This is a genomic window from Nocardia coffeae, from assembly GCF_019890715.1.
Taxonomy (GTDB): domain Bacteria; phylum Actinomycetota; class Actinomycetes; order Mycobacteriales; family Mycobacteriaceae; genus Nocardia; species Nocardia jiangxiensis.
On the sequence record NZ_JAINZY010000001.1, the window covers coordinates 863,811 to 975,999 of the forward strand.

Sequence of the window (112,189 nt, forward strand, 5' to 3'; positions counted from 1 at the left end):
GGAGGTCGCGCCGCAACTCGGCGGGGAATTTCTGGACCTGGCCGAATTCTGGGGACCCGATACGGAACTCCTGCACGAGCAGTTGCGCGCCGCCCCGTCGTGGGACGCCCGCTTCGCACTCGCGCGACGCGCCCTGATGCTGCGCCGCGCGACCGGCCGCACCGCCGACCCCGAGCTCACCTGGATCTGGGATCGCATGGTGCGCGGTCACGGGCGGGTTCGAGTGGACCGGCTGGCGGACGAGGTCGGCTGGAGCCGCAAGCGCCTGTGGTCCCGGTTCCGCGCGCATACCGGCCTGACCCCGAAATACGCCGCGAATCTGATCCGCTTCGACCACGCCGTTCATCTCCTGGCAGCCGGGCGCACCGCCGCGTCGGTCGCGGCGGACTGCGGTTTCGCCGACCAGTCGCACCTGCATCACGACGTCCTGGCCTTCACCGGGATGACACCGGCGAAGGTCGCGCGAGCGCCCTGGCTGACCGTCGACCCGGTCGCGTGGCAACCGCAGGCCGGAACATTTCTTCAAGACCCGCCCCGGCGCGGCGGCCCATGCTGACGGTGCCCGCAACACAATTCACAGTGAGGTACCGATGAGCAACGATGTGAGAGGCGTTCCGGACGCGTCGCGATTGCGTCCGCGCCGCGGCGAATACGGCCTGGACGGCGACTACGGGACGGTGTCCGCGCGCGGGCAGGCGATCATCGCCGCGGTGATCCTGACCGTACTGATCGCGCTGACAGTGTATTTCGCAGCGATCGGAGTCGTGGTCGGCGCGGTGATACCCGCGGTGTGCGCGCTGGGGCTCGTGCTGTTCGTGGGCTCGTTCCTGCGGACCACCAAGGTCGGGAAATACGAAGTGTGGGAACGGATTCTGACCGGTCTGCGGCTGCGCGGGAACGAGCGGCTGCTGGAGCTGGGCTGCGGCCGCGGCGCGATCCTGTGCATGGCCGCCGAACTCCTGCCCGGCGGACGTGCGGTCGGCATCGATATCTGGCAGGCGGACCAGACCGGCAACAGTCCCGAATCCGCCCGGCGCAACGCCGAACTCGAGGGCGTGGCCGGCCGGGTCGAGCTGGTGACCGGCGATATGACCCGGATGCCGTTCTCCGACAACGAGTTCGACCTGATCATCAGCAACGTCGCGATCCACAACATCCCCGACGCCGCAGGCCGCCGCACCGCCATCGATGAGGCGTTCCGCGTGCTGCGGCCCGGGGGACGGCTGGTTGTCGCGGATCTGGCGTTCACGAACCGCTATCGGGCGCGGCTGCGCGAGCTCGGCATGGTCGATCTGGAGCTGCGCAACCTCGGCTGGCGGATGTGGTGGGGCACCCCGCTGCTGCCGACCCGGCTGCTCACCGGGACCAAACCAACGAGAAGTTAGTCCCGGCCGCCCTCGGGCACGAAGATGCCCAGCACCCAGTTGACCACCGTGATGATGATCGCTCCGGCCACCGCCGCGAAGACGCCGTGCACGCGCAGGCCGTACTCGGTGGTGGCGGTGATCACGGCGGTCAGCCACAGCATCAGGGCATTGATGACCAGCAGGAACAGACCCAGGGTGACGATCACCAACGGCAGGGACAGCAGTTTGACGATCGGCTTGACCAGCGCGTTCACCAATCCGAAGATGACCGCGACGATCAGCACCACGATCACCTTGCCGCTGGTGCCGTGCTCGGCGGGGCTGATCAGCTCGATATTGCGCACCAGGGCGGACGCGAGCCAGATCGCGACGGCGTTGATGATCAGGCGTAGCAAGAGGGCCATGGCGCCATGCTAACCGGCACGACGCCCGGCCACCGGATACGCGAATCAATCGGCCTCCACCGCCTCAGGCGGCCCGGTCCAGCAGATCGTGCACCGCGCGGCGAATCCCCTCGACGCCCTCGTCGCCGCCGAGCAGTTCGACGGTGCGCGGGGTGGGCGCACGCAGTACACCGAGCAGAACGTGCGCGGCCTCGATTCGATTGTCGCTGCGCGTAATTGCCTCCCGCAGTGACAATTCGAGCACCTTCTTCGCCGCCTTGGTGAACGGGATGTGCCCGAAATTCGTCCCACCATTCCCGCCGAAACCGAAACGCCCGCGCGGCTTTTCCGGTGCGGCCGCGCGATCGAGCGCATCCGCGCCGAAGGTGGCGTCCAGACTTTCGCGAACGGCGTCGAGATCTATCCCGATGGATCGCAGTGCGGCAGCGTCCTGTTCGCCCAGCGGCTCGGCGGAACGCTTACGCGACAGCGATTCCCGGATCGTTGCTGCGGTAATTCCACCGCTCGCCAATACTTTCCGAATTCCGTCGTCGGGCCCGGCGGCCAGCCCCAACAGCAGATGTTCGACGTCGATGTTCGGCGCGCCCAGCATGCGCGCCTCCTCCTGCGCCATCACGACCGCATACCGCGCCGCTTTGGTAAACCTCTCGAACATCAGCCGATCCCGCCTCTCCGATTGTACTTCTGATGGACCGCCTGCCGGCTGACCTCGAGTGCCTCCGCGATCGCCTGCCAGGACCAGCCCTGGGAGCGGGCATTACCCACCTGGATCGCCTCGAGCCGCTCGAGCAACCGCCGTAAGGCCAGCACCGCGCGCAGGCCGACCGTGGGGTCGGGACTGCCGGCGGCGGCCGCCAGGGTTGTCGCTTCACTCATAGACGTCAATTTACGTTGACACTCGGCGCGCGTCAACGAAAATTGACATCACAAGGAAGTCGTTCACCGGGAGCGAATACGAAGAGAGTGCGGCGTTCGTACGCCGCGTTCGGGAGCTACTCGCCGCGCATGCGAGCGCGCAGCTGCGCCTTGTCGGTGCGACGTCGCTCGTCGACCGCGGCGATGTCCTGATTCACCCGGGAGCGCAGCCGCTTGAACAGCAGCAGCGACAGCGGCATGGCGACGATCAGGGCGAACAGCAGCGCGACGATCACCGGAATGTCGACCTTCACCACGTGCGCGACCAGCACGATGACGGCGGCGATGATCGCGACCAGCGCCAGCCGGGCCACGGTGTACAGCGCCAGATTGCGCGCCAGCCGCCGCCCCGGCGAACCGGAGACTCCACCGGCAGGCGCGTCGTCCGGACGGGATGCTGCATCACTCACGTGCACCAGCCTAGGCGACGCGCCCGAACGCCCTCGATCGGCCACGGACCACACCGCGGCGATCGCTGAAGATTCGCCAGAAGAGTGAAACGTTCCAAATCACAAAGCCGTACGCTTATCCGATTTGTCTATTACTTCCCCTTTACCAACGTTAGATCATTCGAGTACGTGGGGGGTCCGGTGCAACGATGTCGCTATCTGATGAGGGAACTGTCGATTACGGAAAGGTTTGCGAATGACTGCGATCACCGCGGCGAGCCGCACGTTTGGTTCCGTCAACGGCCAGGAGGCCCTCCTGACCCCAGGCCAAGTTGCGGCATTGTTCCATGTTGATCCGAAGACGGTCACCCGTTGGGCACATGCCGGGCGACTGGGCTCACTGCGCACGCCGGGTGGCCACCGGCGCTTTCGCGAGACCGAGGTGATGCAGTTGCTGCGGTCGCTGACCACCGAGGCGACCCGGGTATAACCTCTTTTCGACGTCCACGGTGCCGCAGGTACGTCCACGGGATTACCCTCGATAGAGGAGGTGAGCGACGTGACGTACCTGTTGGCACTCATCGCTGTGGTGGCTGTTGCGGTGCTGTGCTGGAAGGCGTTCGGACCGCAGCGAGCGAACCGTATCGGTGCCGGCCATACGGTTTCCCGACGCAAACGCGTCATCGGCCCTGATGACGACCCAGAATTCCTCTGGCGCATCTCACACAAGGGCCACGACGGCGACCCCGGTTCGGGCGAGTAGCCCTCGCCCGGCCGCAAACTTTCCGAGCGCCTCTCGCTGGGGCGTCTCAATCCAGGGCAGCGCTGTGCCGGGGTAGCTACACTCCGACCAGGTCGTATGCCTCCAGAGCGGCATGCCTTGCCGCATCACTCGCCGCGAGCAGCGGCAACCGCACCGCCGCGCTGGGGATCCTGCCCTGTGCCGCCAGAACCGCTTTGAGCACACCGGGATTCGGCTCGGCGAATAAAGCCGAAGCCAGGGGTGCGAGCCGATTGCCCAGATCACGGGCCTGCTCGAGCGCCCCCGCGCGCCAGGCCGCAATCAGTGCCGCATAACCCGCTGGGGCCACATTTCCGCAGGCCAGGATGGCGCCCTGCGCGCCCAGAGCAAGCAGCGGCGCGGCGAACAGATCGTCGCCCGAGAGCACCGCAACCTCCCCGCGTACCCGGCTGAGGAAGCCGATCGTGGCCTCGTCGACGCCGCCGACCGCCTGTTTGAATCCCACGACGTTCGGCAATTCGGCCAGCCTGCACAGCGTTTGCGCGCCGAGTGGGCGGCCGGTGCGCTGCGGAACGTTGTAGACCAGCACGGGAACCGGTGCGGCCGCGGCGATTCGACGGAAATGTTCCACCACACCGTCTTCCGAGGGGCGGGTGTAATACGGGACCACGACCAGCGCGGCCGATACCTCGGGCGGGAGCGCGGCAAGCGAGTTCGCGGAATCCTCGGTCGAATTCGATCCCGCTCCAGCGATGAGCGGGACGCCGCGAGTCCGGCACACCGTCGCACAGATCCGCAGAACTCTGTGACGTTCGACACTCGTGAGCGTCGCGGGTTCGCCTGTGGTGCCCAATGCGACGATTCCGGCCGCGCCCTCGTCCAGGACGTGATGGGCCAGCCCCTTCAATGCATCGTCGGCGAGTTCGCCCGCGGCGGTGAAGGGGGTGATCAGCGGAACGAACAGGCCGGTGAGTTTCATGGGCCCAGCCTGACGGAATCAATACATTACGTCTATTACGCATTTCTTGCGGCGAACGTAAGCTGAGCTGATGCTCGACGTGCGAAGGCTGCGATTGTTGCGCGAGTTGGCCCGGCGCGGCACCATCGCCGGGGTGGCCGAGGCGCTGTCCTACACCCCCTCGGCGGTCTCCCAGCAGTTGTCCGCACTGGAACGTCAGGCCGGGGTGCCGCTGCTCGAACGCACCGGCCGCAGTGTGACTCTCACGCCCGCCGCGCTGCGTCTGGTCGAACACGCCGACACCGTGCTCGCGGTCCTGGAACAGGCCGCCGCCGAACTGGCCACGGCCCGAACCGAACTCCCCGGTACGCTTCGCATCGGCGCGTTCCCGAGCGCGGTCCACGCGATCCTGTCCCCCGCCCTGGTCACCCTCAGCCGCGAACATCCCGGCCTGGAGTTGTCGATCACCGAACTGGATCCGGCCCGCGCCCCCTCCGCCCTGCACGCGGAGAGCCTGGACATCGCGCTGGTCCAGGAGTACGACTACGTCCCCCGAGATCCCGAAATCGGTTTGGACACCGAGGAATTCCTCACCGAAACCGTCTACCTGGCCGCGCCGAACGCCGAACCGCTGACCGCACATCGCAATTCGCCCTGGATCGCCGGAACACCCGGCACGCTGTGCCACACCATGACGCAACGTGCTTGCCAGGCAGCAGGTTTCACTCCCCACATCCGCCACCACGCCGACGATTTCGGCACCGTCCTGGCCTTGGTCGCCGCCGGGCAGGGCGTCGCCTTCGTCCCCGAACTCGGCGTCCTGACCACCCCGCCGACCATCCACCTCACCCCGCTACCCACCCGCCGCCGCACCCACCTCGCCTACCGCCGAGGCCGCCGCGACCACCCCGCGATCGCCGCCGCCCGCGCCGCTCTGCATTCCGCTGCCAGAGGTCTGAACACCATCGCAGCCATGCCACCCGGCCTGCACCAGCCGCCGAGGATTGAAACATCACCGACCGGTCCGAACCGGTTGCCCAGGGCCTGAACCACCACCGGACGATCCGAACCGGTTGCCCAGGGCCAAAATCACCACCGCCCGGCCCGATCCAGCCGCCCAGGGCCTCAATCACCACCGACGATCCGAACCAGCTGTCCGGCGCTCGAATCACCACCTACCAATCCGGCAGTGGCCGGATGGCCATTGGCACTGACCTCAGTCACTCGCCGATCACACATCGTCGATCAATGCCCGAAGCTCGCCGATATCCCACAGCCCTCGCACCCCGGGCAGCCCGGCGAGGTATGCGTGAATCTGCTCGGCCGTCCACCCGTGCGATTCTCGCAGCCCGGCGACCAACATCTTCAGATATAGCGGTGCGGGACGGCGCAATTCGACGCTGGCCGGATCCCAAGACGCGGTACAGGTCAGCACCGGATATCCAGCACACTCCCCGAGATACACGACGGTCTCATACCGTCCCTCCCCCAGCCGAACAGCCCCGTCACGCACCACGGCATCCAGATCGATCCGCATCGCCCCAGGTTCCCGATACATCTCCTGCGCAACAAGATCCTCGAACTGCTCGAGCGTGAACAAATACCCCCGAGCCGCCACCTCCCGCGGCCAATCCCGCATCCCCCGAACCGAATAGAACGCAATCCCACCCGTCCACACCGGACTCTCCCACGCGAAATACACCGCCCCCGACACCATCAACCCCCGAGTCTCCCGAGGCGCCGTCCGATCCCGAAACCCCGGATAAGTCCGCGCACCCCCCACCGGCCGCCCACCCTCCCGATAACAATTGAACCGCGCCGCAAGTAAATTCGACCCATACGCCGCATACCAAACCAACGTCGAACTCGATCCACCGCGCACCATGACGTTCAGGAGGCCTCGGCTAAATGAGTTCGAACGCGGATCGGATAGCGGCCGTCAGGGCAGGTTCGGCATCTGCGTTCAGGTAGCCGATCAGGCGGCCGAGAGCGTCAGCCGGAACGGTCACGATGTTGTCGCAGGAGACCACGCTGTCGTGTTCGAGCCCGTTTCGGGGGCCAACCCGCACTTCAGTGGACAAACCCCGAATCGTGCTCGTGATCGGCGCGACGGTGACCCGTGCCAGGTACGGCCGAACCGCTTCTCGGGTGAGCACCAGCACCGGGCGAGTCTTGTCCAAGCGCGCAATATGAATCGGCCTCACCCGAGATCGTCCAGCGGGGTGTCAGCGGCGAACCGCGCGAGCGCATCCATATCCGGATCCACCCCGGCAGCAGCGAGGATCTCCGCGTCACGCTCAGCGGCGCGGCGGAGGCGGTCCCGCTCGAGCGCTTGCGCAACGATGGCCGCGCGACTCGGGGCCTGGCCACTGGAAACGGTGCGGTCCAGGTACATCACCATCTCGTCGGAGAGTCTGACCGTAATCTGAGTACTCATCCCATAATGGTACCCGATTTGGGATTCACTTCCCATGTCATCTCCGCCCACCGCGGTGCACAAGCCAGCGCCTATGGCTCGACCGTTACGGCAACAAGCCCTCGCTTATTTCGGCAGATCGAGCCGAGGATGGCCGAGCAGTGCGCGCCATGCCTGTTCCATGGAAACTGTTCACGCGCTATGCCTCCCGACCTCGGCTCGTGTGGCTCGTCCTCGGCGAGCACCGTCACGCCCCACTGCGAGAGATTGCGGATGGCTTCGCCGATGGGCGGCAAACTCATCAGAGCCCGATTCGCGAACGGCACGGATGCGACCCTGGACGAGGTACCGGATGGGCGGGCTCGTGCGTGCTCCGACTTCCGAGCAGCGCGCTGTCCTCGTTCAGTCCAGCTTCTTTTCGAACCAGTGATCTGCCAACGGGTCGTCGCCGTACGGCGGAATTTCGGCGTATCCGTGCTTCGCATAGAGAGTGCGGGCCTCCACGAGATCCTGGCGGGTAGTGAGACGGATCGCGCGTGCGCCGAATTCGCGGGCGGCGAGTTCCGCCGAGCCCAACAGTTCGGCGGCGACGCCGTCACCGCGTACATCGGGGCGGACGAACATGCGTGTCAGCTCGAGTGTCTGCGCATCGAGGCGGCGCAGGCCGACACAGCCGACGACCGCGCCGCCGCGGCGCGCGAGCAGCAGCAGCCCGGTCGGCGGGGTCAGGTCGTCGCTGCCGTGGCCTTCGGCGAGGTGCCGGTCGATCTCCGCGTCATCGGTGGGACGGCCGTAGAAGCGGCTGATCATCTCGGCCAGATAGAGACGCAGGATGCCGGCCGCCTCGAGCGAACCCGGCTCGGCGGGTTCCACCGCACACGGAGCAGACCGGTTCCCTGTCATGGGATCAACCCGACACCCGGTTACCGCAACGAACTGACCGGGGTACTAGTTCAACCCCGCGTACGAGTGCAGACCGCTCACCACGATGTTGATGATGAACAGGTTGAACAGCATCGCGACGAAACCCGCGAGGTTGATCCACGCGGCTTTGGTTTCGCGCCAACCCGAGGTTGCTCGGGCGTGCAGGTAGGCGGCGTATATGACCCAGGCGATGAAGGAGACGGTTTCCTTGGGGTCCCAGCCCCAGAAGCGGCCCCAGGCGGATTCGGCCCAGATGGCGCCGAGGATGATGCCGGTGCCGAAGATCGGGAAGCCGATGATGGTGGTGCGGTAGGCCAGGCGGTCCAGGGCGCGGGCGTCGGGGAGGCGGCGGGCGATCGCGCCGAGGATGTTGTCGGATTCCTCGCCCGCGGGCTGGACCAGACGCAGCAGGAACAGCAGGCTCGATACGCCCGCGACGAGGAAGACGCCGCTGCCGATGCTGACGACCGTCACGTGGATGGGCAGCCAGTAGGACTTGAGCGCCGGAACCACCGGGGCCGCGTCGGCGTACAGCACCGTGCCGGCCAGGAACATCAGGATCAGCACCGGAACCAGCAGAAACGCCCACATCCCGCGATAGCGTTCGTGCCGCAGCAGCACCACGCCCAAGGTGACGGCCGCACCGGTCGCCATCGTCACGAACTCGTACATGTTGCCGAGCGGGAAACGATGAGTTGCGAAGCCGCGCAACACGATCGAGATGATGTGCAAGCCGAGCGCGACGTGCAGCACGGCGAAGGCCATATTGCCGATCCGCTCCGAGGCCGGTTTGCCCGCGGGCTCGGTGATCCGGCCCGGCCCCTGCGGCATCGCGGGCGAATTCGCGCCCGCCGCAACGAGTTCGCGCTGCTCGGCCTTACGGGTGTAGGCCATGGCGTACTGCACCAGCAGCATCACGAAGACCAGGACGTACACCACGATCGCCGACTTGAACGCGAGATCGCTGTAGGAGGCGATGTTCTCGTCGATCGGCATTGCTACTCTCCCGTACTCTCGGTCGGCGACCCGCCCAGCAGGCGAACGCGCAGGCGGTCGAACTCACCGCCCCACCCGGCCTGGTCGGTACGGGCCAGACCGCCCATTTCTACTACGGTACGTCGTTTGTCGTCCGGAGTCTCCGCCGGGTCCCGTTCATCGGCCGGATATGCGCGCAACCAGATCCGGCGACGTTTGACCAACAGCGAAACCAGCAGCCCGGCCATCATCGTGACCGCGCAGACCAACACCCACTGCTGCGCGGGATCGTGCGAGACCTGCAGATTCGCCCACTGCTTCGCCCCGTCGAACCGCACCTTCGTCCCGTCCGACAACGTCGAGGATTCACCGGGCTTCAGATTGACCCGCGTCTGCTTGACCAGCCGCCCCTGTTTGATCATCTCCGGATCCAGCGAGAACACCGACTGACTGCGACCGGTGTCCAGACCCGTCTCACCGCGATAGATGTCCACGGCCACCGCCGGATCGGTCAACGCCGGATACGACGAGCTCAGCAGGGTTCCGTGCATGAAAGCCGTCGGCGCGAACAGCCCCTCGATGGCGATCTGATTCTTGCGGTTGTCCGCATCGGAGGGATACATCCCGCCGGGCGGATCGAACCGCATCACGCCGCTGGACAGGAACGTCGCATCGCCGGTGGGCTCCCACTGCACCGACTGCGTGCGGGTCTGCCCGTTCGGATAGGTGACGGTGAACGTCGGCGCGTAACCGTGGCCCTGCACGTACACCCGATCACCCTCGACGCGCAGCGGATGATTCACCTGCACCGACGTATCGCGCCAGGTGTTGTCGGCCAGATTCTGCGCGGTCTGATACGAGACGTCCGCGGTGAACATCTGCGCCTCACCGTTGGGCAGATAGTCGGCCCGGAAATCCTTGACGCGCACGCACAGCGGGGTCAGCCCCGTGCCGTCGATGAGATTGCCCGCGCGGAAGGAGTCGAACGCCGAAATCGAACTCGTGCAGAATCCGGGGCCGCCGTCGGCGATGACGATGACGTTGCCCTCGTAGCCGAACATCTTGCCGACCGCGATCGCCACCAGCAGACCGACCAGCGCCAGATGGAAGACCAGGTTGCCGAATTCGCGGAAATACCCCTTCTCCGCCGACAGCGTGACCTGCGCGTCGTCGTCGGAAGAACGCTCGACCACCCGCCAGCCGCGAAGCTGCTTGCGCGCTGCGGCGATCACCTCGGCCGGCGCCTGCTCGACGTTCGTCGAATAGTGGTGCGGCAACCGGGACAGCCGGCGCGGCGCGGCGACCGGCGGCGTGCGCAGCGCCGTGTAGTGGTCGAACACCCGCGGCACGATGCAGCCGATCAGCGAGATGAACAGCAGCGCGTAGATCGCGGTGAACCAGAAGCTGGAGAACACGTCGAACAGCTGCGCCCGGTCCATCAGATGTCCGAGGGTGGGCCGGTCGGCGATGTATTTGTCGACCTTCTGCGCGTTCAGGGAGCGTTGCGGCAGCAGCGCGCCCGGAATCGCCGCGAGGGCCAACAGGAACAGCAGCATCAGCGCGGTGCGCATACTGGTCAGCCCGCGCCAGGTGTTGCGGACGACCGCGAGAATCCTGCGCAGCGGAGACTGGCGAGGGGGGCGGGCGGGGGCCTCGGGGGCCGACATGGTTGCAGTCATAGTCAGATCGGGAGAGTCACTCGGGAGACGAACATATTGCGGACCCACCCCACGAACTGGTCCCACATACCGGTCACCAGCGCGATACCGACGGCGACCAGCAGAATTCCGCCGATCACCTGAATGGTGCGCGAATGGCGACGCAGCCAGCCGACCCCGCGCAACGCGCTGGCCGACCCGAAGGCCAGGATCACGAACGGCAGACCCAGGCCCAGGCAGTAGGCCACGATCAGCACCACCCCGCGCACGGCGGTGGTTCCCTCGGTGCCCGCGGATACCGCCATCACCCCGGACAGCGTCGGGCCCAGGCACGGCGTCCAGCCGAGCGCGAACACCGCGCCCAGCAGCGGTGCGCCGACCAGACCGGTCAACCGCCGCGGATGCATCCGGGTGTCCCGCTGCAGCGCCGGGACCAGGCCCAGGAACACCAGACCCATCAGCACGGTGACCACACCGCCGAGACGTTGCAGCAGTTCACGATTCACGTTCAGCGTCTGGATGACGCCGAACACCGTCGCCGAGGCCAGCACGAACACGACGGTGAATCCCGCGACGAACAGACCCGCCGCCCCCGCCACGCGCATCCGCCCGGCCTTGTCGAGGGTCACGGTCTCCGGACGCTTGCTCTCCTGGGCCTGGGCCACGGTCACCGGCGGCGCTTCCGCACCCACCAGCCCGGCCAGATAGGACAGATATCCCGGCACCAGCGGCACCACGCACGGCGAGGCGAACGACACCAGCCCCGCGAGCAGACACGCTCCCAGCGCCAGCAGCAACGGCCCGGACGCCGCGGTCTGCTGGAACGAATCCCCTACCGACGCAAGCACACTCACCTGCATGTCGACCGACCTCGGGCGCCGTGTCCGGAACGCCGCGAATGCTCGGCGCAGCCCATTCGGCTCACTTCGTCCCCTCCGCGGCGAGACGATCGATCACCGGCTGCAGATCGGTGGCCAGCAGCGAACGCAGGAAGACCGCCGCCACCCGATGCTGTCGATCCAGCACCAGCGTGGTGGGGATGACGCTGGTCGGGAACTTTCCGCCCAGGGCCAGCAGGCTTCGGAATTCCGGATCGTAGATCGACGGATACTGGATGTGGTTGGTGCTGACGAAATCCTGCGCCTTGTCCTGCTCCGGATCACGCACATTGATCCCCAGGAACGCGACTCCGCGCGCCTTCGACTGCTGGTACACCTTCTCCAGCTCGGGGGCCTCGGCCCGGCAGGGCCCGCACCACTGCCCCCAGACATTCAGCACCACGACCTGATTCGGGAAATCGTCCACCGAAATGGTCTTGTTCGTCAGCAGATTCGGCCCCGACATCTTCCCGATGGTCCCGCGCTTCGCGGCCGGATCGTAGAAGATATCGGTCTTGCCCCCGGGCGACACGAACTGGAACGTCCCGCCCTGCGCCACCGCATCACTGCCGGTCGAACATCCGGCGAGCACCGCCACCAGCGCCGCGCACGCGAGCAGAACCGGCAGCACGATCCGCCACGACCGGCGTCCACGCGACGCGTGACGTACACGGAATCGCCCAGGACGTCCGGTCACACGACCCTCACCGGACTGCTCCGACGCGCCGAACTTTCCGGACGCCCCCTGCGTGACGCGGCCGTCGTGCCGCGCGCGAACGCCGTCGGGCCGTGCGTCGTACCCACCGGATCTGTCGTGTGCCGAGCCGTTCACGCCCCGGTCACCCGCGGATCCGATTCCCCCGCAGGTTCGGAGTAGACGATGTCGATCAACGTATCCCCTTGGTAGACAAGGGATGTCAGCGAAGCGAGCGAGCACTGGCGGTTGCGCGGGTCGTGCCACAGGCGCTTGCCCTCGAGGAAGCGGCGCAGCGTCCACACCGGAAGCTGATGGGAGACCACGACCGCCTCGTGACCGGCGGCCTCCACGCGAGCCTTGTTCACCGCGGCCAGCATGCGATGCGCGATCTGCAGGTACGGCTCGCCCCAGGACGGCGTGAACGGGTCGCGCAGCTTCCACCAGTGCCGGGGCTTGCGCAATGCGCCGTCGCCGACCGAGACGCGCAGCCCCTCGAAGGTGTTGCCCGCCTCGATCAGGTTGTCGTCGGTGCGCACGATCAGTTCGTGCAGTCCGGCGATCGCACCGGCGGTCTCCTGCGCGCGTTGCAGCGGAGAGGCCACCACCAGCGTGATGTCGTGGTCGGCGAGCGCGCGGCCGACCGCCGCGGCCTGCGACCGTCCGGTCACCGACAGGCCGAAGCCGGGTAGGCGGCCGTAGAGGATGCCCTTCGGGTTGTGCACCTCACCGTGCCGCATCACGTGCACGATCGTCTCGGTGTCCGCGACGTCGTCGGGTAGTTTCACGCGCTCGTCGGATGTGCTGTCCGCCGCCACCTCGGACGTGATGTCCTGCGGTGTGTCGGATGTCGTCTCGTCGGCTGGCTCGGTGCGCTCGTTCACGCGTCGGATCCTTCGGGTGTGGCAGCCGCCGCGGCCGCGGCAGCGGCGGGCAGGGCGGCGGCGATGCGGTCGAATGCGTCCTCGTCGAGCGCGGCGGAGACGAACCACGTCTCGAATGCGCTCGGCGGGGCGTAGACGCCGCGATCGAGCAGAGCGTGGAAGAACGCCGGGAAACGCCAGGTCTGGCTGGCCTTCGCGGTGGCGTAGTCGGTAACCGGATGGTCGGCGAAGAACACGCTCACCATATTGCCCGCGAATTGCACCTGGTGGGTGACCCCCGCCGTGTCCAGCGCGCCGCTCACCAGCGCGCCGAGTCGTTCGGCGTTGCGATCGAGTGCGGCGTAGACCTCCGCGTCGGCCGCCCGCAGCGAGGCGAGTCCGGCCGCTACCGCGACGGGGTTACCCGACAACGTCCCGGCCTGATAGACGGGCCCGATCGGCGCGAGCCGGTTCATCACCTCGGCGCGACCGCCGAACGCCGCCGCGGGCAGCCCGCCGCTCATCACCTTGCCGAAGGTGTACAGATCGCCCGCGACACCGTCGCGCCCGAACCATCCGGACCGGCTCACCCGGAATCCGGTCATCACCTCGTCCATGATCAGCAGCGCGCCGTGTTCGGAGGTCAGCCGCCGCAGGCCCGCGTTGTAGCCGGGCTGCGGGGCGACGGTGCCCATGTTGCCCGCCGCGGCCTCGGTGATGACGCAGGCGATCTGGTCCGGATTCGCGGCGAACGCGGCGGCCACCGCGTCCAGGTCGTTGTAGGGCAGCACGATCGTGTCGGCCGCCTGTGCACCGGTGACGCCGGGCGAGGTCGGCAGGCCGAGCGTCGCGACACCCGATCCCGCGTCGGCCAGCAGCGCGTCGACGTGCCCGTGATAGCACCCGGCGAATTTGATGATCTTGCTGCGACCGGTGAAACCGCGGGCCAGCCGCACCGCGCTCATGGTCGCCTCGGTACCGGAGTTGACCAGCCGCACCCGCTCCACGGGCTCGACCCGCGCGGCGATCTCCTCGGCCAGGTCGATCTCCGCTTCGGTCGGCGCACCGAAGGACAACCCGTCGACCGCGACCTTGCGCACCGCCTCCACCACGGCCGGGTGTGCGTGACCGAGAATCATCGGTCCCCACGAGGACACCAGGTCCACATATTCGGCGCCGTCCGCGTCGGTGAGCGTGCACCCGCGCGCGGAAGTGATGAACCGCGGTGTGCCGCCGACCGAATGGAACGCTCGCACAGGCGAATTCACGCCGCCGGGAATGATCGCAGCGGCGCGATCGAACAGGTGCGCGGAGGCCGGAGAAGAACTCACGGCCTCCAGTGTCGCAGCCCGGCCCGCACCGGTCGACGACAGGGTGTAGTGGGGTGAGCCACCCCACACCGGATGTCCGGATTCAGCACAACACGCCGGAGCGCCGATCCGGCCCGCTTCGGTCGCTCACCGATAGCTACTGCGTACCCTCTGTCCATCAACCGCAATCCGGCCGGGAGTAATTGATGCGAACCTTGATCGTCGGCGCCACCCTGACCGCCCTCGTGGGCACCGCACTGACCTGCGCCGCGACCGCGGCCTCGGCCGGAGCTCTCGTCGCCCAGCCCGATCAGGGGCGGATCGGGATCAGCCTGTCGCACGCCGAGACCGCGGCGCTGGCGGACGGCCCGGTTCCGGCGATGGTCACCAAGGTCGTCCCGCTGAACCGCATGGGTGCGGGCCTGCATCCGGGCAGCCAGATCCAACGCGATCAGCACGGCGGCGTACACGCCTCACTGCGTGAGGTGCTGCTCGAATCGGCCGCACATCCGGACGGGAACGTGGTGGTCTTCCTGGACGCCCCCGGCACGCACGGTCCCCGCGTGCTCGACATCTACGAGCACTGGAACTGATCCCTACCAGTGCGAGGGCTTCAGGCAGCTCAGCGAGAATCCGGTCGTCACCAGGCAACTCATCGGGCCCGGAAGTCCGTCGACCAGGCGTGAGCGGGTCACCGGCTCCGGAGCCGGACCGGCGTCCATCGCCGTGATCACGTCCAGGGTCACGGTGGCGAGCCCGATGACGCCGACGACCAGCATCACCACGACTCTGCGCTGCACGGGGTACGTGCGGGACATACCTTCAGTGTCCCCGGGAATTACCCGGTTACCCCCGATTGCCGAAAGTTGGCCCAGAACCTCTATCCGTGGCCGAGCGGTCAGAGCCGAGGAGCCCGGTCCACACCCCGCGCGATCAGATCGATGAGGGCCAGTCCGGCCACGGCGACCAGCAGTGCGGCCAGGCCGAGCCACGGCCCGTCGTAGCGGGTCGCCTCGAAGGCGGGCAGATCCCCGGACGCGGCGAACGTGGTCGATTCGATACCGGCGTGCCAGGCCGGCACGACCCCGGCGAGGCAGCAAACCAGGACGACCACGTCCAGGACCGGCCACAACCGATACATCATCGAGCGTCCTCCGTGCCGTCGTCGGTGTTCGGGCCGTCGTTCACCGAGCGCCCCTCGACCGCCGCGGTGAGTTCCTCGCGCAGGCGGCGATGATCGCGCGCCCACGCCTGCACCAGACCGCCGTCCCGCAATTTCAGTCCGATGCCCTTGCGTCGTCGCGGCACACCGGCCAGTTCCCCGAGCGCACGCGCGGACTGCCAGTCCTCGTCCTCCCACGACTCCTCGTCGTGTTCGGGGAAGACGGTGGCGATCCGTTCCAGTTCCAGCGTCTCGGCGCCCTCGCGCAGCGAGGTTCCGGTGAGTTCCACGCTGACGTGCCGTTTACCCGCGACAACCTGCAACGAGACGAATCCGGCGAGCAGTGCCGCGCAGAAGAGCAGGCCGAACCAGTGCACCGGACCGTGGCCCAACACCAGTTCCAGGATCAGCACGATCAGGCAGATCAGCGGACCGTACGCGACGGCGCGCCAGCGCGCACCGGGCTCGGCGAACCGCACATCGGCCGGGGCTCGGGTATCGGTCACGGAAACCTCCAGGCTGTCTCGCCCGTCCGTACTCCGAGAAGGGGCGAAGCGATTCAGCCGACCATACCGGGCAGCAACAGAACGGCCAGCGTGAGCAGACCGAGAACGAGGACCAGAGCCATCATCACGACATCGCGCCGAAGGCTCTGCGGCTGCTGAATCACCACTCGCATCATTGCCTCCGCTTCTCCGGAACGCCTCGCGCGATCCGATGCGGAACGCACGACCCACGACATCCGGTTCCCAGGTCCTCTGTGACAACCCTCACGATACATGCCGCCGCACCGGTGACAAATTCACCGGGGCAGCCGATTACCGTTCACCTTGAAGTAGTTGTTGGATTCGGTTCGGTGACAAAGGAATACGGCTCCGGCGGCCACCACCGCCTGCAGGATGGCCGCCGCGCCGGCGAGCATCTCACCGGTGCCGGAGATCGCGCCGAGGCCGAACATCGAGTTCACCCCGCCGATCACCAGGACCACGGCCGCAACGTTCAACAGCGTGCGCGCCCATAGTTTCCCGCGACGTAGCTGATGCACCACGGCCAGTGCCGCGGCGGCGAGCGCCAGCCCGAACACCACGCCCAGCACGATCAGCAGAGTGACCATCAGGTCGTAGGTCGCCAGCGGAGTCTGCGGCTCCTGCGCGCGCAACTGATCGTAGATGTTCCGGGCGATCGTGTGCCGATGCTCGAATCGCGTCCACATCCCGGCGAGCAGTCGTACCACGCCCAGAACGACCGCGCCCCACCACAATTGGGACGCGGTACGGACGTCATCGGGCATGGGCTGTTGCGGCGCCGGCGGGACCGGCGGAGTCCACGGATTCACGACGGTCGGCGCCTCACGCCAGCCAATGCGCGACCTCGGTCGCCCAGTAGGTGAGCACGATGTCCGCGCCCGCTCGACGGATGCCCATCAGCGATTCCAGGATCGCGCCGCGGCGATCGATCCAGCCGTTCGCGGCGGCGGCGGTGATCATCGAGTACTCACCGGAGATCTGGTACGCGGCCACCGGCACGGTGGAACGGTCGGCAACATCGCGCAGGATGTCCAGGTAGGACATGGCGGGCTTGACCATGACGATGTCGGCGCCCTCGGCCAGATCCAGTTCCAGCTCGCGGATCGCCTCGCGGCGGTTGGCCGAATCCTGTTGGTAGGTGCGGCGATCGCCCTGCAGCGAGGAGGAGACCGCCTCGCGGAACGGGCCGTAGAACGCGGAGGCGTATTTCGCGGCGTAGGCCAGGATGCCGGTGTCGATGCGCCCGGCCTCGTCCAGCGCGTCGCGGATCGCGCCGACCTGGCCGTCCATCATGCCGCTGGTGCCGAGCAGATCCGCGCCCGCCTCGGCCTGGGCCAGCGCCATCGCGACGTAGCGGTCCAGGGTCGCGTCGTTGTCGACCGCGCCGTCCGGGGACAGCACGCCGCAGTGGCCGTGATCGGTGAATTCGTCCAGGCAGGTGTCGGCCATGACCACCGTCGCGTCGCCGACCTCCTCGGACAGCGCGCGCAGGCCGCGGTTCAGGATGCCCTCGGGGTCGCTGGCGAGGCTGCCGACCGCGTCCTTGTCCTCCGGACGCGGCACCCCGAACAGCATCAGCCCGCCGACCCCGGCGACGACCGCCTCGACGGCCGCCTTGCGCAGTGAATCCATCGAGTGCTGCTGCACGCCCGGCATCGAGCCGATCTCGCGCGGTTCGTCCAGCCCGTCGGCGACGAACATGGGCAGCACCAAATGTCTTGGTTCCAGGGTGGTTTCGGCTACGAGACGCCGTAGAGCAGGGGTACGACGCAACCGCCGCGGGCGGTCCATTCCGGTCATGAATCGCACGATACGCCCCGGTCCACCCCTGTGCCGCACCGCCTCCGCACCCGCCCGCCGCCCCGCGCGAGCTCCCCGAAACAGCCCTCGCCGATCCCGTGACCAGGCATTCACCGGGCAACAGCGGACATTCGAGCGACGACGGGATTTCTTCCCGGCCGATGCGACCGAGAACAGCCCCGCCTTCCCGGCCCTGCGCACGCGGCACACGTTCACGACTATGACCAATCACACACGAACGCACCCGATCCGACCGCGCACAGTACCCCTTGCCGGAAAGCATCGGTCACGCGGGGGCGGCGGCCTTCAGAGCGGCTTCGAGTGCGGTGGTGAGCGTTTCGAGGTAGGTGTCGTCGCTGTCGCCGGACAGGACGAGGATGCGGAAGCCCAGTGGGGCGATGAGCAGGTCCGAGGCCAGTTCGAGGTCGAGGTCGGCGGGGAGTTCACCGCGGCCGATGGCGGCGCGCAGGACCGTGTGGGCGTTGTCGCGGCGTGGGGCGGCGACGGTGGTGCGCAGGACTTCGGCGAGGGATTCGTTGTGGTGGGCCTCGGCGAACAGGGCCGCGCCGATCTTCCGGACCGTCGCATTCGACAGCTGCTCGCGGAACGTGTCCAGAAGTTGCCGCAGGTCGGTGCGCAGGGCTCCGGTGTCGGGAATCGGGGGCAAGGTGTCGCGGACGGCTTGGCGGATCAGCTCGGTGAGCATCTCCTCCTTGGACGACCAGCGCCGGTACAGCGCGGCCTTGCCGACGCCGGCGCGGCGCGCGACGGCCTCCATGGACAGGCGCGAATAGCCGGATTCGGCGAGTTCGGTGAAGGTCGCCTCGCCGATCGCGTCGGTGACGTGCTGTCGTAGAGCCGCACCGCCGGTAGCAGGCCGAGCCGTTGTCTGCTCCTTTGCCATGCAGCGAGAATAGCCGAGACGGAACCGTTGCGTTCCGTTCGGATCCGGGTTAGCGTCGAATCAAACGGAACGGAACCGTATCGTTCCTGAGGGAAAGGTGTCCGACCATGAAATTTCTCTACGACGACGAGTCCTTCTCCTTCGAGGCGCTGCGCGCGGCGGGTTATGCGACGTACGGCGGCGCGGAACTCGGCGAAGTGCTGGTGACCTGTCGGCAGATCCCGGAGGGCGACGAGGCCGCCTGGTCGACACAGTGGGCCGCGACGGCCGCGCGCGTCGAGCGCATCGGCCGTGACGCACTGGCCGCCGGGCACCGGGTCAGCGCGCGGGAAGCGCTGCTGCGGGCGTCGAACTACTACCGGACCGCCGACTTCTACCGGCGCGAGGATCCGGCGCACGATGCCGAATCGGCACGTCTGGCCCGAGCGTCGCAGCAGACCTTCGACGAGGCCGCCGCGCTGCTGGACACTCCCGCCCGCCGGGTGCGGATCCCCTACGAGGACACCACCCTGCCGGGCTATTTGTTCCTGGCCGACGATTCCGGCGAACGCCGTCCGACCGTGATCTACCACGGCGGATACGACTCCACACTGGAGGAGGACTACTTCGCGCTCGCCGCGGGCGCGCTGCGGCGCGGCTATCACGTCCTGGCATTCGACGGACCGGGCCAGGGCAGCACCGTGCGGGATCAGGGCCTGCACTTCCGGCCGGACTGGGAGGCCGTGGTCACGCCCGTCGTGGATTTCGCGCTCGGCCTGCCCGAGGTGGACGCCGACCGGATCGCACTCGTCGGCACCAGTCTGGGCGGCTACCTCGCCGCGCGGGCCGCCGCCTTCGAACACCGGATCGCCGCCTGCGTACTGCACGACGGAGTCTTCGACTGCCACGGCCCGTTCGCGGCCATCGACGAGATCGCGGCGCGGCTGCCCGGCGGACTCGAGGCGCTCATGGCACAGAACACCCAGGCGCGCTGGGTAATTCGCAACGGCCTGTGGACGTTCGGACTGTCCGGTCCCGGGGAAATGGGGAAGGCGATCGAGCCCTACACGATGACGGGCCTCGCCGATCGGATCACCTGCCCGACGCTGGTACTCGAGGCCGAGAACGACCAGTTCTTCGCCGGCCAACCGCGGCAGATCTTCGACGCGCTGACCTGCCCGAAGGAATTCATCACCTTCCGCGAGGACGAGGGCGGCGGCGAACACTGCCACGAGGGCGCGACCGCCCTGTTCCACCAGCGCACCTTCGACTGGCTGGACGGCGTACTGGGCCGCTGACCCGACACCTGACGAACCGCCGGTCGCACACCTCGCGACCGGCGGTTTCTGTCGGTGCCGAACGCTATAATCGAAGATGTGTTCGAGAGCGGTTCGCGCCCTCGATCATTCGTTTCCAGCACAGCCGGGGAGGGTCTCGTGGCCACACATTCGCAGATCATCATCGACCAGCCGTACGTCCCGCTGCTCAAGCGCCGCCTGCCCGCGGGCCGCCCGCGCTCGTGGTACGTCACCCACAACCGCCGCCTCAAGGCGATGCGCCTGGCCATCGCCCTGCTGGACTCCGGCGTCTACCGAGCCGACCTCGCCGACAACGAAAAGATCCGCCGCACAGCCGATCTCGTAGGCATCCGCCCACCCTCGGACAAAACCTGCCGCCTCGTCCGAGACCTCATGCGCACCCGCCGCTGAGCAGTCGAGCCCCGCCCTCAGCGTGATTCGTCTTCACCTCACTAGGCGAAGACGAATCACGCTGAGGCACAAGCTATCTCATGCTCGCCACCGTCAACCGCACACCAGGCTCAGGCACAGACGAATCGCGCCAACACCCGGAAGGCCCCGTTCCACCAACTCCGGACAGCGCCCACCTGTTCGCGGCCCGTCTCGCCGCTCGGACGCGTGGCGGGTGCGAGGAACGAGTACCCGACACGGGGCCGAACGGTGAGACTCAAGGGGCCGCGAACACGCCGGAGCGGAGCGGAGGCAGAAAACTCAAGCCCGCCCGCGGCGGCTCTTCTTTCGCGGCGGGGGCAGCAGGCCCTCGGCGCGGAGGTGGGCGGCGTGTTCGGCGAGGGCCTCGACCAGCGGGCCGACTTGGGCGAGTTCGGGCTGCACGTCCACGCGCAGGCCGAATTCGATGGCGGTCTCGGCGGTCTTTGGGCCGATGCAGGCCACGATGGTGCGGGCGTGCGGTTTGCCCGCGATGCCGACCAGGTTCCGCACCGTGGAGGAGGAGGTGAACAGGACCGCGTCGAAACCACCGGTCTTGATCATCTCGCGGGTCTCCGCGGGCGGCGGCGAGGCGCGCACCGTGCGGTAGGCGGTGACGTCGTCGATCTCCCAGCCGCGGTCGCGCAGACCTTCGGCGAGAGTTTCGGTCGCGATGTCCGCGCGCGGCAACAGCACCCGGTTGACCGGGTCGAAAACGTCGTCGTAGGGCGGGAAGTCGGCCAGCAGACCTTCCGAGGACTGCTCACCGCTGGGCACCAGTTCCGGATTGATGCCGAACGAACGCACCCGCTCCGCGGTGGCCTCGCCGACGCAGGCGATCTTCACCCCGGAGAACGCCCGCGCGTCCAGACCGAACTCGGCGAACTTCTCCCACACCGCGCGCACCGCATTCGTGGAGGTGAACACCACCCACTGATAACGACCGTCGACCAGTCCCTTGACCGCGCGTTCCATCTGCGCGGGACTGCGCGGCGGCTCGACCGCGATGGTCGGCACCTCCATCGGGATGGCGCCGTGCGTGACGAGCTTCTCGCTCATCTCACCGGCCTGCTCCTTGGTGCGCGGCACCAGAACCGTCCAGCCGTACAGCGAGCGCGACTCCCACCAGGACATCTTCGACCGCTTCTCGACCTCCTTGCCGACCGTGACCACCAGCGGCCCGACCAGCTCGGAAGCGGCGCTGTTCAACGTCGCCAGGGTGGACTCGATGGTCCGCTGCTGCCGGGTCGTGCCACGCACGGTGACCGCGACCGGAGTCTGCGGCGCGAGGCCGTGCTCGGTCAGGGCGCTGGCCGTCTCGGCCAGATGTCCCGACGTCGCGTGCAACACCAACGGGCCGGGTGCGGCCGCGACGGAGGCCCAGTCCACCTCGCCACGCACGTCGACCTCGGTGTGGCTCGAGCCCAGCGCGATACCCGCGTAGGCGGGCACCGTCGCACCGGACGGCAGACCGGGCAGCACCTCGAACACCATGTGCGAGCGGGTGACCGCGTTGACCTCGGCGATCACGGAATCGGTGGTCAGCGGATCACCGGACACCAGTCGCACCACGTCATGACCGTTGCGTGCCTCGGCGACCAGCGTCTTGGCGACCTCGGCGGGCTCGCCCAGGGCCGGGCGCACGTCGACCGGGCTCTCCCCGTCCGGGTTCGGCTCCACCGCGATACCGATCAGGGCGAGCACACCCTTGTCCACATCGGGGTCGGTGAACGCCAGCGTCGCCCGGCCGAGCACCTCGCGGGCCCGAACGGTCAGCAACGCGGGGTCACCGGGGCCGGACCCGACAAAGAGAATCCGACCAGGATGCTTCTTAGTGGCTCGGCTCATTTATCGTTCTCCATTGGGCTGGGATGGGTCAAAGTCTGTGCCGCCCTCGCGGTTGGCGCCGAGCAGCTCACGCGCTCCCAGCTCCAGCAGCTCACGGGCCAGCGCGCGGCCGAGTTCCTCGGCCTCGTCGGGCGAACCGACCACCGATGCCCGGAGCACGTCCGAGCCGTCGATCGCCGCCACGCAACCGCGCAGCGACAGTTCCTCGACCACCCGCCCGTCGTCGTCGAGCGATTCGACGACCTCGGCCAATGCGCCGATCGGAGCGGTGCAACCGGCCTCGAGGTAGGCCAGCAACGCCCGCTCGGCGCCGATCGCGGCGCGAGTGCCCGCATCGTCCAGAGCGGACAGGATGGTCACGAGATCCGGGTCGTCGGTGCGGCATTCGACCGCGAGCGCACCCTGTGCCGGAGCGGGCAGCATCTGCACCGGCTCGAGCGATTCGGTGATCTCGTCGAGGCGATCGATGCGGGCCACTCCGGCCCGCGCGATGACCACCGCGTCGAGTTCGCCGTCGGCGACCTTACGAATTCTGGTGTCGATATTGCCGCGCAACGGCAGGATCTCGAGGCCGAGACCGAGCGCGCGCAACTGCGCGGCGCGGCGCGCGGCGGACGTGCCGATCCGCGAACCCGCGGGCAGCTCACCCAGGACCATGCCGTCGCGGGCGATGAGCGCATCGCGCGGATCCTCGCGCGGCGGGATGGCCGCGATGACGAAACGCGTGTCCGGCGCGGTGGGCAGATCCTTGTAGGAGTGCACGGCGATGTCGACGGTGCCGAGGGCGAGTTCGTTGCGCAGCGCGGCGGTGAACACCCCGACGCCGATCTTCTCCACCGGATCCGAGGATTTGTCCCCGGCGGTCTTCACCACGACGAGTTCGGCCTGCTGTCCGCCCGCGATCAACGCGTCACGGATGGTGCCTGCCTGGGTCAGCGCCAGCAGGCTGCCGCGGGTGCCGATCCGCCACGGCGCGTCGGCGGTACCGCGACGGGTCGTGTCGTTCTCGTGCACCATGGCGTCGGTGGCCGTCACGCGGGATTCCCTTCATTACCGGGGGCGAAGTCGTCACCGAGGGTGGCGACCTCCATCGGCGCCGCAACCGCTTGTGCCGCACCGGGTTTGAGTTCGAACAGTTCACGCAGGGCTTCGGCGTAGGTGTCGCCGCCGGGTGCGGAGGCCAGCTGCTTGACCCGCACCGTCGGCGCGTGCAGCAGCTTGTCGACCACCCGGCGCACCGTGCGGGCGACCTCGGCGCGCTCGGGATCGGCCAGGGTCGGCAGCCTCGACTCCAGCCGCATCAGCTCGGCCTCGACCACGTCGGCCGCGCGTTGCCGCAACGCCGCCACGGTCGGGGTGACCTCCGCAACGCGTTGGCTCGCAAGGTATTTGGAAAGTTCTTCGGCGACGATGGTCCGCGCGGCGGAGGTGTCGTCGGCGGCCGCACCGGCCGCGGGATCACGCTGCAGCGTCTCCATATCGATCACCGTGACGTCGGGCAGCCCGGCCACGGCCGGATCCACATCGCGCGGCAGCCCCAGATCGCAGACCACCATCCGATGCCCGGCCGGGGCGGAATTCAACGCCCGATGCGCATCGGCCAGCGTCACCACCGCGCCGACCGCACCCGTACTGGTGATGACGATGTCGGCGGCGGCCAGCGCACCGACCAGATCGGTCAGATCCTGCGCGGTCGCCGCGACGCCGTGCATGCTCTCGGCGGTGTGCGCCAGGCGTTGCGCGCGTTCGAGGGTCCGGTTCACCACGATCAGGCGGCCGATCCCGGCGCGCGCCAGATGCGCCACCGACAGCCCGCCCATCGCGCCCGCGCCGACGACCACACCCGTGCGACCGGTCAGATCGCCCAGTTCGGCCCGCGCCCGATCCAACGCGACGGACACCACCGACGCGCCCGCGCGGTCGATCCCGGTCTCCGAATGCACCCGCTTGCCGACCCGCAACGCGTTCTGCGCCAGCTCGTGCAGGGTGCGCCCGGCGGCCTGCTGCGCGTCCGAGGCGGCATAGGCGGCGCGGATCTGGCTGAGCACCTGCTGCTCGCCGACCACCATCGAATCCAGGCCGCTGGCCACCGCGAACAGGTGCTCGGCCGCGGCCTCGCTGTATCGCACATAGGCGTGCCTGGTCAGTTCGGGCAGCGACAGATCCGCGTGAGTGGCCAGCAGGTCGCCGATCTCGGCCAGACCGCCGTGGAAGGCGTCGACCACCGCGTAGACCTCCACGCGGTTGCAGGTGGAGACGATCATCGCCTCCGAGACGTGCTGGGACTTCAGCATCCGATCCATCAGCTTCGGACGATCGTCCTCGGTGACGGCAACCTTCTCGAGCACCGCGACCGGAGCGCTGCGATGCGAAATTCCGACTAGAAGGATGCTCATTGCGCGACCACCGATCCGTTACTCATTTGCGGTGTATCCGAGGATCCTGCGTGTTTGCGCAGGCTCCCGCCTCCGGACACACCGCGGCTGGTTGGCTCCATTGCCGAAACCACGACCCCCGCTGGGCGGATCGCGGACGCTGCTGTGTGTATCGCCTCGGCGCTGCGCGCCCGTTCGAAGGAGAGCATTTGCATCTCCACGGCCAGATCGACCCGGCGCACCTCCACCGACGGCGGCGCGCCCAGCGCGACCGGGGAGAAACTCAGAATGCACCGCATCCCCGCGGCCACCAGCCGATCGCAGACCCCCTGCGCGGCCGGATCCGGGACGGTGATGACCGCGATGGTGGGTTCGAGTTCGATGACAGCGTCGTTCAGTTCGGCGACGTCGCGCACCGGCAGGCCGCTGACCGTGGCGCCGATGACCATCGGATCCCGGTCGAAAATGCCGACCATGGCGAATCCGCGTCGCCGGAAGCCGCCGTATCCGGCCAGCGCACGGCCCAGATTTCCGGCCCCGACCAGGATCACCCGATGTCCTTCGGACAGTCCGAGAACATCCTCGATGCGGGCGCGCAACTTGGCCACGTCGTAACCGACGCCGCGTACGCCGTTGGGTCCGAGGAAGGACAGGTCCTTGCGCAGCTTCGCCGAACCGACACCCGCCGCGACAGCGAGTTCCTCACTCGATACGATGAGCACGCCCTCGTCGGCCAGGATGGCGAGGACCCGGAGATAGGTCGCCAGCCGCGTGACCGTAGCCTGCGGAATGTCCTTGGACGGTGCGTTCGACCGCAGAGCCCTGCCGGAGACGCCTTCGGGCGTCTCATGCTGCTCTGTCACGTCGTTCGGCTCCTCGTCCGGCCGGGGTCAGGTATCCGGTTTCGCTCCGCCGACGACACACCTGGGGCCAGTGCCGCCTGGCGCGTGTCGGGGTTATTGGCTGCTTCCGCTGCCGGAAGCGAGCGGCTTGCGTGCCACCACCGTAACCGCTTGTGAAGCCCTGCACAAAGTCGGTGAATTCAGTCACTGTATCTTCGGCCTCCGCTTCGCTCCGGCGGGTCGGGGCCCCCGAAGGGCCGATTCTTCCCTCCTCCGCTCCTCCGCTTCGCTCCCCCGCTCCGTCAGTCCAGAATCGACCCGGGCCCCGACCTTGGGGTTGGCGTTGTCGAAGGTGGGCGAAACCAGGTGGGTCCGGGCAGGGCTTTCGTCTTCGCAGGATCCACCCGGGCCCGACCTCGGGCTTGGCATTGCCGAGGGTGGGCGAAACCAGGTGGGTCCGGACAGGGCTTTCGTCTTCGCAGGATCCACCCGGGCCCGACCTCGGGCTTGGCATTGCCGAGGGTGGGCGAAACCAGGTGGGTCCGGACAGGGCTTTCGTCTTCGCAGGATCCACCCGGGCCCGACCTCGGGCTTGGCATTGCCGAGGGTGGGGCGAATCCAGGTGGGTCCGGGGTTGGGCTTTCGTCTTTGCGGGATCGGCTCGGGTCGTGCCTCGACGTAGGGGCAATTCGGGAGTGAAACGAACCGGGTGAACTGGTGAGTCAGTGTTCCATCACTTCAGGATCAACCTGGGCCACCGTCCTTGGCGTCGGCGTGTCCGGTGGGGCCGGGAACATACGCATCCACGGCGGCTTTAATGAATGTATGGGTGATCGACATGCGGTGACGTTGCTGACCCGGGCAGGTTGCGGGCTCTGCAGCGTCGCGTTCGACCAGTTGCGTTCGATTTGTGCGGATTTCGGGATCGAACCCGGGACCGTGGATGTGGACGAGGCCGCGGCGACCGATCCGGGTTTGCGCGCCGAATACGGCGACCGGTTGCCGGTGGTGCTGCTCGACGGCCGGGAGCACAGCTATTTCGACGTCGACGAAACGCGACTGCGCGCCGACCTGAACCGCTGAGCGCCGGTGTGGGCAGCGCCTCGTCGTTCGTACGGCACCAGGTCACCCCACTCGGTTAATGTTGGGATGTTCGCGCGACGGGCGGAGGTTAGCGGTGCCGGAACGATCCAAAGATGCGAGGACAGGGTTCATCGCGGGCAGATTCGGCGAGTTCCCGGCGCGGTGGGGGCAGGGGTTGTCCGATCAGCTCACCCGCATCACTCGCAGCCCGTTCGGGCCCAGCGAGGAGGAATTGCGCGCCAATCTCGCCGGTGAGGCCAGCGCCGACGCGGCCCTCGCCCTGCACGATGCGGAGCTCGCGGAATCGGTTGCGGTAGAAGAAGATTCACAGATCCCAGAACGCGCTCGCCCGCCCCGCGACCTGACCGCGGCGGCATTCTTCGACGTGGACAACACGATGGTGCAGGGCGCGTCGATCGTGCACTTCGCCCGCGGCCTGGCCGCGCGCAAGTACTTCAAGACCTCGGACCTGGCCGATATGGCCTGGAAGCAGGTCAAATTCCGGATCACCGGCAAGGAGAGCCAGGGCGATATGGCCAGCGGCAAGGAGAAAGCCTTGGCCTTCATCGCCGGCCGCTCCACCGCCGAACTGGCCGAACTGGGCGAGGAGATCTACGACGAGATCATCGCCGACAAGATCTGGCCCGGCACCCGCGCGCTGGCGCAGATGCACCTGGACGCGGGTCAGCAGGTCTGGCTGGTCACCGCGACTCCGGTCGAACTGGCCCAGGTCATCGCCAAGCGGCTGGGCCTGACCGGCGCGCTGGGCACCGTCGCGGAGAGCGAGGACGGCGTGTTCACCGGCCGGCTGGTCGGCGATATCCTGCACGGCCTGGGCAAAGCGCACGCGGTGCGCACCCTGGCCATCCGCGAGGGCCTGAATCTCAAGCGCTGCACCGCGTACTCCGACAGTCACAACGACGTCCCGATGCTCTCGCTCACCGGCACCGCGGTCGCCATCAACCCCGACTCGGACCTGCGCGAGGTAGCCAAGAACCGCGGCTGGGAGGTCCGCGATTTCCGCACCGGCCGCAAGGCCGCGAAGATCGGCGTCCCCACGGCATTGGCGCTGGGCGCGGCCGGTGGCGCGGCCGCCGCGGTCCTGACCCGCAAACGGGCCGCGAATTAGGGGCTGCAAGGGGCAGCAGTACTGTTCCTCCGGAGCCGACGCACCAACTAACGACCCCGAACGCGCCCAGCGGCGAAGAGTCTCCGTTCAGCTGGAACTCGCCCGCGAAGCGAAAGGCTCAACAAGGCCAACAACAAAGGTTTTCGGCGCGGGCTCGTCGCTGCGCCCTCGAAGCGCATGGCCGAAGGCCGAGTCTCGAGGGCGCAGCGACGAGCCTTACAGCGCCGAAAACCCGCCGCAGCGAAGCGAAGGCCAAAAATACAGCCTAGCCGCTGAAAGCGTTGCGGCGCTTGGCCAGTCGCTTGTACAACGTCTGCTGGATGGTCTCCCGGACCTGGTCGGTGATATCGAACATGGTCATCGCGTCGTCGGCGGCCTCGGGCTCGTAGGCCCCGGTCCCGATGGGCTCACCGAACTCGATGTACCACTTGGAGGGCAGCGGCAACGCGCCCAGCAGACCCAGATGCGGAAACAGCGGCGTCACGGGGAAATACGGCAATCCGAGCAATCGCGCCAGCGGCTTGAGATCGGCGAGCTTCGGGTAGATCTCCTCCGAACCCACGATCGAGCACGGAATGATCGGCACGCCGGTCCGCACCGCGGCCGAGACGAATCCCCCGCGCCCGAACCGCTGCAACTTGTACCGATCCCCGTACGCCTTGCCGAGTCCCTTGTAGCCCTCGGGGAATACCCCGGCCAGCTCACCGCCGCGCAACAACCGCTCGGCATCGGCCGGGCAGGCCAGCGTATGTCCGGCCTTGCGGGCCAGCCCGCCCAGGACCGGCGTCTCGAAGACCAGATCGGCCGCCAGCAAGCGCACCACGCGCTGCGCGGGATGCCGATCGTGCACGGCCACCTGCAACATCAGCCCGTCCAGCGGCAGCACGCCCGCGTGATTGGACACGATCAGCGCGCCACCGGATTCGGGCAGATTCTCGATTCCGTTGACCTCCACGCGGAACCACTGTTCGGCCAGCGGCCGCAGCGTGGGCAGCAGCACCGACTCCAGGAGATGTTCGTCGAGGCCGAACTCGTCGACCTGGTAGTCGCCGGTGAGGCGGCGGCGGGCGAAATCGGCGGTGCCGCGGATCCCGTCGGCGACCGTATCGCGCACCAGATCGCCCAGCGAGCGCGGCGGCGGCGGAGTGGTCTCGGCCAGCCGCTCGGTGAGCGAGGTCACCGGTTTCGCGGCGCCCTCCCCCGGCCAGCGCCGCGGTACGGGCCGCTGCCGGGCCTCGAAATCGGCATCGTGCAGTTGGATGACCTTGGCCACATCGTTCATCGGTGTGCTCCCTCTCCGGCCCCGACAAGGCCGAGAAGTCTCGTTTCAGCGGCGTCTATCCAGCGCGGATCGATGACGGGGCGCAACGCTGCGCCCCCGACGAAGTCATCGAAGGCCTGCATCGTGGTCCAGCGCGGCTCGAATCCGAGTTCGGCGCGCATTCGGGTGGTGTCCAGACCGCACCCGAAATGGAAGTAGTCGATCTGCTCGGACGTGAACTCCTGCATCACCGGACCCATGAAGCTGCGGCCCACGGTGCGGAACAGCGCGAACGGAATGGGCATCGCGACCCGGCCCGCGCGGCGAATCGCCTGGGACAACGTCAGCGAACCGTCTCCGGCGACGTTGAACGTCCCGCCCGGCGCGGCCAGTGCGGCGTGCGTCAGCGCGGCGATCGAATCCTGCTCGTGCAACACCTGCATGCGCGGATCGCGGCCGAGAACCGTCGGCGTCACCGGCGACCGGAAATACTGCACGCCGCGGTCTGCCAGCCGAGAACCGACGATCGGCGGAAAACGCAGAATTGCCGTCGCGATATCCGGTCGACGTCGCGCCAGCCCGCGCACATAACCTTCCATTTCGATCATGTCCCGCGCGAAAGAACCGCTCGGTGGGGTTCGGGCACTCATTTCCTCGGTGAATTTCGCCGGATCCTTCGCACTGCATCCGTAGACCGCGGAGGAAGATCGCACCACCACTCGGCGCACGGTCGGAGATTTCTGGCAGACGGCCAGCAGTTGCATCGCGCCGAGTACGTTGAAATCCTTCATCGCCGCGCGTCCGCCACTGGACGGCGGCCGGGACAGTACCGCGGGGTGTACCACCGTATCCACCTCGTTACCGTCGACGACCTTGCGTATCAACGGATTACGAATATCGGCCCGGACGAATTCCGCGCGGCCCATGCGATGCAGCAGCTCCCGACCGGGCTGACGCGCATCCACCGCGATGATCCGCTCGACAGTGGGGTCGGCGGCGAGGGCGGCAACCACGTTGCCGCCGAAGAATCGACTGGCACCGGTGACCAGCACAACTTTCGGCCGGTGTCCGTCACGCTCGTTCTGGCTCACGCCGAAAATCCCAACTGAACCCCTTTGCCGGCTTGTCCCCGCGCGGTCCAGGGTAGCGGGTCGCGCGCGTACCTGGAGAGGCTATTTACCAGGTTCTAACGAGGACTTTCGTCACCGGAAACGAAAGAACCCGCCATCAGTTGATGACGGGCCTTCGACGGCTACGGCCTACTTGCCGAGTTTGCGACGCTGCACACGGGTGCGGCGAAGCAGCTTGCGATGCTTCTTCTTCGACATCCGCTTACGGCGCTTCTTGATCACAGAACCCATAGGGTTGTTCCTCGCGTTCTCTCTCTACTCGGCGCGCACGCCGGTTCACGTACGCTCTGTTCCCCGGGTCGCCCGGCCCGCATGGCTACCCGGTTTCCGCGCTCCCAATGTTCGCGCGGCCGCCGCGGCGCTGAGGAGCACCGACTGGCGAACACGACGGTGGTTCATCGTACCGGGCCACTGCCGCGCGAATGAAACGGGGATCGCCCCGGCCACTCGGGCCGGGGCATCGGATCCCGTTGGGGATCAGCCCGCGTCGAAGTACGAAGTCTGCAGATAATCGTGCACGGCCTTCGCGTGCACTCGGAACGATCTGCCGACTCGCACCGCGGGCAACTCGCCCGAGTGCACCAACCGATACACCGTCATCTTCGATACCCGCATCAGATTCGCCACCTCGGCGACGGTGAGGAACTGCGTCCCTCCACCGACCACGGGTCCCGTACTCGCAGAGCTGTTTCCAGACATCATTGCGTCACCGACCTCCGGCACGTCCGCGCCGCCGGCTTCCCCACCGGCGGAACAGACACGCACGTGCTCCTTGAAGCTTAGCGGGACCAGTGGGATTGCTGCGACGGGTGTGAGAAATCGGATTTGCCGGGCAGATAACCGGCCGGTCAGGCAACGGACGCGTGTCGTTCAATTACCTGCGCGAATCAGGGGTCACCCGTCGTGTGCCGCCGAGCGGTCCCGCGCCGCGTTCAGACCCTCGATGAACGCCGAGCGCAACCCGGCGCGTTCCATCTCGCGCACCGCCGCGGCCGTGGTGCCCGCGGGCGAGGTGACCGCGGCACGCAGTTCGGCCGCGTCCTGGCCGGACTCGTCCAGCAGCGCCGCCGAGCCGAGCATCGTCTGCACCACCAGTTGGGTGGCCACGTCACGGCTCAGGCCCATCCCGACACCGGCCTCCACCATGGCCTCGACCACCAGGAAGAAATACGCCGGACCCGAACCCGACACCGCGGTCACCGCGTCCATCTTGGATTCGGTTACGGTGACCACCTTGCCGACCGCGGCCATCAGCTCGGACACCTGCTCGAGCTGCGCCGCGTCGGCGTGGCGGCCACCCGCGATCGCACTCATGCCCTGCCCGACCAGCATCGGGGTATTCGGCATGACCCGGACCACCGGGAATCCGGCGGGCAGTTTGGCCTCCAGGCGCGCGGTGGTCATCCCGGCGACCACGGAGACCAGCACGCGGTCGCGCGCGTCGTCCTGATCGACCTTGCTCACCTCGGCGAGCACACCGTCCACATCGCCCGGCTTCACGGCGACGACCAGCAGATCCGCACCCGTCGCGGCGTCGGTGACATCGTCGGTGACGCGGATGCCCAGGCGCTCGCTCAGGAGTTCCGCACGCGCCGCCATCGTCTCGACGACGACCAGATCCTTGGTCGCCCACCCGGATTCGAGCAGCCCGGCGAGTAACGCCTCGCCGATCCGTCCGCCACCGATCACCGCAATTCTCGTCATAGCGTCCAAGGCTATCGGTGCGGCACGCACCGGTTCCGGGCGCGCCGCCGATCAGCGCGGGATGAGCGCGAGCTGGCGTGATTGCGCCACGACCGCACCGGTGGCGTCCAGGACGAGCTGATCCTCGTCGAACATCCGCTCACCGATCTCGTGGGCGGTGGCGATGACGCGCAGCCAGCCCGGGGCCGGGCGGCGGCGCAGATAGGTGGTCATCTGCACGGTCGGGGCCCAGCCGAAGCGGCCCAGATTCATCGGCACCGGCGGGCTTATGTCGCCGGCCATCATCGCGAAGTAGGCCGCGACGTCCGGATCCTGCTGATCGCCCTCCCGCGCGCGGATCCACAGCCGCAGCCGCGGCTCGCCCTGTTCCTGTTCGAGGAATCGGGCCCATTCGGGATCCAGGGCCACCGAGGCGCCCTCGGAGACGTGCACCAGACGGCCCATCGTCGAATCCGGCGTGTAGATCTCCGCGGCCGCGGGCGGTTCGACGGGCATGTCGGTATGGCTGTCCGCGATGTAGACCGGGGCGGCGTCGTCGAGATGACCGAAGGTGAACGCGGTGTGCACCAGCGTCCGCCCGCCCTGCACCAGCCCGGCGTCGACCAGGCAGATCTGGCGACCGGTCTTGCGGATGCGGACCTCGTACTCGACCTCGCCCGGCTCGGGCGCGCCGAGGAAGTCGGTGCTGGCCGCGATCGGGAACATTCCGGACAGATCGGGGGCGATCGTGCGCAACCGGCGAGTCGCGGCGGCGGCGCTGGCGGCGACCATGGTGCCGCCGTGCAATTTCTTCCCGACGGTCCAGATCGGCTCGATCGCGCCGCGATAGCGGCCGATCTCCGGGTCCGGGCCGGACAGTTCGGTCAATGCACACACCCGGCCGAAGGGGGCGTCGTCCGGATCCGCCGCAGCTCCGCTGTCCGTTCGTTCCGCATCGATGGCCAATTCCGTCACCGCCACTCCTTCCCGCCGTATGGCTCGTACACCGTATAAGTGTTACCGCAGATGCGTCGATTCCCGAACCCGATGTGACCAACACACCATCTCGGACTCGGCGTGCGCTAGTTCCCCCGGACTCCGCTGGGCTCCGGGGACGACGCCGGTTCGTGGCGGTCCAGATGGGTGCGCGCGAAATCCAGTGCGCGCCGCAGCATGTCCGTGCGCGCCGCGGTCGTGCGCGCGTTCTGGGTATTCGCCTCGATCACCACCTGACCGCGGAACCCGTTGCGCGCCAAGGATTCGCACACCTCGGCACACGGCTGCGTACCCTCGCCCGGAATCAGGTGCTCGTCGTGCGCGGCGCCGCGCCCGTCGGCCAGATGCAGATGGGTCAGCCCCTCGCCCATCCGCGCGGCCAGTTGCGTCGCGTCCATACCCGCGGTCGAGGTATGCGACAGATCGAGGGTGTAGTGCCGGAAACCGGTATCGGTCGGATCGTAGGACGGGCTGAACGCCGTCACCGACAATCCGGGCCCGCCCCGGCGCTCGAGCCGCCGCGCCGAACCCTCGTGCCGCCCGAACAGGGTGTCCGCACGCATCGGGAACATGTTCTCCACCGCCACGGCTACCGGACTGCTCTGCTCCAGCTCGGCGACCTGCACGGCGAATCCGTCCGCGTAGCGACGCTGCCAGCGGAACGGCGGATGCACCACGACGGTCGCCGCGCCCAGCGCCTCCGCGGTACGCACGCTGCGCTCGAGTTTGGCGGCCGGGTCCGCACCCCAGACCCGTTGGGAGATCAGCAGACACGGCGCGTGCACGGCCAGCACCGGCATCGCATAACGTCGCGAATACGCCTGCACGGAGGCGATGCTCTGACTGGCCGGTTCGGCCCAGACCATCAATTCCACGCCGTCGTAACCGATTTCGGCGGCATAGCGGAACGCCGCCTCGGTGTTCTCCGGATATACCGACGCGGTCGACAATCCGACCTTGATCTCCGAGCCGATCTTCCCCACGTGCTCGCTCCCGGATCAGTTCGTACTGAGCAGGAAGGCCAGTGGCCCGAGCGTCACGAAGATGCCCACCACGACCGCGATCACCGTGCTGTACATGTCGTCGGTGCGACGCAGCACCCGTACCAGGGCCACCAGTCCCAGGATCACCACCACCGCCAGCGCCAGCGCGACGAACGGCAGCAGATCCCACATCTTCTCGAAGCCCTTGAACAGCAGCATTCCGGCCACCGCCGCGCCGACGACCTGACCGGCCAGCACCAGCCACTGCCTGCGTCCGGACTCCTGGCCGCCGCCGAAACTCATCCACTGCGGCCGATCGCCCTGCAGCAGCGCCTTGGAGCGCGCGCTCAGCGAGGAGTCGCGCAAGGAACGTCCCGGCGCGCGACGGCTCCGGCGGGCCGGACGCTCGTCGAAATCGTCGTCCTCCTCGTCCTCGTCCTCGTCGAAGTCGAGCAGATCGTCCTCGTCGTCCTCGTCCTCGTCGTATTCGAGGTCGAGATCCTCCTCGGCCGGATCGAAGTCGGGACCGATCGCGGGATAGATCTCGGTGCGGCCGTGCACATCCACGGCCAGCAGGTCGGTCACCGGCCGGGCATCGCGCGGCACCAGCGGATCCGAGGGCAGCGGGCGCCCGCCGCGGCGGGGATCGAGATCCTCACGCGGATCACCGACGGGTCCGGGGCCCGGATTGCCCTGGTTGGCCAGGGACCACATCGCGGTCGGCGGGACCTCCTGGCCGTTGCGGGGCGGTTCGCCGTTGCGGTCCGGCGGGGGCGGGAAGTCCGCCGGCGCACGCCGACGCGCCGACCAGGCCGGTAGGCCGCCGGGCGGGGGCGGGCCGTCGGCGCCGTTGCGCCGGGGCATCCGCGGAGGCAGTCCGGGTTCGCCTCGATCCAGCCCATCGGGACCACGGCCCGGCTGCCCCATCGGCTCGGGACCGCGCGGCGGTCCCCACCCGGACGGACCGGCCGGATCCGGACCCGGGCCGAACGAATTGCCGCCCGGGGCAGGGGCATTCGGGCCGGGGGCGAAAGCGTTGGCGCCGCCCGGTCCGCGCGAGTCCGCACCAGGACCGAAGGAATTGCCGCCGGGCCGGCGCGAGTCCGGCCCGGGGCCGAAGGAATTCGGCCCCGGCGCACGGGGATCGGGCCCCGGCGCGAAGCCGTTCATGCCGCGAGAGTCCGGGCCCGGCGCATAACCGTCCACACCCTGCGGCCCGCGGAACGGCTGCACCTCGGTCATCTGGTCGTCGGGTTCGCGGCGCCGCCTGCGACCACCCCCGCCCGCCGGGGGCACTTCCGGCATGGGCGCCGAACCGAACGGATCGGCGGACGAATCATCTTGCGCGGCAAGCGATTCAGCGAGCTCGCGACGGGCCCGGCGACCACCCGGCGTCGGCTGGACGCCGTTGGCACCGGCGAACGGATCGGCGGCGGGCCGCCCGTTCGGCTCCGGCGCGCGATACGAACGGTCCGCCCCTGGGGATCCGAAATCCGCTGCGCCGTAACCCGATCCGAGATCAGGCGAACCGGACTCGTACCCGCCGGAACCGAAGGAGTCCGCCCCGAAACCGGACGAGGAGTACCCGGGCGACTCGCTCGGCGAGGATGTATCCGGCGCGAGCGGGTTGTAGTAGGCGATCGGCCCGGACAGCGGTGAATAGTCCGACTCCGGCGACGCGGAGTAGGCGAGCGCGGGATCCGGAGACGCCGGTGCGTCGTACCCGGCGGGCTCCTCGGGCGCGGCATGGGAGGACCCGCCCTCCCGGACCACGGGTATATCTCCGGTGAACTCGTTGACCGAGACACCGCGGCCGCTGCGCCGCCGCCGACCGCCACCGCCGGACGCGGGCGCGCCCTGACCGTTGCGGGCCAGCAGCTCGGCGACCGAGAGCTGAGTCGAATCTTCACTCATCGCAAAACCGTTTCCGTCGGGCCCGGCACACCCGAGGACCGGCCGTTACCGGTCGACGGATCGCTGTCCAGGTCGGTATCTAGTTTGCGCAGGATCAATCCCTCCCGCAGCGCCCATGGGCAAATCTCGAGAGTATCCAGCGATAACGCACGCATACTCGCCTCCGCGACCAGTGCGCCGGCCACCAGTTGCTGTGACCGATCGGAGCTGACGCCCTCCAACTCTGCCCGGTCCGAGGCGGTCATTCTGGAGATGAACGCAATCAGCTGCCGCAGACCGGAGATGGTGAGAATACGCCGTTCCCGGGGTCCTGCGGCAGAGGGGGCCGCGCCGGTGAGGCGGGCCAGTGAGCGGAACGTCTTCGAGGTGCCCACCGCCAGGTCCGGACGACCGGGCTCGAGCAGCTGTTTCGCCGGAGCCACCATCTCGGCCTCGAGCCAGTCGCGCAGCACCGCGACGCGGCGCTTGCCCGGCGGGTCCTCGCGCAGCCACTCCCGCGTCAGGCGGCCCGCGCCCAGTTGCAGCGACAGCGCCGCGTCCGGGGCCTCGTCCGCGCCGTTGCTCAATTCGAGAGAGCCACCGCCGATGTCGAGGTTCAGGATGCGTCCGGCGCTCCAGCCGTACCAACGGCGCACCGCCAGGAACGTCAGCCGGGCCTCGTCGACTCCGGACAGCACCCGTAACTCGACGCCGGTCTCCCGACGCACGCGCAGCAGCACCTCTTCGGAGTTGGTGGCCTCGCGCACCGCCGAGGTGGCGAACGGCATCAGCTGGATGCACCCGGAAGTCTTTGCGATGCTGGCGAATTCGGCCACCGTCGCGATCAGCCGATCCGACCCCTCGCCGGTGATGCGACCGTTGTCGTCCATGTTCTCCGACATGCGCAACGTCGCCTTGGTCGAACTCATCGGCATCGGGTGCCCACCCCGATGCGCGTCCACCACGAGCAGGTGGACGGTATTACTTCCCACATCGAGCACACCGAGCCGCACAACAACACGGTACTGGGTGGCGCTGTGACGTGTCGGAATACGGTTGGTACTCGATGTCCGGCCGGTCCGCGCGCTTCCCCTCGGGAGCAATACACTCGGACGCGTGACGGCAGGAGCTTCCGCGAGCGCCCCGACGGGGCTGCGACCAGCGACGAAGATCGATCCCAGCCCCGAGGTCGGGCTCGATTTCCCACGCGAGTGGATTGAATTCAACGACCCCGCGAACGACGAGCACACCATTGCGGCCGACCTCACCTGGTTGCTGTCCCGATGGACGTGCGTCTTCGGCACCCCTGCCTGCCAGGGCATCATCGAGGGTCGCCCGGACGACGGTTGCTGTTCGCACGGCGCATTCCTGTGCGACGACGACGATCGCAAGAAGCTCGCCAAGGCTGTGAAAAAGCTCACACCTCAGGACTGGCAGCTGATGGGCGAGGCGACCGACGCCGAGGGCAAGGTGCGCAAGAAGCTCTATCTCGAAGAGGACGAACTGGATGACGAGCCCGCCCTGCGGACCCGCCGCTACGAGGGCGCGTGCATCTTCCTCAATCGTCCGGGCTTCGAGGGCGGCATCGGCTGCGCCCTGCATTCGATGGCCCTGCGTACGGGACTGGAACCGCTGACGGTCAAGCCGGAGGTGTGCTGGCAGTTGCCGATTCGCCGCACCCAGGACTGGGTGGACCGCCCGGACGGCGTGCAGATCCTGCGCACCACGCTCACCGAATACGACCGTCGCGGTTGGGGTCCGGGTGGTGAGGACCTGAACTGGTACTGCTCCGGCTCCCCCGACGCCCATGTCGGCTCGCGCCCGGTGTGGCAGTCCTACGCTCCGGAACTGATCGAGCTGATCGGCAAGCCCGCCTACGACGAGCTGGCCCGGCACTGCAAGCGTCGCGAGGGCCTGGGGCTGATCGCGGTGCATCCGGCCACCCGCGCGGCGCAGGAGCACGAGGCGAACGAGCGCAGCGCCTGAAAAGGCGAGTGCTACGGCGTCAGCGATCTTCCGGCAATATCGTCGAGTTGAACGGACGATCAGCTGTTCCCGGCCGACGCGGGCAGGCGGATCGGACGCGGAGCGAACCCTGCGCGACACCGTCTCGCCATGCGGACGTCACCTTTCAATGTTAGAAACCACCGCCATGATGAGGAAACTGATCACCACCGCTCTGCTCACCGTCGCCGGCGCCGCGATCGTCGCCCCCGCGGCCCACGCCGACGACACCCGCGACTACAACGACGCCACCTCGAACTTCGTGCTCTACACCGATCCGGCCGCGATCAACGCCAAGACCAACGGCAAGCAGGTCGTCGCCAGCATCTACGGGACCAGCCACCCGATCTACTGCAAGGGCGCGACCCCCAAGGGCCCCTTCACCGACTGCATGCAGCACGACGACTTCGGCTGGTTCCACCTGAGCCAGACTCAACTCCCCCAGATCGGCACCGTCTGGGTTCACCTCACCTAGACCGCTACCGAATCCACGACACCCGACGCTCCCGGTGATCCGGGAACGCCGGGTGTCTGCGTATCGCTCCGGCTCGAATCAGCGTTACCGACAACACATTCCATCATCGAACCAGGTCACGGACCATGGAACCGCCGTCTTGTAGCGATTGTGGTTCCGGAGTTCGATATATGGACTATGAGCACGTTGAAAAAGGCTTCCAGCACACTATTGTTCGCCACTTCGGCGATTATCGGACTGGGTGCGCTCACCGGTTGTGACAACTCCGGTCACGGATCCACGCCGAGCAGCACGACCACCGTGGCGCCGACGGCGGCTTCCTCGACATCTCCCGCGAGCACCACGGCGACGAGTGCGCCTGTGCCCCCGGCCTCCTCGGCCCCGGCCGTCGCGCCGCCACCTCAGGCCACGCAACCTGAAGCGCCGCAGCCTCAGGCGCCACAACCTCAGGCAACGCAACCCCAAGCGCCGCAGACTCATCCGCAGACCGCCGCGCCGAAACCCGCACCGACACTGTCGGATCCCGGCTTCACTCCACGAGCCGGCTACTGAGGGCGCCCCGCACGATGCGAACGAATATCTTCACCGCGGCCCGCGGCCGCCTCGGCGGTGTCGTATTGGCCGCCTGCGCAACGTTGCTCGCCGTCGCCGTGAGCGGTCCGGCCCGAGCCGACTCGCCCACCGACAGCTCCGCGTCCCGTCCGTCGGGCAGTGAACTGGTCGTCATGGGCGACTCGTACACCGCGAACGGCATTCGCCTGGACGGTGATTCGAGGGACTGCAACCACGGACCCTCTGCGTGGCCGATACAGCTGAGCCGGCTGATGGGGATCGCCGGCACGCCGGACTTCGAGGACGTCTCGTGTTCCGGGGCGTCACTGCAGAGCCACACCGCCTACGACATCGTGTCCGAGGCACGCATCGCCGCGGCCGCGGGCGCGTTCGGTCCGCGGACCAAGACGGTGGCCCTGCAGTTCGGCTTGAACGACACCTGGGGGACCAGCAAGACGATGCTGTGGACGTCGATGGAGTCGTGCATATTCAACTTCCGCGACGGCTGCGGACCCGAGGCGGCGGCGCAGGGCCGGCTCGCCGACTTCCGAGCCATGACCGGGCAGGCGTACGCCGACCGGATCCGCGAGGTCGTCGACTACGTCCGCTATTACGCGCCGAACGCGCGCATCATCCTGGTCGGATATCCCGAACTGTTCCCGGCGCATTCGACGACCGTCTGCACCAGCGTGCTCGGTGTCGGCAACATCGTCCAGGACCGCGGCGCGGGCCTGGTGGATTACCTCGATCAGTTGCAGCAGGCCCAGATCGACGCCGCGAAGCTGATGGATCTCGAGTTCTTCGACGTCCGCGCGGTCACCGCCGGGCACGGCCTGTGCTCGACGCAACCGTGGCTGAACGGGTTCTTCGACCCGCGGGCCGACTTCATCGGCATCCCGTTCCACCCCAGCGCTCAGGGGGATTCGGTGACGGCGCACGCACTGTACCGCCGGATCTCACAATGACCCAGGTGCAGTCACCGCCGGTGGACACCCCTGCGGCGGATCAGCGACGGCATTCGGGGCGTCTGCCGTCGCTGACCGCCGCGCGGTGGTGGGCCGCCTGTGCGGTGTTCGCGGCGCATGCGCTGATTCTGTTGCCCGCCTACCCCTTTCAGAAGAGCGAACTGTTCCGGCGGATCCATCAGGACTTCGTGCCGATGCAGTTCGGCGCGGCGGGCGTGACGTTCTTCTTCGTGCTGTCCGGGTTCATCATCTACTGGTCGGCCGGACGCGGCGGTTCGGCGCTGGGTTTCTACCGCCGCCGGGTGCTCAAGATCTATCCGACGCACCTGATCGCCGCGGCGGTGTTCATCCTCGCGGCGAGCGTGCCGCTGCATCGCGTGGTGGTGTGGGTGCCGAACCTGCTGCTGGTGCACAACTGGGTGCCGAAGTGGAGCACGGTCGGCGGGCTCAACGTGCCGTCCTGGTCGCTGTGTTCGGAAATGCTGTTCTACCTGAGCTTTCCGCTGCTGCTGCCGCTCGTGCGGCGGATTCCCGCAGCGCGGCTGCTGTGGTGGATCGCGGGTCTGCTGATATTCGTCCTCGCGCTGCACGCGGCGTACCTGATCGCCTTCGACGGCCCGACCGCGATCGGCAACGTCTTCGCACCGCGACTGGTCGACGGTGACGTGTCACCGCACGCCGAACTGCACGCGGCCCGAATCTGGTTCGAGCAGCCGGACATTCCGGTGCTGCGCTCGTACTGGTTCAGCTACAACTTCCCGCTCTCGCGCCTGCCGGAGTTCTACGTCGGCGTGCTGACCGCTCGAATGGTGATCGAAAACCGTTGGCGCAACACGCGATTGACAATCCCGGTGCTCGCGGTGGCGCTGTCCTACCTGGCCACCTGGGTGGTTCCGGTGGACTTCAAGATGTCGGCGACCGAAGTCGGCCCGATGGCCGCGCTGATCGCCACGATGGCTGTCCGCGATCAACGCGGACCGTCCGCTCGCACCCCGTCCAGGCCGATGGTGTGGCTCGGCGAGATCTCCTACGCCTTCTACCTGATCCAGTTCCCGATCATGGTGCTGGTGACCAGATTCCTGATCGGCGGCCACCGATTCGGCCTGTGGGGCTGGCTGGGCTGCGCGGGCCTGTGCCTGCTCGGTTCGATCGTGGCGGCAGCAGCGATCTACCAGCTGGTCGACCTACCCCTGATGCGCCGTTTCGCACGACCGCGCACGAGAGCCTCGGCTGGTTCCACCCCTGCCGGGCCGAACTCCCCCGGATCAGCACCGGCCGGGTCCACCTGACCCAGGGCCGTAACACCCGACACTCCCGGTGAACCGGTAGTGTCGGGTGTTCGCGAGTCACATCCTGCTCGGAACGCGACCACTGATCCCGCGAGGACATGGGTAACTCCCCGGGAACGCCCGATGCCCGACCGCACTCCCAACCGCCGCCCCGAAGCACGAGTCGCCAGGCACCCCACGGCACGCTGAAGTCGCGGAGAGGCGGGCAAGCACATGGGTAACTCCCCGGGAACGCCCACAAGGCGACCACGTTCTCAACCGCCGGCCCGAACCTGAAGTCTCAACGCACCCGACGGCCCGCTGAAGTCGCGGAGAGGCGGAACCAGTCAGGCCTCGAGCTTGTATCCCAGACCGCGGACGGTGACCAGATGTTCCGGTTTGGCCGGATCCATCTCGATCTTCGAACGCAGTCGTTTGACGTGCACGTCCAGGGTTTTGGTGTCGCCGACGTAATCCGCGCCCCATACCCGGTCGATGAGCTGCCCGCGGGTCAGCACGCGACCGGAATTGCGGAGCAGATACTCCAGCAGATCGAATTCCTTCAGCGGCAGGGTCACCGGCTTGCCGTTGACCTGCACGGTGTGCCGATCCACGTCCATGCGCACCGGCCCCGCCTCGAGTACGGCGTTCTCGCTGGTGCCGTCCATCTCCTCACCCGCACCACGCCGCAGCACGGCACGGATCCGGGCGATCAGCTCCCGGGACGAATAGGGCTTGGTCACGTAGTCGTCCGCGCCCAGTTCGAGGCCGACCACCTTATCGATCTCGCTGTCCCGCGCGGTCACCATGATCACCGGCACGCTGCTGCGGATGCGCAGCTGCTTGCAGACGTCGGTGCCGCTCATTCCGGGCAGCATCAGGTCCAGCAGGACGATATCCGCACCGGAACGGTCGAACTCGGCCAGCGCGGAAGGTCCGTCGCCGACGACGGTGACCTCGAACCCCTCCTTGCGCAGCAGAAAGGCGAGCGGATCGGCCAGCGACTCCTCGTCCTCGACGATCAGCACACTCGTCATCGGGTTGCCTCCACACCGTTTGGTCTGGCTCGCCCCGCGGGGCGTGAGCCGGTTTCCTTCTTACCCGCCGGAGTTCCGGGGGGTGTTCTCTTGTCCGCGGCGGGGGCCGCACCGGCCCCGCCGCGGGCACTGTGATCCTCGGTCTCGACCGCGGGAATACGCAGCGTGAACGTCGAACCCGTACCCAGTTTGCTCCACAGGGTGATCTCGCCGTTGTGGTTGGCGGCCACGTGCTTGACGATAGCCAAGCCGAGTCCGGTGCCGCCCGTGGCGCGCGAGCGGGCTTTGTCCGCGCGGAAGAACCGCTCGAACACCCGTTCCTGATCCTCCTTGGCGATGCCGATACCGCGATCGGTGACCGCGATGTTGACATGACCGTTGCGCACCGCGCGGCTCACGGACACGTGCGAGCCGCGCGGGGAGTAGTTGATGGCGTTCTCCACCAGATTCGACAATGCCGTGACCAGCAGCGTCTCATCGCCCAGAATTTCCATCCCGCTGTTGGAATCGGTGCTGACGGTGATTCCGGCGGCCTCGGCGGCGGTGCGGGAACGCTCGATCGCGGCGTTCACCACGACGTCCACCTCCACGGCCTCGAGCTGCGGCAGCTTCTCCGCCCCCTGCAGGCGCGACAGGGCGATCAGCTCGGTCACCATCTTGCCCATCCGCCCGGATTCGGCCAGCAGCCGATTGCCGAAGTGCCGCACCGAATCCGGATCGTCGGCCGATTCCAGCAACGCCTCGGCGAGCAGGCTCATCGCACCGACCGGCGTTTTGAGTTCATGGCTGACATTGGCCACGAAGTCGCGGCGGGTGGCCTCCATGCGGGCGGTTTCGGAATCGTCGTCGGCGAACAGCACGACGAAATTGGATTCCCCGCGCGAGAGCGGCCGGGCCATTCCGCGCACGGCGATGCGGCCGCGGCCGGGCACCGGATTCTTCAGCGTCAGATCGAATTCCACGTCCTCGCCGGTGCCGATGACCTTCTCCACCGCCGCCCAGGCTCGCTCGTCCAGCAGCCGATTGCGGACCACGCCCAATTCCTCGGCGCGCGGATTGACCAGCACCACGTCGCGGTATTCGTCCACGACCGCGATACCGCTCTCGGAGGTGAGCACGATCAGGTCGAGGACCTGGGACATGGTCAGGCCGCTCTCGGCCTCGCGCCGCTGCGCCTGGCGAGCATTCACATACGGAATCAGCAGCCCGCCCACGGCCAGCCCGACGATGGCCGCGAGAACTGCCAGCAGCACGGCCTGGGGAACGCTCACACGTGAATCGTACGATCGCAGGCCGACACGGTGAGTGCCGGACGGCGAAGTTTCATGCAGGTCGCAGGGCATTACGACGGTGTTGGCCAGTCGTTCACGCGGTGTTTGTCGGCGGGTCGACAATCACCGGCCCGGCCGGGCCGCGCACCCCTTCGACGATGCCTCGGCCACATTGCGTTGCGGCACCGCACATCTGGAGAATGCGCGAAGCACGTGTGAACTCGTCCGTCACCCCGCTCGATGCTGTGACGGATTCGGCGGGGTGTGCCGCTTGTGAGGTTTACCTCTTTTGCCGCGATCGCGGATCATCCGGCGGTTCGGATCACCAACCGTCCGCACCGCGAACCGGGACGTTCACGAAACTCGGATTTCGGGGATCGAGCTGCACATGCTCGGGCCTCAGACCGGTGTCGATCAACATCGGCATGATCGGCAGGCTTTTGGGGAAGTTCCCGGCGAACACGTCCACCCGCAGGCGGTGTCCGGGAGCCAGCACCGCGCGGGTGGCCGGCAGCGCGATATCGAGTGTGGTCGGCACGCCCGGCACGGTCGGCTGACGCCGGTCCAGCGAGGTGTAGGCGCGCGGATCGGTGTAGTCGCCATTCGCCGAGCGGGAACTGTGCGCCTCGTCGACCTGCCGCAGCGAGGCCATCAACTGTCCGGAGGACAACACCGTCGACTGCCCGTCCGGGGCGACGTCGTTCAGCGTCGCCACCCAGTACCCGTCCGCGGCGTCCTGCACGGTCTCCAGATGTACCGCGACCGGACCGGAGATCGTCGTCGCGCCCGGGACCGGCGCGCTGGTGAAGGTCAGCGCACCGGTCTCGGCGATCCGGGCGTCCTTACCGCACGCGTCGATCACCGCCAGCACGCCCGCGGTGGCCTGCGCGGCATCGTTGGAGCACAGCGTCGTCAGGCCGGGCGCGACGGACATCCGGGTGGACTCGCCGGTGGGCGTCCCGCTCAGCGATCCGTCGTACACACTGGACGCGGTACCGCTTCGCCTGGCGGACAAGTACATTCGACGATACTTCGCGGCCTCCTCGGCCGGGGCCGACGGACCGAAACCGCCCTGGGTGACCCAACCACCGCCCTGTTCGCGCAACGTCACCGGGCCGTAGTGATCGATGCCGTTGTCGATTCCCTTGAGCCACTTGTCGAACCACGCGCGCTGCAACACGTCCAGGCGCGGCGGCAGACCCGGCTTCCCGGATTCACTACCCGAATTGAGGTGATAGGTGTTGCCCATCAGCAGCTGCTTGTGCCCCGGCGCGAGCGGAATCTCGTTGTAGATCTTGGATTCCGAATACGTGAACAGATCGTGCCAGCCGCCGGTGACGAAGGTCGGGATGGTGATCCGGCTCGGATCACCCAGCCACGCTTGACGTTCGGTGGACACGTCGGTGAGCATCTGGCGCACCCGCGGATCCAGATCCTGCATGCGCGTTCGGGTGTAGGCGCTGATCAACACGTCCATGTAGGTGAACGGATCATCGATGCGGTCGTCGAGCCACCTCGTGTCGAACTTGCCGGTCACCAGCGATTGCAGATCCGGAACCCATTTCAGGCCGTTGATCGCGCTGAGCCACAACGGAATGAAGTTGAATCCGAAGCCGCCGCCGGGCGCGAGCACGTCGTTCACGAGGTCGCTGCCCGGCACCACCGGGAAGATCGCCTTCAACGCGGGCGGATGCCGCTGCGCGGCCTGCACCTGGTTGATGCCCGAATAGGACAGGCCGTTCATTCCGACCTTGCCGTCGGACCAGGGCTGACGCGCGGCCCAATCGATCGTCTCGACGGTGTCCTGCTGCTCGCGTTGCCGCAGCATGTCCCAATCCCCTTGGGAGAAACCGGTTCCGCGCACATCGACCACGACCTGCGTGTAGCCGCTCTCCACCAATTTGCGGTCCACCGCGAAGTTGCGCAGTTCGCCGCCGCCGAACGCCTTGGTCAGATCGGTGATCCCGGACAGCGGGGTGCCGGACAGATCGATCTGCCGGAACAGATTCAGCAGCGCATCGGACAGTCCCGGAATCGAACCCGCGTGATCGGCCAGATTCGACACCAGTTTGGTGTACGGAGTCATGTTGAGCACGACCGGCGTTCGCACATCGATGGGATGTCCGGCCGGATCGGCGGGACGGTACACGTTGCCTTTCAGCACCGTGCCGTCGCTCATCGTGATCGGCACATCCCAATCGATGTGGATGTTCGGATACTGCTGCGGACCGTCCTCGGCGGCCGTCCAGGCGGCGCCCGCGGCGCCACCGTCGGGCCCGGTCGATTCGGGCGCCGCCGAGGACGTTCCGGCGAAGAAGGGCAGGGCAAGGGTGGCTGCGGTCAACACGACTGCGGCACGGAACGCGTACTTCATCGGACGTGATCCACCTCTCGATCGAACGAAACGAGCGAGAGTTTACCTACCGGTCAGTAAGTTGCAACCACCGGTTACTGTTACTTGTTGCCGCCCTGGCTCGCCACGGCCGCCGCACCCGCCGCGGCCGCCTCCGGATCCAGGTACTCGCCCGCACCACTCGGGCGCAGATTCTCGTCCAGCTCGTAGCGCAGCGGGATGCCGGTCGGGATGTTCAGCCCGGCGATGTCCTCGTCCGAGATGTCCTCCAGATGCTTGACCAGCGCGCGCAGCGAATTACCGTGCGCGGCAACGAGAACCGTCTTGCCGGTGCGCAGCTGCGGAGCGATGTCCGACTCCCAGTACGGCACCATCCGGGCCACGACGTCCTTCAGGCATTCGGTGGCCGGAGCCTCGATACCGGCGTAGCGCGGATCGCCGTCCTGGCTGAATTCGCTGCCCGGCTCGATCGGCGGCGGCGGGGTGTCGTAGCTGCGCCGCCACAGCATGAACTGGTCGTCGCCGTACTTGTCCCGGATCTCGGCCTTGTTCTTGCCCTGCAACGCGCCGTAGTGCCGCTCGTTGAGCCGCCAGTCCCGGATCACCGGAATCCAGTGCCGGTCCGCGGCGTCCAGCGCCAGATTCGCGGTGCCGATCGCCCGCCGCAGCAGCGAGGTGAACACGATGTCGGGCAGGATCCCCCGCTCGGCCAGCAGCTCCCCCGCCCGCCGCCCCTCGGCCACACCCTTCTCGGTCAGGTGCACATCCACCCAGCCGGTGAACAGATTCAGGGCATTCCATTCGCTCTCGCCGTGGCGCAGCAACACGAGGGTGTACGTCATGCGGCCCATCGTAGCGGTGGCGTTTACGGGGCTCCCCCGCCTCTCCGCGGCTCCCCCGCCGCTCCGTGCCTTCAGCGGGCCGTCGAGTGTCCGAAGACTTCCGCTTCGGGCCGACAGTCGAGAGCGCGGTCGGGTTCTGGGCGTTCCCGGTGCGTTACCCATGCACTCGCGAAATCAGCAGGTGCATTCACCCTGCCAGGTCTCAGTCGTGAACGTCGACACCGGCATGTTCGGTGGCCAGTACTGCCGCGCCCACCAGCGTGGCGCCGTTGGTGATCTGGGAGTGGACGACGCGCAGGTCGTGTAGGAAGCCGAGGCGGGCGTGCTCGGCGATGGCCGCTCGCATCGGATTCCACAGCGGCTCACCCGCTTCGGCGAAACCGCCGCCGATGACGACGCGATCGATGTCCAGTAGTGCCGCGGCGGACGAAATCGCTTGGCCCAGAGCGGTTCCGGCGCGTTCGAGGGCCGCGAGGGCGATCGCGTCACCGCCGTGCGCGGCCTGGGCGAGTTCGATGCCCGAGCGGCCGGTCCAGCCGTGGTCCCGGGCCCAGCGCACCGAGGACATACCGCTGGCGACGGCCTCGACGCAGCCGATACCACCGCAGCCGCACGGCTCGCGGGAGCCGGGGACCACGATGTGGCCGACGTGTCCGGCGTTGCCGGTGCGGCCGAGGGCGAGCTTCCCGTCGGAGATGATCCCGCCGCCGATGCCCGAGGACACCGTCATCGCCAAGCCGTCCCGCACCCCGCGCAGGCCGCCGATGTGATGTTCGGCCAGCGCCAGGCAGGCGCCGTCCACCGCGAGCCGCACCCCGGCTCCCGGGAACAGCTCGCGCACCGCGTCCACCAGTGCGAACCCCGAACTCCACTCGGGGATGTTCAGCGGCGAGGTCGTCCCGGACCGCACATCCACCGGCCCGGCGGCCCCGATCCCGACCGCGCCGACCCGCTCCTGACCTGCCACCTCGAGCAGCAACTCGCGGCAGGCGTCCCACACCCCCTGCTTCGGCACCGCGATCTGCCGCACATCCCGAACCCGCTGCCCCGCATCCACGACCCCCGCGGCGAACTTCGTCGCCCCGATATCCAACGCCACACTGATCACAGCCCGAAATCCTCGCACCCCGGACCCGTCCGCGGCAGGGAAACCGCGTTGTGGATCAGGCGGTGAAACCCGGGCCGTCGAAGCGGTCGAGGGTGGTGAAGTTCTCGACGGCCGCGCGGCGCAGTGTGGTCGGACGGCGCACGGGGTGCCCCAGAGCCAGTGCGGCGGCGACCGCGAATTCGTCGGGCACGCCGAGCAGAGCGCGGACCTGCGGCTCGTGCCGGGTGAGCATCGTGGTCATGACGCCGCCCAGACCGCGGTCGCGGGCGGCCAGCAGGATGTTCCAGGCGAAGGGGTAGATCGACGCGCCGCCGACCAGGGTGTACCGGTCCAGATCGCGATCCGGGGCCGCGAGGGCGCGCAGATCGGCGAGCAGCACGATCAGGACGGGCACCTCGTGCAGTTGTTCGGCGAACGCACCCCGCTTCGCGGCGCTGGCGGGCGCGTCCTGCAACGCCCGCGCCTCGGCCTCCCGATCGGTGACCGGAGCCCACGCCACCAGCCCGGCCCGCCCCATCGCTAGGTACTCGTCCCACCCCGGCAGATACAGATCCCGCAACCCGAGCCGCACCTGCGGATCGCGCACCACGATCGCCCGCCACCCCTGCCGGTTACCGCCGCTGGGCGCGAAACGGGCGTCGTCGAGAATCTCGTAGACCACACGATCCTCGACCACCTCATCGGTGAATTCCCGAACCGCGCCCGTACTCCGCATTGCATCCCTGAGTTCCATGCGCCCATTGTCGATCGCCACGCCGCGCAACCGACCGTGAACCCACGCAACATCTGATTTCTCGAGAACATGGGTAACTCACCGGGTACGCCCAACAGGTGACCCACTGCGCAACCGTCGGCCCGAAGCCGAAGCCTCGCAGTACTTACGGCCCGCTGAAGTCGCGGGGAGGCGGAGGAGTCGGCTCCGCGTAGCCGCTCGCCCCTGCCCAGTCGATCACCACGCACGCCTCCTCGCCGAGCACCCACGCGTCGTGTCCGGGTGGGCAGAACAGGAAATCGCCGGGGCCGATGTCCTTCTCGGTACCGTCGTCCATCCGGATCCGCAGCCGGCCGGATACGCAGTAGCCCTCGTGCAGGGCCTGGCAGCTCTCGGTTCCGGCAATCGGCCCGACGTGTCGCGACCAGTGCCAGCCCGATTCGAACACGGCACGACCGACCGGGCCGTGCGGTGTCTCGACCACATCCATTCGGCCGGCTCCGGCTTCGAAGGGCCGGGTTTCGTCGGGGGCGTCCAGACTCTTCACGAGCAGGGTGGGCGCCTGTCCGTCGGACATGTCGTCCTCGCGCAGCAGATCGAGATTGCGGAAGATCGCCGGGCCGTCACACAGCTCCGCCAATTCCTCGGCGAACCGCGTCGTCTCGGGAAGGTCGGAGTTCCGCATCGCCTCGGTGTAGGACGGGAATTCGACCATCTGCAGGTAGGTATCGACCCGGTCGCGATCCTTGGTCTCCATGCCGTGCACTGCTGTGCGTTTGCCCGCCGTCGCGGCGAGCCAGGCGTCGAGCTTCTCGTTGAACTCGTCGATATGGGTGGTCGTGAACTCGATTGCCTGAACGAACTTGGTCATCGCGGGGACTCCTCAGCGAAAAGGCACCCCGCCCAGGATCATACTCCGAGTCCGCCGCATGAATGCCGAGAAACAGCTCGCGGCCGGTCCGATCCGCGCCCGGTGGCGGACCTCAGGAATCCTCGGCGTCGACCAGGTGCTCGAAGGCACGCAGATTCTTCAGCGACTCCCCCCGCGACACCCGCCATTTCCATTCGCGCCGAATGGATTCCGCGAAACCGAGTTCGAGCAGGACGTTGAAGTCCGCGTCGACGGCCTCGAGGATCTGGCCGAAGATACGGTCCAGTTCGTCCTCGGTGACCGCGTGGGTGGCGATACGGCCGACCAGGTAGATATCGCCCACCCGATCCAGGGTGTAGGCGACGCCGTAGAGCCGGCGGTTGCGGCGCAGCAGGAATTTGTAGACGCCCTCGAAATTCTCGTCCGGTTTGCGGCAGACGAAGGATTCGGTGCGCACCCCGTGCTTGCCGACGGTCAGCATGACGGTGGTCTTCAGTTTGCGCTCACCGGGCAGCACCACGACGAACGTCTGCTCACCGTCGCGGGTGTACTCCACCTCGCGATCGCGCAGGGTCCGCTCGATCAGTTCCGCGGTCTCGGCGGCGCTCACCGGGCCGCCCCGCTCACCGCACGTCCACTCCCGACTCCGCCTCGCTGCCGCTCGGCTCCGTCGTGCGCGGGGGCACGCTGTGCCGATGGTTCGCTCCGCTGCGCTCCACTCACGTGCGCACCACTCCCATCCGTCGCCGCCACAATGCCCGCGACCTGGTCTGACCCCCCTCGCCCAGCACCGTACCCGCCAACCGCGAGCGCACCCCCCGATGACTCCACAGTGCCTCGGCATAACTGTCCAGCAGTCCCTCGGCGGTGTGCTCCCAGGAGAATTCGGTGGCGTGTTCGGCGGCCGCGGCGCCCATCGCGCGCAGACGTCGCGGATCGTCCAACATCGAGCGCAGCGACGCGGCCCACTCGTCGGTGCGGTGACCGGACACCAGCAGACCCGAAACCCCATCGCGCACAGCGGTTCCCAGTCCGCCGACGTTCGCGGCGAGCACCGGGGTACCGCTGGCCTGCGCCTCGATGGCGACCAGGCCGAACGATTCGTTGTAACTGGGCACCGCGACGACGTCCGCGGCCCGGTACACCTGCACCAGCCGCTGCGGGGCCTGCGGCGGTAGGAAGGTCACCCGGTCCGCGATGCCCAGCGAGGCGGCGAGTTCGATCAACGCGTCGGGGCGTTCGAGTCCGGTGCCGGACGGGCCGCCCACGATCAGCACCCGCAGCGCGCGGCCGGGTTCCTCGCGCAGCACCTGCGCGGCGGCGTGTACCAGCACGTCGGGGGCCTTGAGCGGCTGGATCCGGCCGACGAAGGCGACCACCTGCTCATCGGGAGAGATACCCAGCTCGGCACGGGCGGCGGCCTTGTCGCCGGGACGATAACGCGCCAGATCCGCACCGGGCAGCACCACATCGATGCGCTCGGGATCCGCCCCGTACAGCTCGACCAGCTGCCGGGCCTCCTCGGCGGTATTGGCGATCAGCCGATCGGTCTCCTCGACGAGCTGACGTTCGCCGATCTCCCGGGCCTTGGGTTCGGGGGCGTCGCCCTCGGCGAGATAGGCGTTCTTCACCGCGGCGAGCGTGTGCGCGGTGTGCACCTGCGGCACCCGCCAGCGATCCCGGGCCAGCCAGCCGACCTGCCCGGACAACCAGTAGTGCGAGTGGATGAGGTCGTAGTGGCCGGGCAGCTGCCGGGCCTCCTGCCGCAGCACCTCGGCCGCGAACGGGCACAGTTGCGTGGGCAGATCGTGTTTGTCCAACCCCTCGAACGGTCCCGCGACCACATTGCGCACCAGTACGCCCGGTGCGGCCTCGACCACCGGTTCGTCGCCCGAGGAGGTCGCGCGGGTGAAGATCTCCACCTCGACCCCGCGCCGCGCCAGCTGAATCGCGGTCTGCAGCACGTAGACGTTCATCCCACCCGCGTCGCCGGTACCCGGCTGCGCCAGCGGCGAGGTGTGCACCGATAACACGGCTATCCGATTCGGCCGTACATCCGCGCGTTGACTCACCACCTTTCCAGTGTGCACGTCCCGTGCCGCGCGCCGATGCGGCCTGGACCTCCAAGTGAGAGTCGTCACAATACGTTCGCCGACATTCCGCGCGGCAGTTGATCTTTCAGTCGAGCGATTCGACGAATGCGGTGACCTCGGTGACGAAACGCTCCGGGTCCTCGATGAACAGGCCGTGCTGCGCGCCGTCCCAGTAGGAGGTGCGCACGTCCGCGGCGGCCTCGGCGATGTAGCGGCCGTTGTCGATGGGCACCACCGGATCGGCGGTGCCGTGCAGGACCAGGACCGGGACGTCCAGGGCGCGCAGCATCGCGGTGTTGTCGACGCTGCGGTAGAACAGCGCCTTGCGCACCCGCGGCGCCGTGGACAGACTGCCGCCGAACAGGCGTTGCGCATCGCCGCCCTTGTCCCGCGCGGTACCGGTGTTCGCACTGCCGAAGGCCGCGAATCCGCGCATCGCCTTCCCCGCGCTCTCCTCGAACACGTCGGGAATCGCTTTCTGCATGGCCGGACCGGGTTCCGCGCCGGGCACCCCGCGCCCGATCCCGGCCTGCGAACCGCAGTACACCACGCCGGCCACCGCACCCGTGCCGTGCACCGCGAGGTAGTCGCTGAGCACGATCCCGCCGTAGGACCAGCCCAGCAGCACCGCCCCGGTCTCGACGCCTTCCGCCGCCAGCACCGCCGCGACGTCGGCGGCCCAGTTCTTCGGATCGTCGTACCCGCTCTGGGGCGCGTCGGAATACCCGTGCCCGCGCAGGTCGACCGCGATCACCCGGAACCGCCGGGCCAGCTCCTCGCCCGCGACACCCCAGTTCCGCAGATTCCCCGCCCACCCGTGCAGCAGAACCAGCGGTCGCCCGCCCTCGGGCCCGCTCACCCGATAGACGATCCCGGCCCCGTCCGCACTGACAACTTCCCGAATACCCATGCTCGCCCGCCTCTCCGCGACTTCAGCGTGTCGTGAGTGCCCGAAGACTCGCACTTCGGGCCGACAGCTGGGAACGTACCCGGGCTTCGGATCGTCCCGAGAAGTTACCCATGCGCTCACGAAATCAGGAGTTGCGAAACGTCACTCGGGGTGCGGGTGCGGATTCGCCGAGCGGACGACACTTCCTCCGACAGCGGCCGGGATGCTGGGCAAACCCGGGGCACATAAGCTTCGGGTATGAGTACTCGTAGTGCTGTTGTTACCGGGGCCAGTTCGGGGATCGGCGAGGCTACCGCCCGTGAGCTGGCGAAACAGGGGTACCACGTGTACGTGGGGGCGCGGCGGGTGGATCGGCTGGAAAAGCTCGCGCAGGAGATCGGCGGGACGGCGCTGGCGCTGGACGTGACCGACGACGAGTCGGTGCGGGCGTTCTGCGACGCGGTGGAGCGGGTCGACGTGCTGGTCAACAATGCGGGCGGGGCCAAGGGGCTGGCCACGGTGGCCGAGGCGGATCTGGACGACTGGCGGTGGATGTGGGAGACGAACGTGCTGGGCACGTTGCGGCTGACCAAGGCGCTGCTGCCGAAACTGATCGCCTCCGGTGACGGACTGATCGTCACCGTCACCTCGATCGCCGCCTTCGACACCTACGACAACGGGTCGGGCTACACCTCGGCCAAACACGCCCAGGGCGTCCTGCACCGCACGCTGCGCGGCGAGCTGCTCGGCCAGCCGGTGCGGCTCACCGAAATCGCCCCGGGCGCAGTGGAAACCGAGTTCTCCCTGGTCCGCTTCGACGGCGACACCGACCGCGCCGCGAAGGTCTACGAGGGCATCGATCCGCTACTGGCCCAGGACATCGCCGAGATCATCGCGTTCGCCGCGAGCCGCCCGGCCCACGTCGACCTGGACACCATCGTCGTGAAGCCGCGCGACCAGGCCGGGCCCGGCCGCTTCTCACGTAGCTCCTGAGTTGTACGGCAGCACAACAGAATTCGGATACCGCCCGGACCGCAGGGCTCAGTTACCTCCGGGCGGGCCGGGCGGGACCGGCGTCGCGGAGACGACGGGTGCGGGCTGACCCTGCAACGCGGACATCGACTGCCACTTGTCCCAGGAGATCGTCCAGTCGTAGATGTCGCCGTCGGCGGCCGACAGGGCGATGGAGGTGCCGGTGACCTCGACGGGGTCGCCGTACAGAGCGGTCGGGAAGTACTTCTGCGCGTCGGCGGTGCTGAGGTTGATGCAGCCGTTGGTGACGTTCGAATTGCCTTGCGCCCCAGCGGACATCGGGTTCGCGTGGATGAACTCGCCGTTGTTCGAGATGCGCACGGCCCACCGCTCGCGGGCATTGGTGTAGAACGGCGGATTCGACATCGTGAAATCCTCGTACTTCTCGGTCACCACGTGGATGCCCGAGCGGGTCACGTTGCGCGTCTCGTTGCCCTCGCCGTAGCTGCACGCGAAATCGAACAGCGTCGCACCGTCCCGGATCACCTGTACGCGGTGCGTCGAGGCGACGCCCTTGACGATCTGGCTGCGGCCGATCTTGAACGAGGAGGTCAGATCCGAGTCGCCGAAGTTGCCGCCGCCCATGTTCAGCCCGTACAGCTTGGCCGCGAAATCGACCGTCGTCCCCGGGGCCCAGTACTCCTTGGGCCGCCAGTGCGCCCGCGACCCGCCGTTGTCGTCCGGCAGCCACGCCCAGCCGCCCTCGGTGGGCGGATTGGTGGTGACGGTGAACGACTTCTCGGTGGCCGCCTTGTCCGTCACATGACCTTTGAACTGCAGCATGATCGGTGCGGCGATGCCGACTTCCTGGCCGTCGCCGACGTTCACCGTCGCGGGCACGGTCTTCTTCGGCGAGAGCGTGGTGAACTTGCCGTCGATCGCGACGGGCTTACCGTCCGTGCCGACCGCGGTGCCGGACCAGCTGTAGGTCACGCCGTAACCGAGCGGTTCGCCGATCTTGTAACTGGTCTTGTCGGGGGAGAGCGTCCCGTCGACCTGCTTACCGTCGGCATTGCTCAGCGCGATCTGCTTGATCGTGCCATTGGCGACCTTGGCCGAGATCGGCGCGACCGGGCTCACGTCGGCGGCGCCCGCGCCCGGCTCGAAGGTCATCTTCGCGACCGGAGCCTTCTGCTGCGGCGAACTGCCCCCGCCACCATCGCTCGAACATCCCGCCACGAACGCGGCCGCCGCCAGCTGAGCCATCCCCGCGAGCGCGACGCGTCTGCTGGTAACTCTTCGAATGCTCACTTCCGCGAATCTACCGCGTAAGTTTTCCGGCTCCGACCGAGTTTCGGGTGGTTCGCGCCACGCTCTCAGAGTGTCGAGCCCACGATCACCGGCTCGGGTTCCAACCGGATCCCGAAGCGTTCCGCGACGCCGTCGCGCACGGCACGAGCCAGCTCGAGCAGGTCCGCTGCGCTCGCATCACCCCTGTTGGTCAGTGCCAACGTGTGTTTGGTGGACAACCGGGCGCGAGCCGGAGTACCCGGATATCCCTTACCGAAACCGGCCCTCTCGATCAACCAACCCGCGGAGAACTTCACCCCTGCTACCGACGGGTAGGCGGGCACTGTGACATCCCCCACATACTTCGCAATCGCGGCACGCACCTCGGCCTCCCGCTCGGGCGGCACCACCGGATTGGTGAAGAACGACCCGGCGCTCCAGGTGTCGTGGTCCGCGGCGTCGAGCACCATTCCCTTGCCCGCACGCAGCCGCAACACCGCCTCGCGCACCTGCTGCGCCGGACGGGTTTCCCCCTCGGCGGCATCCAGCGCGGCGGCCAATTCGCGATAGTTCAGCGGCGCGCTGCGCCCGTCGGGATTCAGGGCGAACTCGACGGCCAGCACCACCGACCGGTCACTGTGCTTGAGCATCGAGGTCCGATAGCCGAAACCGAGTTCCTGCGGTGCGGCCCAACGAATCTCGCCGGACGCGCGATCCAGCAGCCGCACCCGCCGCAACAGCTGCGCCACCTCCACCCCGTACGCCCCGACGTTCTGCACCGGCGTCGCACCCGCCGACCCGGGAATCCCGGAAAGGCATTCCAGCCCGCCGAATCCGGCCGCGACGCTCGCCGCGACCACCTCGTCCCACACCGCGCCCGCCTCGGTCATCACCCCGTCCGCGCCGAATTCGATTCCGCGCGTGGCGATCCGGACCACGACCCCGCCGAATCCGGCGTCGTCGATCAGCAGATTCGACCCGCCCGCCAGCAGCAGCGCCGGCACTCCGGCCGCGTCCAGCGTGCGCACCGTCGCGACCAGCGCCTCGACGCTCTCGCAGTCGGCGACCGTGGCCGGGCCGCCGACCCGCAACGTGGTCAGCCCGGCCAGCGGGACCGAATTGCGCACCCGCGCACCGGTTGCGGCCAGCAGTTCGGTCACGTCCTCGAACGGCACCACCTGAGATGTACGCACAGTCACAGACGGTAGCCTGTTCGACCATGGCGACACCTCTGGCCTTCACCGCGAACTACCAATTCTCGACCGCGGCCGTACGCGCGGCGTTCGCGGACGAGCAGTACTGGAAGGACCGTCTCGCCGAGGTCGGCGGGCCGGACGCGCGCCTGGAATCCTTCGAGTACGACGGCGAACAGCTGCGTGTGGCGATGGTGCAGTCGATCCCCGAGGCCGAGCTGCCCACCGCGCTGACCTCGGTACGTCCCGGCAATCTGGTCATCCCGCGCACCGAGACCTACTCCGAATCCCAGGAGGCCGGTGTTTTCGAGGCCCATGTGGAGGGTGCGCCCGCGGAGGTGCGTGGCACGGTCACCCTCAGCGGTGACGACACGCAGGTGCGGGCGGTCGTCGAGGGCACGGTCGCGGTGAGCGTGCCGCTGTTCGGCAAGAAGATCGAGGCAGTGGTCGCTGAGAAGTTGCTGGAGCTGCTCGCGGCGGAGGCGGAATTCACCAGTACCTGGATCGCGAACCGCTGAGCGACCAGTAACCTAACTCCCCATGCCCCGCCGACTCGCCTACTCAGCCCGTTATCCGCTGCACACCACCAAGGAGGTGTACGCGGCGTTGTCCGACCGCGCGTACTGGGATGCGCGGATGGCGAAGATGCGCGAGTACTCCCCCAACGAGGTGGTCTCGCTGGAGGCGGGCGACGGCGGCATCGAGGTGGTGCTCGAGCACGTCCTGCCCCGGCACATGCTGCCCGACCTGGCGCAGACGGTGATGCGCAAGGACATGACCATCACCCGCACCGAGACGTACGGCCCGTACGGTCCCGAGGTCGACGGCGAGTTCGGCGCGACGATTCCGTCCGCGCCCGGCACCCTCGACGGCAAGATGCACCTGTTCCCCACCGACACCGGCTGCACGCTGCGCACCACGCCGACGGCGCGGGTGAGCATCCCGCTGCTCGGGCCCAGGCTCGAACAGCTGATGCTGATCAACCTGATCGACCTGCTGCGCGCCGAGGCCGAATTCACCACGCAATGGCTGGAAGAGCAGAACCCGACGAGCTGAGGGGGCCGGGATCGGTCGGCTCGCTCGCGCCCGGTGGCCCGGCGGGCGCATCCCGCAGACCACTCGGCACGTCCGGCAGACCGGTCGACGCGTCCGGTAAGGCACCCGGCGCATCCGGTAGACCGCTGGGCGCGATCACCCGGGGCACGACCGGGATCAACCGGTTGCGGCGCAGCGATCGCTGGCTGATCCACGACGACCTGGTCCGCACCCGTGTCCGCGACGCCGACGACCCCCTCGTGGTCGACCTCGGGTACGGTGCGAGTCCGGTGACGACCCTGGAGCTGGCCGCGCGGCTGCGCCGGGTGCGCCACGACGTGCGGGTGGTCGGACTCGAGATCGATCCCGAACGCGTCGTGCCCGGCCGGGACGGGGTGCGCTTCGCTCGCGGCGGTTTCGAACTCGCGGGTCTGCGCCCGGTGCTGGTGCGCGCGTTCAACGTGCTGCGGCAGTATCCGGAGGAGGCCGTCGCCTCGGCGTGGGACACGGTCCTGGGCGGCCTCGCGCCCGGCGGCCTGCTACTCGAGGGCACCTGCGACGAACTCGGCCGCCGCTGCGCCTGGGTGCTGCTGGACCGTTCCGGCCCGCTCTCACTCACCCTGGCCTGGGATCCGTTCACCGTCGAGCGTCCCTCGGACCTGGCCGAACGCCTCCCGAAGGCGCTGATCCACCGCAACGTCCCCGGCGAGCCGATCCACACCCTGCTCACCGCCGCCGATCGCGCCTGGGCGCATGCCGCCCCGCTCGCCCCCTACGGCCCGCGTACCCGCTGGCGACGGACCGCGGAAATCCTGCGCGAGAACGGATTTCCGGTTCGCCCCTACCGCCGCCGCATGCGCGACTGTGTACTCTCGGTGCCCTGGCACGTGGTCGCGCCCGCAAAAGCTTGAAGCACAATTCAGGCCCGATCCACCGACCGCCGGAGTCGTTGGGCGGCGTGCGCGGGCAGAGCCCCTGCGGCAGTGTAGATTTCGTCGCCGTCGCAGCGGTGGATGGCGATCGCGTCGGCGACCACCTCGTCCAGCGCGATCTGGCCGATACCGGATTCGGCCAGATCCAGGATCGTGCGCAGCGGGGTGGTCACCAGGAACGCGCCCGCCGATTCGACGTCGTCGCGGCGCAGCGTGCGGCGCAGCACGACCAGTCCGGTTGAGCTGGGCAATCGGCCGCCGCTGGCGGACATGTGCACGAATCGCGGGCGCAACCGGCCCAGGCCGTGCAGTTCGGCCGCACTGTGATGGGAGACCGCGGCCGCACCGTCGAACCAGGCCGACCATTTCGCATAGTCGTCCAGCGGACCGGGCGGCCAGTCGCCCAGCCGCATCAACCCGACCCCGACCCGCAGCACCCGGCCCTCGTCCAGCGCCGCGCGGATCAACTCCTCGCATCCGGACCGGACCACCGTGCGGGTGGTGAAGTATCCGGCGTAGCGGCCCGCGAGCCGCCGCAGCACCGACCACGCCTGTTCCGGATCGCGCCCCCGCCCGGCCACACTCGTCTGCCGACGTTCCCGGGGCCCGGCGTTGTTGCGCGGATTACGGCCTCCGGGCCCGCCGCTGGCGGCACCGGCTTCCCTGGACATGCGATCCAGGCTACGCCCGGAGCGTGTGCGGTATGTCACAATCGGGCACGACTCGCAATCGATCCTTCAACCGTTCCACAGAGCAAACTCAGAAAGTTCGGGAAGAATCGCAACCATGAGCCTTCCAGACTCCGCGACCGCCGCGCCACGCCGCGGCCGGAACGTGCGCCGGATTGTGCTGATCGTCGGAATCGTGATCGTGCTGGCTGCGGTCGGCACCGCGGTCGGCTTCGAAACCTATGCCCGCAAACACTTTTCACAATGCATCGCGACCCAGCTCGAAAAGAGCCTGGGCAGCAAGGTTTCGGTGAGCTTCGGCGCGAAACCCCTGTTGCTCACCTACTTGGACCACAAGGTCGGCTCGGTCACAGTGAACAGTGACGACGCGCAGTTCGGCCCGGCGGTCGGCATGAAGGTGCGCGCCACCCTCAACGACATCGCCATGAACGGGAACGACGCCACCGTCGCCAGCTCCAGCGCCGAGGCCAGCTGGAGCGACGACGGGATCGCCCAGACGCTGCAGGGCCTGGTCTCGGGCGTCACGTCGAATCCGAGTTCGGGCACGCTGGATGTGAAGGTGCTCGGCGGCCTGGCGGATCTGGAGCTGACCCCGCGCATCGTGAACGACAAGATCCAGGTCGACACGAACAAGGCCACGCTGCTCGGCGTGATCGGCATCCCCAACGACCTGGTCGACAACATCGTGCAGTCGATGACAAAGAGCCTGCAGAGCTATCCGCTCGACATGCATCCGAGTCAGTTGACCGTCACCGATTCGGGTATCGATGTGAAACTCGCCGGCGGCCCGAGCACCATGCAGGCCGACCCCAACACCCAGGTCAGCTGCTGAACCGGTGACCTATTCCGGGAACCCTTGCAGCACAGCGCGAGACGCGGACATACCGAGCCTGGTCGCCCCCGCGGCGATCAGCTCGGCCGCGAAATCCGCGGTGCGGATACCGCCGCTGGCCTTGATGCCCAACCGCCCGCCGACGGTATCGGCCATGATCCGGACCGCCCGCACCTCGGCTCCGCCCGCGGGATGAAATCCGGTGGAGGTCTTCACGAAATCGGCGCCGGCCCGTTCGGCGGTACGGCACACCTCGGCGACCGTCGCATCGGGCAGCGCCGCGGATTCGATGATCACCTTCAGCACCGTGTCCCGGCCCACCGCCTCGCGCACGGTGACGATATCGGCCAGGACCGCGTTGTAGTCCTGCGCCAACGCCGCGCCGACGTCGATGACCATGTCGACCTCGGCCGCGCCCTGTTCCACCGCCAGCCGGGCCTCACTGCCCTTGATCAGCGAATGATGTTTGCCCGAAGGGAATCCCGCGACGGTGGCGACGACGAGTCCGGCCGCGCGGACCGGCAGCATCGACGGCGACAGGCATACCGCGTAGACGCCCAGTTCCCGCGCCTCATCGATGGTCGCCGCCACGTCCGCGGCGGTGGCCCCCGGGGCGAGCAGGGTGTGGTCGATCATCGCGGCCACCTCCCGGCGGGTGAGCGCGCGATCTCCGGTCTGCGGCGAGGTATCGGCCATGGGCACAGAGTCTGGCACATCGGCCGCGACGCGCTCGGCCCGAGGACGTGCGCGCCTGCGGCGGAAGGAATTTCGTTGCGTTCGGACCTGTCCGTCCCGCACACTCGGGAGGGCCGGTCGTGCGGGCAGCAGTCGTATCACCACGGATGCGACCGGGATCTGTCGAAGGGGAGGAGACGGCACCGTGCTGATCCGTCGTGAACGGGCCGGCGACATCCCCGCGATCGATGCGGTGCATCGAGCCGCGTTCGCCCGGTCCGAGGCAACAGCCGAACCTGCCGAAGTCGATCTGGTTCATCGCCTACGCGCCGACTCCGCCTGGATGCCGACGTTGTCGCTGGTCGCGCAGGGCATCGACCGGGTATTCGGGCACGTGTGCCTCACCCGTGGCGGTGTGGGCCCGTATCCGGTGCTGGCCCTGGGACCGATCGGCGTCCTGCCCGAACATCAGCGCGCCGGCGTCGGCTCGGCCCTGATGCATGCGGCCCTCGGCGCGGCCGACGCGCTGGACGAACCGTTGGTCGGTCTGCTCGGCAGCCTGGAGTACTACCCGCGCTTCGGTTTCCAGCCCGGCTCCCGCCTCGGCATCGTCCCGAACGAACCCTCCTGGAAATCCCATTTCCAGGTCCGCCCGCTCACCACCTACGAACCGGGCATCACCGGCGAATTCCACTACCCGGAGCCGTTCTACGCACTCTGAGCTCGAGGGGCCTTCGCCACCTGCGAGGATGGGGGCATGAGTGAGCGGATGGTCCGGGGATGAGCGCGGCGGATGAGGATCGGCGGTTCGTGCTGACGCTCGGTTGTCCGGACCGGCCGGGAATCATCGCCCGGATCACCTCGTTCATCGCCGGGTTCGGCGGATCGATCATGGAGGCCGGGTATCACTCGGACATCGACTCCGGGTGGTTCTTCACCCGGCAGGCGATCACCGCGTCGACGGTGCCGTTCGGGCTGGACGAGTTGCGTGCGCGGTTCGGCGAGGTCGCCGCGGAGTTCGGGCCCGAAACCGACTGGCAGCTGCTCGATTCGGGCGTGCGCCGGCGCGCGGTGCTGCTGGTCAGCCGGGATGCGCACTGCCTGCACGATCTGCTGGGCCGCGCCGCGAGCGGTGAGCTGCCCGCGACCATCGAGACGGTGATCGGCAACCATCCCGATCTCGCCGATGTGACCCGGGCGCACAACGTGGAATTCCACTACGTCCCGTTCCCGAAGGATCCGGCCGAACGCGGCCCGTCCTTCGCCCGGGTGCGCGAACTGGTCGACGCACACGATCCGCATGCCGTGGTGCTGGCCCGGTTCATGCAGGTGATGCCGCCGGATCTGTGCGAGCACTGGGCGGGCCGCGCGATCAACATCCACCACAGCTTCCTGCCCTCGTTCGTCGGCGCCCGCCCCTACCACCAGGCATTCGCCCGCGGCGTCAAACTGATCGGCGCGACCTGCCACTACGTCACGGCCGAACTCGACGCGGGCCCGATCATCGAACAGGACGTCATCCGCATCGACCACGGCGACGAGGTCCGCGACATGGTCCGCCAGGGCCGCGACATCGAACGCGTCGTCCTGGCCCGCGGCCTGCGCTGGCACCTGGAAGGCCGAGTCCTGGTCCACGGCCGCCGCACAGTCGTGTTCAGCTGAACACACCAAAGCTCAACCGCCCCAACAGCCGTCAGGCAAAATACAACACCGCGCCCGACACACCCGACACCCACCTCCGACGTACCCAGCGGCGAATCGTCTCTTTCCCGCTGGAAGTCGCCCGCGAAGCGAAAGGCTCAGCAAGGCCAACTCCAAGGTTTTCGGCGCGGGAGGCCAAAAATCCAGCCTAGCTGGCTACTGCGCTGCTGCGCCCGGCTACCCCGATCATGCGGCGGAGCTCGGCGTCGAATTCCGCGGCCGCCTCGATGTTGACCAGATGGCCGGTGGGGAGGGTGAGGAGGCGGTCCAGGGCGCCGGTCTCGGCGAGGAGGTCGGCGATCTCGACCGAATGGACGGTAGGCAGGAGTTTGTCGTATTCACCGGCGATGACGCTGGTGGGGACGGTGATGTGGGATGCCGCGGCGCCGAGGTCGAGTGCGGCCAGGTCACGGGCCACCGCGCCACGGATCGTGGGACGGCAGGACCGGACGATGGACAGCGCGAATTCGGCCAGTTCGGGATCGCAGTCGGAGGTCATGATGCGGGACGCGAGCAGTTTGCGAGCGATGGCGATTCCGGGCAGCGGCACGGGCGCGCCGAAGATGGTCTGCGCGACCCACACCGGGGTCGGCAGGTGTTCGCCGATGACCGGGATGATGGTGGCGCGGCCGGGAATCTGCCGCGCGGCGGTGGTTGCCAGCAGCACCGCCGAGGCCCGCTGGGCGACCTGCTGCGGATAACGCCCGGCCCAGGCCTGAATGGTCATACCGCCCATGCTGTGCCCGACGAGCACGGCCCGCTGACCGGGACGCAGCACCGCGTCGAGCACCGCGGACAGATCGTCGGCGAGTTGTTCCCCGCCGAACGGCCTTGTGCCCCAATCGCTCTCGCCGTGGCCGCGCTGATCGTAGGCGACGACCCGGTACTCCCCGGCGAACGCGTTGATCTGCGGATTCCAGTACTCGATACAGCAGGACCAGCCGTGGATGAACACGATCACGTCGCCCTGTTCGGGACCGTAGGCGTGCACTCGCAGACGAGCGCCATCCTCGGTGACCACCGGAACGACCTCCGGCGCGGGGTGCGGATCCAACGATGCGGTCCGATACTTCCGCGAACGCAATTGTCCGCGATGGGCCGCGACCAGCGCATCGGCGCCGGAACGGAGTCCGGTCACCGCCTCGGGCAGCTTCGCCAGCATGAGCACTCCTTTGTGTCCTCTCGCACACTACCGCGCTAACCGCAGTGCTTGCTAGTGCAAGCAGTGCCATCGGACTCCGGCTACGCCGTGGCCTCCCGCACCGTGAACGCACCGCCCAGCACCCGGTCGAGCTCGGCATTGAACGCCTCGGCCGCCTCGACATTGCCCAGATGCCCGGTCGGCAGGACCTCGAGGCGATCGAGCGAACCGGTTTCGGCGAGCATCTCCGCGATCCGCTCGGCATGCACCCGAGGCGTCAGATCGTCGGCGCTTCCGGCGATGACGGTGGTGGGCACGGTCAGTGCCGTCGCCGAACGCCCCAGCGCCAGATCCGCCAGCAACGCCCCGTACAACGCCCGCACCCGGGTCGGGCAGGACCGCACGATGGACAGCGCGAACTCGGCCACGTCACCGGTCGAGGCCAGGCTCATCACCTGACGCCGGAAGATCCACCGCACCGGCGCGATCGGCGGGAAGACGAGCGGCGCGCTGAGCAGGAACTTCCCGATCGGAAGCAGTAGCGGCAACGGCAGCGCCCGCAGCGGAGGGACGACGCTCGTCTCCGCGATCAGATCACCGGCGGCGGTGTTGGTCAGCAGCACCGCGGCCGCGCGAGCGGCCACCTGGCCCGGATACCGCCCGGCCCACGCCTGGATCGTCATCCCGCCCAGGCTGTGCCCGACCAGCACGGCCCGCTGGCCGGGACGCAGCACCGCATCCAACACCGCGGACAGATCGTCGGCGAGCAGATCGGTGCTCAGCGGGCCGGCGCCCAAGGCGCTCCCGCCGTGGCCGCGCTGGTCGTAGGCGATCACGCGATATTGCCCGGCGAAGGCGTTGATCTGCGGATTCCAGTACTCGATACAGCAGGTCCAGCCGTGCACGAGCACGATGATGTCGCCGTTGTCGGGCCCGTAGGAATGCACCCGCAGGGCGGTCCCGTCCGGTGCGGTGACCGGTACGTCCGCGCACGGGGCGCTCGGTGGATCGAAGGCTTGCTCGCCGTAGGTCCGGGCGCGCAGACCGGCGCGATGGGTGCGCATCAGCCCGCGGACGAGATCAACCAGACCCGCGATCGGGGTAGGCAACGTTGCCTGCATCGGAACACTCCCTTGTGTGTTACTTACCGATACAGTAACGCCACCGAGGGGGTGCTTGCTAGTGCAAGCGCTCTACCAGCGCGGACCGCGCTGTACTTCGTCCACCTTCGGCCGGACATCGGCCAGATATACGCCGGTAGCGACGACACCCGCGATGAGCCCGAACATCCCCAGGCTGAACCAGCCCAGCAACGGCAACCCGACCACGGCCGTGGCGACGGCCAGAATCGTGACCCAGATCGGCTTGGTGAGCTTGTCGACCGCCGTGAACGCGTCACGACGCTGACGGACGGCGTGGACCAACGCGAACAGGCAGGCACCCAGTGCGGCGATCTGAATCACCAGCATGGTCATGCCGATCAGGGAGTACACACCCTCAATGATAGGAGAAACGCCCCCGCGCAGCCTGACGGTGCACGGGGGCGTACTCGGAAAACGAGCGCGACAACTACTGCTTGGCGGTGGTCGCGGCCTTCTTCGCGGGCGCCTTCTTGGCCGGGGCCTTCTTGGCGGGAGCCTTCTTGACCTCGGCCTCGTCGGCCGCGGGGGCCTCGTCGACCGGAGCGGCGGGCTCGTGGGTCACCTGGACGACCTCGGCATCGACGACCGGCTCGGCCTGCTCCTCGGTGCTGCCCAGCAGGCCGCGGGCCTGATCGGACACCTTGCCGAAGACGTCCTCGGCGCGGGTGACGACATCGGAGTAGATGCCCTCGACCTTCTCGAAACGCTCCTCGAAGGCCGGGTTGGCGCGCAGCCGATCCACGGTCTCCTCACCGCGCGAGGCCAGATCCTGATACAGGTCCACCAGCTGGTGGTAGTACTGGTCGACGGCCTTGCGCAGCTCCTCGGCGGTGAGCCGGTCACGCAGATCGGCCAGATCCTCGGGCAGTTCGTTGGGCAGGCCGGTCAGCCGCTGACGCAGCGTCTCGAACTGCTCCTGGGCGTCGGCGGGGAGGTTCGCGATGCGCTCGCGGGCCTCGTCCACGCGGCCGGTGACATCGACGGTGGCGGCGCGCTCGCGCACCTTGCCCACCAGGTCGTTGACGGCGGCGTAGAGGGCATCCCCGGCGCCGACGGTCGCGTAGAGCGGCTTGGTCACGGTGAGTGTTGCTTCGGTCATGGTTCGTTCTCCTGGCGTGGCGGAACGGCGGTGGTAGTGCTCGGAACGGCGTTGTCCCTGGTCCCCCCGGGAACGCCCCCCTCGGATTCCGTTGCGTCCCCTGCGAATTCGTTCCCCGCGTTCTCGCGGCAGAACGATTCGTAGATGTCCAGCAGCACCTGCTTCTGCCGCTCGGTGATCACCGAATCGGCCAGCAGTGCGTCCCGGACCGGGCTGTGCGGCCTCTGTTCGAGGTAGCCGGCCCGTATGTACAAGACCTCCGAGGACACCCGCAGACCCTTGGCGATCTGCGCGAGTACCTCGGCGGACGGGTTCCGCAGTCCGCGCTCGATCTGACTGAGATACGGATTGCTGACCCCCGCCAGCTGTGCGAGCTGTCGCAGCGAGACCTGCGCGGCCTCTCGCTGCGACCGGATGAAGCTCCCGATGTCGTGCGCCGCGCTGGCTACGCGGGCCACCTTCTCGCCGAGATCCGCGGACGTCTCCACGGACTCCTCGACGTTCTGCTCGGGACCCTCGGGATCCTGTGCCATCACTCACCTTCCGGCGGTTGTGCGGTCAATTCTAGGACAGGGTGCTAACTCTTGCAAGCACCCCTGTTAGCACTCGTTCGTGAATGCGGCCGGACCTATCCCGACCAGCCGGGGAACAGTAGATGCGACGCGGCGTAGATCACCAATCCGGCGAGCGATCCGACCACCGTGCCGTTGATCCGGATGAACTGCAGATCGCGCCCGGCCTGCAATTCGATCTTGCGACTCGCCTCGTCGGCGTCCCACCGGGCCACGGTATCGCTGATCAGCGTGGCGATTTCGGAGCCGTAATTCGAGACCAGATAGCGCACCCCGCGCTCGAGCCAGCCGTCCACCTTCGTGCGCATCTCGGTCTCGTCGACCAGACGCTGCCCGAGCTGCTGCACGTTCTCGGAGATCTTGCGCCGCAACGTGCTGTGCGGATCGTCGGCCGATTCCAGGATCAACCGCTTGGCCGCCCGCCACGTCGCGCGGGCCATTCCGGTGATCTCCTCGCGGCCCATGATCTCGGCCTTGATCCGTTCGGCCTTCGCGATCATCGCCTCGTCGTGTTGCAGATCGTCGGCGAACTGCTCGAGGAAGCGATTGGCCGCCAGCCGCACCTCGTGATCGGGCTGCGAGCGGATCTTCCAGGTGAATTCCACCAATTCCCGGTAGATCCGTTCGGACAACATGACATTCACGAATTTCGGCGCCCAGGACGGCGCTTCGGTGTTCACGATCCGATCGAGGGTCTCCTGACTGCCCAGCGCCCACTGGTGCGCGCGCTCGGCCAGCAGGTCCAGCAGCGGAGCCTGCCGGTTCTCGGCCAGCAGTTCGGTCAGCACCCGGCCGATCGGCGGACCCCACTGCGGGTCGGCGATGCGCTTGACGATGGTCTGGTCGATGACCTGCTCGACGTCCTCGTCCCGCAGCCCATCGATGGCCGCGCGCAGAATCGTCGAGGATTCCTCCGAGACCCGCGCGGCGTGTGCCGGATCGGCCATCCAGCGACCCACCCGCAGCGAGATCTGCGCCGAATCCACCTTCGCCACCACGGTTTCCGGGGACAGGAAATTCGTCCGCACGAAATTGCCGAGGCTCTCGCCGAGCTGATCCTTCTTCTTCCGGATGATCGCGGTGTGTGGAATGGGCAGCCCGAGCGGATGCCGGAACAGCGCGGTCACCGCGAACCAGTCCGCGAGCGCGCCGACCATGCCCGCCTCCGAGGCCGCGCGCACATAACCCACCCAGTTGCCGCCCGCGCCGCGCGAGCCGATCCAGCAGCACACCAGATAGACGATCGTCGCCCCGGCGAGGAAGGCCGTGGCGACGAACTTCATCCGGCGCAGATCGCGACGTTTGCCGGCGTCGTCCATCAGGTCGGCGAACGAGGCGGGCGAGTCCCGCCGGTCCGGTCCGCCTGTGGTATATCCCACTCCGCGAGTCGGTCCGGACGACCCGTCGGGACCGCTCGGAGTGGGCGCGGCGGGCAGGGTGAGCGAGGTGCCGGTAACGCCTGTCCGCACCGGATCCGGGCCCGTGGACACTGCATCGGCCCCGCGTGAGGCACTGCCGGGAGATTGCTCCATATTTCCATTCTGGTCCGCTCGTCCGAGTCGCACGGTTCGGGCCGTCTTCGGTACGTGGTCGAAGTGGCCTCGGCGAACTCGGAACATCGCCGATCGGAAGGACCTAAGCTGGAGTGGCCCCGTTCCCTACACGAGGAGTCATCCTGTCCACCGAAGCCGCCCTCAACTCCAGCCCGGCGCGTACGGTCCGGGTGGACGGCCGCAAGCGGCGCTGGCACCAGCACAAGATCGACCGCCGCGAGGAATTGGTCGACGGCACCCTGGCAGCGATCCGCAAGCGGGGTGGCGATGTCGGCATGGATGAGATCGCGGGCGAGATCGGCGTCTCGAAAACCGTTCTGTACCGGTACTTCTCGGACAAGAACGATCTGACCCGCGCCACCATGGAGCGGTTCATCGAGACCACCCTGATGCCGCGCATCTACGACGCGATCAGCGACGATCTGGACGAATATCAGCTGGTCCGCAACACTTTGGCCGCGTACGTGCACACGGTGGACGCCGATACCGACGTGTACCGGTTCATCATGGGTTACGGCTCATCCACCGACAAGTCCACGCTGGCGGAGTTCGAGAAACTCTTCGCCGACATCGTCGCCGCGGTCCTGCGCGACAAGGCATTCGGCCGGCACATCGACACCGAGGGTGTCGAGCTGTACGCGTACGTCCTGGTCGGCGGCGTCCAGCTGGCGACGGACTGGTGGATCGGCAATCGCGGCATGTCGGCGGACACCATGCTCGATCACATGACCATGATGGCGTGGAGCGCGATCGAGGGCATGGTCCGCGCGGGCGGCTCCCCCGAACGCTTCAACTCCACCCCGCACAGCCTGCCCGAACCCGACGACGCTTGACCCAGCCCCCGGCATCGGTAAATCTGATGTCGGGTGACCGCGTCGACACATTCGCAGCAGCACTCGGGTGACATCCGAAGCATCGGCGAAACGCGCATCAACCCGGCGGCAACCCCGCCGCGCCCCTAGATCCGGCTTGAAGAGCGCGCAGCAGCCCGAGACCTCGGCCCACTCGGTATCGGCGGCCCGGCAACAAACCCGCCACACACCCGACGACCGGCAGTAACTACCTATAGCAGCAGGGAAGTACATGGGTAACTCACCGGGAACGCCCAAAACCCGACCGCACTCCCAACCGCCACCCCGACGCACGAGTCGCCAGGCACCCCACGACACGCTGAAGTCGCGGAGAGGCGGGCAAGCACATGGGTAACTCACCGGGAACGCCCGAAACGGGAACGCCCGAAACCCGATCACACTCCCAACCGCCGCCCCGACGCACGAGTCGCCGGGCACCCCACGACACGCTGAAGTCGCGGAGAGGCGGGCAAGCACATGGGTAAATCACCCGGCAAACCCGAGGATCAGGCGGAGCCCGTATCCCCCGTATCTCCTGCGGACGACGCGAATATCTCCCCCGAAGCGGCGACGGATCTGCCCGACTCCAAGGAGCAGAAGGCCCGCAAACGCGGGCAAGCGATCCCTACGTCCCGAATTGCCCGGGGCACCAAGCTCGGCGTCGCCGTCGCGGGAAATGTGTTGCGCGCCCAGAAGACTCGTCGTTCGATGCGCGGTCGCTCCGAAGAGGTGCGCGCCCGCATGGCCGAGGAGTCCACGATCCGCGCGACCGAGCAGATGGTCATCGTGCTGGGCACCATGAAGGGTGTCGCGATGAAGCTCGGGCAGATCCTGTCGGTGCTGGACATGGACGTCGTGCCGACCGAGCACCGGGAACGCTTCCAGCATCGGCTCGCCGTCCTGCGGGACAGCGCGCCCAAGGTGTCGTTCGAGACGATGCGCGAACTCATCGAGACCGACTTCGGCCGCCCGCTGACCGAACTGTTCGCCGAATTCGAACCCGAACCGATCGCCGCGGCCTCCATCGGCCAGGTGTATCGGGCGCGACTGCACGACGGACGCGACGTCGCGGTCAAGGTGCAGTACCCGGGAATCGACGCGGCCGTGCGCGCGGATCTGAAGAATCTGGCCATGTTCCGGCGCATCCTGGCCTCGGCGATGCCGTGGGTGACCCCGGCCGTACTGGACGAGCTGCGCCTGCACCTGGAGAGCGAACTCGACTACAGCACCGAGGCGACCACCCAGCGGCAGATCGCCGAGCTCTACGCCGACCACCCGTTCATCGCGGTGCCGGCCAGCATGCCGGAGCTGTCCAGCACCCACGTGCTGGTGAGCGAGTTCTTCCCCGGCCGCGGTTTCGACGAGATCCGCGAACTGCCCGCGGCCGAACGCAATCGGATCGGCGAGATCGTCTACCGCTTCTACGTGGGTTCGCTCTACAACTTCAACGAGTTCTGCGGCGACCCGCATCCGGGCAATATCCTGCTCGGCGAGGACGGGCGGGTGGCCTTCCTGGACTTCGGGCTCTACAACCTGATGCGCCCCACCGACGTGCAGTTCGAGCTGACCTGCATCCGGGCCGCAGCCGAGGATCGCGCGGAGGATCTGCGTACGCTGATGATCGATCACGGCATCATCGATTCGCCGGAGGAGGTGACGGCCGAGGAATGTCTGGAGTACTGCCTGTCCGCGATCGAGTGGGCGCTGCTGGACGAGGATCTGACCATCACCCCCGAACTGGCCAGCGGCGCGGCCGTGCTCGCGATCGATCCGCGCGCCACCGAGCACGCCGGGATGAAGCAGCAGACCCTGCCCCCGGAACATCTGTTCTCCCGGCGCGCGGATTTCATGACGTTCGGCGTGCTCGGACAGCTACAGGCCACGAACAACTGGCATCGCATCGCGCGGGAGTGGATCTACGGCGACGCGCCGGTCACCGAATTGGGCAAGGCCCATCAGGCCTGGCTCGCCCAGCGGCCCACCCCCGCGCCGACCACCAGGACATCCACGCCGAAGTCCGGAAAACGACGCAGCAAGGCGTGATTCGTAGAGGAGAAGGCCCATGACCGCGGAGAACACCGAGAACACCCCGGATCGGGAATTCGACCTCGTGCTGTACGGCGCGACGGGTTTCGTCGGCACGCTGACCGCACGGTATCTGACCGAGGCGGCGCCCGAGGGCGCACGCATCGCCCTGGCCGGACGCTCGGCGGACAAACTCGCCGCGGTGCGCGCGGACCTCGGCCCGGCGGCCGCGACATGGCAACTGCTGGTTGCGGATTCGTCCGATCAGGCGGCACTGGACGACCTCGCCGCACGCACCAAGGTCGTGGTCACCACGGTCGGCCCGTATCTGCGCTACGGCACGGGGATGGTTCGCGCGTGCGCCGCGGCGGGCACCCACTACGCCGATCTGACCGGTGAGCCGCTGTTCATCCGCGACTGCATCGATCAGTTCCACGACATCGCGGCGGAAACCGGCGCGAAGATCGTGAATTCCTGTGGCTACGACTCGATTCCGTCGGATCTGAGCGTGTTCCGGCTGTACCGGCGCAGCGTCGAGGACAACACCGGCGAGCTCACCGACACCACGCTGGTCGCCTGGCTCAAGGGCGGTGCGAGCGGCGGCACGATCGATTCCGGACGCGCGATGATGGAGCAGATCGCCGAGAATCCTTCCCGCGGAACGATTCTGGCGCATCCGTATTCGCTGAGTCCGGACAAGACGATGGATCCGGATGTGGGCCGCCAGAGCGATCAGACGCTGCAGCGCGCCTCGGCGATCGATCCGAGTCTGCGGGGCTGGGTCGCGACGTTCGTCATGGCCAGTCACAACACGAAGATCGTGCGTCGCACCAACGGTCTGCTGGGGTGGGTGTACGGCAAGAACTTCCGGTATCGCGAGGTGATGAGCGCGGGCAGCTCGGCGCTGTCCCCGCTGGTGGCGGCCGGTATCTCCGGCGGTGTGGTGGCGACGATGACCGCCGGGGCGCTGCTGTCGCGCATTCCGCTGGGCCGTCGGCTGCTCGATCGCCTGCTGCCCGCACCGGGTACCGGGCCGGACGAGAAAGCCCGCAGCAGCGGCTGGTTCACCATGAAGACGTTCGCGCACACCACATCCGGCGCGAAATACGTGTGCACCTTCGCCGGTCAGGGCGATCCCGGCTATCAGGCGACCGCGGTGATGCTGGGCGAGTCCGGGCTGTGCCTGGCCTTCGACGAGCTACCCGAACTCGCGGGCGTGCTGACTCCCGGTTCGGCGATGGGCGATCCGCTCACCGACCGGCTGCGCACCGCGGGCATCACGATCGACGTCTCGCCCGCCTGACTTCGCACGACCGTATTTCGCACGACCTGCATTCAGCACCACCAGATTTCGAAAGAGTTACCCGGTTGAACCTCGCTCGTCGCCTGATGAACCATCCCGCCTTCGCGCTCGTCTACGAAAGAGTCTGGCGTCCGACGAGTTTCTTCCTGGTCTCCGGACGGACCATGGGGGCCGACCGCGCCGACGCGGTACGCGCACTGCGCCTGGACCGGCCTCGCACCGTACTCGACATCGCCTGCGGGCCAGGCAATTTCACGCGCCACCTGAGCGAGGAGAACGCACCCGGCGGCCATGCGGTCGGTATCGACTTCTCGGTCCCGATGCTGCGGCAGGCTCGCGCCGACAACACCGGCCCGGATGTGAGCTACGTGCGCGGCGACGCCCGGCAGCTCCCGTTCCCCGACGAAAGTTTCGACGCGGTCTGCTGTTTCGGTGCGCTGTACCTGATTCCCGATCCACTGGTCGCGGCGCGGGAGATGGTCCGGGTACTGGCTCCCGGCGGTCGCATCGCGATCAGTACCAGCTATCGCCACCCGAACTGGTTCGGCCGGGTGTCCGCATCGATCTGCGGGCTCATCGGAGTGCGGTTCTTCGACAACGACGTGTTCCCGAAACTGTTCGCCGAAGCCGGGCTGGTGGACGTCGAGCAGCAGGTGCACGGCCTGCTGCAATATCTCAGCGCGACGCGTCCGGAGTGAAAGATATTCCGCGGCACCGGGATTGGACGAGTCGCAGATCACATCCGAGAGCGGTTCGCGGGAGGAATACCGTCCGGTAGTGTCCGGATGTACCCGCCGGAGCTCCGCGGAGGCAACCATCATTCTCATCCCACCACGTCCCCGCGCACGCATAGGCCGCGCCTAGTGCGCTGGGTTCTCACTCCGGACGAGTTCGCCCACGTCTGGACCACCGAAACCGGCCTGGACTTCCGGCCCTACCCGGTCAACGCGGCCATCCCGGCCATACCCGCACCCGGTCTGCGTCAGCAGTACGCCCGCAATACCGATCCCGATCTGGCCGCCGCCCTGCTGCTGTGCGCCCGTACCGATCTCACCACGCTCACCGTCTCCGGCGAACGTTCCACTCCCGGCGCCGCACCCGAACGAATTCTGGCCTGCGCCGCGGTCATGCTGACCCACGCCGCGATCCTGATCGCACGGGGCGAGTCGATCGTGGTGATGCTCGTGCCCGCACAGGCTATCGGCGAACGGCTCGTCGAGGTGATCGGCTCCGCCCCGGCCGGGCGCACCGCCGTGATGCGCGAGGCGCAGCGCGCGGTGCTGGTGAGCGGCCGCCATCCCATCCCGGCCGGTCCGGCCCGATTCCAGCGCGCGCTGCGGGCGCCGGTCGACTCGCGCGGCATCGTCACCGTGACCACCGCCCCGCACAATCCGGCCCCGCCGACGACCCGGCACCGCACCTGGCTCGACGTCGCGGGCGACGGCCGTTATCTGCTCACCACCGCCGACCAGCTGACCTTGACCCCGGTCGACGACGACGCGTTCGCCGCCCAGCTGCGGCAGCTGGCCGGTCTGCACTGAGCAGACCTCCGCACTGACACGCGCCCATCCGGGTCGACCCGCGCCCGCGGACGTTCATACTGCACATATGCCCAAGTCCCCCTGGTCCGTTCCGGTCACCGAAGCACTGCATGCGAAGGGCGTGCGGATCGCCGACCTCGACACGAATGCCACGCCGGGATTCCGCGGCGACAAGAAATCCGGCGAACTGCTGCTCGAGGAGCGCCGCGCGGTGCTGTCGGGACTGCAGGAGAAGCTCTACGCCAACGGCCGTTCCGGCGATCCGCGCAACATCCTGCTGGTACTGCAGGGGATGGACACCGCGGGCAAGGGCGGCATCGTGCGGCACGTGATCGGCTCGGTGGATCCGCAGGGCGTGGATCACGCCGCCTTCGGCGTGCCCACCGAACAGGAACGGCGGCACCACTATCTGTGGCGGATCCGCAAACAGCTGCCGCGCGGCGGGCAGATCGGCGTATTCGATCGTTCGCACTACGAGGACGTGCTGGTGGTGCGGGTGCACGAACTGGTGCCGCCGGACGTGTGGGGTAAGCGCTACGAGGAGATCAACCGCTTCGAACGCACCGTCGCGAACGCCGGAACCACCATCGTCAAGGTGGCGATGTTCGTCTCGCTCGACGAACAGCGCAAACGCCTCACTCAGCGTCTGGACCGGCCCGACAAATACTGGAAATTCGATCCGTCCGACATCGATGAGCGCGCCTACTGGCCCGCCTATCAGAAGGCCTACCAGGCCGTACTCGATCGCACCTGCACCGATTACGCGCCCTGGTACGTCATCCCGGCCGACCGCAAATGGTACTCCCGGCTCGCGGTCACCGAACTGCTCATCGACGCCCTCGAACGCCTGGATCTGGACTGGCCACCGGCCCGCTTCGACATCGAGGAACAACGCCGGCGCCTGGCCGAACTCTGAACGGCCGCACGTGGAGTTCGTCACCGGAAATCGGGGCCCGTCACCGAGAGTTCACACATCTCGAGGAGTAAATCTCGGCATGCTCTCAGGTTCACCCGCAATCATGTGGTCCGAACGCCCCGTGACGGCCGACGGCCCGTACCATCGGGGCGGCACGGCTGTCGGACCAACACAGGAAAGGCGTGGTGAACTCCGAGGTGAGCAAGAATCCGCGTGGTAAGAACTCACTCGCCGCGGTGAAGGGTGGCGATCGCACCCGCACGATCCTGATCCAGGTGGCCGTCGTGGTCGTCCTGCTCGCGCTCATCGCCGCCATCGCGATCAGCATCGCGATCAAGCATTCGAACAACGTGAAACGCGATGCCGCGAACCGTCCGGCGGTCACCGCGCCCGCCTCGCCCGACGGCCTGACCGGATCGATCACCGACAAGGGCGCGATCCGCATCGGCAAGCCCGGCGCGAAGGCCACCGTGCGCGTCGTCGCCGACCTGCAGTGCCCGGTGTGCAAGCAGTTCGAGGCGGCCAACGGCCAGGTCCTGAGCGACGAGGTGAACAACGGCAACATCGCCGTCGAGTACAACGTCATCTCGTTCCTGGATCAGAATTCGGGCGGCACGCGCTACTCCTCGCGCGGCGCGAACGCGGCCTACTGCGTCGCGGACGCCGACCCGTCCAAGTTCCAGGCCTGGCTCAGCGCGATGTATCAGCAGCAGCCCGAGGAGGGCGCCGGCGGCCTGCCGGACAGCAAGATCATCCAGATCGCCACGGCCACCGGCATCACCGATCCCTCGGTGGCCAAGTGCGTCACCGACGACAAATTCGACGCCTACGTGCAGAAGAGCACACAGGACGTGTTCAGCACCGGCATCAACGGCACGCCGACCGTCTTCGTGAACGGCACGAAGGTGCAGACCCAGGATGCTCTGTTCACCCCCGGCGGGATGAAGAGTTCGATCGAGGCCGCACTCAAGTGAGCTCCGTACCACCTCGTACCGCGTGGCTGCTGCTGGTCGGCACCGTCGCGGGCTGGATCTCCTCGATCGTGCTGACGGTCGACGATTTCAAGCTGCTGATGAATCCGTCCTACGTGCCGTCCTGCAACATCAACCCGATCATCGCGTGTGGTTCGGTGATGGCGTCCAAGGAAGCGCACGTGTTCGGATTCCCGAATCCGATCATCGGCGTGGTCGGCTTCTCGGTCGCGGTGACGATGACCGTACTCGCGGTCGCGGGTGTGGCGCTGCCGCGGTGGTTCTGGGGTGGGCTGTGGCTCGGTCTCGTGGCGGGCATGGTGTTCATCTGCTGGCTGATCTTCCACACGCTCTACCGGATCGGCGCACTGTGCCCGTACTGCATGGTGGTGTGGGCGTTCACGCCGATCCTGCTGGCCGCGGTGACCAGTCAGATCTGGGGTAATGCCCGGGGTGCGCTGCGGATCGTGGTGGAGTGGCGCTGGACCTTCGTGATCGTGTTCTACGCGATCGTGCTGGTGATGGTGTTCCTGCGCTTCCAGACCTACTGGACGTCGCTGATCTGAGTCGTCGCCGTCCCCTGGCCTCGATCACCCTCAGTTGGGCGGACCCGAGGCCAGGACGACGGCGACAACGCGCCGCGAGCCGTCCGGTTCGGTCAGGTCCAGCCGCACCATATCGTCCGGTTTGCGGACGTTGAGCACGTATTTCAGCGTTTTCGCCGAAGAGACGGGATGTCCGTCGACGGCGGTGATCACCTCTCCCGCGGTGAGTCCGGCGGCATAGGCGGGCAGTCCGTAGATGCTCACGTCGACCCGGGCGCCGCCGACGGCCGCATCCGAGGTCAGCACGCCCAATGTCGCGGTGGGACCGATGTGCACGGTGTCCGTGGGTGCGCCGGAACGGATCTGCCGCACGATCTCCATCGCCCGATCGATCGGCACCGCGTAGCCGGTGGCCCGTCCGTCGGTCTTGGTCAACTCCCCCGACGCGGCGGTCACCACGCCGACGACCGCGCCGCCGCGATCCACCACCGCGCCGCCGGACTGCCCGGAGGCCACCGGAGCGTCCAGTTCGAGCATTCCGGTCAGGGCCTTACGACTCAGATCGGCGGCGTCGCGCGCGACGATCGAGGTGTTCAAGGAGGTCACGGTGCCGGGCTCCGCGGTGGGATGTCCGGTGCCGCCCGCATTGCCGATGGCCATGATCTGATCGCCGAGGCGCAGCGTCGACGACGCGCCGAGGCGCACGCTCGGCAGTCCCTCGGCCCCGTTCAGCGAGAGCAGTGCGATATCGGCGGTGCTGTCGTAGCCCAGGACGGTCGCCGGGAATTGCGCACCCGTGCCCACATCGCCGACGGTGATGACGTCGGCGCCCTTGACCACGTGATGACTGGTCAGCACCTGCCCGTCCGCGGACAGCACGATGCCCGACCCCGCCGCACCCATGCCGGTCGGCTCGATCGAGACGTTGATGTTGACCAGTTCCGGCTCCACGGTCCGGGCGATCGCGACCGGATCCATCGGCGGCAGCGGCGGCGGCGCGGCGGCGGTGGTCTCGGTGACGTCGGGTCCGGTCACCCAGTGCGGCAGACCACCCTGTAGCCCCAGCGCGACGACCACCGCGAGCAGTACGGCCAGTACGCCCGCCGCGGTACGTCCGGTCCTGCCGACCCGACCGGGCGCATCGACGTTCCCCACGTCATCGTTGTGCGGCCGCTCGTAGGACATGGGCACTCCCGCCTCGTGCGCGCCCCTCGGGCGTCGGCGTTTGTGTTTTCATGTGTACCACCCAGTATTCGGCCTGCGCTCCCCTTCCGCGAGGGGTATTCGGGCCATTGTGCGATCGGAACCTTCTGCGGCCGATCAGGACTGGTGATTCAGCACCGCGATGCCGAACATGAAGGCCGTGCCCGCGACCGTGCAGAACAGCGTGAGCCGGGAGGGGTGTCCGGCGTGCGCCTCGGGCAGGATGTCGGCGGTCGCCAGGTAGAGCAGGAATCCGGCGAAATAGCCGAGATACAGTCCGGTCGCCTCGGGGGGAACCCGGATGAGCGAGCCGATCGTCGCGCCGGCCACCGGGGCCAGCGCGTCCAGGGTCAGCAGCAGAAGGGCGCGGCGGCGGGCGTTGCCGTAGAGGGTGGTGATGGTGAAGGTGTTGAACCCGTCGGCGAAGTCGTGACAGATCACCGCGATGGCCACCGCCGTCCCAACCCCCGTGCCCGCCTGGAAGCTCAACCCGATGCCGAGGCCGTCCAGGGTGCTGTGGAAGATCAGCCCGCCCGCCGCGAGCAGGCCCACCGACTCGAAACCGTGAGTGTGCGCGCCGAATTCGAATTCGTGTGCGGTATGGATGGCGACCGCGCGCTCGATGATGTGGATGGTCAGGAAACCCACCACGGCGGCCACCAGCGCGATCGGCACCCCGGCGATGGACTGCGGGGTCTGTTCGAGCGCCTCGGGCAGCAGATCGAACGGCACCACACCCAGCATCACCCCCGCCGCCAGTCCCAGAACGGCGTGTTTGCGATCCCCGATCCGCACCGCGACCAGACCGCCGATCAGTGTCGAACACATCGACACCAACGCCACCAGGATCGCCATCGGTCCAGCATGTGACATGTTCGGGTACACCCGGCGCACATGCTACCGGCGAGTTCGCCGACGTTTTGCAAAGCTAAGGATGCAAGAGTAGGCATGCATTCATGACCACTGCCGCGGCATACGCCCTCTCCACTCCTGACGGCCGGTTCGAGAAGACCTCTATCGAACGGCGTGAACTCGGCCCGCACGATGTGCTCATCGACATCAAGTACGCGGGCATCTGCCACTCGGACATCCACACCGCACGCAACGAATGGCACCGCACCAGCTACCCGTGCGTGCCCGGACACGAGATCGCGGGCATCGTCGCCGGGGTCGGCACGGCGGTGACCCGGCACAAGGTCGGCGACCGCGTCGGCGTCGGCTGCATGGTCGACTCCTGCGGCAAGTGCGGCTCGTGCCTGGCCGGTGAGGAGCAATACTGCACCGGCGGCGGCGCCATGACCTACAACACCCGCGTCTCCGAGGAGTTCCAGCCCGGCGGCACCACCTACGGCGGTTACTCCACCCAGGTCGTGGTGACCGAGAATTTCGTGCTGGCCATTCCGGAGGGCATCGGCCTGGACGTGGCCGCCCCGCTGCTGTGCGCGGGCATCACGCTCTACTCACCGCTGCGGCACTGGAATGCCGGTCCGGGCAAACAGGTGGCGATCATCGGCATGGGCGGACTCGGACACGTCGGGGTGAAAATCGCCGCGGCCCTCGGAGCCGAGGTGACGGTACTCAGTCAAACACTCGGCAAACAGGAGGACGGCCGTCGTTTCGGCGCCCAGCACTACTACGCGACCTCGGACGAACAAACCTTCAAGGATCTGCGCGGACGTTTCGATCTGATCATCAACACCGTGTCGGCGAATCTGCCGATCGACAACTACATGCGACTGCTGAATCTCGATGGCACGCTGGTGATTCTGGGCCTGCCCGACAAACCGCTGTCGGTGCAGCCGTTCACGCTGGCGAATTTCCGGCGTTCGCTGGCCGGTTCGATGATCGGCGGTATCGCACAGACCCAGGAGATGCTGAATTTCTGCGCCGAACACGGGATCGGCGCGGATATCGAGGTCATCTCCGCCGACGGAATCGATGCAGCTTATGAGCGCGTACTCGCCAGCGACGTCCGCTATCGGTTCGTGATCGACGCCGCCACCATGTGATGTCCGGACCGGTCGAATTCTCCCACGTGCGGGTTCGACCGGTCCGCATCGCTTTCGCAACCGAATGGCTATCGCTCGCGCACGCGCGCTGTAATCGATTGCGGCGCAATATTTCAATACCGATGTGATGCTCATCACCAGGTTTGCGTACTCCTGATTCCTCCACTACTAATTGATGCGTTCGATTCGCACACAGCAGCTGACTGGCGATTCGCATGGGGGAGCCGAGATCTGGGGAATCCGTGGGGGATCGTCGTGTCAGGGAGGGAAATCAACATGAAATTCGGGAAGCTCACCGGCATCGTTATGATGGCGATCAGCGCCGTCGGTATCACCGCCGGAACCGCATATGCCGCACCGGCCCCCGCACAGCCCGCGGCCGTGCACAATGACGCGACGTCCGGCGTGGACAACGGAATCCATTACCAGACTTCGGTTTCCCCGGCGAGCAGGGTCATCACCGCGAAGGTCGACGCCGGTCGTTTCGTGGCCGCTCCGGACGGTTCCACGATCGCCCTGAAATCCGACACCGGTGCGACCCTGGATCAGGTCGCGCTGCGCGGGAAGATCGCCGGGCACGCCTTCACCGCCGCCGAGCAGATCAGCGCCGACGGCCACACCCTGACCCTGACCCCGCAGGTCGCTCCGCAGGAGATCGGCCAGGTCAAGGACATCAACGCGATGAACAACCTGTGGTACCAGGTTCAGAAGAACCTGCCCGGCGTGGCCATCGGGGGCATTCTGGGCGGCTTCCTCGGCAGCCTGCTGGGCTTCGGCATCCTGAGCATCATCACCGGCCCGGTCGGCGGTCTCGTCGGCGCCATCGCGGGCGGTTACGCCATGGGCGGCAAGCAGTTCCTGGACGCGGTGCAGGCGGCCGCCACCGGCAAGCCGTGATTCGCTGAGTGCCGATCAGACGGCATCGACGGGCCCGCGTACCTGGTACGCGGGCCCGTTTCGTAGCACACACGAAAATGTGAAATATCGTAATTCGGCTGCGATCGACATCCGCCGCGGTGATTTACCGTCGCGTATTCCGGTTCGGGCAGAAATTCACCGGCACGGAAAATTCCGCGGGAACGTCAACGCCGGCAGACCCGGCCCTTATAGGAAGGATCCAGCGCCCGCAGTACGAGCTGAATCGCTATCGGCGACCGCGGAAGTCCGACATGCGTGACATCGGCCCCGGCGCACACCGTCTGCAGCCAGATATTGTCGACCACCGCCCGAGGGCCCGCGCGCAGAAAGGTCGATTCCGGCGGGACCGTCGTATCGTCCATTCGGGTCGCGATCACCGTGTAGTCGACGCCGGGCACGGTATCGCCGCCCGCGTTGAGGTGGGTCAGGAACTTACTACCGGTGATCTGCTGGACCGCGGAAACCCCCAGCACACCGGTCACCGCACCGGCCACCGGTCCCGCCGCACTCGCGGTGTCCAGCGGATATCCCAGCAGAACAGATGTCGAACCGTGATTGGTGGCGCCCAGCGTCACCAGTTTGCGCACCACGTTCCGCTGCGGATCGGCGGCATCGGCGCCACCGCCGAACCGCAGGTACTGCCGGGCCACGACCCCGCCCTGGGAGTGCGCCACCAGATCCACGTGCGCGGAAGACGTTGCGGCACGGACCTTTCCGATGAAGTTCGCCAACTCGACCGCCGACCTGCCGATATCTCCGGTGCCGTAGATGCCCGGCATCTTGCCCAGGAGACTCGCGGTGTCGCGGCCGTAGTTGAGCGCGTACACGCAGTACCCCTGCGCCTTCAGCGCCGGAGCGAGCTTGTTCCAGTTGTCCTGATTGCCCCAGGTGCCGTGCACGAGCACGACGGGATCAGGATGCGCCGTCGAGGGCCTGCACCGCCAGTCGTTCGCACCGGGCGGTGGCGCGCTGCCGTCCAGTACGGGTGCCGCGGCCGCGGAGGGTCCACCGATTCCGACCGTCGTGCACAGGGCCAGAACGGCCAGGAGAACAGCCGACGCACGCATCCGCCCTCTCCTTCGCGACGAAGTGAAGTCTCGGGACATCCATCAGATCGTAGGGCCGGATGCGAAAAAAGCCATGCACGCGGTCTGTGAAACGGCTGTGGGGCGATGCCTCGCATCGCCCCACAGCCAGGTAGAAAGCTTATTCTCCGGTTTTTTCGCGCAGCGCCTTCTTGGCCGCTTCCTGAGCCGCGTCGACCTGACCGGAGAATTTGCCGCCGGTCTTCGCATCGACGGCGTCACCGGCCTTATCGATCAGCGGATCGAGCTTGTCGGCGTGCTGCCCGGCCGCGTCCACGGCCTTCTCGGCGACATCCTTGAACTTGTCGAACATTCCCATGGGGATCTCCTGGTCAGAAAACGATAGTTCCCACACAGCTAACCCGACCGGGCGAGCGAACGGAACCCGGGGCGCGCTCGGACGAGTCGGCCGCGGGGCTACTCGGACCGCTCCCCGCCGGCCTCCCGCGCACCCTCAGCAAAGAATTCCCGCACCCCTTCGGCATCGCTCAGCTCGGTCAACGTACGGGCAGCGCCGAAGGACACGTTCCAGAACGGGCCCTCGCGACGACTCCACGGCCCGACGTAGGCGTACGGCTCGCCGATGGCACCGTCGCCCGGCGACACGCCGTAGTTGACCTCGGCGACCGTGAGAGCGAGATCGAAATGTTCGGGCCACAGCACCGGTGTCGCCTCGGGAGCGAAGGCCCGCAGGGCGCGGTCGCCGGTCTCGAAGGCCGCGGCGATCACCCGGGCGCACGCCGGATCGACCTCGATCGTGTCCTGCGGCGCCACTCCGGAGCCGTCGGCGTAGACGCCCCGCGGCGGCTCGGCGGATACGCCCGCGGTCGCGGCGAGAGCGGCGTAGGTACTACCGGAGAGTGCGCCGACCTCCGCACCGTCGGCGGACAGGACATCTCCGGCCACGGCCAGTCGCGGCGCCGCGGTCGTGGCGAATCCGCCGGGCGCGGCGGCCAGCCGGATCGTGCCGCTGGCCCGGTACTGCGGACCCGCAAGCAGTAGTTCGGCGACGCCGTGCAGGCTGCGCAGCGTGCGGAGATATTCCTTCGGGTCCATATCGGTCCTGTTCGTCGGTAGGGCGCGTCCGCCACCGGATCGGGCGGTGGCGAACGCGTGACGCTCAGTCCTGGGATTCCGCGCGGCGGCGCACTCGGCGGGCGGCCGCGACCATATTGCGCAGGGCGGGCTCGAGTTGCCAGTGGTGGCGGGTCTTGAGGCCGCCGTCCGGATTCGCCCAGAGGCGTCCGGGAGTGAGGGCCGTCGCGGCGGCGGTGAGGAGTTCGTCCAGTTCGTCGATGTCGGGGATGCGGGCCGAACGGCTCTCGTACACACCGGGTCCCACGCCGTGGGACAGGCCGTGGCCCTCCTCGGTGTCATCGGCGAGCGCCTTGAGCACCCATTCGATCGACCGGGTCGCGACGATGGCCGTGACGTCCGCGTCCAGTTCCTCGATCGCCCGGACGATCTCGGCGCGGCCGGAATAGGCGATGTGCGTGTGGATCTGGGTCTGCGCCCGCACGCCCGAGGTCGCCAGCCGGAACGCGTTCACCGCCCAGCGCAGGTACTCCCGGCTCTGCGTGCCCGCGCGCAGCGGCAGCAGTTCCCGGATGGACGGCTCGTCGACCTGGATGATCGACACGCCCGCCTTCTCCAGATCGGCCAGCTCGTCCCGAATGGCAAGGGCCACTTGGTCCGCGGTCTCGTAGAGCGGCTGATCCTGCCGCACGAACGACCGCGCGACCATCGTGACCGGGCCCGTCACAATGCCTTTCACCGGTTTGTCGGTGAGCGACTGGGCATAGGTGGTCCACTCCACCGACATCGGCTTCGGCCGCGCGACGTCGCCGTACAGCACCGGCGGACGCACACAACGGGAACCGTAGACCTGCACCCAGCCGAAATGCGTTGTGGCGAAACCGTCGAGCAGTTCGGCGAAGTACTGGATCATGTCGTTGCGCTCGTGCTCGCCGTGCACCAGCACGTCCAGGCCGATGTCCTCCTGCAACCGGATGGTCGACTCGATCTCCGATTCGATCCGCTTGCGGTACTCGTCGTAGGACAGTTTGCCCTCGCCGAGGTCGTAGCGCGCCTGGCGCGCCGAATCGGTCTGCGGGAACGAACCCAGCGTCGTCGAGGGCACCAGCGGCAGATTCAGCTTCTCGCGCTGGGCATCTCGGCGCACCTCGTACGGCTCGCGCTCGCGCATCTCCGGGGTGATCGCGTAAACCCGTTGCCGCACAGCATGTTTCTGCTTGAAATGCACTTCACGAGGACGCCCCTGCCACTTCGCAGCCTCGCCTCCCGCAAGCCCGCCCCCGCCTTCAGTAAGCGCCTTCGCCAGCGAAACGACCTCCAGCACTTTCTGTTTCGCGAAGGCCAGCCGATCCGCGACCGGACCGTCGATATCGTATTCGACCAGCAGATCGTAGGGCACGTGCAGCAGCGTGGTCCCGGTGGACACCACCAGATCCGGGCACACCTGGGCCAGGGCGCTGAGGTAGTCCAGCGTCACGCGACGATCCGCGCGCCACACATTGGTCCCGCCGATGACGCCCGCGTACAGCCGCTTGCGCTTGATCCCGGGAATCTTCGCCAGTTCCTCGGGCCGCACCCGATGGCTGGCCAGATCCAGGCCGATCGCCTCCACCTGGGTCTGCGCCAGGATCGCGGTCGCCTCGCCGAAATCGCCGTACTGGCCGGTGACCAGGATGCGCGGACGCAGCGGCGCGGTGGACAGCCGCTGATAGGCCGTCAGGAACGCGGCCAGCTCGGCCGGGCTGCGATCACTGGTGAAGCACGGCTCGTCCAGCTGCACACAGGTCGATCCGCGCTTGGCGAGAATCTCGAACAGTTCCTCGTACACCGGCAGCAGCTCGTCCAGCAGGCTCAGCCGATCGAATTCGGTCTCACCCGGCACCTGCCCGGCCTTGGACAGCAGCAGCAGCGACAGCGGACCCAGCACCACCGGACGCAGTTCGATACCGCGCGCCATCGCCCGATCGAACTCGTCGAGCAGGGCCTCGGGATGCAGGGAGAACCGGGTGTCGGCATCGAGTTCGGGCTGGCGGTAGTGGTAGTTGGTGCCGAAGAAACGCACCAGCTCGAGCGGCGGCAGATCCGGCCGCCCGCGCGCCATCAGGAAGTAGAAGTCCAAGGGGTGCAGGTCTTCTCGATACGGCTCGAACCGCTTGGGCACCGCGCCGAACAGCAGCGCGTTGTCCAGGACGTGGTCGTAGAAGGAGAAGGTGTTCCCCGGAACCTGGGTCAGACCCGCGGCGGCCAGCTCACCGAGCTGCGACTCCTGGATCTCCCGCCCTACCGCCAGCAGACTTTCCCGGGAGAGACTCCCGTGCCAGTAGGACTCCAGGGCGCGCTTGAGTTCCCGGTGCGGCCCGATCCTCGGATACCCGAGAATGCTCGACCCGAAGCCGTCGGTGACATTGACCATGAGCTGGACTCCTCTCCGAGCTGCGGTCCCCGCGACCTGATTGCAGCTTACGGCTGGTGAAGCAGAATGCCGACGCGCTCGGCGTCGACGAGAAAGTCGAAGAGATGAAATTTTCCGGCCACCGTCTCAACCCGCGCGCAGCGAGTTCCACCGGCGGCCGATCGCGCTCGCTGAGCACTCCGAAGACGAGTGCTCAGCGGCAGCGTCGAAACCATGAATCCTCCGGAGAGGGGATGATCAAGCCTTGTACTGGTAGAAACCGGCGCCGGACTTCTTGCCGAGCAGACCCGCCTCGACCATGCGCATCAGCAGCGGCGGGGCCGAGTACAGCGGCTCCTTGAACTCGGCGTACATCGAGTCCGCGATGGACTTCACCGTGTCCAGCCCGACCAGGTCGGTCAGGGCCAGCGGGCCCATCGGGTGGGCACAGCCCAGCACCATGGCCTTGTCGACGTCTTCCTTTGTGGCGAAACCGGATTCGACCATGCGGATGGACGAGAGCAGGTACGGCACCAGCAGCGCGTTCACCACGAAACCGGAGCGGTCGGCCGAGCGGACGACCTGCTTGCCGAGCACCTCGGAAGCGAAGGACTCCGCGCGTTCGGCGACGGCGGCGCTGGTCTTGAGCGTGGTCACCAACTCGACCAGCGGCAGCACCGGCACCGGATTGAAGAAGTGCATGCCGACCACCCGCTCGGGCTGAGTGGTGGCCACCGCGATCTTCATGATCGGGATCGAGGAGGTGTTGGACGCCAGCACCGCATCGGGATCGGTGACGACCTTGTCGAGCTCGGCGAAGATCGAGGTCTTGACCTCCTCGCTCTCCAGCACGGCCTCCACGACCAGCTGACGATCCGCGAAATCGCCGAGGTCCGAGGTGAACCGCAGCCGCCAGGCCGCCTGCTCACGCTCCCGCTCGGTGATCTTGCCGCTGCTCACGCCACGATCCAGCGACCGCAGGATGCGGGCGCGGCCCGCAGCGGCGAGCTCGCGGGTCTGTTCGAACACGAGCACGTCGACATGCGCCCGCGCGCACACCTCCGCGATTCCCGCGCCCATCTGTCCGGCGCCGATAACACCAACGCGTTGAATCTTTTCGCTGCTCACGTCTGTTCCGCCTCTCCGCGATTTTTGCGGGCACCTGAGTGCCCACTCAGTCATGCATCCGTTGTTGCGTCGGGTGCCGAACCAGTTCTGGGCGTCCCCGGTGAGTTACCCATGTTCTTACGAAATCAGTTGTCGCGTACCGAAGTGTGGTTGCAACGTCGCCGGTGATTGATGCTTTTAGGTGAAAACCCTTCCCGCCGGGGCTGTTCGGTCGGGAAGGGCTGGTGGGCACTCGTTGCAGGAGTGCCCGTGTCGGGTGGTGGAAACCGGCGGCGAAAGTTTCGCCGCCGGTTCATATCACCGCCGCCCCGGAAGGGGCGACCGGGCAACTCAGTGGAACTGGCCCTCTTCGGTGGAGCCCTTCAGCGCCGCCGTCGAGGTGTTGGGGTCCACGGTGGTGGCGATGGTGTCGAAGTAGCCGGCGCCGACCTCACGCTGGTGCTTCACGGCGGTGAAGCCACGCTCGGCGGCGGCCTTGAACTCGCGCTCCTGCAGGTCGACGAAGGCGGTCATGCCCTCGCGGGCGTAGCCGTAGGCCAGGTCGAACGCGGCGTAGTTGAGCGAGTGGAAGCCCGCCAGGGTGATGAACTGGAACTTGAAGCCCATCGCCGCGAGCTCCTTCTGGAACTTCGCGATGGTGGCGTCGTCCAGGTGCGCCTTCCAGTTGAACGACGGCGAGCAGTTGTAGGCCAGCAGCTGGTCGGGGAACTCCGACCTGACGCCCTCGGCGAACTTCCGCGCGACCTCGAGGTCCGGGATACCGGTCTCCATCCAGATCAGGTCGGAGTACGGGGCGTAGGCCTTGGCACGCGCGATGCAGGGCTCGATGCCGTTCTTGACGTGGTAGAAGCCCTCGGAGGTGCGCTCACCGGTGATGAACGGACGGTCGCGCTCGTCGACGTCCGAGGTGATCAGGGTGGCGGCCTCGGCATCGGTGCGGGCGATGACGACGGTCGGGGTGTCGGCGACATCAGCCGCGAGCCGGGCAGAGGTAAGAGTGCGGATGTGCTGCTGGGTGGGGATCAGCACCTTGCCACCGAGGTGGCCGCACTTCTTCTCCGACGCCAGCTGGTCCTCCCAGTGGGTACCGGCGGCACCCGCGGCGATCATGGCCTTCTGCAGCTCGTAGACGTTCAGCGCGCCACCGAAGCCGGCCTCACCGTCGGCGACGATCGGCACGACCCAGTTGTCGACCGAGGTGTCGCCCTCGACCTTGGCGATCTCGTCGGCGCGCAGCAGCGCGTTGTTGATGCGGCGCACGACCGACGGCACCGAGTTGGCGGGGTACAGCGACTGGTCGGGGTAGGTGTGCCCGGACAGGTTCGCGTCACCGGCGACCTGCCAGCCGGACAGGTAGATGGCACGCAGGCCGGCACGCACGGCCTGGACGGCCTGGTTACCGGTCAGAGCGCCGAGCGAGTGGATGTAGTCGCCCTCGGTGTTCACACCCTCCCAGAGGATCTCGGCGCCACGGCGCGCGAGCGTGTGCTCTTCGACGACGCTGCCCTGCAGCTTCACGACCTGATCGGCCGAGTACTCGCGGGTGATGCCCTTCCAGCGGGGGTTGGTGTCCCAGTCCTTCTGGATCTCCGCAGCGGTTTTCGGGGTGCCGGTGGTCGACATCTCTGACTCCACTTCATAGTTCGGGTCGGGGTGCCCCATGTGCGGACTTCGTCGGGTTCCGACTGCACGGTGGCGGTCGGGGCCCTGCGATGTCCGAACACTGCTGGAGCGGCAATTTGCAGGCTTGCTATGCCCATCGGGTGTACTTCCACACGATGGCACACCAGAAAAGTGCCGTCTACCTGTTGCTAATGTAAATCTGGGCTAGCTTTCACCACCCATTTGCTAACTCTGCGAAATTTGCGCGCGAATTGCGGAGTCGTAATCTACCCGCGGGTAGTTCTGACATGCAGATTTACGTAACGCCCGTACTGTTACCGTGACCCCTACCACCGACCGAATCGCGACACCCGGATTGCCGACTGTGACGACCTTCACAAGATCTCGGACCACCGATCGTGGCCGCGATCACTGACGGCGATCACATCCGGTGTCACGGCACGCTCCGGCCGGATCGGACTGCAAGACTGACCCAGCCGAATACACCGCCCGAATCCACCAGCCGAGGAGCACGATGCGGAAACTCTCGATCGCCGCCGTTCTGGCCGTCGCCGCGGCAACCGCCCTGCTGCAGCAGCCGCTCGCCCAGGCCGCACCCGTCGCGGGCGGCTTCGAATCGGTCCAGCCGCTGTCCGCCGCGGCGACACTGCCCGGTTCGGTGAATTCCCAGCGGTTCTTCTACGGCACCACCACCGTCGGTGACGCGCCGACCACGGCCAGCGCGGCGGTCTACTTCCCGCCGGGTGCGCCGCCGGCCGGGGGCTGGCCGGTCATCGCCTGGGCGCACGGCACCGTCGGCATCGGCGACGACTGCGCGTACAGCGTCGCCGGACCCGCCGCGGTCGAGCGCGACTGGTCCTATCTGGGCACCTGGCTCGAGCAGGGCTATGCGATCGTCGCCGCCGACTACGCCGGACTCGGCTCACCGGGCGAACATCCGTATCTGGACGGCCGAGTCGAGGCGCACAACGTCGTGGACGCGGTCCGCGCGGCGAGCAGTCACTACGGGACGCTCGCGCGCAAGTGGGTCGTCGTCGGACAGTCGCAGGGTGCGGGCGCGGCGGTCTCCACCGCCCGGTACGCGACCGCCTTCGGACCGGGCCTGGACTATCGCGGCGCGGTCGCCACCGGAACACCCGCCTACATCGAGGATGTCCTGACTCTGCTGGGTCCCGGCGTCCCGCCGATCAAGCTCAGCGGCGACACCACCGCCTACGCGCTCTACATCCTCAACGGCCTGCGCACCGCGCATCCGGAACTGAACATCGCCTCCTACCTGACCCCCGAGGGCCGCTACTGGGTCGATCGCGCCCGCACCGAATGCCTCGGCCCGCTCGGCACAGCTCTGACCTCGCAAAAAGTCGTCGGCGGCAATCTGTTCTCCCGCCCCCTGGCCGATATCCCCGACTTCCACGGCCTGCTGCACAACTACCTCGGCCTGCCCGAGACCGGTTACGACCGACCGCTGTTCATGGGTCAGGGTCTGTTGGACACCGATGTGATCACCCCGGAAACCCTCCGCTTCGCCGCCGTGCTCACCGCCAACCGCCAGCCCCTCACCTTCCGCACCTACCCCACCGACCACAGCGGCACGGTCCTGGCCTCCCAGCCCGATTCGATCCCGTTCGTGCGCAACCTCTTCGCCTGATCGACGGCCGCTTTCAGCGGCACGTCACGCCAGATCGTTCATGTACGCTTGGTATTCACATTACTTACTCTTTACCAAAGTGGATATCGAGGCGGCCATGACGCGATCAGCAACTCACCCCCGACCCGCGACGACGAACACCAGAGCACTCACCCTGTCGGCCATCACCGCTCTGGCAACGGGCGGCCTCGCACTCGCGACCGGGACCGCGGAGGCCGAAGAGCGTCTCCCCGGATCCCGATATACGAGCTGCCTGTGGGCCGGTACCGCCCACGAGCGGGGCGCGAGCGTTCACGCGGGCGGGTGGACCTTCCGGTGCGGCGCCGACAACCGCGGCGCGGCGAGCTGGTCGCGCACCGCCCGGACGACCCTGCCCAGCACGGTCGCCAATCCGGGCGCGCACGCCGACCCCACCGATTCGTTCAGTCCCGGCGCGCGTCAGCCGGGTACCAGCTATACCGACCACTGCGTGGGCAACCAGCTCATCGAGGGCACCGACGACGTATTCGCGGCCGTCGCCCACCACGACGGCCGCGTCTACTGGAAGGCGGTCTCCCCCATCACCGACTGGACCTTCCATCCGGTCGAGACCCGCCCGGAACCGACCTGGCGCTCCAGCGGCAACTGCTCCGACGGCAGCCTCATCTGAGCCCGGACCCCGCGCCCCGGTTGTTTTCAGGGGCGGCGAAGGCCGTTCGGCGCGGTTACTCTCGGCGGAGTGGAAAAAGGACGCTGCGACGGGATTCTGCTCGCCGCGGGGGCGGGCACTCGGTACGGGCGGCCGAAGGCACTCGCCGAGCACGGCGCGTGGTTACGGGGTGCGGTGGACGCGCTGCTTAAGGGGGGATGTGTGCAGGTGCACGTGGTACTGGGCGCGACGGGTCCGGCCCGTCGCGACCCGGACGGGCGGTGGCTGGTGTACGACTCGCCGGAGATCCCCATACCCGAAGGCGCGCAACCGGTTTGGGCGGCGGATTGGGCCGTGGGAGTGGCCGCGTCGCTGCGCGCCGGACTCACCGCCGTGGCGAGTGCGGTGGATCCCGCCGAGTACGCGGCGATCATGCCGGTCGACACTCCGGACGTCGGCGCGGACGTCGTGGCCCGGGTACTCGCCGCCGCGCGCAACGCGCCGAGCGGATTGGCGCGCGCGGCTTTCCACGGGCAGCCCGGTCATCCGGTTGTGCTATATCACAAGCACTGGGCAGCGGTGATCGATACCGCACAAGGAAATTCCGGAGCCAGGGAGTTTCTGGACAAAAGACCGGATATTGTGGCCGTCACGTGTGACGATCTGGCTACGGGACGTGACCACGACTATCCGCCCACTCGCGCACGCTGATCGGGAGCTTGTGATGCGCGACATCGTCGATGATCTACTGCGGGTGTGGCACTCCGGGCGTATCGGTGCCATGGCCACCCTGGTCCGGACATTCGGTCCCACTCCCATGCCGATCGGTTCGGCGATGCTCGTCGATCCCGACGGACGCGTCTTCGGTTCGGTCTCCGACGGATGCTACGAGAGCGCCATCTACGACGCGGCGATCCACTCGGCTCGCTCCGGCCGCAAGGAATTACAGCGTTTCGATCCGAGCACCGGTATGGACAGCGCGGACTGCGGCACCATCGACGTCTTCGTGGAACCGTTCTCCCGCGACGACTTTCCCGAATTCCAAGCTGTCGCACAGGATCTCGCCGGATTCAAGCCGGTCACCGTGTTCACGGTCGTGTGGCATTCGGATCCGACGGTGATCGGCCAGCATCTGGTGACCGATCGGCGGCACAACACCGAACTGGTCGCACTGCCCGAATCGGATGTGTTCTGCTGCTCGTACGCCGCCGCGCCGCGCCTGATCGTCTTCGGCGCCAACGCATTCGCCGCCGCGCTGTGCGTGCAGGGCAAACTGCTGGGCTACCGCGTCACGGTCTGCGACGCCCGTCAGCGATTCGCCGCCGAGCAGTCCTTCCCGGGTGCGGAGGTGATCGTCGACTGGCCGCACCGCTACCTCGAGTCACAGGCGGCCGCCGGGTTGATCGACTACCGCACGGCGCTGGTGACGGTCACCCAGGATCCGAAATTCGAGATCCCGCTGCTCACCACAGCACTGCGGCTGCCCGAATTCGGCTATCTCGGCGCACTCGGCACGGGCCCCGCGCACAGTCAGCGCCTGGAGGCCCTGTACTCGGGCGGTTTCGACACCGAATCCCTCAGCCGCCTGTACACCCCCGCGGGCCTGGACCTGGGCGCGAGCACCCCGATGGAGACGGCCGTCGCCATCGCCGCCGAACTCCTGGCCGTGCGCGCCCGCACCCCGTCGCATCACACCGGCCCCTTTCCCGCGCTGACCACGCCCTGAGCGTCACTCGCCCGCGAACCACGCCCGCGCCGAACGCCGGAACAACAGCACGACCAGCACGATCGCGCTCGCCGGTCCCAGCCATCCGGGCGGACGCCCGGCCGGAATCGACGGCACGGTCCACAGCATGTTCAATACGGCCAGCAACACCGCCGTGACCCGAATTCCGTCGCCGACCGCCCCGAACGCCAGCGCCAGCAACCCCAGCAGCCAGCTCGGCACGAACAGCAACGCGGTGATCCCCGCCGACCGCGCCCCGAACAGCCACCCCGCCGAGGCCACGCACACCAGCCCGATCACCGCCATCGCCCACGCCAGCAGCCGCGCGACCCGCACGGTCCCCGGCATCCGGGCGGCCTCGAACTCCTCTGCCTCAACCCCCTTGTCGGACATCATCTCTCCCATCCAGCAGGATCGATTCTCAGCACAGCGAACTCGAGGCGAACCCTACCGCCGGACCGGGCCGACATCCCGGCGGCACGCCACCGGCCCGCACACCCGAACACGGGAACCACGAACCTGGGAACGCCGCCCAGGTCGCTCACAGTGAAATCTCAGCGCTGCTCGGGCACCGTGCGGACGTGACGAATCCTGTGCCAGTTGCCATTTCGCCCGCGCGTGCGCTCGCGACCAAAGTTCCCGAGATCACCGCATCGTTCTGGGTGATCAAGGTGCTCTCCACGGGAATGGGTGAGACCTTCTCCGATTTCCTGGTCTCACAGCTACCGCCGGAGCTCGCCGTGGGCGGCGCGGGGGTGGCGCTGATCGTCGCCCTGGTCGCGCAATTCCGCAGTCGGCGTTATGTGGCGTGGATCTACTGGACCGCCGTGGTGATGGTCAGCATCTTCGGCACGATGGTGGCCGACATAGTGGATTTCAAGCTCGGCGTTCCGCTACCGGTCACGACGATCGCCTTCCTCGTGCTGCTGGGGGCGGTCTTCGGGCTCTGGTACGCCTGCGAGAAGACGCTGTCCGTGCACAGCATCACCACCCGGCGACGGGAGGCGTTCTACTGGGCGACGGTGATGATCACCTTCGCGCTCGGCACCGCGGCCGGGGATCTGACCGCGGGCAAGATGCACCTCGGCTATCTCCCCTCGACGGTGCTGTTCGCGGTGGTCATCGCGATTCCGGCGATCGCGCACCGCTGGGCCGGACTCGGCGCGATCCCGGCGTTCTGGGCGTCCTATGTCGTGACTCGGCCGCTGGGCGCGTCGGCCACCGACTGGCTGGCCGCCGACCGTTCGGACGGACTGCGCCTGGGCACCGGATGGGTGAGCCTGGCCGTGACGATCCCGATGGTCGCGCTGATCGCCGTGGTCGCACTGCGCCCCGACCCTCAGCAGGTCGACTAACCGAGCACGCGCAGCAGGTGTTCGATCTCCTGCTGCACGGCACGGCGTCCGGGTCCGAGGTACCGGCGCGGATCGGACAGTGATGCGTCGGCGGTGAGTTCCGCGCGAACCGACTGCGCCAGAACGATATTCAGCCGGGTCGCGATATTGATCTTGCGCATGCCCGAGTGCACCGCCGAATGCAGCCCGGTGTCGGGCACCCCCGAGGAACCGTGCAGTACGAGGGGCACCGGCACCTTCGCGGCCAGCCGGGCGATGAGATCGTCGTCCAGAACCGCGTCGCGGGTCTGCATGGCATGCGAGGACCCCACCGCGACGGCCAGCGCGTCCACGCCGGTGGCCGCGACGAATTCGACCGCCTCGTCCGGATCGGTGCGCACACCCGGCGCATGCGCACCGTCCTTACCGCCCACCTCACCCAGTTCGGCCTCGGCGAAGACCTCGCGCTCCCGGCACCAGGACGCGATTTCCGCTGTGCTGCGGACATTCTCGTCGTAGTCCAGGCGCGACCCGTCGTACATGACCGATCGCACGCCGACCTCCACTGCCGCACGGATCAATTCGTGCGAGGTGGCGTGATCCAGATGCACCGCGAGCGCGGCCGTGCTGTCCGCGGCGATCTGCAGGCACGCGCGCGCCAGCGGCCGCAGCCCACCGTGATACCGCGCGGTGTTCTCCGAGATCTGCAGGATGGCAGGACGTTTCGCCGCCTCGGCGGCAGCCGCGATGGCCTCGGCATGTTCCAGGGCGATCACGTTGAACGCCCCGAGCCCACCCGGTTCGGCGGCGGTGAGCAACTCCGGCACGGGAATCAGGGTCATGCGGCAACCTCCTGCGATGCGACCCCCGATACGAAGACGACGAGTTTCACGAAGCGGTCCCCCCGGACACGACCTCGACCTCGGTGACGACGACGTCCGGCGCGAGCCGCTCGCGCAACGCCCGATCGATCTCCCCGGCGACCGGAATCACCACGGCCGCAGCAGAAGTCGCGACCGCATCGGCCACGAGCGCGGCCCAGTCCGGTTCGGGAGCGGCGGCGAGTGCGGCGATGACGGCGGCGGCCGCGGCATCACCCGCGCCGGTGGGATTGCCCGCCATCGGTTCCGGCGACACCGCCGACCAGGCCCCCGACGCGGTGACCGCGACCATGCCCCGCGCACCGCGAGTGGCGACCACCGCGCGCACCCCGCGCTCGATCAGTGGCCGCACCGCGGCCACCACCTCCTGCGCGGTATCCGCCGACGCCCCGGTCAGCCGCTCGAGTTCGTCGCGATTGGGCATCAGGACGACGCCGGGCACCTCCGCGGCCAGCTCCAACGCCCGCCCGTCCACATCGCAGATCGTGGGCACCCCGGCCGCGAGCGCCGTGCGCGCCAGCTCGGCCGGAACTCCGTCGGCCACCCCGCCCGGCAGCGATCCGGACACCACCATCCCCCCGGAATCGTTCAGCATGCCCGCGACCCGGACCTTCAGTTGATCGACCGCATACGGTTCGTTCAGCCGCGCGCCCGGCTCCCACAGCGAGGTGGCCGTCCCGTCGCCGGATTCGCTGATCACCACGGTGCGCCGGATCCACGGCAGCGCGTGCACGAAATCCACCGGCAGCTCGAGCTCGGCGGTCGCGGAGAACATGTGATCGGCGAAACCGGTTGCCCGCGAATACTTTCCCAGCTGATTGAGCACGCGTGAGACGTTGATCCCCTTACCGCCGATGCGCTGCTCGACCGACAGCACACGATGCTCCCGGCCCCGCTCGAAACGCTCCACACGATAGGTCATGTCGTAGGCGGGGTTCATGGTCACGGTCAGGATCACGTCAACTACCTTCCTCGTCGCAGGGTTCGACGCAACCCCATGTCCTCGTCGAGTACCAGGATGTCCGCGTATCGTCCGGCCGCGAGATCACCGACGTCGTCCAGCCCCACCGCCTCGGCCGGCGTGCGGGTCGCGGCGCGCACCGCATCGGGCAGGGCGACGCCGCATTCGCGTACCGCCCAGCGCAGGCAGTCCAGCAGCGTCGACGTGCCACCGGCGATCGACCCGCTCGCGACCCGCGCCACCCCGCCGCTGACCCGCACCGCCTGCGGGCCGAGCCGGTACTCCCCGTCGGGCAGTCCGGCCGCCTGCATCGCATCGGTGATCAACGCCACACGCTCGGGCGCGGTCGCGAAGGCCAGTGCGCCGAATCCGGCGTCGACGTGCACGCCGTCCCCGATCAACTCCACCACCACATCGCCGTGCGCCGCGGCCACCAGCGAGGCGGCGACGGGGCCCGGCGCGCGGTGGTGCAGCGCCGGCATACCGTTCGCCAGGTGAGTAACGAGCGTTCCGAATCCATTGGGCGACAAGGCATTCCGAAACTCGTCGAACTGCGCGTCGCTATGCCCCAGCGCGACGACGACCCCGGCGGCGACGAGCCGCTCGACCGCCGCACGGAATCCGGCACGCTCCGGGGCGATGGTCATCACCCGCAGCCATCCGCCTCCGGCCGCGAGCAGCCGATCGATCAGGGCCGGATCCGGATCCCGCAGATATCTCGGATCCTGCGCGCCGCAGCGCACCTCCGACAGAAACGGCCCCTCGGCGTGCACGCCCGCGATCACCCCCGCGGCGGCCAGCTCGCTCAGCATCGCGGTCTGGGCGACCATCTCCTCCGGCGGGGCCGTGACGATCCCGGCCAATACGGTCGTGGTGCCGTTACGCAGGTGGTATTCCGCCGCAGCGCGCGCCTCGTCCGGATCGGTCGTATCGAACCGATGCCCGAATCCGCCGTGATTGTGGATGTCGACCAGGCCCGGAATCACCGTCCCGGCGAAGGGTGGCGGCGAGATGTCCGGATGTGCGGCAGACCAGGACGCGAAGGATTCCACCGCGACGATCCGCTCGTCCCGGAACGTGACAACGCCGTCGTCGAACGAATTCGACGCCGCGACGATCCGGCCCCGCAGCCGGGTCTGCGGCTCTCGGTTCACACCATCACCTCGTCCATCACGCGCCCGCGCACCACCTGCGTCGATGCCCGCGCTCGAACCGTACCCGCCCGGACTCCCCGTGCCGCAACCATTCGGCAATTTCGACCAGGACTGTTGCGGCGGTGGTTCAATCCAACGTGCCCGAGCGGGCATATCGGGCGGCACCGACCAGCCCGGCGCGCGCGCCGAACTCCCCCAGCACCACCCGCGGCACGGGGGCCACCCGCAGTAGTTCGGTCAGCCGATCCTGCAGCGCACCGGTCAGCACGGCACCCGCGCGGGCCAGACCGCCGCCCAGCACGACCAGTTCCGGACAGGTCGCGTGGATGACGCCGAACAATCCCTCGGCGAGGGCGTCGATCGCGTCCGCGACCACCGCGCGCGCATCCGGATCGCTGTCCAGAACCGCGAAAACTGTTTCGGCTCCGGCTGTTTCATGTCCGGTACGAGCGGTGTAGGCACGGGCGATGGCCGCACCCGAGGCCACCGTCTCCACACACCCGACATTCCCGCACGGGCAGCGCAGCCCGTCCCGATGACGCACCGGAATATGCCCGTACTCCCCGGCCTGACCGGCCGCACCGCGCACCAGCCGCCCGCCGACCGACAGGGTTCCGCTGATTCCCGTCCCCAGAATCAGGACGCACACGTCGTCACAGCCGCGACCCGCGCCGTATCGCCATTCGGCCCAGCCCGCCACCGCGACATCGTGTTCGATCAGCACCGGCATATCCCAGCGATCGGTGAATCGACTGCCCACCTTCACATCCCGCCACCCGACATTACTGCTGAACACGGCCAGCGAACGCTCCGGATCCACGATGCCGGGCAGGATGACCGCGGCTCGCATCACTCGATCACGTTGTCCGGCAGGTAGTTCCGCGAGCAACCGGTCGCCCAGCGCGCCCACGGCATCGAAGGCCGCCGCACCGGGCGGCGTCGCGACTGTTCCGCTGCTGAGCACTTCGCCTGCGCCATCGGTGATTTCGGCCTTGATCGTCGTCCCGCCGACGTCCACGGCCAGGACCGGATCCGCCGGGGCGGGAGTGCGCACCACTGACCCGTCAGCCCAGGATCACCGAACGGTTCAGGCTGCGCGGGTGATCGGGATCCAGCCCCAGATCGGCCGCGCGCACCTGGCACAGCCGGTGCACGCGCACCAGATCGGCCATCGGATCGATATCGCGATGTTCGAAATGCGCACCGGTGGCCGCGACGTCCTGCGCCAGACCGGACGGCACCGGCCCGAACGCCCACACCGCGCGCCCCGGCGCGGCGATGCTGACCGGACCGTGCCGCCATTCGGTGGCCAGATATCCCTCGGTCCAGGACTGACAGGATTCGCGCAGTTTCAGCCCGGCCTCGTCGGCGACGGCCGCCGCGAAACCCATTCCGACGAAACTGATCTGCTCGGCCGAGCGCACCGCGGCCAGCGATTCGGCGAGATCCTCGGCGAGCACCTCGCGCGCCTGCGCGATCACCGGTGCGAGATCCTCGCCCAGATGCCACCGCAGCATCGCCAGCGCCGTGGTGGCGAAACGGGTCTGCACCACCGACTGCTCGTCCACATCGGCGATCAGGATCGGATCGGCCAGCTCGAGCACGGGCGTGCCCGGACTCGAGCAGATCACCGCGCGCGGCACGCCGTCGGGCAGGGCGCGCATCGCCTCGAGCACCTCGGTCGTGGTGCCCGAACGGCAGATCACCAGGTAGCGGTCGTACTCCCGGCTGCGCACCTGACCGGCGGGCCAGGCGTCGGTGAGTCCCTGCCCGGCGGATTCACGCAGCGCGGCGATCGCCCGCGACATGAAATACGAGGTGCCGCAACCGATCACGGCCACTCGCTCACCCGGCTGCGGCAGCAGCGCGGCATGGTCGGCGGCGGTCCGCGCGGCGCGCGTCCAGTCGTCGGGCTGGGTGACCACCTCGGCGGCCAGATGGGTCTCGGGAAGCGGCGGAATCGGGGCGTTTCGATCGGCGGAGGTCGGCACGCCACCAGAATCGCCCCGATGATCGTTCATGTCAACTTTACATTCGAAACGGTCACATTCGATCACCGAGTGGGCTAGATTCGGACCAATCGACCCGTTCGCTTCATCATCCGCGTTCGTCCCGCCGGGTGTGCAGCATTGAAAGGTTCTCTCGTGAAACGTCCACTCCGCGGCGCGTTGTCCGCGCTCGCGCTGGCCACCGGCCTGGCGCTGACCGTCTCGTCCTGTGGGTTCGGCGGAGGTAAATCCAACTCCGACGATCCCAATACGATCACCTTCCTGGCGCCGATCTACAGCGACGGCACGAAGGCCGAATGGGATTCGATCATCGCCGATTTCGAGAAGCAGAACCCGGGCATCAAGGTCGACCTGCAGATGGAGTCGTGGAAGCAGATCCCCGACGTGGTCCGCACCGACCTGCAATCCGAGTCCAGCACGCCCGATCTGCTCAACATCGACGCCTACTCCACCTACGCCTCGGACGGAAAGCTCTACCCCGCAAGCGATATCGCCGACGCGCCGGTACTGGGCGATCTGCAGCACAGCTTCGTCGAGAACGCCTCGATGAACGGTACCCAGTGGGCCCTGCCGCTGTTCGCCTCCACGCGCACACTGTTCTACAACACCGACCTGTTCGCGAAGGCGGGTATCGCCGCGCCCCCGAAGACCTGGGCCGAGCTGACCGACGACGCGAAGAAGATCCAGGCCCTCGGCGGCGGCATCTCCGGCTACGGCCTGCCCCTGGGCCAGGAGGAGACCCAGGCCGAGACGTCGCTGTGGACGTTCGGCGCGGGCGGCAACTGGTCCGACGGTAACAACCTCACCATCGACACCCCGCAGAACCTCGAGGGCGTCCAGGCGATCAAGGCGATCGCCGATGCCGGTGCGACACAACCGAATCCGGGCGCGACCGATCGCACCCCGCTGATCAACGTCTTCATCCAGGGCAAGATCGGCATGATCGAGGGCCTGCCGCCGGTGATCAACATGATCCAGCAGAAGAACCCGGGCCTGAAGTACGCCACCGCGCCGACCCCGACGAAGGACGGCGCGCCGGTCACCCTCGGCGTCGCCGATCATCTGATGGCCTTCAAGAAGAAGGTCGACAAGCGTCCGGCGATCAAGAAGTTCCTGGACTTCTTCTACCAGTCGAAGAACTACGCCACGTTCGTCAAGGCCGAGCACTTCATCCCCGTGACCACCAGCGGCGCGCAGGCCATGGCCGATGATCCGGTCGTGAAGGCGTTCGGCGCAACGCTTCCGGTGGCCAAGTTCTACCCGAGCAACAACCCGAAGTGGGCCAAGGTGGAGGGCGCGATGAAGCAGCAGCTGGGCACCGTCACCCAGGGCGCCGATCCCGCGACGGTGCTGAAAGCCATTCAGCAGGCGGCGAGTTGACCAGCGCCCCGGCGGCATCCACGCCGCGCCGATCCATGGCAACGCTGCGTGCGTTGCCGTGGATCGGCCCGGCACTGGTGCTGATCGCCGCGATCGTGGCGTTCCCCGCCGCCTACATGATCTGGACCTCCACCCGCAAGCTCACCTCGTACGGGCAGGATCTGGGCCCGGCGGGAACGGCCAACTACCGCAGGCTGTTCGGGATCAGCGCGCTGGGCAGCGTGCTGGGGCACACGGTCGTGTGGGTGGTCGCGGTCGTGCTGATCACGCTGGTGCTGTCCGCGGCGCTGGCGCAATTCCTGAACAAGGAGTTCCCGGGCCGCACCGCGGTCCGGCTGGCGGTGCTGGTGCCGTGGGCGGCCTCGGTCGTGATGACCACGACGGTCTTCGCGTACATGCTCGATCCGGACGTCGGGATCGCCAACCGCTTCCTGGTCGACATCGGGGTGCTGCACCGGGGATTCGGCTTCACCAAACAGGCGGGGCCGGCCTTCCTGGTCGCGATCGGGGTCGCGGTGTTCGTATCGATCCCGTTCACCACCTACACCATTCTCGCCGGGCTGCAATCGATTCCGGCCGAGCTGGGTGAGGCGGGCCGGGTGGACGGCGCGGGCGCGTGGCAGCGGTACCGCTACCTGACGCTGCCGCAGTTGCGTCCGGCGATCGCGGTCGCGGCGATCATCAACATCATCAACGTGTTCAACTCGCTGCCCATCCTGCAGGTGCTGACCGGCAGTATCGCCGGATTCGGCGCGGACACCACGACGACGTTGACCTTCAAACTGATTCAGCAGAATCAGGAGCTGAACACCGCCGCCGCGCTGAGCGTGCTGAACTTCGCGCTGATCGCGGTGATCATCGTGATCTACATGAAACTGATCCGTCCGGCCGGGGAGGAAGCGCGATGACCGCACAATCACCGGCCGCGACGACGGGATTCGATTCCCCCGAATCCGCTGCCGCGCAATCTGTTTCGACCACCAGGACGAAACGCCCGCGACGGCGCTGGGATCTCACCGTCGTCGGCATCGTTATCGCCGTGATCTTCCTGATCCCGTACATCGTGATGGTGCTCGGCTCGCTCAAGCCGCGGTCGGAGATCCTGCACATCCCGCCGAGTTATCTGCCGCACCAGTGGAGTCCGGGCAACTACGGCAGTATGTGGCACACACCGGAAACTCCGCTGCCGTTCAACATGGTCAGCACCATCGTGATCTCGGTGTGCGCCACGGTGATCGTGCTGCTGGTGGCGATCCCCGCCGGGTATTACACTGCGCGACGGCGCTTTCCGGGCAAGCTCGCCTTCCTCGGCCTGGTCCTGGTCACCCAGATGCTGCAACCCGTGGTCCTGGTGACGGGCCTGATCCGGGAGTTCTTCGCGCTCGGCATCAACGACACCTGGCTGGCGATGATCCTGGTCAACGCCGCGTTCAATCTGTCCTTCGCGGTGTGGATCCTGCACAGTTTCTTCGCCTCGGTGCCGGTGGAGATCGAGGAGGCCGCGCAACTGGACGGGCTCAACCGAATGCAGACCCTGACCCGGGTGAGCCTGCCGCTGGTGTGGCCGGGCATCGTCACCGCGACCATCTTCGCCTTCGTCTCCTGCTGGAACGAATTCGCCGCCAGCCTGGTCATTCTCACCACGCCGGAGAACCAGCCGCTGTCGGTGGCGCTGACCAAGTTCATCGGGCAGTACGACACGGCTTGGCAGTACGTGTTCGCCGTCTCTACTGTCGGCGTGGTGCCCGTCGTCATCCTGTTCGCGTTCATCGAGAAGCGCTTGGTCGCGGGTCTGACCGCGGGAAGCGTGAAATGACCGCCGCGGCAGACCGTTCCCAGCGCTGGAATCGATTGCTGGAGTTGCTGTCCGAGTCCGGGCGGCTGACGGTGGAGGAGGCGGCGGCGATCCTCTCGGTCTCCCCCGCCACCATCCGCCGCGACTTCACCTCGCTGGCCGATCAGCAGCTGGCCACCCGCACGCACGGCGGCATCGTGGCGACCTCGGTCGCCTACGATCTGCCCGCGCGCTATCGCGGCAACGGCGACGAGCCCAAACAGCGCGTCGCGGAATATGCTGCGGCGCTGGTCAATCCGAGCGAGGTGGTGGGCCTCAACGGCGGCACCACCACCACGGCGGTGGCCCGCGCCCTGGCCGGTCGCCCGGATCTGCCGACCTCGGCGGACAATCCGATGACCATCGTCACCAACGCGCTGAACATCGCGGGCGAACTGGTCCTGCGTCCGCACCTGCGCACCATCTGCATCGGCGGCCAGGCCCGGCGGGAATCCTACGAATTGCACGGTCCGCTGGCCGAGCGTGCCATGGCCCAATTGCATTTGGACACCTTGATTCTCGGCGTCAACGCCATCACCGCCGTGGGCGGTGCCCAGGGTCGCCACCTGGACGAGTCCGGTATCAACGCGGAAATGGTGCGTCGCGCCGACCGCGTCGTCGTCGTGGCCACCGCCGAGAAACTCGAAACCACCGCCCTGGCCCGCATCTGCCCCATCGAGGACATCGACATCCTGGTCATCGATACCGCGGCGGACCCCGACGCCATCACCGCGATCCGCGAGGCAGGCGTCCGCGTCGACCTGGTCTGACCACGTCCCACCTTCCGTTGCTATTCGGAAATATTTGGCGGGCAATATAAACCGGCGTGGAACCACTCCCACCCAAGAACCTGCTGCTGGACGCCTGCCGGGGTCTGCCGCACGGGGAAAACCTCGTGCTGCAGTCCGCGTGCCGGCTGGCCGAGTTGCACGAACAGCGACTCGATGCGAGTCCCGGGGTCGCCGCCGATATCGATCGGCGCAGAGCGCACCTGGTGCACGAGATCGATCGCTGGGTCGCGCGGGAGCTACCCCATGCCCATCGCGGTGTGCGATTGCACACCGAGACGGTGGGCACCGTGGTCGACCGGCTGGCGCAGTTCTCGGCGCTGGCCTACCTGACCCTGACCACCGCACCGGAATGGGTGATCAGCGATGCCTGGCGACGCCTGAGTCAACTGGCCGTGGCCTACGACGATCTGGCGGCGGAGGTCGTCGCGGGACGCTGCCGGCTACCGGATCTGAGCGACCATCACGAATACGAGCCCTAGGTGAGGTAGCGCCCTCGAAGGTGCCACGATGCGATACCGAAAAGTTGCTGCCGGCGCCGCGGCCAAGGTTCAACGGCGCCGGCAGCGGGAAAATGGTCTGTCCCCCACCAGTGATTGTGCCTGCGAGCAGCGGCGGCGACCAGGGCTTTCACCTGAGAAGACACTGATAAGTTTGCCGAGAGATGGCCGGGGGCGCCGAACGGCGGCGCTGGCGAGGGTGTGCAGCGCCGCCGATGGCTGGGATGACGGATCAGGGCAGTTGATCCGCGCCGGTCGAACCCGACAACTACTGATCCTGCGCCTACTACCTCGAGAACGACCGCGAGAAATCTGTGAATAAACTGGCAATCAATACCCGCAGCTAGAACCACTATTCTCAGCTATGGCCACACCCCATCTCGCCTGACTCCCGGGCCCAGAACAACACCCCTCGCACCTCGTTCAAGCACCTCTGGTCAACGCCAACCTGTTCGCGGCCCGTCTCGCCGGTCGGACGCGTGGCGGGTGCGAGGAACGAGTGCCCGACACGGGGCCGACCGGTGAGACCCAGGGGGCCGCGAACCCGCCGGAGCGAAGCGGAGGCCGAAGACACAGCGGAGGCCAAAGTTACAGCAGGGCTCGTATCGCATCCATGGTGTCGGCGTCGGCGGGCTCCTTGTCGGGGCGGTACCGCACCACCCGGGCGAAACGCAGTGCCGCGCCGCCCGGGTAGCGGGAACTGACCTGCACCCCATCCAGGGCGATCTCCACCACCAGCTCGGGCCGCAGGTAGACGGTGTGTTCATCGCGGGTGCGCTCGTGCCGGGGGAATTCCTCGGTCTGCCAGCGCAGCAGCGCATCGGTGAGGCCCTTGAAGGTCTTGCCGACCATGACCGGCTCGCCACCGTCGGGGTCGCGCGCACCCAGATGCAGATTGGACAGGTATCCGGTGCGGCGGCCGTATCCCCATTCCGCACCCAGCACGATCAGGTCCAGCGTGTGCGTGGGTTTGATCTTCTGCCAGGCGCGGCCACGTCGTCCGGCGGCGTAGGGCGCGGCGAGCGATTTGATCACGATCCCCTCGTGCCCGGCGGCCAGGGCGGCGTCGAAGTAGTCGGCGGCCGCCTCGGCGTCCGGCCGGACAACTGCCGGAATGCTGTGCGCAGCAGCTACTTTCGACAACATCTCGCGACGCTCGGACAACGGCGCATCGAGCAGATCCACACCGTCCAGGTGCAGGCAGTCGAAGAAATAGGGATGCAGCAGCAGATCACGCGTCGAGGTGATCGGCTGCCCAGCGACGGTCGGCGCGGCATCCGAGGTCGCGAATCTGCTCATCGTCTGCTGGAATGGCCGCGGTCGACCCGAATCGTCCAATGCCAGCGTCTCACCATCGAGAACGACACTGTCACAGGGCAATTCGGTGACCAACCGAACCAGCTCGGGCACCCCGGCGGTGATATCGCGCAATGTCCTGGTGAACACCCACACCTGGGATCCGCTGCGATGCACCTGAATTCGCGCGCCGTCCAGCTTGTACTCGACGCTCACCTCGCCGTCGAACTCGGCCATCGCTCCGTCGAGCGTCGCGCCGGGCGAGGCGAGCATGGGCCGGATCGGCCGCCCGACCTCGAGGCCGAACTCCGCGAGCGCGGCCGCACCCCCGGTCATGGCCGCCATCGCGGTCACCGGCAGCCGCCCGGACAGCATGTACGCCCGGCGCACCTGCTCCACCGGCACCTCGGCCGCTTTCGCCACCGCTTCCGCGACGAGTGCGGCCAGTGCTCCCTGACGCAGCTCACCGGTCAGCAGCCGCACCAGAAACTCGCGCTCGGGCTCGGTGGCCGCACCCAACAGCGAGGTCAGCAGTTCCTGGCGACGGGTCGAGGATCCCTTGCCCGCGGCCCCCGCCAACTCGTCCAGAGCGCGCTCCACCTCGACGACCGTCAGCGCCGATTCCGCGGCCGGGGCGGCCTCGATCGTGGACAGCGTGCGCCAGCCCGCACCGATCCGCCCCTGCGTCGGCTCACCCGAAACCCAGGCGACGACCGGGGCCAGCTCGTCATCGCCCGCCCGGACGAGCAGCTCGGCCAGGGTGGTGATCTTGAGTTTGCGCGAGGAAGTCGCCCGCACCGTCTGCGAGGCTTCCACGACATCCGAGAGCAACACGAGTCCGACCGTAACCCGGGGCTGTGACATATAGCTCAGCGGTTTTGTTAATCAACTATTGGCAACGCTGCGAAGGCTTCCTAAACTGGACATATGGCCAAGACTTATGTCGGGTCGCGGCTTCGTCAGCTGCGCGCAGAGCGGGGCATGAGCCAGGTGTCGCTCGCCAAGAAGCTGGAGATCTCGGCGAGCTACCTCAACCAGATCGAGCACGACGTGCGCCCGCTGACGGTCCCTGTGCTGCTGCGCATCAGCGAGGTCTTCGGCGTCGACACCAGCTTCTTCTCCTCCCAGGACGATACCCGGCTGATCGCCGAGCTGCAGGAGGTGGTGATGGACCAGGAGCTCGCGATCGAGGCCGACGCGCAGGAGATCGCCGATATGGTCTCCGCACATCCGAGCCTCGCGCGCGCGATGGTCAACATGCACCGCCGCTACCGCAACACCACCGCCCAGCTCGCCGCGGCCACCGAGGACCGCTTCTCCGACGGCAGCGGTTCGGGCGCGATCTCCCGCCCGCACGAGGAGGTTCGCGACTTCTTCTATCAGCGGCAGAACTACATCCACGAACTGGACACCGCCGCAGAGGAACTCACCAACCGCATGCGCTTCCACGGCGGAGATCTCAAGCGCGAGATCGCCCGACGACTGTCCACCGTGCACGGCGTGCAGATCATCGAGCGAATCGATCTGGGCGAGGGCGTATTACACCGTTTCGACGCCGAGGCCGGGCGACTCGAGATCGCCCCGCACCTCTCGGGCGGACAGCGGGTGTTCAAACTCGCTGCCGAACTGGCCTATCTGGAATGCGGCGAGCTGATCGACAAACTGGTCGAAGAAGGCAATTTCGCCTCCGAGGACACCCGGATCCTGGCGAAATTGGGGCTGGCCAACTACTTCGCCGCCGCCACCGTGCTGCCGTATTCGCATTTCCACGAGATCGCCGAGGATTTCCGGTACGACATCGAGCGTCTCTCGGCGCATTTCACGCAGAGCTACGAAACGATCTGCCATCGGCTGTCCACCCTGCAACGCCCGAATCTGCGCGGTGTGCCGTTCTCCTTCGTGCGCGTGGACCGCGCGGGAAATATGTCGAAACGGCAGTCCGCCACCGGATTTCACTTCTCCTCCTCCGGTGGCACCTGCCCGCTGTGGAACGTCTACGAGACCTTCGCCTATCCCGGCCGGATCATGACCCAGATCGCGCAGATGCCCGACGGCCGCCGCTACCTGTGGATCGCCCGCACCGTCGAACGTCGCGCCACCCGCTACGGCGAACCCAGCAAAACCTTCGCCATCGGCCTTGGCTGCGAACTCCGCCACGCCGGACGCGTCGTCTACGCCGACGGCCTGGACCTCAACGACCCACAGGTGACCCCGATCGGCGCCGGCTGCCGAGTCTGCGCCCGCGCCAACTGCCCCCAGCGCGCCTTCCCACCCCTGGGCAAAACCCTCGACATCAGCGAACACCGCAGCTCCATCTCGCCGTACGTGTTGCGATAGGCGCGTTTCCTGTCGCGGCTGCATCGGGCGAGGACATTTCCCACTGAGCTGCAAGACGATTCACGAGCCCGTCGACGCACGCACCGGCACGATCGACCGACGAGCACCGCAATTCGATCTCCCGCAACAGGCGCGGTCGCCGATGCGGCCGACAATATTGTCGAGGACACTGCCAGGTCGATTGCGCTACATTCCCTCTGGGCCGCAGCACAGTTCACCAGCGCGGTCGACGTGTGCGTCGGGGAGGTTCGGTAGTGGGTTTGCAGCCGGGGGCTGTGTTCAACGAGTTCACCATCGAGCGCCTGCTCGGCTCCGGTGGGATGGGCACGGTGTATCTGGCCAAACACCCGCGTCTGCGCCGCCGGGTGGCGCTGAAAGTGCTCACCGACACCTTCACGCTGGATCCGAAGGCGCGCTTCGCCTTCGATCGCGAGGCGAACCTCGCGGCCGGGCTCGATCACCCCAATATCGTCCCGGTCTACGACCGCAATGCCGCCGACGATCCGGATCTGTGGCTGGCGATGCGCTATGTCGGCGGCGGCGACGCGGCCGCACTATTGAGCGAACATCCGGACGGCCTGGCCCCCGAGCGCGGTGTGCGGCTGATCGACGGTGCCGCGCGCGCACTGGATTACGCGCACGACCAAGGGGTGCTGCACCGGGACGTGAAACCGGCGAATCTGCTCATCGAGACCGATCACCGGCACAACGAGCGCGCGGTACTCACCGATTTCGGCATCGCCCGCACCCTCGACGACACCGTGACCATGTCCGGAATCGCCGCCAGCTTCGCCTATGCCGCCCCCGAACGATTCACCGATTCACCCGCCGACCGCCGCGCCGACATCTACTCCCTCGGCTGCACCCTGTACCAGTTGCTGACCGGACGTCCCCCGTTCCCGCGCAAGGACCAAGCGGCCGTGATCGGCGCACACCTGACCGCCCCACCACCCGCACCACGTGCCCTGCGCCCCGAACTCCCCGTCGAATTGGATGCCGTGATCGCCACGGCCCTGGCCAAATCACCGCAGGACCGCTACGCCACCTGCACCGCCCTCGCCGAGGCGGCGACCCGCTGCCTGACACCGGCCGCAGTGACCGTGCGCTGGGAATCCCCACGGTCACTTGCGTTTTCCACCGACCCGACACCGCAGCAACCGGCGGCCGCGCCGATGCCTCAACCACCGGTCGCCACACCGACCCACCACGCACCAACCGGTACCCCGACACCTCAGCCACCAGCCGCCGACCCGACACCTCGGCAAACGGTTGGCGACCCGACGCCCTCGTCATCAGCCCCCGACCGGGCATCCGCACAACCGGATGCCGCCCCGGCCTCCCCGCAACCGGATGCAAGTTCAGCCTCCCCACGACCGGTCACGGATCGAGCGCTCGCCGTGCCCACACTCCCGCGCCCGGTAGGCAAGTCGACGCCCCGGCCGTCGACCGCCGGTCAACCAGCAGGCGACGCGACACCTCCGCCACCGACTACCGCCCCGAGCCCTCCGCACCCGGACCATGCCCCGGAGCCACCGCCCCCGACGGAACCGGGCACCAGCGACGACCGTTCGCCCCGGGCCAGACGCCTCGCGACTGCGGCAGGCTCGGGCGTTCTGGTGGCAGCCATCGGCGTGGCGGGCGTGCTCTACGCGATGCGCGACAACCCGACCACACCCGCCACAACGCCGACGTCTTCGCCTGTCTCACAACAAGTTACGCCGACGACGACACCTGCCCCCAGCGCCACGCAAGCTGTCCCGACACCCCCGACCGTGGAAACCTCACTCGTCACCGCCGACTCACCCACCGAACAGGCTCAGCCCACCGCGCCCGCCGTGCAGCAGCACACGTACACGCCCGAGGCGCCACAGGTGCTCCCGCATTCGAAAACCTACTAGCCCGACCGGCCGATTCACCCGGCGTTGGCGGTGCACACGGTGTCCACCACGAACGCCGGCCTGACGACCCGCAAGGCCCACGGCTCATCGAGTCTTTGTTCGGGGACGGATTTCGCCTTCCGCTCCGCGGCAGCGCGCGTCGGACCGGTTCCCGTGTAGAAGGAGCGCAGCGTGGGCGAGACGACGAAGGGCCCCACAGCGTTCTGCACGCCCTCTTCGACCAGTGAGCCGCATTCGTTGTGCATCCGAGTCAGCACAACGCACGCGCGCCCGCCCGTCCGAGAACACGCGGCCAGAGCGGCCTTATCCGCGGCAGCCTGGTTCGGGTAGTCGACCGCCGAACCGGCGTGGTCCATTCCGGTAGCGATCGCGCCGTACAGATCTCCGGCAGCATTCGCGGTCCCCGCCCCAACCACGACAAGGATCCCACTGGCCGCAACAACCATGGCCGCCAAGGACTTTCCCAACAATGACATGTAATCAACCCCGGAATCGAACAGCAGTACCGGGCGATCATTGCGGTATTCCCCCTGATTGTCCAGCCACTATTTCCTATGCCGGTTGGGCGGCAACAATTTCCGCCTCGGATGGTTATCCGGAATCGTGTCGGCCACCGACTTGCAGACCTTCGAGAAATGCCGTGGCGAACTGCGCGGCATAGTGGTGCGGGTCGACCGAGGGGTGGGCGTCGAGATAGGCGAGCATGCCGTCCACGGCGCCTTGATAACTCACCGCCAGGATCCGCGGGTCGAGGTCGGAGCGGATATCGCCGGAGTCCTGGCCGCGTCGGAACATCTCTTCCTGGGAGGCATAGGTGTCCTCGTAGTCGTGCACGGTGAATATTTGCGCGCCCTCGGAATCTCTGAGGTTGAGCACGATCTGCTGAAGCGCCCGCAGTCGCGCGGCGTGGTTCTGCGGTAGGAGCGCTGCGGCGAGGATCGTCTCCCGCAGTACTTGCGGAAGCGGCGCGTACATGTCCACCGAATCGGCTACGGCTCTGCGGATTTCGCCGAGCGCTTCCTCCGCCGTCCGGCGCATGAGCGTCTCGCGGCCGCCGAAGTAGTGCGAGATCAGCCCTTTCGAAACCCCTGCGACCTCGGCGACGGCCTCGAGACTCGCTGCGGCGTAACCACGTTCGGCAACGATCCGGATGGTGGCCTGAATGATCTGGTTCTCGCGCTCACTCTGACTCAACCGCCGCCTCGCCGGACGCTCCGCCATCAGCGGTCCGCCAGAGTGTTCTCATCGCGCCGCGCGGCATGCATCGACACGCAGGTGACCACCGCGGCCATGAGTACGGCGATGGCGATCATCTCGATCCGCATCCACACCGGAAACATCTCCGGCACAAGCGCTTCGACGATATTGACCAGAAACAGGACCGCGGCGATCAGCCCCACGGCACGCAAGGCCCAGCGACTTCCCGACCGTGCGGAACGCATTCGCAACGGCAGTAGTACGGCGAACAACATCACGATCACAGCATGACCCCAGGCATCTTTCGTCGCCTGGGCGGCATCGACAACCGACAGCACCGCCAGCGCCACGATCGTGGCCGACACGATGACGACGTAGCCCCGAACGAGCGCGTCGGCACGGCGGAGCCACAGGAGATCACGAACCTCAGAGCTATTGACCATGCAGACAATAATATTGGCCACATGGTCAATAAGCAACGCCGATCGCTGGACGCTTCTGCGAACGCCGCTGTACATCACCTCTGGCCGCCGATCCCGGGCACCTGTTAGCGTGAGGCATGGTGACGACGAAGCCGCGTATCGAACCGGGCCGCCTGCGTGAACTCGGACCGGTGAACTGGGTTGCCTGGCAAGTACTTTCGCGTGCAGCGGGCACTCCCGACGCCCATCTGTTCAGCACGCTGGGCCGCACCGGCGGCCTGTTCCGCGGCTGGCTGCACTTCTCCGGCCGCCTGATGCCCGGCGGCAAGCTCCGCCGCTACGAAACCGAACTGGTCATCCTGCGCGTGGCCCACCTGCGCGACTGCGAATACGAGACCGACCACCACATCCGCCTGGGCAAACGCGCCGGAGTCACCCGCGAGATCCTGGACCGCCTCCGCGAAGGCCCCGAGGCCCCCGGCTGGTCCGACAAGGAACGCGCCCTCCTGACCGCCGTAGACCAGCTGGTGCGCACCCGCGACATCGACGAGGCCGCCTGGTCCGCGCTCTCCACCCACTACGACGAGCAGCGCCTCATCGAAATCGTCCTGCTCACAAACCAATACGAGGGCCTGGCCAGCACCATCACCACCCTGCGCATCCAAACCGACCACTGAGCCACCACCCGGATCGCCGAGGCCACCACATCAGCGAAAACGGCCATGCGCGAGGCAGACTCGCGCTGACGACCGGGCGATAGCGGGCGCGGAAATTACCGTACGAGGGCGGCGCGGAGGACCTCGGCGGGCGGTGTGGCCGGGCGGCCGATCAGCGCGGCCAGGTCGCCCGTGGTGACGTCGAGCCAGCCGTCGCGGATGCCGGTGTCGGCGTTGGCGAGGACGTGGGCGACCGGGGTGGGCAGGCCGTTCTGTTCCAGGGCTGCGGCGTATTCGGCCTCGGAAACGTCCGAGTAGTCGACCGATTTGCCGGAGACCTCCGAAATCACCTGCGCCAGAGCGGGATAGGTCAAGCTTTCGCCGCCCAGTTCGTAGCTTCGCCCGGCGTGACCGTCGGTGGTGAGCACGGCCGCAGCCGCCTCGGCGTAGTCCGCACGGGCGGCGGCGGAGACCCGGCCTTCGCCCGCGCTGCCGTGCAGCACGCCGTGTTCGGCTGCCGCGGCGGCGCGATCGGTGTAGTTCTCCCAGTACCAACCGTTGCGCAGAAAGACGTGCGGCACAGTCGATTCGGCCAATACGGCCTCGGTGTCGCGATGCTCCTGAGCGAGGACCATCGGGTTCTCGTCGGCCCGCGGGATGCTCGTGTAGGCGAGCAGTCGCACCCCGGCGCGCTCGGCGGCGCGGATGACGCCGGTGTGCTGGGCGACCCGGTCACCGAAGTCGGTACCGGAGATCAGCAGCAGCCGATCGACCCCGGCGAGCGCACGATCGAACGCCTCGTCATCGCCGTAGGACGCCTGTCGAATCTCCACTCCCCGCTCGGCCAGATCGGCCACCTTGGCCGGATTCCGGACGATCGCGACGATCGGCCCGGCATTCCTGCGCAACAACGCTTCGACCACGAGACGACCCAGCTGACCACTGGCTCCGGTGACGGCGACGGTCTCAGTCATATCCACCTCCTGAATAGGTACGATTCATCATGCACTAACTAATAGTAAGTACCCAGCATTCCCCAACTACTGTGCTTCATGTCACTACCATGCCGATAGGTAGTATTGCTGTCATGACCATGCGGGATGCCCAGCCGACCGAAAGCGCCGACGACGCGCTGGATTCGCTGGAACCCGACGTCTTCGCCCGAAACTGCACCTCCCGCCCCGTGCTGCAGAACGTCGCGAGCCGCTGGGGCATCCTGGCCCTGGCCGCCCTGCGCGAGGGCCCCTACCGCTTCAACGCCCTACGCCGCCGCGTGGACGGCGTCAGCGAACGCATGCTCTCGCAAACCCTGCAGACCCTCGAACGCGACGGCCTGGTCCACCGCGAGGCCCACCACACCATCCCCCCGCACGTCGAATACACCCTCACCGACCTGGGCGCCCAGGTCGCCGAGAAAATCCACGACCTGATCGTCATCCTGGAAGGCAACATGGACACCGTCCGCGCCGCCCAGGCCGGCTATCACCGCGAGTGAGATTCGGCCTCACCGCTCGACCTGCCCTTGCGCCAGCTGACCGCAACGGAAGATCAACGCAGCCGCAACCGCAGCGCATCCCATCCGGCCAGTTTTCGGTGCACGGTGGACGAAGCTGCCGATACCGAACAGCCGAAGCGGAAAATGTAGTCCGTATTCCACTCGAAAGTGCTGCAGCACAAGGGAACCAGGAACAATCAATCGAAACGGAGGGGTTCGATGATTTCACCGATCCTCAGGACGAGTACCTCCATGGACACCAGCGTCTGGATGCCCCGCTTCCCGCACGACGCACTCGACGAGACGATGAGCCTCGCGGCCGCACACTTCGCCATGCAGCGGCACCGCGACTGCAGCATCACCGACTGCGCCCGCAAGCGCACAGCCTGGAAGGTGCTGGTCACAGCCGGACGCATCCATCCCGACACACATCGGACCGGAAAATGAGCGGCCCGTCCGCCCGGCCACTCGCGGTTCGCAAGCGATATTGGGCACGCGACAAGCCCGAGCGCACGCGATGCGGCCGGAACCTCGCTGGGCAGCCGGTACTGCCATGACGATTTCCCCGGACGATCTGTGGTGCGACTGGTGCGGCCACCGCAACCTCGAGATCCACCGGTACGACGACCACGTGTTCTGCAGCGTCATCTGCGTCCGGCAATACCGGACGCAGACACCCCGGCCAGCGGTGATCGATCTGCGCGAGCGCCAGAAATGAGCGACGAGCTTCCCCGCCGCACACCCGGCGCACACCACATCCCGCGCTATCGGACCACGCTTCCCGCGGCGGCGCTGCTCATTCGCGTCGCAACCGGACTGGACGATTGGGCCGAACGCGACCGCGTCACGAAAGATATGAGCCCATGACGACAGCGAATAGTATTGCGCACGAACGGAAGTACTAGAGGAAGACACCAAGGTGCCCTCCGGTTCGAAAACCGGAGGGCACCTTGGTGATACCGATCAGAAGTTGATCATGTGGCCGGCGAGGCCGTGGATCGCTTCCTGCAGCGCCTCGCTCAACGTCGGATGGGTGTGGACGTTGCGGGCCAGTTCGTTGACGGTCAGGTCCCACTTCTGCGCGAGGGTCAGTTCGGGCAGGAGTTCGGAGACGTCGGGGCCGATGAGGTGGCCGCCGAGGAGTTCGCCGTACTTGGCGTCGGCGATCAGCTTGACGAAACCGGTGGGGTCGCCCAGGCCGTGCGCCTTGCCGTTCGCGGTGAACGGGAAGTTCGCGACCTTGACGTCGTAGCCCTCGGCGCGGGCCTGCTCCTCGGTGAGGCCGAAACTGGCGACCTGCGGCTGGCAGAACGTCGCGCGCGGCATCATCCGGTAGTCGCCCAGCGTGAGGGTCTCCGCACCGCCGATGGTCTCGGCCGCGACCACGCCCTGCGCCTCGGCGACGTGCGCCAGCTGCAG

The 112,189-nt window shown here is 67.6% G+C and carries 122 protein-coding genes (2 of these 122 only partly in view); 48 read left to right on the top strand and 74 right to left on the bottom strand.

Features of this window, described 5'->3' with window-relative positions; genetic code table 11:
- Both K7711_RS03630 and K7711_RS03635 read left to right on the top strand, forming a co-directional pair.
- On the top strand, positions 1-556 hold the 3' portion of the coding sequence (locus tag K7711_RS03630; protein ID WP_222964809.1) for a helix-turn-helix domain-containing protein. 320 nt of this gene lie to the left of the window's left edge; the window shows 556 of its 876 coding nt (coding positions 321-876); its start codon lies off the left edge, out of view; it ends in the stop codon at positions 554-556.
- Between the two features lie 34 nt (positions 557-590).
- Complete coding sequence (locus K7711_RS03635) at positions 591-1,385, top strand: class I SAM-dependent methyltransferase (protein ID WP_235746538.1); 795 nt, start codon at positions 591-593, stop codon at positions 1,383-1,385.
- Here K7711_RS03635 and K7711_RS03640 read toward each other — a convergent pair.
- The 4 genes from K7711_RS03640 to K7711_RS03655 form a co-directional block, all read right to left on the bottom strand.
- Positions 1,382-1,771: a phage holin family protein gene (locus K7711_RS03640; RefSeq protein WP_222964811.1), complete on the bottom strand. Its 390-nt coding sequence runs from the start codon at positions 1,769-1,771 to the stop codon at positions 1,382-1,384. The genes K7711_RS03635 and K7711_RS03640 overlap by 4 nt on opposite strands.
- A 64-nt stretch (positions 1,772-1,835) precedes the next feature.
- A complete protein-coding gene (locus tag K7711_RS03645) occupies positions 1,836-2,426 on the bottom strand; it encodes a Clp protease N-terminal domain-containing protein (RefSeq protein ID WP_222964813.1) in 591 nt (196 codons plus the stop codon).
- The gene (locus tag K7711_RS03650; protein WP_040828154.1) at positions 2,426-2,647 is read right to left on the bottom strand and encodes a hypothetical protein; all 222 of its coding nucleotides are present in this window, start codon (positions 2,645-2,647) and stop codon (positions 2,426-2,428) included. The genes K7711_RS03645 and K7711_RS03650 overlap by 1 nt, the downstream gene beginning before the upstream one ends.
- A 116-nt stretch (positions 2,648-2,763) precedes the next feature.
- On the bottom strand, positions 2,764-3,096 hold the full coding sequence (locus K7711_RS03655; protein ID WP_040828155.1) for a DUF4229 domain-containing protein: 333 nt from the start codon (positions 3,094-3,096) through the stop codon (positions 2,764-2,766).
- A gap of 235 nt (positions 3,097-3,331) precedes the next feature.
- Between K7711_RS03655 and K7711_RS03660 the strand changes: the two genes are divergently transcribed.
- On the top strand, positions 3,332-3,565 hold the full coding sequence (locus tag K7711_RS03660) for a BldC family transcriptional regulator (RefSeq protein ID WP_040828156.1): 234 nt from the start codon (positions 3,332-3,334) through the stop codon (positions 3,563-3,565).
- Positions 3,566-3,634: 69 nt separating this feature from the next.
- A complete protein-coding gene (locus tag K7711_RS03665) occupies positions 3,635-3,838 on the top strand; it encodes a hypothetical protein (RefSeq protein ID WP_040828427.1) in 204 nt (67 codons plus the stop codon).
- Between the two features lie 76 nt (positions 3,839-3,914).
- Here K7711_RS03665 and dapA read toward each other — a convergent pair whose 3' ends face one another.
- Complete coding sequence (gene dapA, locus K7711_RS03670) at positions 3,915-4,796, bottom strand: 4-hydroxy-tetrahydrodipicolinate synthase (RefSeq protein WP_222964815.1); 882 nt, start codon at positions 4,794-4,796, stop codon at positions 3,915-3,917.
- 70 nt (positions 4,797-4,866) lie between these two features.
- Here dapA and K7711_RS03675 point away from each other — a divergent pair, with 70 nt between their 5' ends.
- The gene (locus tag K7711_RS03675) at positions 4,867-5,823 is read left to right on the top strand and encodes a LysR family transcriptional regulator (protein WP_222964817.1); all 957 of its coding nucleotides are present in this window, start codon (positions 4,867-4,869) and stop codon (positions 5,821-5,823) included.
- 183 nt (positions 5,824-6,006) lie between these two features.
- On the opposite strand, the gene K7711_RS03680 is transcribed toward K7711_RS03675, so the two are convergent.
- From K7711_RS03680 to hemL, 10 genes are all read right to left on the bottom strand, one after another.
- Positions 6,007-6,495, bottom strand: coding sequence for a histone deacetylase (locus K7711_RS03680; protein ID WP_235746539.1), 489 nt, complete (start codon positions 6,493-6,495; stop codon positions 6,007-6,009).
- A gap of 184 nt (positions 6,496-6,679) precedes the next feature.
- Positions 6,680-6,979 (bottom strand): type II toxin-antitoxin system PemK/MazF family toxin, encoded by a 300-nt coding sequence (locus K7711_RS03685; protein ID WP_222964821.1) that lies wholly within the window; start codon positions 6,977-6,979, stop codon positions 6,680-6,682.
- On the bottom strand, positions 6,976-7,212 hold the full coding sequence (locus K7711_RS03690) for an antitoxin (RefSeq protein WP_222964823.1): 237 nt from the start codon (positions 7,210-7,212) through the stop codon (positions 6,976-6,978). Before K7711_RS03690 ends, K7711_RS03685 begins: the two co-directional genes overlap by 4 nt.
- A 381-nt stretch (positions 7,213-7,593) precedes the next feature.
- Positions 7,594-8,094, bottom strand: coding sequence for a GNAT family N-acetyltransferase (locus K7711_RS03695; RefSeq protein ID WP_222964825.1), 501 nt, complete (start codon positions 8,092-8,094; stop codon positions 7,594-7,596).
- 45 nt (positions 8,095-8,139) lie between these two features.
- A complete protein-coding gene (ccsB, locus tag K7711_RS03700; RefSeq protein ID WP_222964827.1) occupies positions 8,140-9,111 on the bottom strand; it encodes a c-type cytochrome biogenesis protein CcsB in 972 nt (323 codons plus the stop codon).
- A 2-nt stretch (positions 9,112-9,113) separates the two neighbouring features.
- On the bottom strand, positions 9,114-10,775 hold the full coding sequence (locus tag K7711_RS03705) for a cytochrome c biogenesis protein ResB (protein WP_222966621.1): 1,662 nt from the start codon (positions 10,773-10,775) through the stop codon (positions 9,114-9,116).
- Positions 10,772-11,608, bottom strand: coding sequence for a cytochrome c biogenesis CcdA family protein (locus tag K7711_RS03710; protein ID WP_222964829.1), 837 nt, complete (start codon positions 11,606-11,608; stop codon positions 10,772-10,774). Before K7711_RS03710 ends, K7711_RS03705 begins: the two co-directional genes overlap by 4 nt.
- A gap of 61 nt (positions 11,609-11,669) precedes the next feature.
- Entirely contained in the window at positions 11,670-12,260 is a 591-nt protein-coding gene (locus tag K7711_RS03715; protein WP_222966623.1) for a TlpA disulfide reductase family protein, read from the bottom strand.
- Positions 12,261-12,454: 194 nt separating this feature from the next.
- Complete coding sequence (locus tag K7711_RS03720; protein WP_051193759.1) at positions 12,455-13,060, bottom strand: histidine phosphatase family protein; 606 nt, start codon at positions 13,058-13,060, stop codon at positions 12,455-12,457.
- Between the two features lie 140 nt (positions 13,061-13,200).
- Positions 13,201-14,523: a glutamate-1-semialdehyde 2,1-aminomutase gene (gene hemL, locus K7711_RS03725; RefSeq protein ID WP_222966625.1), complete on the bottom strand. Its 1,323-nt coding sequence runs from the start codon at positions 14,521-14,523 to the stop codon at positions 13,201-13,203.
- Between the two features lie 176 nt (positions 14,524-14,699).
- Between hemL and K7711_RS03730 the strand changes: the two genes are divergently transcribed.
- A complete protein-coding gene (locus K7711_RS03730; protein WP_235746541.1) occupies positions 14,700-15,086 on the top strand; it encodes a hypothetical protein in 387 nt (128 codons plus the stop codon).
- A 3-nt stretch (positions 15,087-15,089) separates the two neighbouring features.
- Here the strand turns inward: K7711_RS03730 and K7711_RS03735 are convergent, their stop codons facing one another.
- The 6 genes from K7711_RS03735 to K7711_RS03760 all read right to left on the bottom strand — a co-directional run bounded on the left by K7711_RS03735 (position 15,090) and on the right by K7711_RS03760 (position 18,886).
- Positions 15,090-15,311 carry a hypothetical protein gene (locus K7711_RS03735; protein ID WP_222964831.1) on the bottom strand — a complete coding sequence of 74 codons (222 nt, stop codon included), beginning with the start codon at positions 15,309-15,311 and terminating at the stop codon, positions 15,090-15,092.
- Between the two features lie 80 nt (positions 15,312-15,391).
- Positions 15,392-15,637, bottom strand: coding sequence for a hypothetical protein (locus tag K7711_RS03740; protein WP_222964833.1), 246 nt, complete (start codon positions 15,635-15,637; stop codon positions 15,392-15,394).
- A complete protein-coding gene (mce1N, locus tag K7711_RS03745) occupies positions 15,634-16,161 on the bottom strand; it encodes a transport-regulating membrane protein Mce1N (protein ID WP_222964835.1) in 528 nt (175 codons plus the stop codon). Before mce1N ends, K7711_RS03740 begins: the two co-directional genes overlap by 4 nt.
- A 296-nt stretch (positions 16,162-16,457) precedes the next feature.
- Positions 16,458-16,946 carry a hypothetical protein gene (locus K7711_RS03750; RefSeq protein ID WP_222964837.1) on the bottom strand — a complete coding sequence of 163 codons (489 nt, stop codon included), beginning with the start codon at positions 16,944-16,946 and terminating at the stop codon, positions 16,458-16,460.
- Between the two features lie 58 nt (positions 16,947-17,004).
- Positions 17,005-17,982 (bottom strand): porphobilinogen synthase, encoded by a 978-nt coding sequence (gene hemB, locus K7711_RS03755; RefSeq protein ID WP_222964839.1) that lies wholly within the window; start codon positions 17,980-17,982, stop codon positions 17,005-17,007.
- 286 nt (positions 17,983-18,268) lie between these two features.
- Positions 18,269-18,886 (bottom strand): TetR/AcrR family transcriptional regulator, encoded by a 618-nt coding sequence (locus K7711_RS03760; RefSeq protein ID WP_222964841.1) that lies wholly within the window; start codon positions 18,884-18,886, stop codon positions 18,269-18,271.
- A 107-nt stretch (positions 18,887-18,993) separates the two neighbouring features.
- On the opposite strand from K7711_RS03760, the gene K7711_RS03765 reads away from it, so the two are divergent.
- Both K7711_RS03765 and K7711_RS03770 read left to right on the top strand, forming a co-directional pair.
- On the top strand, positions 18,994-20,163 hold the full coding sequence (locus K7711_RS03765; RefSeq protein WP_222964843.1) for an alpha/beta hydrolase family protein: 1,170 nt from the start codon (positions 18,994-18,996) through the stop codon (positions 20,161-20,163).
- A 138-nt stretch (positions 20,164-20,301) separates the two neighbouring features.
- Complete coding sequence (locus K7711_RS03770) at positions 20,302-20,574, top strand: hypothetical protein (protein ID WP_222964845.1); 273 nt, start codon at positions 20,302-20,304, stop codon at positions 20,572-20,574.
- A gap of 300 nt (positions 20,575-20,874) precedes the next feature.
- Here the strand turns inward: K7711_RS03770 and K7711_RS03775 are convergent, their stop codons facing one another.
- The 4 genes from K7711_RS03775 to K7711_RS03790 are packed head-to-tail and all read right to left on the bottom strand — an operon-like array spanning position 20,875 to position 25,678.
- Positions 20,875-22,440: a bifunctional uroporphyrinogen-III C-methyltransferase/uroporphyrinogen-III synthase gene (locus K7711_RS03775; protein ID WP_222964847.1), complete on the bottom strand. Its 1,566-nt coding sequence runs from the start codon at positions 22,438-22,440 to the stop codon at positions 20,875-20,877.
- Complete coding sequence (gene hemC / locus K7711_RS03780) at positions 22,441-23,457, bottom strand: hydroxymethylbilane synthase (RefSeq protein ID WP_222966629.1); 1,017 nt, start codon at positions 23,455-23,457, stop codon at positions 22,441-22,443.
- A gap of 14 nt (positions 23,458-23,471) precedes the next feature.
- Positions 23,472-24,836, bottom strand: coding sequence for a glutamyl-tRNA reductase (locus K7711_RS03785; RefSeq protein WP_222964849.1), 1,365 nt, complete (start codon positions 24,834-24,836; stop codon positions 23,472-23,474).
- Positions 24,833-25,678 carry a redox-sensing transcriptional repressor Rex gene (locus tag K7711_RS03790; RefSeq protein ID WP_222964851.1) on the bottom strand — a complete coding sequence of 282 codons (846 nt, stop codon included), beginning with the start codon at positions 25,676-25,678 and terminating at the stop codon, positions 24,833-24,835. The genes K7711_RS03785 and K7711_RS03790 overlap by 4 nt, the downstream gene beginning before the upstream one ends.
- An 804-nt stretch (positions 25,679-26,482) precedes the next feature.
- On the opposite strand from K7711_RS03790, the gene K7711_RS03795 reads away from it, so the two are divergent.
- Together K7711_RS03795 and K7711_RS03800 are read left to right on the top strand one after the other, a co-directional pair.
- A complete protein-coding gene (locus K7711_RS03795; RefSeq protein WP_222964853.1) occupies positions 26,483-26,740 on the top strand; it encodes a glutaredoxin family protein in 258 nt (85 codons plus the stop codon).
- 94 nt (positions 26,741-26,834) lie between these two features.
- Positions 26,835-27,869: an HAD family hydrolase gene (locus tag K7711_RS03800; RefSeq protein ID WP_372460093.1), complete on the top strand. Its 1,035-nt coding sequence runs from the start codon at positions 26,835-26,837 to the stop codon at positions 27,867-27,869.
- Between the two features lie 265 nt (positions 27,870-28,134).
- Here the strand turns inward: K7711_RS03800 and K7711_RS03805 are convergent, their stop codons facing one another.
- From K7711_RS03805 to K7711_RS03845, 9 genes are all read right to left on the bottom strand, one after another.
- Positions 28,135-29,151: a lysophospholipid acyltransferase family protein gene (locus K7711_RS03805; RefSeq protein WP_222964856.1), complete on the bottom strand. Its 1,017-nt coding sequence runs from the start codon at positions 29,149-29,151 to the stop codon at positions 28,135-28,137.
- Positions 29,148-30,221, bottom strand: coding sequence for an NAD-dependent epimerase/dehydratase family protein (locus K7711_RS03810; protein WP_308014442.1), 1,074 nt, complete (start codon positions 30,219-30,221; stop codon positions 29,148-29,150). Before K7711_RS03810 ends, K7711_RS03805 begins: the two co-directional genes overlap by 4 nt.
- 168 nt (positions 30,222-30,389) lie before the next feature.
- Positions 30,390-30,491 carry a 30S ribosomal protein bS22 gene (locus tag K7711_RS03815; protein ID WP_003402602.1) on the bottom strand — a complete coding sequence of 34 codons (102 nt, stop codon included), beginning with the start codon at positions 30,489-30,491 and terminating at the stop codon, positions 30,390-30,392.
- A gap of 246 nt (positions 30,492-30,737) precedes the next feature.
- Positions 30,738-30,962 (bottom strand): helix-turn-helix domain-containing protein, encoded by a 225-nt coding sequence (locus K7711_RS03820; RefSeq protein ID WP_051193761.1) that lies wholly within the window; start codon positions 30,960-30,962, stop codon positions 30,738-30,740.
- Positions 30,963-31,154: 192 nt separating this feature from the next.
- A complete protein-coding gene (gene proC, locus K7711_RS03825; protein WP_222964858.1) occupies positions 31,155-31,964 on the bottom strand; it encodes a pyrroline-5-carboxylate reductase in 810 nt (269 codons plus the stop codon).
- Between the two features lie 51 nt (positions 31,965-32,015).
- Positions 32,016-32,840: a thioesterase family protein gene (locus tag K7711_RS03830; protein WP_308014577.1), complete on the bottom strand. Its 825-nt coding sequence runs from the start codon at positions 32,838-32,840 to the stop codon at positions 32,016-32,018.
- A gap of 185 nt (positions 32,841-33,025) precedes the next feature.
- Positions 33,026-33,922 (bottom strand): sugar phosphate isomerase/epimerase family protein, encoded by an 897-nt coding sequence (locus K7711_RS03835; RefSeq protein ID WP_308014443.1) that lies wholly within the window; start codon positions 33,920-33,922, stop codon positions 33,026-33,028.
- A gap of 15 nt (positions 33,923-33,937) precedes the next feature.
- Positions 33,938-35,836: an Rv0497 family membrane protein gene (locus K7711_RS47300; RefSeq protein ID WP_235746542.1), complete on the bottom strand. Its 1,899-nt coding sequence runs from the start codon at positions 35,834-35,836 to the stop codon at positions 33,938-33,940.
- Positions 35,833-36,828 carry a Ppx/GppA family phosphatase gene (locus K7711_RS03845; RefSeq protein WP_222964861.1) on the bottom strand — a complete coding sequence of 332 codons (996 nt, stop codon included), beginning with the start codon at positions 36,826-36,828 and terminating at the stop codon, positions 35,833-35,835. Before K7711_RS03845 ends, K7711_RS47300 begins: the two co-directional genes overlap by 4 nt.
- A 103-nt stretch (positions 36,829-36,931) precedes the next feature.
- Between K7711_RS03845 and K7711_RS03850 the strand changes: the two genes are divergently transcribed.
- The 4 genes from K7711_RS03850 (at position 36,932) to K7711_RS03865 (ending at position 41,100) form a co-directional block, all read left to right on the top strand.
- Complete coding sequence (locus tag K7711_RS03850) at positions 36,932-37,801, top strand: DUF3109 family protein (protein WP_308014444.1); 870 nt, start codon at positions 36,932-36,934, stop codon at positions 37,799-37,801.
- A gap of 166 nt (positions 37,802-37,967) precedes the next feature.
- The gene (locus tag K7711_RS03855) at positions 37,968-38,294 is read left to right on the top strand and encodes a hypothetical protein (protein WP_222964863.1); all 327 of its coding nucleotides are present in this window, start codon (positions 37,968-37,970) and stop codon (positions 38,292-38,294) included.
- Between the two features lie 566 nt (positions 38,295-38,860).
- Entirely contained in the window at positions 38,861-39,811 is a 951-nt protein-coding gene (locus K7711_RS03860) for an SGNH/GDSL hydrolase family protein (protein WP_222964864.1), read from the top strand.
- Positions 39,808-41,100, top strand: a complete 1,293-nt coding sequence (locus tag K7711_RS03865; protein WP_222964866.1) for an acyltransferase family protein — start codon at positions 39,808-39,810, stop codon at positions 41,098-41,100. The genes K7711_RS03860 and K7711_RS03865 overlap by 4 nt, the downstream gene beginning before the upstream one ends.
- A gap of 326 nt (positions 41,101-41,426) precedes the next feature.
- Here the strand turns inward: K7711_RS03865 and K7711_RS03870 are convergent, their stop codons facing one another.
- The 10 genes from K7711_RS03870 to K7711_RS03915 all read right to left on the bottom strand — a co-directional run bounded on the left by K7711_RS03870 (position 41,427) and on the right by K7711_RS03915 (position 52,276).
- Positions 41,427-42,116 carry a winged helix-turn-helix domain-containing protein gene (locus K7711_RS03870; protein WP_040828194.1) on the bottom strand — a complete coding sequence of 230 codons (690 nt, stop codon included), beginning with the start codon at positions 42,114-42,116 and terminating at the stop codon, positions 41,427-41,429.
- Positions 42,113-43,387 carry a sensor histidine kinase gene (locus tag K7711_RS03875; protein ID WP_222964868.1) on the bottom strand — a complete coding sequence of 425 codons (1,275 nt, stop codon included), beginning with the start codon at positions 43,385-43,387 and terminating at the stop codon, positions 42,113-42,115. The genes K7711_RS03870 and K7711_RS03875 overlap by 4 nt, the downstream gene beginning before the upstream one ends.
- Positions 43,388-43,709: 322 nt before the next feature.
- A complete protein-coding gene (locus K7711_RS03880; RefSeq protein WP_222964870.1) occupies positions 43,710-45,761 on the bottom strand; it encodes a CocE/NonD family hydrolase in 2,052 nt (683 codons plus the stop codon).
- Positions 45,762-45,841: 80 nt separating this feature from the next.
- Positions 45,842-46,582 (bottom strand): phosphoglyceromutase, encoded by a 741-nt coding sequence (locus K7711_RS03885; protein ID WP_222964872.1) that lies wholly within the window; start codon positions 46,580-46,582, stop codon positions 45,842-45,844.
- Between the two features lie 202 nt (positions 46,583-46,784).
- Positions 46,785-47,690: an ROK family protein gene (locus K7711_RS03890; RefSeq protein WP_222964874.1), complete on the bottom strand. Its 906-nt coding sequence runs from the start codon at positions 47,688-47,690 to the stop codon at positions 46,785-46,787.
- A 55-nt stretch (positions 47,691-47,745) separates the two neighbouring features.
- A complete protein-coding gene (locus K7711_RS03895) occupies positions 47,746-48,423 on the bottom strand; it encodes a nitroreductase family protein (protein WP_222964876.1) in 678 nt (225 codons plus the stop codon).
- Positions 48,424-48,568: 145 nt separating this feature from the next.
- Positions 48,569-49,273, bottom strand: a complete 705-nt coding sequence (locus K7711_RS47305; RefSeq protein WP_235746543.1) for a cupin domain-containing protein — start codon at positions 49,271-49,273, stop codon at positions 48,569-48,571.
- Positions 49,274-49,385: 112 nt separating this feature from the next.
- On the bottom strand, positions 49,386-49,883 hold the full coding sequence (locus tag K7711_RS03905) for a type III secretion system chaperone family protein (RefSeq protein WP_040828198.1): 498 nt from the start codon (positions 49,881-49,883) through the stop codon (positions 49,386-49,388).
- Between the two features lie 109 nt (positions 49,884-49,992).
- A complete protein-coding gene (mshA, locus tag K7711_RS03910) occupies positions 49,993-51,345 on the bottom strand; it encodes a D-inositol-3-phosphate glycosyltransferase (RefSeq protein ID WP_372460114.1) in 1,353 nt (450 codons plus the stop codon).
- 106 nt (positions 51,346-51,451) lie between these two features.
- Positions 51,452-52,276 (bottom strand): alpha/beta fold hydrolase, encoded by an 825-nt coding sequence (locus tag K7711_RS03915; protein ID WP_222964881.1) that lies wholly within the window; start codon positions 52,274-52,276, stop codon positions 51,452-51,454.
- A gap of 237 nt (positions 52,277-52,513) precedes the next feature.
- On the opposite strand from K7711_RS03915, the gene K7711_RS03920 reads away from it, so the two are divergent.
- Entirely contained in the window at positions 52,514-53,248 is a 735-nt protein-coding gene (locus tag K7711_RS03920) for an SDR family NAD(P)-dependent oxidoreductase (protein WP_222964882.1), read from the top strand.
- A gap of 48 nt (positions 53,249-53,296) precedes the next feature.
- Here K7711_RS03920 and K7711_RS03925 read toward each other — a convergent pair whose 3' ends face one another.
- Together K7711_RS03925 and K7711_RS03930 are read right to left on the bottom strand one after the other, a co-directional pair.
- Positions 53,297-54,493, bottom strand: a complete 1,197-nt coding sequence (locus K7711_RS03925; protein WP_222966641.1) for a L,D-transpeptidase — start codon at positions 54,491-54,493, stop codon at positions 53,297-53,299.
- Between the two features lie 110 nt (positions 54,494-54,603).
- The gene (locus K7711_RS03930; RefSeq protein WP_222966643.1) at positions 54,604-55,695 is read right to left on the bottom strand and encodes a UDP-N-acetylmuramate dehydrogenase; all 1,092 of its coding nucleotides are present in this window, start codon (positions 55,693-55,695) and stop codon (positions 54,604-54,606) included.
- A 41-nt stretch (positions 55,696-55,736) separates the two neighbouring features.
- On the opposite strand from K7711_RS03930, the gene K7711_RS03935 reads away from it, so the two are divergent.
- Genes K7711_RS03935 through K7711_RS03945 form a run of 3 tightly spaced genes read left to right on the top strand, consistent with a single transcriptional unit; the run spans position 55,737 to position 57,656 of the window.
- Positions 55,737-56,228 carry a DUF2505 domain-containing protein gene (locus K7711_RS03935; RefSeq protein WP_222964884.1) on the top strand — a complete coding sequence of 164 codons (492 nt, stop codon included), beginning with the start codon at positions 55,737-55,739 and terminating at the stop codon, positions 56,226-56,228.
- A 22-nt stretch (positions 56,229-56,250) separates the two neighbouring features.
- A complete protein-coding gene (locus K7711_RS03940; protein ID WP_222964886.1) occupies positions 56,251-56,766 on the top strand; it encodes a DUF2505 domain-containing protein in 516 nt (171 codons plus the stop codon).
- Positions 56,736-57,656 carry a class I SAM-dependent methyltransferase gene (locus K7711_RS03945; RefSeq protein WP_235746544.1) on the top strand — a complete coding sequence of 307 codons (921 nt, stop codon included), beginning with the start codon at positions 56,736-56,738 and terminating at the stop codon, positions 57,654-57,656. The genes K7711_RS03940 and K7711_RS03945 overlap by 31 nt, the downstream gene beginning before the upstream one ends.
- An 8-nt stretch (positions 57,657-57,664) precedes the next feature.
- Here the strand turns inward: K7711_RS03945 and K7711_RS03950 are convergent, their stop codons facing one another.
- Positions 57,665-58,348, bottom strand: a complete 684-nt coding sequence (locus K7711_RS03950; protein WP_235746545.1) for a type IV toxin-antitoxin system AbiEi family antitoxin — start codon at positions 58,346-58,348, stop codon at positions 57,665-57,667.
- A gap of 115 nt (positions 58,349-58,463) precedes the next feature.
- On the opposite strand from K7711_RS03950, the gene K7711_RS03955 reads away from it, so the two are divergent.
- A complete protein-coding gene (locus tag K7711_RS03955; protein WP_222964888.1) occupies positions 58,464-59,198 on the top strand; it encodes an LmeA family phospholipid-binding protein in 735 nt (244 codons plus the stop codon).
- Positions 59,199-59,207: 9 nt separating this feature from the next.
- Here K7711_RS03955 and deoC read toward each other — a convergent pair whose 3' ends face one another.
- A complete protein-coding gene (gene deoC, locus K7711_RS03960) occupies positions 59,208-59,894 on the bottom strand; it encodes a deoxyribose-phosphate aldolase (RefSeq protein ID WP_222964890.1) in 687 nt (228 codons plus the stop codon).
- Positions 59,895-60,078: 184 nt separating this feature from the next.
- On the opposite strand from deoC, the gene K7711_RS03965 reads away from it, so the two are divergent.
- Both K7711_RS03965 and purU read left to right on the top strand, forming a co-directional pair.
- Positions 60,079-60,594 (top strand): GNAT family N-acetyltransferase, encoded by a 516-nt coding sequence (locus tag K7711_RS03965; RefSeq protein ID WP_222964892.1) that lies wholly within the window; start codon positions 60,079-60,081, stop codon positions 60,592-60,594.
- A 59-nt stretch (positions 60,595-60,653) separates the two neighbouring features.
- Positions 60,654-61,535, top strand: coding sequence for a formyltetrahydrofolate deformylase (purU, locus tag K7711_RS03970; RefSeq protein WP_222964894.1), 882 nt, complete (start codon positions 60,654-60,656; stop codon positions 61,533-61,535).
- A gap of 187 nt (positions 61,536-61,722) precedes the next feature.
- Here purU and K7711_RS03975 read toward each other — a convergent pair whose 3' ends face one another.
- The 6 genes from K7711_RS03975 to K7711_RS04000 form a co-directional block, all read right to left on the bottom strand.
- Positions 61,723-62,736 carry an alpha/beta fold hydrolase gene (locus K7711_RS03975; RefSeq protein WP_222964896.1) on the bottom strand — a complete coding sequence of 338 codons (1,014 nt, stop codon included), beginning with the start codon at positions 62,734-62,736 and terminating at the stop codon, positions 61,723-61,725.
- Between the two features lie 80 nt (positions 62,737-62,816).
- On the bottom strand, positions 62,817-63,836 hold the full coding sequence (locus K7711_RS03980) for an alpha/beta fold hydrolase (RefSeq protein WP_222964898.1): 1,020 nt from the start codon (positions 63,834-63,836) through the stop codon (positions 62,817-62,819).
- Between the two features lie 72 nt (positions 63,837-63,908).
- A complete protein-coding gene (locus K7711_RS03985; RefSeq protein WP_222966649.1) occupies positions 63,909-64,190 on the bottom strand; it encodes a DUF2516 family protein in 282 nt (93 codons plus the stop codon).
- Positions 64,191-64,284: 94 nt separating this feature from the next.
- A complete protein-coding gene (locus K7711_RS03990; protein ID WP_222964900.1) occupies positions 64,285-64,956 on the bottom strand; it encodes a heparin-binding hemagglutinin in 672 nt (223 codons plus the stop codon).
- A complete protein-coding gene (locus K7711_RS03995; RefSeq protein ID WP_235746546.1) occupies positions 64,953-65,489 on the bottom strand; it encodes a helix-turn-helix domain-containing protein in 537 nt (178 codons plus the stop codon). Before K7711_RS03995 ends, K7711_RS03990 begins: the two co-directional genes overlap by 4 nt.
- A gap of 95 nt (positions 65,490-65,584) precedes the next feature.
- Positions 65,585-66,847: a DUF445 domain-containing protein gene (locus K7711_RS04000; RefSeq protein ID WP_222966651.1), complete on the bottom strand. Its 1,263-nt coding sequence runs from the start codon at positions 66,845-66,847 to the stop codon at positions 65,585-65,587.
- Between the two features lie 356 nt (positions 66,848-67,203).
- Here K7711_RS04000 and K7711_RS04005 point away from each other — a divergent pair, with 356 nt between their 5' ends.
- From K7711_RS04005 to K7711_RS04040, 8 genes are all read left to right on the top strand, one after another.
- On the top strand, positions 67,204-67,914 hold the full coding sequence (locus K7711_RS04005; protein ID WP_051193765.1) for a TetR/AcrR family transcriptional regulator: 711 nt from the start codon (positions 67,204-67,206) through the stop codon (positions 67,912-67,914).
- 495 nt (positions 67,915-68,409) lie between these two features.
- Complete coding sequence (locus K7711_RS04010; protein ID WP_222964922.1) at positions 68,410-69,975, top strand: ABC1 kinase family protein; 1,566 nt, start codon at positions 68,410-68,412, stop codon at positions 69,973-69,975.
- Positions 69,976-69,994: 19 nt separating this feature from the next.
- The gene (locus K7711_RS04015) at positions 69,995-71,260 is read left to right on the top strand and encodes a saccharopine dehydrogenase family protein (RefSeq protein WP_222964924.1); all 1,266 of its coding nucleotides are present in this window, start codon (positions 69,995-69,997) and stop codon (positions 71,258-71,260) included.
- A gap of 65 nt (positions 71,261-71,325) precedes the next feature.
- Positions 71,326-71,958 carry a class I SAM-dependent methyltransferase gene (locus K7711_RS04020; protein WP_222964926.1) on the top strand — a complete coding sequence of 211 codons (633 nt, stop codon included), beginning with the start codon at positions 71,326-71,328 and terminating at the stop codon, positions 71,956-71,958.
- Between the two features lie 165 nt (positions 71,959-72,123).
- Entirely contained in the window at positions 72,124-72,801 is a 678-nt protein-coding gene (locus K7711_RS04025; RefSeq protein WP_222964928.1) for an ESX secretion-associated protein EspG, read from the top strand.
- Positions 72,802-72,868: 67 nt separating this feature from the next.
- Positions 72,869-73,717 (top strand): polyphosphate kinase 2 family protein, encoded by an 849-nt coding sequence (locus K7711_RS04030; protein WP_222964930.1) that lies wholly within the window; start codon positions 72,869-72,871, stop codon positions 73,715-73,717.
- 185 nt (positions 73,718-73,902) lie between these two features.
- The gene (locus tag K7711_RS04035) at positions 73,903-74,691 is read left to right on the top strand and encodes a DsbA family protein (RefSeq protein ID WP_308014447.1); all 789 of its coding nucleotides are present in this window, start codon (positions 73,903-73,905) and stop codon (positions 74,689-74,691) included.
- Positions 74,688-75,254, top strand: coding sequence for a vitamin K epoxide reductase family protein (locus K7711_RS04040; RefSeq protein ID WP_222964934.1), 567 nt, complete (start codon positions 74,688-74,690; stop codon positions 75,252-75,254). Before K7711_RS04035 ends, K7711_RS04040 begins: the two co-directional genes overlap by 4 nt.
- A 30-nt stretch (positions 75,255-75,284) precedes the next feature.
- Here the strand turns inward: K7711_RS04040 and K7711_RS04045 are convergent, their stop codons facing one another.
- Together K7711_RS04045 and K7711_RS04050 are read right to left on the bottom strand one after the other, a co-directional pair.
- Positions 75,285-76,418 (bottom strand): S1C family serine protease, encoded by a 1,134-nt coding sequence (locus tag K7711_RS04045; RefSeq protein WP_222964936.1) that lies wholly within the window; start codon positions 76,416-76,418, stop codon positions 75,285-75,287.
- Between the two features lie 135 nt (positions 76,419-76,553).
- A complete protein-coding gene (locus K7711_RS04050) occupies positions 76,554-77,291 on the bottom strand; it encodes a ZIP family metal transporter (RefSeq protein ID WP_222964938.1) in 738 nt (245 codons plus the stop codon).
- A 101-nt stretch (positions 77,292-77,392) separates the two neighbouring features.
- On the opposite strand from K7711_RS04050, the gene K7711_RS04055 reads away from it, so the two are divergent.
- A complete protein-coding gene (locus K7711_RS04055; protein ID WP_222964940.1) occupies positions 77,393-78,445 on the top strand; it encodes an NAD(P)-dependent alcohol dehydrogenase in 1,053 nt (350 codons plus the stop codon).
- A 276-nt stretch (positions 78,446-78,721) separates the two neighbouring features.
- Entirely contained in the window at positions 78,722-79,342 is a 621-nt protein-coding gene (locus tag K7711_RS04060) for a DUF8020 domain-containing protein (protein WP_222964942.1), read from the top strand.
- 185 nt (positions 79,343-79,527) lie between these two features.
- Here K7711_RS04060 and K7711_RS04065 read toward each other — a convergent pair whose 3' ends face one another.
- The 6 genes from K7711_RS04065 to aceA form a co-directional block, all read right to left on the bottom strand.
- Positions 79,528-80,430 (bottom strand): esterase/lipase family protein, encoded by a 903-nt coding sequence (locus K7711_RS04065; protein WP_222964944.1) that lies wholly within the window; start codon positions 80,428-80,430, stop codon positions 79,528-79,530.
- Between the two features lie 139 nt (positions 80,431-80,569).
- Positions 80,570-80,767 (bottom strand): antitoxin, encoded by a 198-nt coding sequence (locus tag K7711_RS04070; protein ID WP_222964946.1) that lies wholly within the window; start codon positions 80,765-80,767, stop codon positions 80,570-80,572.
- A gap of 98 nt (positions 80,768-80,865) precedes the next feature.
- Positions 80,866-81,504: a hypothetical protein gene (locus K7711_RS04075; RefSeq protein WP_222964949.1), complete on the bottom strand. Its 639-nt coding sequence runs from the start codon at positions 81,502-81,504 to the stop codon at positions 80,866-80,868.
- A 64-nt stretch (positions 81,505-81,568) separates the two neighbouring features.
- The gene (metE, locus tag K7711_RS04080) at positions 81,569-83,896 is read right to left on the bottom strand and encodes a 5-methyltetrahydropteroyltriglutamate--homocysteine S-methyltransferase (RefSeq protein ID WP_222964951.1); all 2,328 of its coding nucleotides are present in this window, start codon (positions 83,894-83,896) and stop codon (positions 81,569-81,571) included.
- A 237-nt stretch (positions 83,897-84,133) separates the two neighbouring features.
- Entirely contained in the window at positions 84,134-85,003 is an 870-nt protein-coding gene (locus K7711_RS04085; protein ID WP_308014449.1) for a 3-hydroxybutyryl-CoA dehydrogenase, read from the bottom strand.
- A gap of 330 nt (positions 85,004-85,333) precedes the next feature.
- Entirely contained in the window at positions 85,334-86,626 is a 1,293-nt protein-coding gene (gene aceA, locus K7711_RS04090) for an isocitrate lyase (RefSeq protein WP_222964956.1), read from the bottom strand.
- A gap of 514 nt (positions 86,627-87,140) precedes the next feature.
- On the opposite strand from aceA, the gene K7711_RS04095 reads away from it, so the two are divergent.
- The 4 genes from K7711_RS04095 (at position 87,141) to K7711_RS04110 (ending at position 90,628) form a co-directional block, all read left to right on the top strand.
- Positions 87,141-88,274 carry an alpha/beta hydrolase family protein gene (locus K7711_RS04095; RefSeq protein ID WP_222964958.1) on the top strand — a complete coding sequence of 378 codons (1,134 nt, stop codon included), beginning with the start codon at positions 87,141-87,143 and terminating at the stop codon, positions 88,272-88,274.
- A gap of 97 nt (positions 88,275-88,371) precedes the next feature.
- Positions 88,372-88,923: a hypothetical protein gene (locus K7711_RS04100; RefSeq protein ID WP_222964960.1), complete on the top strand. Its 552-nt coding sequence runs from the start codon at positions 88,372-88,374 to the stop codon at positions 88,921-88,923.
- A gap of 69 nt (positions 88,924-88,992) precedes the next feature.
- On the top strand, positions 88,993-89,613 hold the full coding sequence (locus tag K7711_RS04105) for a nucleotidyltransferase family protein (RefSeq protein ID WP_222964962.1): 621 nt from the start codon (positions 88,993-88,995) through the stop codon (positions 89,611-89,613).
- A gap of 13 nt (positions 89,614-89,626) precedes the next feature.
- Positions 89,627-90,628 (top strand): XdhC family protein, encoded by a 1,002-nt coding sequence (locus tag K7711_RS04110; RefSeq protein ID WP_222964964.1) that lies wholly within the window; start codon positions 89,627-89,629, stop codon positions 90,626-90,628.
- Between the two features lie 3 nt (positions 90,629-90,631).
- Here K7711_RS04110 and K7711_RS04115 read toward each other — a convergent pair whose 3' ends face one another.
- Positions 90,632-91,021, bottom strand: coding sequence for a hypothetical protein (locus K7711_RS04115; protein WP_222964966.1), 390 nt, complete (start codon positions 91,019-91,021; stop codon positions 90,632-90,634).
- 188 nt (positions 91,022-91,209) lie between these two features.
- On the opposite strand from K7711_RS04115, the gene K7711_RS04120 reads away from it, so the two are divergent.
- Entirely contained in the window at positions 91,210-91,983 is a 774-nt protein-coding gene (locus K7711_RS04120) for a COG4705 family protein (RefSeq protein WP_308014451.1), read from the top strand.
- On the opposite strand, the gene K7711_RS04125 is transcribed toward K7711_RS04120, so the two are convergent.
- From K7711_RS04125 to K7711_RS04145, 5 genes are all read right to left on the bottom strand, one after another.
- On the bottom strand, positions 91,980-92,804 hold the full coding sequence (locus K7711_RS04125; protein WP_222964968.1) for a class II fructose-bisphosphate aldolase: 825 nt from the start codon (positions 92,802-92,804) through the stop codon (positions 91,980-91,982). The two genes, K7711_RS04120 and K7711_RS04125, sit on opposite strands and share 4 nt — an antisense overlap.
- A gap of 46 nt (positions 92,805-92,850) precedes the next feature.
- The gene (locus K7711_RS04130) at positions 92,851-93,801 is read right to left on the bottom strand and encodes a hexose kinase (RefSeq protein WP_308014453.1); all 951 of its coding nucleotides are present in this window, start codon (positions 93,799-93,801) and stop codon (positions 92,851-92,853) included.
- Positions 93,802-93,806: 5 nt separating this feature from the next.
- A complete protein-coding gene (gene nagA, locus K7711_RS04135) occupies positions 93,807-94,958 on the bottom strand; it encodes an N-acetylglucosamine-6-phosphate deacetylase (protein ID WP_308014454.1) in 1,152 nt (383 codons plus the stop codon).
- Between the two features lie 127 nt (positions 94,959-95,085).
- Complete coding sequence (locus tag K7711_RS04140; RefSeq protein WP_222964972.1) at positions 95,086-96,012, bottom strand: ROK family protein; 927 nt, start codon at positions 96,010-96,012, stop codon at positions 95,086-95,088.
- Positions 96,013-96,022: 10 nt separating this feature from the next.
- The gene (locus K7711_RS04145) at positions 96,023-96,949 is read right to left on the bottom strand and encodes an SIS domain-containing protein (protein WP_308014455.1); all 927 of its coding nucleotides are present in this window, start codon (positions 96,947-96,949) and stop codon (positions 96,023-96,025) included.
- 153 nt (positions 96,950-97,102) lie between these two features.
- Between K7711_RS04145 and K7711_RS04150 the strand changes: the two genes are divergently transcribed.
- The 5 genes from K7711_RS04150 to K7711_RS04170 are packed head-to-tail and all read left to right on the top strand — an operon-like array spanning position 97,103 to position 101,451.
- A complete protein-coding gene (locus tag K7711_RS04150; protein WP_222964976.1) occupies positions 97,103-98,347 on the top strand; it encodes an extracellular solute-binding protein in 1,245 nt (414 codons plus the stop codon).
- Positions 98,344-99,255, top strand: a complete 912-nt coding sequence (locus K7711_RS04155; protein WP_235746547.1) for a carbohydrate ABC transporter permease — start codon at positions 98,344-98,346, stop codon at positions 99,253-99,255. The genes K7711_RS04150 and K7711_RS04155 overlap by 4 nt, the downstream gene beginning before the upstream one ends.
- A complete protein-coding gene (locus tag K7711_RS04160) occupies positions 99,252-100,163 on the top strand; it encodes a carbohydrate ABC transporter permease (RefSeq protein ID WP_222964979.1) in 912 nt (303 codons plus the stop codon). Before K7711_RS04155 ends, K7711_RS04160 begins: the two co-directional genes overlap by 4 nt.
- Complete coding sequence (locus K7711_RS04165; protein ID WP_222964981.1) at positions 100,160-100,951, top strand: DeoR/GlpR family DNA-binding transcription regulator; 792 nt, start codon at positions 100,160-100,162, stop codon at positions 100,949-100,951. The genes K7711_RS04160 and K7711_RS04165 overlap by 4 nt, the downstream gene beginning before the upstream one ends.
- Before the next feature lie 56 nt (positions 100,952-101,007).
- A complete protein-coding gene (locus K7711_RS04170) occupies positions 101,008-101,451 on the top strand; it encodes a DUF4254 domain-containing protein (RefSeq protein ID WP_040828245.1) in 444 nt (147 codons plus the stop codon).
- 606 nt (positions 101,452-102,057) lie between these two features.
- Here K7711_RS04170 and K7711_RS04175 read toward each other — a convergent pair.
- Entirely contained in the window at positions 102,058-103,599 is a 1,542-nt protein-coding gene (locus tag K7711_RS04175; RefSeq protein WP_222964983.1) for an ATP-dependent DNA ligase, read from the bottom strand.
- A 93-nt stretch (positions 103,600-103,692) separates the two neighbouring features.
- On the opposite strand from K7711_RS04175, the gene ramB reads away from it, so the two are divergent.
- Positions 103,693-105,102 (top strand): acetate metabolism transcriptional regulator RamB, encoded by a 1,410-nt coding sequence (gene ramB / locus K7711_RS04180; RefSeq protein WP_222964985.1) that lies wholly within the window; start codon positions 103,693-103,695, stop codon positions 105,100-105,102.
- Positions 105,103-105,356: 254 nt separating this feature from the next.
- On the top strand, positions 105,357-107,000 hold the full coding sequence (locus K7711_RS04185; protein ID WP_222964987.1) for a serine/threonine-protein kinase: 1,644 nt from the start codon (positions 105,357-105,359) through the stop codon (positions 106,998-107,000).
- A 14-nt stretch (positions 107,001-107,014) separates the two neighbouring features.
- Here K7711_RS04185 and K7711_RS04190 read toward each other — a convergent pair whose 3' ends face one another.
- From K7711_RS04190 to K7711_RS04200, 3 genes are all read right to left on the bottom strand, one after another.
- Positions 107,015-107,476, bottom strand: a complete 462-nt coding sequence (locus K7711_RS04190) for a DUF4189 domain-containing protein (protein WP_222964989.1) — start codon at positions 107,474-107,476, stop codon at positions 107,015-107,017.
- A gap of 115 nt (positions 107,477-107,591) precedes the next feature.
- On the bottom strand, positions 107,592-108,194 hold the full coding sequence (locus K7711_RS04195) for a TetR/AcrR family transcriptional regulator (protein ID WP_222964991.1): 603 nt from the start codon (positions 108,192-108,194) through the stop codon (positions 107,592-107,594).
- A gap of 26 nt (positions 108,195-108,220) precedes the next feature.
- The gene (locus K7711_RS04200; RefSeq protein ID WP_222964993.1) at positions 108,221-108,715 is read right to left on the bottom strand and encodes a hypothetical protein; all 495 of its coding nucleotides are present in this window, start codon (positions 108,713-108,715) and stop codon (positions 108,221-108,223) included.
- Between the two features lie 41 nt (positions 108,716-108,756).
- On the opposite strand from K7711_RS04200, the gene K7711_RS04205 reads away from it, so the two are divergent.
- The gene (locus K7711_RS04205) at positions 108,757-109,296 is read left to right on the top strand and encodes a carboxymuconolactone decarboxylase family protein (protein WP_222964995.1); all 540 of its coding nucleotides are present in this window, start codon (positions 108,757-108,759) and stop codon (positions 109,294-109,296) included.
- A gap of 95 nt (positions 109,297-109,391) precedes the next feature.
- Here K7711_RS04205 and K7711_RS04210 read toward each other — a convergent pair whose 3' ends face one another.
- The gene (locus K7711_RS04210; protein ID WP_222964997.1) at positions 109,392-110,249 is read right to left on the bottom strand and encodes an SDR family oxidoreductase; all 858 of its coding nucleotides are present in this window, start codon (positions 110,247-110,249) and stop codon (positions 109,392-109,394) included.
- A gap of 119 nt (positions 110,250-110,368) precedes the next feature.
- Between K7711_RS04210 and K7711_RS04215 the strand changes: the two genes are divergently transcribed.
- The 4 genes from K7711_RS04215 to K7711_RS04230 all read left to right on the top strand — a co-directional run bounded on the left by K7711_RS04215 (position 110,369) and on the right by K7711_RS04230 (position 111,637).
- Positions 110,369-110,770 carry a winged helix-turn-helix transcriptional regulator gene (locus K7711_RS04215; protein WP_222966659.1) on the top strand — a complete coding sequence of 134 codons (402 nt, stop codon included), beginning with the start codon at positions 110,369-110,371 and terminating at the stop codon, positions 110,768-110,770.
- Positions 110,771-110,989: 219 nt separating this feature from the next.
- Entirely contained in the window at positions 110,990-111,217 is a 228-nt protein-coding gene (locus K7711_RS04220) for a hypothetical protein (protein WP_235746549.1), read from the top strand.
- A gap of 106 nt (positions 111,218-111,323) precedes the next feature.
- Complete coding sequence (locus K7711_RS04225; RefSeq protein ID WP_222964999.1) at positions 111,324-111,488, top strand: hypothetical protein; 165 nt, start codon at positions 111,324-111,326, stop codon at positions 111,486-111,488.
- Positions 111,485-111,637 carry a hypothetical protein gene (locus tag K7711_RS04230; protein ID WP_222965001.1) on the top strand — a complete coding sequence of 51 codons (153 nt, stop codon included), beginning with the start codon at positions 111,485-111,487 and terminating at the stop codon, positions 111,635-111,637. The genes K7711_RS04225 and K7711_RS04230 overlap by 4 nt, the downstream gene beginning before the upstream one ends.
- 96 nt (positions 111,638-111,733) lie before the next feature.
- On the opposite strand, the gene lpdA is transcribed toward K7711_RS04230, so the two are convergent.
- Positions 111,734-112,189, bottom strand: the 3' end of a protein-coding gene (gene lpdA, locus K7711_RS04235) for a dihydrolipoyl dehydrogenase (protein ID WP_222965003.1). The gene runs 948 nt beyond the window's last position; the window shows 456 of its 1,404 coding nt (coding positions 949-1,404); its start codon lies off the right edge, out of view; it ends in the stop codon at positions 111,734-111,736.

What these genes read in the sequence shown, in the direction of transcription:
- K7711_RS03635 (WP_235746538.1), top strand. Translation starts at nt 591, where the DNA reads ATGAGCAACGATGTGAGAGGCGTTCCGGACGCGTCGCGATTGCGTCCG.
- K7711_RS03640 (WP_222964811.1), bottom strand. Translation starts at nt 1,771, where the DNA reads ATGGCCCTCTTGCTACGCCTGATCATCAACGCCGTCGCGATCTGGCTC.
- K7711_RS03645 (WP_222964813.1), bottom strand. Translation starts at nt 2,426, where the DNA reads ATGTTCGAGAGGTTTACCAAAGCGGCGCGGTATGCGGTCGTGATGGCG.
- K7711_RS03650 (WP_040828154.1), bottom strand. Translation starts at nt 2,647, where the DNA reads ATGAGTGAAGCGACAACCCTGGCGGCCGCCGCCGGCAGTCCCGACCCC.
- K7711_RS03660 (WP_040828156.1), top strand. Translation starts at nt 3,332, where the DNA reads ATGACTGCGATCACCGCGGCGAGCCGCACGTTTGGTTCCGTCAACGGC.
- dapA (WP_222964815.1), bottom strand. Translation starts at nt 4,796, where the DNA reads ATGAAACTCACCGGCCTGTTCGTTCCGCTGATCACCCCCTTCACCGCC.
- K7711_RS03675 (WP_222964817.1), top strand. Translation starts at nt 4,867, where the DNA reads ATGCTCGACGTGCGAAGGCTGCGATTGTTGCGCGAGTTGGCCCGGCGC.
- K7711_RS03690 (WP_222964823.1), bottom strand. Translation starts at nt 7,212, where the DNA reads ATGAGTACTCAGATTACGGTCAGACTCTCCGACGAGATGGTGATGTAC.
- K7711_RS03695 (WP_222964825.1), bottom strand. Translation starts at nt 8,094, where the DNA reads ATGACAGGGAACCGGTCTGCTCCGTGTGCGGTGGAACCCGCCGAGCCG.
- ccsB (WP_222964827.1), bottom strand. Translation starts at nt 9,111, where the DNA reads ATGCCGATCGACGAGAACATCGCCTCCTACAGCGATCTCGCGTTCAAG.
- K7711_RS03710 (WP_222964829.1), bottom strand. Translation starts at nt 11,608, where the DNA reads ATGCAGGTGAGTGTGCTTGCGTCGGTAGGGGATTCGTTCCAGCAGACC.
- K7711_RS03720 (WP_051193759.1), bottom strand. Translation starts at nt 13,060, where the DNA reads ATGCGGCACGGTGAGGTGCACAACCCGAAGGGCATCCTCTACGGCCGC.
- K7711_RS03730 (WP_235746541.1), top strand. Translation starts at nt 14,700, where the DNA reads ATGCGAACCTTGATCGTCGGCGCCACCCTGACCGCCCTCGTGGGCACC.
- K7711_RS03735 (WP_222964831.1), bottom strand. Translation starts at nt 15,311, where the DNA reads ATGTCCCGCACGTACCCCGTGCAGCGCAGAGTCGTGGTGATGCTGGTC.
- K7711_RS03740 (WP_222964833.1), bottom strand. Translation starts at nt 15,637, where the DNA reads ATGATGTATCGGTTGTGGCCGGTCCTGGACGTGGTCGTCCTGGTTTGC.
- K7711_RS03750 (WP_222964837.1), bottom strand. Translation starts at nt 16,946, where the DNA reads ATGCCCGATGACGTCCGTACCGCGTCCCAATTGTGGTGGGGCGCGGTC.
- hemB (WP_222964839.1), bottom strand. Translation starts at nt 17,982, where the DNA reads ATGACCGGAATGGACCGCCCGCGGCGGTTGCGTCGTACCCCTGCTCTA.
- K7711_RS03760 (WP_222964841.1), bottom strand. Translation starts at nt 18,886, where the DNA reads ATGGCAAAGGAGCAGACAACGGCTCGGCCTGCTACCGGCGGTGCGGCT.
- K7711_RS03765 (WP_222964843.1), top strand. Translation starts at nt 18,994, where the DNA reads ATGAAATTTCTCTACGACGACGAGTCCTTCTCCTTCGAGGCGCTGCGC.
- K7711_RS03775 (WP_222964847.1), bottom strand. Translation starts at nt 22,440, where the DNA reads ATGAGCCGAGCCACTAAGAAGCATCCTGGTCGGATTCTCTTTGTCGGG.
- hemC (WP_222966629.1), bottom strand. Translation starts at nt 23,457, where the DNA reads ATGGTGCACGAGAACGACACGACCCGTCGCGGTACCGCCGACGCGCCG.
- K7711_RS03785 (WP_222964849.1), bottom strand. Translation starts at nt 24,836, where the DNA reads ATGAGCATCCTTCTAGTCGGAATTTCGCATCGCAGCGCTCCGGTCGCG.
- K7711_RS03795 (WP_222964853.1), top strand. Translation starts at nt 26,483, where the DNA reads ATGGGTGATCGACATGCGGTGACGTTGCTGACCCGGGCAGGTTGCGGG.
- K7711_RS03805 (WP_222964856.1), bottom strand. Translation starts at nt 29,151, where the DNA reads ATGAACGATGTGGCCAAGGTCATCCAACTGCACGATGCCGATTTCGAG.
- K7711_RS03815 (WP_003402602.1), bottom strand. Translation starts at nt 30,491, where the DNA reads ATGGGTTCTGTGATCAAGAAGCGCCGTAAGCGGATGTCGAAGAAGAAG.
- K7711_RS03820 (WP_051193761.1), bottom strand. Translation starts at nt 30,962, where the DNA reads ATGATGTCTGGAAACAGCTCTGCGAGTACGGGACCCGTGGTCGGTGGA.
- proC (WP_222964858.1), bottom strand. Translation starts at nt 31,964, where the DNA reads ATGACGAGAATTGCGGTGATCGGTGGCGGACGGATCGGCGAGGCGTTA.
- K7711_RS47300 (WP_235746542.1), bottom strand. Translation starts at nt 35,836, where the DNA reads ATGAGTGAAGATTCGACTCAGCTCTCGGTCGCCGAGCTGCTGGCCCGC.
- K7711_RS03855 (WP_222964863.1), top strand. Translation starts at nt 37,968, where the DNA reads ATGATGAGGAAACTGATCACCACCGCTCTGCTCACCGTCGCCGGCGCC.
- K7711_RS03860 (WP_222964864.1), top strand. Translation starts at nt 38,861, where the DNA reads ATGCGAACGAATATCTTCACCGCGGCCCGCGGCCGCCTCGGCGGTGTC.
- K7711_RS03865 (WP_222964866.1), top strand. Translation starts at nt 39,808, where the DNA reads ATGACCCAGGTGCAGTCACCGCCGGTGGACACCCCTGCGGCGGATCAG.
- K7711_RS03870 (WP_040828194.1), bottom strand. Translation starts at nt 42,116, where the DNA reads ATGACGAGTGTGCTGATCGTCGAGGACGAGGAGTCGCTGGCCGATCCG.
- K7711_RS03880 (WP_222964870.1), bottom strand. Translation starts at nt 45,761, where the DNA reads ATGAAGTACGCGTTCCGTGCCGCAGTCGTGTTGACCGCAGCCACCCTT.
- K7711_RS03885 (WP_222964872.1), bottom strand. Translation starts at nt 46,582, where the DNA reads ATGACGTACACCCTCGTGTTGCTGCGCCACGGCGAGAGCGAATGGAAT.
- K7711_RS03895 (WP_222964876.1), bottom strand. Translation starts at nt 48,423, where the DNA reads ATGGAACTCAGGGATGCAATGCGGAGTACGGGCGCGGTTCGGGAATTC.
- K7711_RS47305 (WP_235746543.1), bottom strand. Translation starts at nt 49,273, where the DNA reads ATGACCAAGTTCGTTCAGGCAATCGAGTTCACGACCACCCATATCGAC.
- K7711_RS03915 (WP_222964881.1), bottom strand. Translation starts at nt 52,276, where the DNA reads ATGGGTATTCGGGAAGTTGTCAGTGCGGACGGGGCCGGGATCGTCTAT.
- K7711_RS03920 (WP_222964882.1), top strand. Translation starts at nt 52,514, where the DNA reads ATGAGTACTCGTAGTGCTGTTGTTACCGGGGCCAGTTCGGGGATCGGC.
- K7711_RS03925 (WP_222966641.1), bottom strand. Translation starts at nt 54,493, where the DNA reads ATGGCTCAGCTGGCGGCGGCCGCGTTCGTGGCGGGATGTTCGAGCGAT.
- K7711_RS03935 (WP_222964884.1), top strand. Translation starts at nt 55,737, where the DNA reads ATGGCGACACCTCTGGCCTTCACCGCGAACTACCAATTCTCGACCGCG.
- K7711_RS03940 (WP_222964886.1), top strand. Translation starts at nt 56,251, where the DNA reads ATGCCCCGCCGACTCGCCTACTCAGCCCGTTATCCGCTGCACACCACC.
- K7711_RS03945 (WP_235746544.1), top strand. Translation starts at nt 56,736, where the DNA reads ATGGCTGGAAGAGCAGAACCCGACGAGCTGAGGGGGCCGGGATCGGTC.
- K7711_RS03950 (WP_235746545.1), bottom strand. Translation starts at nt 58,348, where the DNA reads ATGTCCAGGGAAGCCGGTGCCGCCAGCGGCGGGCCCGGAGGCCGTAAT.
- K7711_RS03955 (WP_222964888.1), top strand. Translation starts at nt 58,464, where the DNA reads ATGAGCCTTCCAGACTCCGCGACCGCCGCGCCACGCCGCGGCCGGAAC.
- deoC (WP_222964890.1), bottom strand. Translation starts at nt 59,894, where the DNA reads ATGGCCGATACCTCGCCGCAGACCGGAGATCGCGCGCTCACCCGCCGG.
- purU (WP_222964894.1), top strand. Translation starts at nt 60,654, where the DNA reads ATGAGCGCGGCGGATGAGGATCGGCGGTTCGTGCTGACGCTCGGTTGT.
- K7711_RS03975 (WP_222964896.1), bottom strand. Translation starts at nt 62,736, where the DNA reads ATGCTGGCGAAGCTGCCCGAGGCGGTGACCGGACTCCGTTCCGGCGCC.
- K7711_RS03980 (WP_222964898.1), bottom strand. Translation starts at nt 63,836, where the DNA reads ATGCAGGCAACGTTGCCTACCCCGATCGCGGGTCTGGTTGATCTCGTC.
- K7711_RS03985 (WP_222966649.1), bottom strand. Translation starts at nt 64,190, where the DNA reads ATGACCATGCTGGTGATTCAGATCGCCGCACTGGGTGCCTGCCTGTTC.
- K7711_RS03990 (WP_222964900.1), bottom strand. Translation starts at nt 64,956, where the DNA reads ATGACCGAAGCAACACTCACCGTGACCAAGCCGCTCTACGCGACCGTC.
- K7711_RS03995 (WP_235746546.1), bottom strand. Translation starts at nt 65,489, where the DNA reads ATGGCACAGGATCCCGAGGGTCCCGAGCAGAACGTCGAGGAGTCCGTG.
- K7711_RS04000 (WP_222966651.1), bottom strand. Translation starts at nt 66,847, where the DNA reads ATGGACGACGCCGGCAAACGTCGCGATCTGCGCCGGATGAAGTTCGTC.
- K7711_RS04010 (WP_222964922.1), top strand. Translation starts at nt 68,410, where the DNA reads ATGGGTAAATCACCCGGCAAACCCGAGGATCAGGCGGAGCCCGTATCC.
- K7711_RS04015 (WP_222964924.1), top strand. Translation starts at nt 69,995, where the DNA reads ATGACCGCGGAGAACACCGAGAACACCCCGGATCGGGAATTCGACCTC.
- K7711_RS04030 (WP_222964930.1), top strand. Translation starts at nt 72,869, where the DNA reads ATGCCCAAGTCCCCCTGGTCCGTTCCGGTCACCGAAGCACTGCATGCG.
- K7711_RS04045 (WP_222964936.1), bottom strand. Translation starts at nt 76,418, where the DNA reads ATGTCCTACGAGCGGCCGCACAACGATGACGTGGGGAACGTCGATGCG.
- K7711_RS04050 (WP_222964938.1), bottom strand. Translation starts at nt 77,291, where the DNA reads ATGGCGATCCTGGTGGCGTTGGTGTCGATGTGTTCGACACTGATCGGC.
- K7711_RS04055 (WP_222964940.1), top strand. Translation starts at nt 77,393, where the DNA reads ATGACCACTGCCGCGGCATACGCCCTCTCCACTCCTGACGGCCGGTTC.
- K7711_RS04060 (WP_222964942.1), top strand. Translation starts at nt 78,722, where the DNA reads ATGAAATTCGGGAAGCTCACCGGCATCGTTATGATGGCGATCAGCGCC.
- K7711_RS04065 (WP_222964944.1), bottom strand. Translation starts at nt 80,430, where the DNA reads ATGCGTGCGTCGGCTGTTCTCCTGGCCGTTCTGGCCCTGTGCACGACG.
- K7711_RS04070 (WP_222964946.1), bottom strand. Translation starts at nt 80,767, where the DNA reads ATGGGAATGTTCGACAAGTTCAAGGATGTCGCCGAGAAGGCCGTGGAC.
- K7711_RS04075 (WP_222964949.1), bottom strand. Translation starts at nt 81,504, where the DNA reads ATGGACCCGAAGGAATATCTCCGCACGCTGCGCAGCCTGCACGGCGTC.
- metE (WP_222964951.1), bottom strand. Translation starts at nt 83,896, where the DNA reads ATGGTCAATGTCACCGACGGCTTCGGGTCGAGCATTCTCGGGTATCCG.
- aceA (WP_222964956.1), bottom strand. Translation starts at nt 86,626, where the DNA reads ATGTCGACCACCGGCACCCCGAAAACCGCTGCGGAGATCCAGAAGGAC.
- K7711_RS04095 (WP_222964958.1), top strand. Translation starts at nt 87,141, where the DNA reads ATGCGGAAACTCTCGATCGCCGCCGTTCTGGCCGTCGCCGCGGCAACC.
- K7711_RS04100 (WP_222964960.1), top strand. Translation starts at nt 88,372, where the DNA reads ATGACGCGATCAGCAACTCACCCCCGACCCGCGACGACGAACACCAGA.
- K7711_RS04110 (WP_222964964.1), top strand. Translation starts at nt 89,627, where the DNA reads ATGCGCGACATCGTCGATGATCTACTGCGGGTGTGGCACTCCGGGCGT.
- K7711_RS04115 (WP_222964966.1), bottom strand. Translation starts at nt 91,021, where the DNA reads ATGTCCGACAAGGGGGTTGAGGCAGAGGAGTTCGAGGCCGCCCGGATG.
- K7711_RS04125 (WP_222964968.1), bottom strand. Translation starts at nt 92,804, where the DNA reads ATGACCCTGATTCCCGTGCCGGAGTTGCTCACCGCCGCCGAACCGGGT.
- K7711_RS04160 (WP_222964979.1), top strand. Translation starts at nt 99,252, where the DNA reads ATGACCGCACAATCACCGGCCGCGACGACGGGATTCGATTCCCCCGAA.
- K7711_RS04165 (WP_222964981.1), top strand. Translation starts at nt 100,160, where the DNA reads ATGACCGCCGCGGCAGACCGTTCCCAGCGCTGGAATCGATTGCTGGAG.
- ramB (WP_222964985.1), top strand. Translation starts at nt 103,693, where the DNA reads ATGGCCAAGACTTATGTCGGGTCGCGGCTTCGTCAGCTGCGCGCAGAG.
- K7711_RS04190 (WP_222964989.1), bottom strand. Translation starts at nt 107,476, where the DNA reads ATGTCATTGTTGGGAAAGTCCTTGGCGGCCATGGTTGTTGCGGCCAGT.
- K7711_RS04200 (WP_222964993.1), bottom strand. Translation starts at nt 108,715, where the DNA reads ATGTACAGCGGCGTTCGCAGAAGCGTCCAGCGATCGGCGTTGCTTATT.
- K7711_RS04205 (WP_222964995.1), top strand. Translation starts at nt 108,757, where the DNA reads ATGGTGACGACGAAGCCGCGTATCGAACCGGGCCGCCTGCGTGAACTC.
- K7711_RS04210 (WP_222964997.1), bottom strand. Translation starts at nt 110,249, where the DNA reads ATGACTGAGACCGTCGCCGTCACCGGAGCCAGTGGTCAGCTGGGTCGT.
- K7711_RS04215 (WP_222966659.1), top strand. Translation starts at nt 110,369, where the DNA reads ATGCGGGATGCCCAGCCGACCGAAAGCGCCGACGACGCGCTGGATTCG.
- K7711_RS04220 (WP_235746549.1), top strand. Translation starts at nt 110,990, where the DNA reads ATGATTTCACCGATCCTCAGGACGAGTACCTCCATGGACACCAGCGTC.
- K7711_RS04225 (WP_222964999.1), top strand. Translation starts at nt 111,324, where the DNA reads ATGACGATTTCCCCGGACGATCTGTGGTGCGACTGGTGCGGCCACCGC.
- K7711_RS04230 (WP_222965001.1), top strand. Translation starts at nt 111,485, where the DNA reads ATGAGCGACGAGCTTCCCCGCCGCACACCCGGCGCACACCACATCCCG.